Raw genomic sequence first — 113,764 nt, 5'->3', positions numbered from 1 at the left:
CAGCAGAAAAAGCGCCGCGTTGGCCGTGCGGAACACGTGGTTGCGAAAGAGCCCGAAGTCCAGAATCGGATTCTCGTGGCGCAGGCTGCGCACCACAAACAACACCAGCGACGCAACGGCCACAGCCAGTAGCCCCAGCGTCACGGGCGAAGTCCAGCCGTACTCTTCCTTGTTGAGCTGTAGCCCGATAACCAGCGGCACCAGCCCCGTCACCAGCAGTAGCCCCGATAGATAGTCGATAGTGCGGGGCTTGCCACTAGGGCGCAAGGCGGGCATCTGCGTGACGATAAACCAGAGCGCCAGCAGGCCCAGCGGCAGGTTCACGTAGAATACCAGCCGCCAGCCCGCCACGCCCGGTATCCAACCGGAGCCGTTGTCGGTCAGGAAACCACCCAGAAAGGGCCCCAGCACCGACGATGTGCCAAATACGGCCCCCGTAAACCCTTGGTAGCGGCCCCGTTCGGACGGCGGAAACAGGTCGGCAATGACGATGAAGGCCATGGCAAACAGCCCTGCGCCGCCCAGCCCTTGGATAGCCCGGAATACCACCAGCTGGTTCATGCCGTCGCCGAGCAGGGGTAAGGGGCCAAACTCGCCGGCCAGCCCGCACAGTATCGACCCAATCAGAAAGATGCTGACGGCCCCAATTTCAATCTTGCGGCGCGAGTAGGTGTCGGCCAGCTTGCCGTAGATGGGCACCAGGGCTGTGCTGGCCACCAGATAGGCCGTAGCCACCCACGTAAAACGGTCCAGCCCGTTCAGGTCGGCCACGATGCGCGGCAGGGCCGTGCTGACGATGGTCTGGTCGAGGGAGCCCAGGAACATGGCCAGCAGCACACCGGCAAAAGTGAGCATCTTCTGCCGCTGCGTTAGGTTTTCGGTCATAGAACCGGCTTTACGGCCGGAACGGGCAGCGGTTGTTGGAAGCAGGCAGTAGAGCACCGCCTCTGCCGATAGGCATCTATTGTTCCTGGCGGCCGCGCCTTTACCTTCGCGGCCTCATGATTTCTGCTTTCGCCCTCGCCCTCCTGTGTCTGTTTGCCTTTCTGGCCGGTTTCATTGATGCCATTGTGGGCGGTGGCGGTTTGGTGCAGTTGCCGGCCATGCTGATTTTGCTAAAAGGCACGCCGGTGCCCACCATTTTCGGCACCGGCAAAGTATCGTCGCTAATGGGGACGGCGGCCGCGCTGCGCAGCTACGCGGGCAAGGTGCCCATCCGGTGGCGGGCTGTAGGGGTGGCGGCCGGTGTGGCGGGCGTGTTTTCGTTTCTGGGGGCGCGGGTGGTTAGCCAGCTGCCGCAGGAACTGTTGCCGCCGCTGGTGCTGGGCCTGCTGGTCGTTATTGCCCTCTATACGTTCTGGCGCAAAGATTTTGGCTCTATTCATGCGCCACGCCTGGCCGCCAGCCGGGAGCCCCTGTACGGAGCCCTAATCGGCCTGATCATCGGCTTCTATGACGGATTTTTCGGTCCTGGTACCGGCTCCTTTCTACTGTTTGCCTTCGTGGGCCTGTTTGGCTACGACTTCATTACCTCTTCCGCCTCCGCTAAGCTGGTGAATGTGGCTACCAATCTGGCGGCGCTGGCCTATTTTGCTTATACCGGCCAGATATTGTGGGAAGTGGCTCTACCCATGGCAGCCAGCAATATCATCGGCTCCACGCTGGGGGCCCAGTTGGCGCTACGCCACGGCACTGGCTTCGTGCGGGGGCTGTTCCTAGTCGTCGTCAGTGCCTTCATCGTGAAACTGAGTATGCAGGTGTTTGGGCTGAGCCTGTAACGCCGCAAGCCGGCCATCCTACGTGTGATGCATCTGATAGTGCATCACACGTAGGATGGCCGGCTCTTGTGGTTGGGTGCTGTTGCTATTATTCTTCGTAGCGGCTCCCGAGGCCTGGGGCTGGCGTGCCTTGTGCCGCCTGGCCGCTCGGAACTCCCATTTTCTCTTCCCGCTTGCGCTGGTACTTGTCAAACTGTGCGGGGGTCAGCACGTCTTTCAGGGCACCCAAGCGCGACTGGCCAATGTCGTCGACTATGGAGGCCATTTTGCGCACGTCCTGACGGTAGGTGAGGCGGGCTGTTTCCACGCCGCGCACACTAATCAGGTTAATCTGGCGCACCTTTTCCACTTGCTGCGGATTCAGAGCCAGGGCTTTCTGCATGTTGGCCGTGAGGGCGTTGGCGCGGGACTCGGCCTGTGCCTCGGCGGCGGGTGGCAGCGTGGCTTTGGCAGGTGCGGCAGCCGGACGGGCAGCCGGCGCAGCGGTTTTGGTTTTCGTAACCGGGCCGCTGGCCGGCTTGGTTTTGGTCTTGACGGTGGCTGTCGTCTGGGCCAGGAGCAGAGTAGGGGCGCTCAGCAGCAGTAGGGTAGCGAGAAGGGGCGTTTTCATGGGCGTAAAAGAAAAACCAGGGCGAAGGCCGCAGGAGCAGGCGAGGGGTGGGCCGCTACGGGCATGTAAATATGATGCCAATTCGCGGATTCAGATTGCCTAACGCCAATTGATGCGGTTTGGTGCATCCGGCATTCCCGGCAAATAGGATTATGGCGCAACCGCCTGGCTACGATGCCTTGTAACCTTTCCGCTGCCTTTCCATACAAGTATACTATGAAGCAACATACCCGAAACAGCTGGCTGGCCGCCGCCGGAGCCGGTGCGCTCCTAGCTGCCGCTACTCTCTGGAGCAACCGGCGCGGCTCCTACAATCTCAGTGGCCGAGTCGTCCTGATTACCGGTGGCTCACGGGGGTTGGGCCTGATTCTGGCCCGGCAGGCCGCGACGGAAGGGGCCAAAGTGGCTATCTGTGCCCGCGATGCCGACGAGCTGGAGCGTGCCCGCCAGGACCTGACTCAAGAAGGTGCCGAGGTGATGACGCTGGTCCGCGACCTGACCAATGCCACCGAAGTCCGGACGCTGGTGGCGGAAGTGCAGCAACAGCTAGGGCCGGTTGATGTATTGATCAACAACGCCGGTATCATCAGCGTGGGCGCTCTCGACCATATGGAGGTGCGGGACTATGAAGATTCGTTGAAAGTGCACTTCTGGGCGCCGCTGCACGCCATGCAGGCCGTGCTGCCCGACATGCGCCGGCGGGGCGAGGGCCGTATCGTGAATATTGCGTCGGTAGGCGGGAAGGTGGCCGTACCGCATCTGGTGCCATACAGCGCCGGCAAATTTGCGCTGGTGGGCCTTTCGGAAGGCTTCCGGGCCGAACTGCTGCAATATGGGATTCAGGTAACTACCGTGTGCCCGGGCCTGATGCGAACCGGTAGCCCTCGTAACGCCATCCTCAAAGGCCAGCACAAAAAGGAATACGCCTGGTTCAGCATTGCCGACTCGCTGCCTGCCATTTCGATGGATGCCGAGCGGGCTGGCCGCGAAATCTGGAACGCCTGCCGCCGCGGCGACGCCGAAGTGATTCTGGGGCTGCCCGCTAAGCTACTCGCCGCTTTCCACGGCCTGCTGCCCGGCACCACCGCTGACCTGCTCAGCTGGGCTAACCGCTCTCTGCCTGGCCCCGCCGATGTAGTAGGCAACGAAAAACGGTTTGGCTATGAGGCAGAATCAGAGGCTACCCGGTCTTGGCTCACTACGCTCACCCGCAAAGCCGAAGTAGAAAACAACGAGTTGTGAGGCATGAGGGAGAAATGAACCGCCTGTCATCCTGAGCGCAGCGAAGGACCTTATCACATGAGAACGAATCGTTGCTACGGTTACCGTTTCTCTCGGATAAGGTCCTTCGCTGCGCTCAGGATGACAGGTTTTTTCTATCATTGCTCTTGCTACAAGACAACTGATACTCCTGCTTGACCTACCCCGTTCATCTTGCCCTCGGCCCGCTGGTATTGCCGGTGCATCTGCTGCTGGAAGTGCTGGCCTATACTATCGGTTACCGTTTCTATCAGCACCTGCGCGCCCGTACCACCGACCGAATTTCCGATGAGCACCGCCTGTGGATTTTTGTGGGCTGCGCGGCCGGGGCATTGCTAGGCTCCCGCGTGCTGGGGCTGCTGGAGCACCCTGAATTACTGCTGCATCCACCCGGCGGCTGGCTCTACTACTTCACCAACAAGACCATTGTGGGCGGCCTGCTGGGCGGCTTGGTAGGCGTGGAGCTGACCAAAAAGTACCTCGGCGTCAGAACCTCAAGCGGCGACCTGATGGTATTTCCTGTGATTCTGGGTATGTGCATCGGGCGGCTCGGCTGCCACTTCTCTGGCCTCGAAGACGGTACTTTCGGCACTGCCACCAGCCTGCCCTGGGCCATCGACTTCGGCGACGGAGTGCCGCGCCATCCCACCAACCTCTACGAAATCGGGTGGCTGCTTTTGCTGGGCGCAGCGCTGTGGCTCATGGAGCACCGCCGGCCGCTGCCGGATGGCTGGCGGTTCCGGATTTTCATGATTGGCTACCTTGTATTCCGCCTGCTGGTGGAGTTTCTCAAGCCGACACCCGCCCCCGGCGGTTGGGGGCTCACGGCCATTCAGTGGGCTTGTGTGGCGGGACTGGGATATTATGGGTGGCTGTTCGGGCGGAAGGAATATCGGCCCACTAAAGCCACTGAGTAATATCACTTACTTTGTGAACGAGCAGTTCACCACGTCTCAGATTCAGTACCTTAACTGCGTATAATCTTATGCCCGAACGTCCCTATACCTACTACGACTTCACCCTGAGCCTGTGCCCGCACTGCCTGCGGCGGGTGGAAGCCAAAATCGTGTTTGAGGACGGCGGCGTGTACATGCTCAAGCGCTGCCCCACGCACGGCCGGCAGCGCGTGCTCATTGCCACCGATGTGGAGTATTACAAGAGCATCCGCAACTACGTGAAGCCCAGCGAAACGCCCCGCCGCTTCAACACGGCCACCCACTACGGCTGCCCCTACGACTGCGGCCTCTGCGCCGACCACGAGCAGCACAGCTGCCTCACCGTCATCGAAATAACCGACCGCTGCAACCTGACGTGCCCCACCTGCTACGCCGAAAGCAGCCCTCTGCACGGCCGGCACCGCACCCTGGAAGAGGTGGAAGCCATGGTGGACGTGCTGGTCGAAAACGAAGGGGAACCCGACGTAGTGCAGATATCCGGCGGAGAGCCCACGCTGCACCCGCAGTTCTGGGAAATTCTGGACATGTGCAAGCGTAAGCCCATCAAACACCTGATGGTGAACACCAACGGCGTGCGGCTGGCCAAAGACGAAGCCTTTGTGGCTCGGCTGGCAACTTACGAGGGCGCCTTCGAGGTGTATCTGCAGTTCGACTCGTTCAGGAAAGAAGCTCTGGAGAGCCTGCGCGGCCGCGACCTGCGCGACGTGCGCAAGCAGGCCCTCGAGCACCTCAACAAGTACAACCTCAGCACCACACTGGTGGTCACGCTGCAAAAGGGCCTCAACGATGACGAAATGGGTGAAGTCATCGACTACGCCCTGCAGCAGCGCTGCGTGCGTGGCGTCACGTTTCAGCCTACCCAGGCCGCCGGCCGCCTCGAAAATTTCGACCCCGCCACCGACCGCCTCACCCTCACTGAAACTCGCCAGCGCATCATCGACCAAAGCCTGTTTACAGCCGAAGACCTGCTGCCCGTGCCCTGCAACCCCGATGCGCTGGTGATGGGCTACGCCCTGAAACTGGGCGGCGAGGTGTTTCCGCTTACGCGCTACGTGCAGCCGGCCGAACTGCTGCAAAGCGGCGGCAACACTATTGTGTATGAGCACGACCCGCGCCTGCGCCAGCACCTGCTCAAGCTGTTCAGCACCGCTAACACCGTCGACACCATCACGCCGGAACTGAACCAGCTGCTGTGCTGCCTGCCTACCATCCAGGCTCCTAACCTCAAGTACGAAAACCTGTTCCGCGTCATCATCCTGCAATTCATGGATGCCTGGAACTTCGACGTGCGCGCCATCAAGAAGTCCTGCGTCCATATCGTGAGCAAAGACCTGAAGATCATTCCCTTCGAAACCATGAATCTGCTCTACCGCGACGAAGAAAAGCTAGCCCGCCTGCAGGAACTGCGCGATATTCCGGTGCTGTAGCTAGAGTGCAGTAAGTCCATCCCTAAAACTACCCTGTCACGTAGTACTGATTCAGCTGGGTCTGGTGGATGCCAAAGGTAGCTTCAATGATTGTCCTGTCTGTTTTCACCTTCCCGTCCATTAACCACTCTCTACCGTGGAACCCGACAAGCCTGCTTCGAAGCCGAACCATGTGTTGCGCAACAACCTGCTGCTTGTGGTAGGAATGGCCGCAGTTCTGGGGGTTCTGACTCCAGCCACGGATGGTGGCAGCGCTTTTCTGTTTGCTGCGCTCTATGGCGGGCAGGTGTTCCTGAACCTGATATTGGGGGTGATACGCTTGGTTAAATCCACTCCGGGCCAGAGTGCCGCGCCCTACTTCCTGAGTGCCTTGCTGGTTCTGCTAATCGGCTTTGGGGCCTGCAGTGTGATGGTGTTGGGTAGTTTGGGCAACATGCACTAGCATGCCCTAACAGATATAAACACAAAAACGCCCGGCCAAGCGGCCGGGCGTTTTGCTATTTGAACGGTGGTAAAAATCGGGGGTACGGCTGGCGGAACTACTTAGTGCGAGTACACCGACGTAATGGTGGTGCTTTTGCCTTCAGTATCGGTGCTGGTGCGCGTGAGCGTGAGCGACGAAGCGCTTACCTCCGCAACCTGGTATTGCGTGGTGACGCCGGCGTTGGTTACGTCCAGCTGGCTGCCATCGGTGCTGAATGCCCAGGTGCCTTCCGACTGCTGGGGCGTTTCTTCCGTGCGCTTGGCAGCGCCTTCATCCTGCAGAAACTGGCCGGCAGCACGGAATTTCGACAGATTGTCGCTTTCGTCGGCTTTCAGCATTACCAGCAGGTTGGTTTCGGTTTGGCCCGAAGTAGCTGACATTTTAGTCAGCTTCCAGTCGCCGGTGGTCAGCAGGCTGGTTTTCTCTTCAACGGTCAAGGTCTTAACAGCGGAAGCTGCGGCCGCCTGATCCGGCGTATTCACATTTTCCAATTCTTTTTCACAGGAAGCCAGGCTTAGAACGGTGGCAGCTAGGCTCAGGAGCAGGGTTACTTTCTTCATGAAATGGGTTTTGGGTGATTTTATGAGTGACTTCAACAACACGCCTTCTGCGGCAGGCTTTTTAGAGCCTTTTCTTTTTCACAATGCGTCCAACTTCTCTTCTCAACGCCTCACCCAGTGGGGCTGCGTTAGTGCAAATCTAACTAACTGTTTATCAAGTTGGTTCATGCAGTATAGGAAAAGGTAAATTTTTACCACTAAATATCAGCAGAATGCAGTAACTACATGATTTTCTTGATAGTGTGATTATTTTTTCTGATAAAATGAAAAAAGCCCGTTTAGTGCTACTAAACGGGCTTTGAATAGTAGGAAATAGAACTATTTATTCTCGGACGGGGCTGGTTGGCATTTAGGACACACATATGTAGCTCTGCCGCCTACATAGCTTTTTGCTATTTTTGTTTTTGGATGAATAGGGCAGTAAATATGATTATCCGTGTTTGGAGTTGCTGAAGTATCCCACTCACGTGCGTGAATGAGGAAAGAGGCCGGGAAGTGCCGATAGGTGGCCTCATGCCGGATTGCGGTAGTCAGCACCAGTTGAATAGCAGCATGCAGAGCCTTGAACTCCGCTTCAGTCAGCGTGCAGGCTCGCCGCTCCGGATGAATCTTCGCCTGGAACAGCACTTCATCCACAATCCAATTTCCCAGTCCCGCCGTGATGCTCTGGTCGAGGAGCAGCGGCTTGATTAGCGGCTTTCTGGCACCCAATGCGGCCTGCAATTGCTGCGCTGTAATGTCCAGCGCATCAGGTCCTATTTTTTTAGCCTTTTGGTACTGCGCCACACTTTCGGTGAGGCGGATGCGGCCAAACTTACGTGGATCAATAAAGGCTACGCGCAAGCCATCCGCAAGGTGCAGGGCCACGCGGGTAAAACGAGGCGCATCTGTCTCGTCGCGGTAGGCACCTACGTCGCCGGTCATGCCGAAGTGCAGGGCCAGCACCTGGCCGCTGTCCAGTTCCAGAAAACAGTTTTTGCCGAGCCGGCGTGTTGCCGTCACGCGGTGGCCGCTCAGGGCTTTGCGCAGCGTCACTTCATCCGTGGCCAGCACATGAGCATCCTTTACTTCTAGCGCCACAATAGTTTGGCCAACGAGAATTTCATCCAGAAAACGGCGGTAGGTTTCTACTTCGGGTAATTCGGGCATCGGACTGATGATAGAGGAAGAATACAGGAGCGGCGGTTGCCACAGTTGCCGGAATGCGGCCGCCACAGCTAACCTGCCAAACCCATATGCAACACCATGCGCACGGTTCAGGTTGCCATCAGATGGATAATTCCCCGCGTACTGTAGCGCAGATGGTCCTGAGCAAAAAGCTCAGGACACAAAAAAGCCGGCTCATTTACTGAGCCGGCTTCCGTGCGCTATAGGAGGCGAAAGGCTTAAGAAGGGTCAGAAAGCAGAGCTACCTGCTGGCCATTTTTATCGAATACCCCGCCGGCGGCACTCACGAACAGGCGGCGCTGCTGCGCATCAACCAGCACGTACGGGAAAGCGGCGGAATCGGAGCGGGTAAGGCGGCCTACTACCTGTGCCGTCCGCTCCTGCTGATCGAGGCGCACGATGTTGAGGTGGCTGGTCAGGTAGTACAGCTCATCGGGGTTGCTGCGGAAGGTGATACGGCCAATCATGTTGCTGGCCTGGCTTACGCGGCTGGTGGTGGCCACTACTGGGGCAGGAGCAGGCCGGTTGTAGACCACGGCCGGGGCTGCCGATGGCGCCGTATTGCGGCTGCTGGCCACAATCTGCTGGCTGGCACGCTGCCAGCCCTCATTAATGGCTTTCAGGCGAGTGGTGCGGCCAGGATGCGTAGGGGAAGCTTCCTCGTCCGACACCACAGCCATGCCGGCCTGGGCCTGCGACAGGCTGGCTCCCATTTTGCGCAGCACGAAACCGGAAAATTCATCGGCTTCCAACTCATCGGCGGGGTTGGAGCCGCCGGGGCGCAGCGTGTGGCCATTGAGGTGGTGGCCCATCTCATGCGCCAGAATGCTGATACCGGCCCAGTCGGTGCGGCCGGCCCGGTTCACTGCCGACACGAATTTGGGATTGTAGAGCAGGTAGCGCTTGCCGCTATACACCACGGCAGCCGCATTCTGCACCTGCGAAGTAGCCAGCAGCTCGAAACGAGGTTTGAGGCCTACCACATCGGTGATTTCGCGCAGCACGTCGCGCTGGGTAGAAACAGACTGGGCGCTGGCCGAGCCAGCAAGAAACAGCCACCCGGCCAGCAGCGAGCCGGCAAAGCGACGAAGAAGGCGGGGGTGAAGCGTCATTGAAAAGTCCTTAAGAGGCGAAACTAACAGGAAGGAGAATGTCAGGAATCGTGCCGAACTGGCTGCTAACTAAACGATGCTCGCATGATTTTCGTGCCTTTCAATCCAATTTATAGAAGGATACTGTTAGGCGCTCTACAGTTGCAGGGCCCACCAGATGCTGCTGCCTGACACACTGCAAAAGCCCCTGCTACTCGCACGTAGCCAGAGAATGACTTCGTACAAGTAGCAGGGGCTCGTGCCTTTCCCGCCTGGCAGGAAAGCAGCCAGTTGGATACCGACCTTATGCCGGTATAGCCTGCGCAACAATCTGGGCCTGCGGCCGCTCGCCGATCTGCTGGCGCCACATGGCGTAGTAGAGGCCGCGCTGGGTTAGCAGTTCTTCGTGGCGGCCGGCCTCGGCTACGTGGCCACGCTCCAGCACAAAGATGCGGTCGGCGTGGAGGATGGTGCTGAGGCGGTGGGCAATAAGAATGGTAATGTGCTGGCGCGAGCCGGACAGCTCCCGCACCGTCTGGCTGATTTCCTCTTCCGTAAGGGAGTCCAGCGCCGAAGTAGCTTCATCGAAAACGAGCAGGGTAGGGTGGCGCAGCAGCGCCCGCGCAATACTGAGGCGCTGCTTTTCACCGCCCGACACCTTTACGCCGCCTTCCCCAATGACCGTGTCGAGGCCGAGCGGGGCACGGGCCAGCAGTGTGTCGGCGGCGGCCTGGTGCAGGGCGCGCAGGCACTGGGCATCGGTGGCTTGGGGGGCCACAAAAAGCAGGTTCTCGCGGATGGTGCCGGCGAAAAGCTGGGTGTCCTGCGTCACGAAGCCGATTTGTTCGCGCAGCGTATCCAGGTCCAGCTCGGTGCCGGAAATGCCGTTGTACAGGATGCGGCCGGCGGCGGGCGGGTAGAGGCCCACCAGTAGCTTGACGAGGGTGGTTTTGCCCGAGCCCGAGGGACCGACGAAGGCAATGGTTTCGCCGAGCTTGGTTTGGAACGATATGCCGGCCAGGGCCGGGGCGCTGGCCGTGAGGTGCTGGAAATGCACGTTGTCGAAGGCCAGCGTTTCAATCTTCTCAATCACCTGCGGATGCGCGGGCTTCACCTCCTTGGGCGTGTCCAGAATCTGCTGGAAGTTGGCCAGCGAGGCTTCAGTTTCGCGGTAGATATTGATGATGCTGCCCATTTCCTGCAGCGGCCCGAAAATGGCGAACGAGTAGATAAAGAACGAGAAGAACTCGCCTACCGTGATAATCTGCTGCACCACCAGAAACAGCAGCATCAGCAGAATTACGTTGCGCATCAGGTTCACGAAGGTGCCCTGCACAAACGACAAGGAGCGCAGGTAGCGCACTTTCTTCAGCTCCAGCTTCAGGATTTTGCCGGTGGTGGCGTTCAGGCGCTGGGTTTCCTGCTGGGCCAGCCCGAGGCTTTTGATCAGCTCGATGTTGCGCAGACTCTCAGTGGTGGAGCCCGCCAGGGCCGTGGTTTCGGCCACGATGGTTTTCTGAATCACCTTGATGCGGCGGCTCAGAAACAGGCTCAGGGAACCCAGAATCGGGATGGTGAGGAAATAGACGGCCGCAATGGGCCAGTACACGCTGATGGCGTACCACACCACGAAAATGATGCCCACCAGCGAGATGAACAGCACGTTGACGAAGCTCTGAATAAGCTTTTCCACGTCGGTGCGCACTTTCTGGAGCTTGCCCAGCGTCTCGCCGGAGCGCTGGTCCTCAAACACCTGGTAGGGTAGCTCCAGCGAGTGGCGCAGACCATCGGAGTACAGCTCCGCCCCCAGCCGCTGCGTGATGACGTTGACGTAGTAGTCTTGGAAGTTTTTGGCGATGCGCGACACCATGGCCACGCCCATGGCCTGCAGAATCAGCAGCCCCGCGCCACCGGTCAGGAAAGTCCAGAACCCGTCGTGAAACACGGTTTCGCCCGCCTTCACCACGTGCCGGTCGATAATCTGTCGGAAAATGTAGGGGTCGAGCAGCGAGAAAACCTGGTTGATGGACGCCAGCAGCAGCGCCAGCGCCAGCAGGCCCCAGTAGTGGCGCAGGTAGCTGTAGAGTAGTTTCATGGAAAGTTGAGAGAGGGGAGAAACGACACAAGCACAGAACCCCTCGGAAAGTTTTAGGCCTGCCGGCACAGTGCGCGCGTAGCGGGGCCTGGACTCGTTAGGTTTTTGCAGCATATATTTCAGAATCCAGAAAATATGCTGCAAAAACCTGGTGCTACGTGGCTTCGCCGGCGGTGCTGGCTACGAGGCGCGTGCTGCCGGGCACCATCACGGGCGGCACGGCGGTATGGCGGTAATTCTGGGCCAGCAGGTGAGAAACCGCAGGCGGCTCTGGGCCCTGGTGCAGCTTTCGGAGCTGTTGTTTTAGCTCTTCCTCCTCCCGGCTTACGCCCCGCTCGTGCTGCTGAGCGTGTTCCTCCCACGATTCGGTCATGAAATACTCCAGCATTTTGGTCGGGTCGGCCAAGTCGGCGTAAAGGCCCCAGCCGATGGCTCCCTCGCGCCGCCGGATGTGGGCCAGCTTCTCCATCAGGTAGGTGAAGGCGGGCCGGTTTTCGGGGGCAATGCGGTACGTAGTCGTGATGATAACCGGGCCTTCGTCGGGGGCAGGTTCCTCGGCCAGCACGGGCTCCAGGCGGGGCCGGGCCGGCGTGAAGTCCAGTGCTTCGGGTGAGGTGTAGAGCGAGAAGCGCAGTGCCAGCAGGGTGCTCAGGCCCAGCCAACCGGCAGCGCCGGAAAGCGCCAGCGGCAGCCCCCAGCGGCTGGCCACCGAGCCCCACACCACGCTGCCCAGCGCCATACCGCCCTGAATGGTGAGCAGATACAGGCTGATGGTGCGCGCCTGCACCCAGCGCGGCACCACCGTCTGCACGCCCACACTAAACGAGTTGAGTACCAGCATCCAGGCCAGCCCCACCAGCACCAGCAACCCCATCAGCAGCGGCCGACTCGATGAATACGCTAGGCCCAGCAGCCCGATGGCAAAAGCGCTGGTTGCCAGCGTCACCCGCCAATCAATGGAGAGGCGGCGGTTGAGGCGCGGCAGCACCACCGCCCCCAGCACCGCCCCGGCCCCCATGCACGAGAGCAGAATCGAGTAGAAGGAAGTGGGCAGCAACAGATGGCGTACCACCACGGCTGGCATTAGGGCAAACAGGGCACTGGCCCCGAACGTGAAGCACACGCCCCGTACCAGAATATGCTGCACCGGCGGCGCAAACCGGGCGTAGCGGATACCGCCCCGAATAGCCGCCAGCACCCGCTCGCCGGCCAGCGTGGCCGTGGCCTGCGGCTCACGTTGCCAGCTGTACACCATGTAGATGGTGGCCAGAAAGGATATGCCATTGAGTAAAAAGGCCGCTCCGGCCGAGAAATACCCGATGACGAGGCCGCCCAGCGCCGGCCCGAAGGCCCGAGCCAAGTTGAAGCTGACACTGTTCAGGGCAATAGCCTGGGGCAGCTGCGGGCGGGGCACTACCTCGGGCGTCACGGTTTGCCACACCGGGTTGTTCATGGCGCCGCCCAGGCCCAGCAGAAACGTGAGCGTGAGCAGCAGCCAGGGCGTATTGAACCCCAGCAGCGTGATGGATGCCAGCACCAGCGCCGTTACGGCCATCCAGGTTTGTGTGAAGAGCAGCATGCGGCGGCGGTCCACTAGGTCGGCGAGGGCGCCGGCCGGCAGGCTCAGCAGAAATACGGGCAGCGCCGAAGCCGTCTGGAGCAGCGCCACCAGCACCGGCGACGAGGTAAGCTCGGTCATCAGGCCCACCGCCCCTACGTTCTGCATCCAGGTGCCGATATTCGACACGAAGGAAGCAATCCAGAGCATCCGGAAAATAGGAATGCGTAGCGGCGCAAACGGGGAAGTAGGAGACGGAGGGAGCGGTGTGGCAGGAGCAGGCATGAGCAGACGGGCGGTAACAGGCATACGTACGTAGGCGCTTGCCGCCGGGTCGGCAAAAAGAGGGAACCTTGCCTGATACGTACGAAAGGCCATCAAAAAAGCCCCGAAGAAGTTCTTCGGGGCTTTCGGAGGCGCGGCAGTGTCCGAGGGGCCGCGCAGGTTGTGTCGAGGAGCCTCAGGGCTACGCTGAAGGAGCCGGCCGGCGGCTCTGGCCGCCTTTGCGGCCTGCCTGGCGGGCTTCGTCGGAGGTCCAGCGGTGGCCCCGGCCGCTTTCGTGCGAGGCCTTGCCGCCTTCGCTGGCAATGCGGCGCTGCATTTCGGGGTCCATAGAAGCAAAGCCGCGGCGGCTGGCCGGCCGGGCCGGAGCGGAATTGTTGGAGGCAGTCGTGCTGCGCGGTGATTGGGAAGTGGCCATTGGAGAAAGGAAAAGTGGAAAGAAATCAGAAAGGAAAAAGCGGCAGAACGCTACGCCACGCTAGTCCTGCCCGACGAGGCAGTAGAGGCCGGCCACAACTGAAACAGCTGATCGAGGCGGAGCAGACGCAAGACCCGCTCCAGTACCGGCTCCACGTTATACAGCAGCACATCGGCCCCGGCGGCGCGGGTCAGGAGCAGCTGCGACACCAGAAAGCTGACGCCCCGCGTGCGCAGACAGCGCAGCTGCTGGCAGTCGATGAGCAGGCAGGGCCGCTCCGCATCGTCGGTGGCCACGCTGTTCAGGCGGCGGGCCAGCTGCACCGGGTCAGCCGTGTTCATATCGACGGTGTAAAGGCGGCTGGCAGTGCCGGAGAGGGAAGTAGAATGAAACATCTCGCGAAAAATTGAGGTGTAAGCCAGTGCGCCAGTACCTGCTGATGCGTCTGGAGTAGCGCAACTGTCTCAAAGCTAATCTATAAGAGTAGGGTTTGAGTGCGTGTTAGTACCCGTTTTCGGCCTACGTATAAATCCCGGGAAATTACAGGCGGGGCTGCCCGTCCCAGTGCTATAGTCTACCCGCACAAATAGGGACCACGCAGTGTTATCCGCACGTGGTTGAGGCTGTCGGATACGGGCAGTGAGGTGGTAGGCAGGGTGCCCGTGCCGGAGTCCAGCAGCGTTTCGGGCAGGGTCATGGTAGCCTCCGGCATCAGCAGCGAGGCGCGGGAGCTGATTGTGCGGCGCGACTCATACGGTAGTACCCAGTGGGCGAGCGGCGGGCTGCCCAGCGGGGCGTCGGCCGCAAACAGAGCCAGGTGCTGGTAGGCGCCGGTACCGGCCGATTGGCGAAGCTCAAAACGGGGTGAAAATGGGAAACCAGGAGTTCCGATAGAGCTGCGGCGGAGCGGCCTGAGGTTGTGTTGCTCCGCCCCAGCGTCGGATATTACCTGCCTGGTTGGCAGGTGCCATAAAATAAATCGGACCGATGGGGCAGCTGGTGTCCTGACGAGGCAGGCGCTTTAGCTGCAGCCGGCTACCCGTATGCTACGGGCGGTTTTCCCACCGGCCGGCCCCGCAACCAGGCAGCCGGCTCCCTCCTTTAACGGATGCCCCTGCCCCCACAGACGAGGTATAACTGCTGAAAAGCGTAGGGGAAATCACTGATTTGCTCGTCCGTGTTTCTGCCGCGAAACAACCAGTAACCAGTGTGAAAGTGCGGGCAGCTTGTCTGACTGCGTATTTTTCCGGCGTCTTGCAACGGCAAAGGCGAGATACGGTAGGGGTACGGCCGCCCCGGCCTGAGCAGCCGGAACCTGTATGAGCTGGCCCATGAGAAGCTCCACTTCGGGATAAGAGGGGCCGTGCACCGAGCCAACCAGGCCCGCACCAATGTGACCGTACACAACGTGCGGGAGACCTAGAGCCGGCAACGGACCGCCGCCCGCTGCGGCTCTCTGCCTCCCGCAGTCAGGGCCCTGGCTACCAGGCCAGCGGGCTGCTGCCGGGTGTGCAGGGCCCGAACGAAGCATGGGCAGCTCGACAGGAACCAAGGCTGAACCGTTGCGTAGGCAAGTAGAGGCGCTGGCACCGGTCAGGCTTTCTTACAGTTAAAAGTTGCTTATTTGAAGATCATGGACGATAAAGCAGCCGATTTTCGCTCTTCTCTGAACCCCTCTGTACTGCAGGAACTGAGGAACAGAGCCGAGGAGTGTCGGCGGCTAGCGGTCCAGTGCGTCGGCCACAAAACGCCGGACGGAGAGCTTCGGCTGGCGCAGGAGCTGCACCAGATAGAGCGGAAAATGCAGGCGGAGGAGTTGAAGCTGGCCCAACGGGAGGCCGAATATCTGCGCGCCCAGTACGACGACCTCTATGACTTTGCGCCGGTCGGCTACTGCACCCTGCGCCCCGATGGCACCATCACGCAACTCAACCGGCGCTGCAGCCAGTTGCTGAGTGCCCTGCACCAGCACCTGCTGGGGCGCCGCTTTGGCGCCTTCATGCCAATGGCCGAGCGTCCCCGTTTTGCCGATTTTCTGATTCGGGTTTTCAACTCTGGCCAGCAGGAAACGTGTGAGCTGGAAATACGCTGCGCCAACAATACCCGCTTTTTCGCGCAGTGCATTGGCCAGGCAATGGAGCTGCCAGAAGGCCAGCCGCCTACGCACTGCCGGGTGGCCCTGCTCGACATTACCGAACGCCGCCAAGTTGCGGAGCTGGCAACCAGTGAAAGCCGCTTCCGCACGCTTTTTGAGCAAAGCGCCGACGCCGTGCTGCTGGTTCGCAACCGCCACATCGTCGACTGTAACCGGGCTGCCATGCAACTGGCCGGTGCCCGGCACAAGAAAGACCTTGTTGGGCAGGGGCTGCAGTTCAATGTGCCCGAGCGCCAGCCCGATGGACGCCGGAGCCAGCTGTTGATTGAGGAGTACGAAGCCCTGGTGAAAGCCAACGGCGCGCACCGCTTCGAGTGGTACCGCTACAATATGCAGGGCCAGCCGATGTGGCTCGAAATTACGCTGACCAATGTTGCCTTGGGAGGTGAGCACCTGATTCATGCCGTGTGGCGCGACATTACGGAGATGCGTGCTGCCCGTGAGCAGCTGCGGGCCGAAAAGGAATTTTCCGAAAGCCTGCTCGACAACAGTATCGATGGTATTGTGGCCCTTGACCGGGAGGGGCGTATCACGGCCTGGAACCGGGAAGCCGAGCACTACTCTGGTATACCCGAGGCGGCGGTGCTGAGCAGAAGCATCTACTCCATTTTCCCTCGCTTCGACACGCCGGATGCCCGTAGCGTCTTCCGGCAGGTGTTGCAGGGAGAGCGAATCATGCAAAGCGGCCTGCCCTTCGTGAACCGTCCCGGCCAGTTCGACGCGTATCTGGTGCCCCTGCGCAGCAACTGTGAGGAAAGCATTTCCGGCGTGCTGGCCGTCATCCGCGACGTGACGGAGCGCAACCGGCTGCTGGAAGACGCTACCCGGCTCAAGCTCAACCAGCAGCAGGAAGTGTTGTCGGCCATCCTCAAGACCCAGGAAGCGGAGCGCAAACGCATTGCCGAGGCCCTGCACAATGGCGTAGGCCAGCTGCTGTACGCCACCAAGCTGCACCTGGAGCGCGCCAACGCCAGCAACCAGCGCGACAAGAGCCTGTCTCTGCTCGATGAGGCCATCAAGATGACCCGCAGCATCTCCTTCGAGCTGACGCCCGGCATCCTGGAGGATTTCGGATTGAAATACGCCCTGGAGGAACTGATTCGCCGCATTCCGAGCTCCTGTATGAGAGCCCACATGAACCTGGAAGGCCTGGATGAGCCGCTGCCGGAGCTGCTGGAGCTGGCCGTCTACCGCATGTTGCAGGAGCTGTTCAACAACATCATCAAGCACGCGCAGGCCCAGGAAGTATTTGTGCATGTGGTGCGCGAAGGCAACCAGCTGTCCATTTCAGTGGAGGACAATGGCCAGGGCTTCGATGTGGCGCAAAGCAGTACACACCTCCACGGCATTGGGCTGCCCGGCATCCGCAACCGGGTGGGCCTGCTCGGGGGCACCCTCTCCATCGACTCGCGCCCCGGCCAAGGCACTATCGTCAGCATCGAGCTTCCGGTGAAATGAGGCGCTGGGTATGGAGTATAGGGTGAAAGGAGATGACAGTCATTCCGAGCGAAGCCGAGGCATCTCGCGTGCTGAGGTTGCCATGACAGTTACCACACCAGCGAGATGCCTCGGCTTCGCTCGGAATGACGGTTCTTACGGCTGCGCACACTGGCTCGATGCGCCACAGGCTCGCAATGACGGTCTTCTTACCTCATCACCATTTACCCCATCAAAGCCGGATGCCGATGCCGGGCCCGAACAGGAAGAACAAGGAGCGTTTGTTCATCAGGTAGCCGCCGCCGAGGTAGAGCGGAAATGTGAGCTTGGCATCGGAGCGGGTAGGGTAGACCGAGCCCAGCACCACGATGCCCAGGTCGCGCTTGATGTCGGGGTTTTCGCTCAGGTTGAAGGCGTTGAGCGCCACGAAGCCCCCGCCTATCTTATAGGGCCGCAGCTTGTTGATTTTGGTGGGATGATAGAAGCTGAACTGCGCCAGCGTGGCCAGCGAGATACCCCCGAACGAGGTAAAGCTCGATTCGCCTTTGTATTTGGTGAGTAGGCCCCCCGGAAAGCTGATGTCGATGTCGAACTTCACGCGGCGTTGCAGCACCAGCTCCAGCTTCTGCGTGAAGCCGGCCTCCTGGTACTGCGCCGAATTGTGCCGCACCGTGATAATAATCGTGCTCCAGTCGTCCAGCAGGTAGGTTTTGCGGGATGAAAGCAGGTTGTTGAGGCTGATGTTGCCCACCTGGCACTGCTTGTCCTGGTAGAAGGCGGCCCGCACCGAGTTTTCGCCGGGGCATATCACCACGTTATCGAGGGTGCGCATCTCAATCAACTCGCCTTTGGCGTTCTGCGTCCGGATATCGAAGGTCAGGTACTGCTTGCCGTAGAGCTGCTTGTCGGAGTCGATGCCGGCCGTATTGAAGCTGAACACCACGTCGCTCACTGTCTGGTCGTAGAGCACGGGCCCGTTGAAGCGCGTCATCGGCCGGACTGCCTCGCCAAACGTCACGCCCACGAAATCGAGCGGATGCGGCCGCTGAAACTCCCGCACCGCCAGGCTCTGGCCGGTAGGCGTGCCGGCATTGAAGATGGTGATGCGCTTTTTATCGATGGTAACCGGCACCTGAATGCGGTAAATCACCGCCGCATCTGTTCGCACGCTGGAGTCCGACGGGATGACCTGCACATCTTCGAAGTGAAACCGTGCCCGCGCCAGCGACTCGCCTTCCAGCCGCACGTCCACGGTTTCGCCGGGGTTTACGTTGGGGCTGCTGGTCCAGTCGCCGCCGCGGTGGCGCACACTCACGGCCGTAATGGTGGTTTTGGGCGAGATATTGAAATTGGTGATGTACTTGGCCTGGTCGTTTTCCTTGATGTAGAGGTAGCTGTCGGTCTGGCGGTGGGTATTGTAGACGCGCAGCCAGCACAGCACCCGGTCGTTGGTCAGATACTGGCGCGTAAATACTTCGGCAATCAGCGCTCCGCCGGCTTCTTCCTGGTCTTCAATACGATAGGTTCGCTTCAGGTCGAAGGTGCGGCCGTTGTCGAGAATCAGCTCCACGCCTTTGCGTCGCGACACCTCATCGAGTGTAATTTCCTTTTTATCGACGCTCAGAAAGCGCAGCCGGGAGGCTTTCACCGTAAACTCCTGCCGGATAGGCGGCAGCGCGTAGCTGATACGGCGGTTGTTGTCGGTGAGGAACGGCCGCTCAGTCTGGGCCTGCACCGTGAGCAGGCGGCTGCCCAGCGCATTGGGCAGCACGTGCAGCCGCAGCCCGCCCTTTTCCTGCGTAATGCGGTAGTCGATGTCGCGCCCTTTGGTCCAGTCGGCGGTGGTGCGGATGTTTTTGGGGTTGTTGCTGCTCAGCTCAAACACCTTTTCCTCGCCCACAAACAGTTCCGTATCGGTAAGGCGCAGCTCCAGTGAGGTGCGCGTCACGGGCAGCAGGTTCACCGTCTGGGTGCGGGGCGCGGCACCCACCGAGTCGGGGGCCTGCGTGAAGGTGAGGCGCAGAAACCGGGAAGCCGTCAGTTCCTTGAAGCGGATTTTGGCGCGGTAAAACTGGCCGCCCGACACGGCCGTCAGCGAATCGAGCAGCAGGAAGTCGGCGGAGCGCACGAGGCGCAGGGGCTTGCCGGCCCGGAGGATTTCAGGATATACCTCCAACTCAGCCGTTTCGTCTTCCTGGCTGTAGTAGAAGTACAGGCTGGGCTCATTCTGCACCAGCACGGTGTTGCGGCTCAGCAGGTAGCGCGTGGTATCGGTGCGCAGAGCCAGCTCGCGTAGTAGTCCGCCAGCAGCAGGTTGCTGCGCCGAGGCGGCCAGTGAGGTCAGCAAAAAGCCCAGCAGCACGAACAGGCTAGGCACAGGCAGGCGGAATCCCGGGTGAAAGCGCACGGGGCAGGGCAGTATCAGAAGTGAAGAAGGCAGAAGCCGGCCGCAGCCTTGGCTCCCCTAAGGGCGCAAAGGTAGGGCCCCGGGTCTGGAACCGGCTAAGAAAAATTGCTTTTCTGTGGCGCCCTGCCGGTGGCTACGAAGGCTGCCCCAGGGCCAGGGCTGCCCCATACGCCACGCTGTAGGGGCCGGGTGGAACAATAAAAAAGCCTCCCGCGCAGTGCAGAAGGCTTTAAGTAGTCCGTAGGGGAATCGAACCCCTGTTGGTAGAATGAAAATCTACTGTCCTAACCCCTAGACGAACGGACCAGGTCAAACGGCGTTTTCCGTTTTGGTGGTGCAAAGATAAGCCGCGAAAAAGTTATCCTGCAAGTCCTGGGCAATGATTTACGCAAATTTTTGCCGGCGCTGGTCCCACCAGATGTAGCCTCCGAACAGCAGCAGGCTCACACCCGACACCCATAGCAGGCCGGTTTTCAGGCGGTTGCTTTCCTCGCCGAGGTAAGCCAGTAGCGCAATCAGGGGCACGACGCCGGCCACCGTGGCGCCCATAAATTTCCAGTAGCCCATGCGTGCCGTGCCCGCCACAAAGCTGATGGCGTCGTCGGAGAGGGCCGGGGAGAGGCGCGCAATAACCACGGCCCACACGCCGTAGCGCTCCACGATACCGATGACTTTCTTTTCGGTGCTGCGGCCCAGCAGCCGCGCCACGAACGATTCGCCCATCAGTCGGCCCAGGCCGTAGCCCACCGTGGAGGCCATCACCACGCCTGCCAGGGCCAGCAATGAGCCCCACCACGGCCCGTAGGCCAGCACGGCCACCAGAATCAGGGCCACCACGTTTACCACGAACAGGAACATCTGCACCACCATCAGCCCCACCAGCACCACCGGGCCCCAGTTGCCGAACTGCTCCATCCAGGCGGAAATACGGGCTTGCTCGCCACTTTTCAGGGCCGAAAAAGCTTCCTGCACCGCTGCCTGAAATGCGGGCCAGAAGAAATAGGTGGCTACCAGCGCCACCACAAACGAGAGCGACAGATACAGGGGCAGGCGGGAGGAACGGCGACGGGGAGCGGTGGCAGTGGCGGGCATAGCGAGAACAACGGAAAACAACAGGCCTCGCAATGGCGCGGCACTCTCTCTACGCAACCTGCCCCGCCAAAGCTACGGCAACCTCAACGGCGCCGCCGGGGTACTAGGTAGAGGACTGAGGGCAGCAGGGCAACCGGCCGGCAGCGCTTCGCACGCCACCTGCTTGCTCTGGCCTTCTCCGTCTCCTTATCCTCCGTCACTCCACCACTTCACCTCCTGATGAGCAAACACACCTACGACATGGGCCTGATCGGCAATTGTGCCTTCCTCGCCCTCATTCGCAAGGATACTTCCGTGGCCTGGCTCTGCTGGCCCCGTTTCGATAGCAGCTTTGTGTTCGGCGACCTGCTCGATGAGCAGAAGGGCGGCGAGTTCAGCATCCGGCCTTCGGCGCCCGGCAGCTTCCAGACGCATCAGTATTACAGGCAGAATACCAACGTGTTGTGCACCGAAATTGAAAATGAGGACGGCCGCTACCGCGTCACGGACTTTGCGCCCCGCTTCCCGCAGTACGAGCGGTACTACAAGCCCCTGATGCTGATCCGGAAGCTGGAGCCGCTGGCTGGCACCCCGCGTATCAAAGTAACCTGCAACCCGGTCGGGGACTATGGCGAAACCCGCCTGAGCCGGCGCCGCAGCTCCAACCACATTGCCTATCTGGGCCTTGATGAAGAAATCCGCCTCACCACGGACATTCCGCTGACGTACGTGCTGGAAGGGGAGGACTTCGTGCTGAACGAAACCAAGTACCTCGTGCTAACCTACGGCGCGCCGCTGGAAGCCGCTTTGGCCAGCACCGCCGAGCGGTTTTTGCACAGTACCGTGGACTACTGGCGCAAGTGGGTGAAGAGCACCAGCATCAGCAACTTCCATCAGGAGGCCGTTATTCGGTCGGCGCTGGCCCTGAAGGTGCACCAGTATGAAGACACGGGCGCCATTATTGCGGCCAGCACCATGAGCCTGCCCGAAGCGCCCGGCAGCACCCGCAACTGGGACTACCGCTACTGCTGGATGCGCGACACGTTCTATACCCTCACAGCCTTCAACAACATTGGGCACTTCGAGGAAATGGAGCGGTACTTCCACTACATCGCCAACATTTCCACCAAGGTCAAAGACAAGTACCAGCCGCTTTATGGTATCAGCGGGGCCTCGGAGCTGACGGAGCGGGAACTGCCGCTGGCCGGCTACCTTGGCAACCAACCCGTACGCGTCGGCAACGACGCTTACACGCACATTCAGAACGATGTGTACGGCCAGATTCTGGTGGCCCTGCTGCCGCTTTACGTGGATTGCCGCTTCATCGACCCGGAGCGCACCAGCCCCGCAAAGCTGGTGTATGAGGCCCTGAACATGATTGACAAGACCATGGACCAGCCCGATGCCGGCCTATGGGAGTTCCGCCACATTGCGCAGTACCACTGCTACACCTACCTGTTTCACTGGGCCGGCAGCCACGCCGCCCGCAAAGTGGCGAAGTCCCTCGGCGACACCGATATGGAGGCCATGGCCACGCGCCTCATGCTGGAGGCCGAGCGGCGGATTGAGCAGTGTTTCAGCGAAGAGCACCAGGCCTACGCCAACGCCATCGGCTCGCCGCACCTTGATGCCAGCACCCTGCAGCTCATCATGATGGGCTACCTCGACCCCACCACTGAGCGGGCCCACCGCCATCTGCAGGCCCTGGAAAAGGAGCTGATGACGCCCGAAGGCCTGTTTTACCGCTACCGCCACCCCGACGACTTCGGCACGCCCGAAACCACGTTTCTTATCTGCTCCTTCTGGTACGTGGAGACGCTGGCCTGCGTCGGCCGCCTCGACGATGCCGTGCGCGAGTTCGAAAAGCTCATCACCTACACCAACCACCTGGGCTTGCTCTCAGAAGACGTGGACGCCAAGACCGGCTCACAGTGGGGCAACTTCCCGCAGGCCTACAGCCACGTGGGCCTCGTGAATGCGGCTTACCGTATTGCCAAGAAGCTGGACCGCCCCACGTTTGTGTAAGCTGTTGGCTGAGAATAAAAAGTCCGCCAGACTATACGATGTCTGGCGGACTTTTTTGTGTTTAATCCGCGTCGGCGGCGCGCAGGTGCACGCGGTTTAGCTCGGCTTTGTGCTTGCGCCAGTCGGGCATGTACTGGTCCATGAGGCCCCAGAAGCGGGCGTTGTGATACCGCTCGTGCAGATGGGTTAACTCGTGCACCACCACGTATTCGAGGCAGGGCAGAGGCCGTTTGATGAGCTCCAGATTCAGCCAGATGCGGCGCGCCTGGATGTTGCAGGTGCCCCAGCGGGTTTTCATCTGCCGGATGGCCCAGGTGCGGGCCTGCGCGCCCACCACCGGTTCCCAGCGAGCGGCCAGCAGGGGCAGCTGCTCGCGCAGGCGCTGGCGGTACCAGGCCGCCAGCGCCTGCTCCCGCTGCGCCGGGGTGCTGTCTTCGCAGATATACAGGTTGAGGTGCGGCTCCTGGAGCGCCACCCGCGCCGGGCCGGCCGTGGCGTGCACCCGCAGCTCATACAGCTGGCCCTGGTAGGGGTGCAACTCCCCCGAAACGTACTGGAGCCGGGCCGGCTGCTCGCGGGCCGCAAACGTGGCCTGATGCTTCCGGATCCAGGCGCGGCGCGCCGTTACCAGCTCCCGCACGGTTTCGTCGGGGGTGCGCAGCGGCACCGATACGCGCACCCGGCCATCGGGCATGTGCACGCTCAGGCGCAGCGTCCGGATATTCTTGCGCACGACTTCCACCAGCAGGTCGTCGATGAGAAGTTGGGGCATGAGCTGGGTGAAATAGTGCGTTGCGGTGGTGAAATCGGGTGTGTAAAGGTAATGCCGTCCGCAGCAAAGCGAAGGACCTTCTCCGATCAGCACGAGCCGTTTTACGACTTGTCCAAATGGGAGAAGGTCCTTCGCAAGCTCAGGATGACGAGATACTCCACCACCTCACCACCCCAAAAGTCCAGCTACAGGAGCTGCCGCAGAAGCTGGCGCACCTCCGCAGTGGACGCCACATGGAAGCGGGCCAGGGAGCGGGAATCGGTGCCAACCTTAATGGTGTATGCCTCCGGCGGCATGGCCCGGAAGGTGTCCTCGTCGGTCCGGTCGTCGCCGATAGCCAGCGTGAACTGAGGCTGGTAGGTAGCCAGCCAGCGGGCGGCAGCTGTGCCCTTGTTGATGCCCGCCGTTTTGATTTCGATGACCTTGTTGCCCTCCATCACCTGCAGCTCGGAATTGGACGTCATGAAGGTGAGGTGGTTGAGCAGGTCGCGGGCCCTGACGGCTCCCAATTCGGCGTCGGCGCGGCGGTAGTGCCACACCAGCGAATACTCCTTATCCTCGATGAAGGAGCCGGCGGTACGGGCCACGTACAGCTCCAGTACCGGCCGGATTTCGCGCATCCACTCGTTGTTGAGAGTCTGGAACAGCTGCCAGTCCTCGCCGGCGGCCCGCAGCCACACGCCGTGCTCGGCAATAAAATCGACGGGCAGATGGCCCAGCCACGCCTGCAGCGTCGTCCGGTCGCGGCCACTGATGATGACCACGCGGTTTTTCGGATTCTCAGTGAGGGCGCGCAGCAGCAGCAGCAGCTCCTGGTCGGGCTGGGCGCGCTGCGGGTTGGCATGAAACGGCGCCAGCGTGCCATCATAGTCGAGCAGGAGCAGGCGCTGGTCGGTGGCGTGGTACTCGGCCAGCAGGCCCGCTGTGGTGTCGGGCGTGAGCTTTTCGGTGGCCATCGTGTGCTGCTTCATCTTGCTGTATTCCAGGCGCGCCATAAACAGCTTGGTCCAGGCAAATACGTTGTATTGCCGCACCAGCGCCTGCATGGCACTCATGCGCTGCACCTGCTCGTCTTCGGGCATCACCAGGGCGTCGTGCATGGCCTCGGCCAGCTGCCCGGTATCGGTGGGGTTGATGATGAGCGCATCGGACAGCTCCCGGGCCGCACCAGCCCGTTCACTCAGAATCAGTACGCCCTTTTTGTCGGCCTTGCTGGCAATGAACTCCTTGGCCACGAGGTTCATGCCGTCGCGCATGGGCGTCACGAGTGCCACCTCGGCCAAACGGTAGAGCGAGGCCAGCTCTTCCAGCGGGAAGGAGCGGTAGAAGTAGTGAATAGGGTTCCAGGTGATGGTGCGGTACTGCGCGTTGATGCGGCCCACCAGCTCATCAATCTCCTCTTTCAAAGAAGCATATTGTGCCACCTGGTCGCGGGAAGGCACTACCACCATAATCAGGCTGACCTGCTCGCGCCACTCGGGGTAGCGCTGCAGCAACAGCTCGAAGGCCCGCAGCCGCTGGGCAATGCCCTTGGAGTAGTCGAGCCGGTCGATAGACAGAATGACGCGCACATCGCGCAGGGCTTCGCGGTAGTTGGCTTCGTGCATTTTGGCTTCTTCGGAGGCAGCGGCCCGCACGTAGCGCTTGTAGTCAATGCCCATTGGGAAGGCATCGACCAGCACCATCCGGTCGGGCACCTCAATCTGCCCGTTCTGCGACGACAGGCCCAACAGCTGCTGCACGGCACTCAGAAAGTGCCGCATGTAGCCGAAGGTGTGGAAGCCAATCAGGTCAGCCCCGAGCATACCGCGCAGCAACTCGGCCCGCCACGGCAACACTCGAATCAGTTCGTAGGAAGGGAACGGAATGTGCAGAAAGAAGCCGATGGTAGCCTCCGGCCGCTCACGGCGCAGCATTTCGGGTAGCAGCAGCAGCTGGTAGTCGTGCACCCAGATGGTGTCTTCGGGACCAGCCTGGGCCAGCACGGCACGGCAGAATTTCTCGTTCACGGCCACGTAGGCGTCCCAGTGCTCCTGCTCGTAGGTGGCGTACTGCGTAAAATAGTGGAAAGTAGGCCAGAGCGTGGAGTTGCTGAATCCTTCGTAGAAGTCCCGGATTTCGGCTTCGGTCAGGAACACCGGTACCATACTGTCGTGGCTCAGCTGCTCACAGACGTATTCTTCCTCCGCCGCATCTTCCACAAACAGTCCCGGCCAGCCCACCCACACGTTGCCATCCTGGCGGTAGATGGAGCCTAACCCGGTGGCCAGCCCGCCTTCGCTGGGCTGAAACGTGAGGCTTTCTTCGGTGCGCTGGATCTTGGTAGGGAGGCGGTTGGAGACTATAATGGTTCGCGACATGCTAAGGTTGGGATGGTGAACCTTAGGCTTTACGGGAGAAAATGACAGGTAGCCATTATTTTTTCATCTCACTTTTTTTACCGCGCGGCCGAAACTGCGTGCGTGCCGGCTGGTGCCAAACTGGTAATTTCGGTGCTCAGGCTGCCTTACCGATGGCGCCGAGGTGCGTGCTCTGGAAGTTAGTGCCATATTTCAGGCCGTAGCCCAGCAGCCGGTCGAAGGCGGAATGAAACAGCAGCACGGTGCCGGCCAGCAACAGCAGCGGCTGGCCCAGCCACCAGCCCAGCACACCCACGGCCAGGGCCAGCGCTTTGTGGTGGAGCAGGTTGTAGCTGGCGGCCCCTGCGCGCGGGCCGGCCAGGTAGCCCATCATGCTCAGGTCGGGCAGCAGGAACAGGGCCGGCAGCCACCACCAGGCAAAGGGCAAATGCGCGAAAACTACCGTAGCAACCAACAATTCAGCCAGTTCTTCGAGTTTGAGCAGCGTTTTCATCGGAGTAGGAGTGAAGTGAAACATCCTCCCAAAGGTCCGGGTCCGGCCAGCTGAAACTCGTTAACAAAAGCTAAGAAATCAGGCCGTCTTCGGCCAGTACCCGCGCCCGGATGCGGCTCAGCGAAACCGGCGTTACGCCCAGATATGAGGCGATGTACTGCTGCGGAATCCGGGCCGGAATCTTGGTTTTGTGACTGCGCAGCAGCGCCCGGTACCGTTCTTCGGGACTGAGCAGCAGCAGTTCCGCCAGCCTTGCATCCGTGCCCAGCAGATGATATTCGGCCAGCAGCCGGCCGAACCGCTCGTACACCGGATACACTTCAAACAAGCCGCGCAGCACTGCGTACGGAAACGTAACCAGCTCGGTCGGCACCAGCGCCTGAATCCCGAACTGGCTGGGCTGGCCCGTCAGGCAGCTTTGGTAGCTGCCCATCAGGTGGTTTTCGAAAAAGAAATACGTGGTACGCTCCTCGCCGTCGGGACGGGTATAGAACAGGCGGCAGGCGCCGCTCAGCAGCAGTGCAAGTTCGGGGGCCGCCGCGCCCTGCGTCACGAAATCCTGTTTGCGGCGAAGCAGGCGCGTCGTAAGGGCAGCGGCCAGCGGTTCCCACTCGGCATCAGAGAGGGGCACAAAGCGGTGAATGTAGGCGCGGAGCGGATGCATGGCCCAAGGTACGCAGCCGCCCGGAGCCAGGATCAGGCGGAAACAAAAACACCCGCCTCGAACTGAATCGAAGCGGGTGTTGAAGTAGTCCGTAGGGGAATAACGATCAAAATAAAGTGCCTCTATTGCTTCAAAAACGCATGTTTTTTTCACTGAAATCAACCTGTTTGATAGAAAATTAACCCTGTTTGATACTTTCTGAATTGTATAAAACCATCATATACACTCACTGAAAGCACTGTTTGATAACGTTTGATAGATGATTGCGTATCTTTGGGGGTGCCCACTGCACAAAAACCATCAAACAAATTGTATTAAATAAAGCTTTATAGGATGAAAACAAGTATTGATCTTTCGCACGTCCTGACCCTCTCTGTAAACGGGGCAAGCATTACCCCTGAGTTGGCACGTCCTTTCACAAAAAAGCGGGATGGACACCACGTTATGTTGCGAGTCACTGCCAATCGGAAAGCTATAGCCTACCTATCAACTGATCTGTATGTGATGCCCCCGGCATTTAATACCAGAACCAAACAGCTATCTGATCCAGATGATAATGAGACACTACATAGCCTACTGAGCAGAGCCGGGAAGGTAGTAGCCAATACACTGATACCCGATCAACTGAAAGCATCATGGGAGCGGGAACGCAAAGCCATGCATGGTGAGAGTATGGTTGATGCAATGGAACAGTTTGCCGAGTGGAATGACTACGGGCAACTGATCAACCGTGCTGCTACGCTGGAAAAGGAATTGGCAACGGTACAAGCGGCTATCAAGAAGATGGAACTTGACAATCCCGGTCTTACCGCAGTACCTACGGCTACACTACATGAACGCAAGCAATATGAAGCGGCTATGACTGCCTTTCTGAGAGAGCATCAAACCACGTTATCCAAACGGGATTATCAGATGTGGACAACGTGGCAAACCCGATTGAATGAAACCGCTACACATAATAAACTTACTCTTTCCCTCTTCTCGTTTGATCTTGAGTTCTACGCTTGCTATAAGAAGTATCTGATGGGAGTGAGAGGTAATAAACTTTCAACATTCGGTGCTCACGTAAAGCGGCTGAAAGGCTTTTTAAAGTGGTGTGAGGGTAACGGCTACAGTGTAGGCAATGGTTGGAAGCATAAGAAGTTCGCTATCACTGAGGAAGAGAAAGAAGTAGTATACTTGGATGATCACGAACTGAATCTACTATGGGACTTCCAACACATTAAACCTGAGTACACCAAACAGATACACATGTGTTTGTTCCAATCCTTAACCGGGTTGCGGATCAGTGATGTTACCAAAACACACCATATCAAAACGTTGAAGGTAAAGAGTGGTATTGCAGATTATCTTACTGCCAAATGCCAGAAAACAGAGGGCACCTATAAAGTGCCGTTGTCACTGGATACCCGAATCAAAGAGATATTAACGTTGAATAACTTTAATATGAAATTGATGAGTGAGAAGCATTACAACAAAACCATCAAATTGATAGTGAAAGAGTTATATGAATATCATAACATGGAAATGCCAGTAGAACAGATTGAAACAGAACGGGTTGATGGTAAAAAGTATGTTGAAGAGGTGCAAAAGAACTTACTACTTGCTACGCATAGTAACCGCCGATCCTTCATATCACGTCACATCAACTCTACTGAGTTCAGCCATATTGATGTAATGGAAATGTTGGGATCAACCGATCTGAAAGAGCTACAGAAGTACATCAAGATTGACAACGGCGCACTCAATGATAAAGCGGCTGCCAATGCTACAACCCGTATGCAACACTACATGCGAGTAGCTTAATAACATCAACACTCATATCAACATGGAATATCCAGACCAAGATCAACAGCCAGAGAAGTACAGACCTTATGTCATACCAGCCGGAGATACTGTGATATGGAGGTATATGGATTTTGTGAAATACGTATCCATGTTGAACAATGGATCATTGTTCTTTACGCATCCTGACAAGTTCTCTGATCCCTTTGAAGGAGCCGTAGGATATGCCAGTACTGAAGAAGAGTATTACAATACATCCGGTTCAGATGGATCGCACAGCGCAAAGCATAATCCTGATCTTGATAGGGTTGTAAAAAGAATGCGTAAACAGGCGTTGGAGGTAAAGCGGTCAAGTACTTATATAAATTGTTGGTATGAAAACCCGAATGAGTCAGAAGCAATGTGGCGTTTGTACTCAACAGATAATTATAATGCTATAGCTATCAAAACAACATGTAGGAAATTATATGATTCATTAAAGAAGTGCTCAGATGATCAGCGTTATTTATCTGATTTTAAAATAGGTCAAGTTATTTACACCGATTACAAGGGATGGGTATACCATGAGAATGCATTCTGGTATAAGAGAGATTCATTTTCCCATGAAAGGGAAGTTCGGGCAATATATTATCCATCATACTTTTTTCCTGAAATGGCTGATGATGATGGTCTTGCATCTTTTAATGCAATGTTGGAAGATCGTAAAAAGCCCGGTCTTCATGTGCCTGTTGATCTATCAATATTGATAGAAAAAGTTGTTGTCTCGCCACTTGCAGCACCTTGGCTTATTGCTCTTGTAAAGGATGTGAGTAACAAATACGGGTTGGAAGTTGAGGTTATAGAATCATATATAGCTCAAAAGCCATTCCGATAGAGTTATTGAGTGTTTCAATAATAAGAGGCAACCTGTAGTGGGTTGCCTCTTTCTATTTCCAGTATTCATTGTTCTCTGCCTACTCTATCGTTTGGCTGTTACTGCCTTCATCTGTTTCCAGATCGGCAAGTATATCGTCAATGATATGCTTTCGGTTTGGTAGATACTCTCTGAGTAAGTCGATAGGGTGAAGTTTCTCATCCCAAGCACATGTGTGATGGAACCCTGTTATACTATTTCGGTAGAAACAGGCATCATCTTGAAGTTTGATAATATCCGAAAATTTACTTTGCCGTATTGTTGGCGCATATTCTTTGGTGAACAATAGTAAACCTTTGTAATAGCCGAAGTGTGTGTATTGTGATAGTAGGTCTTCTACAGTCAGTCGGAGGTGCTGCACATCAATATCAAATTGCAAAGACACTTGCATTGCCTTGTACATCGCTTCATTATTTCTTTTCATGTTTGAATATTATTTTATCTGAGGGTTAAGATTCAGTTGGTTAAATGTCTCCATCATAACCGCCGTTACTGCCGTTGTATCTGTCTCTTTCACAATTACACAGTCATGTACGGTTACCACGTCGGTAATACCATAGCTCAATAGGTCAGGTATTACCCTTTCAAACATTATACCACTTTCTATTCTTTGCGCAAGCAGGCAGTTGTTGGCGTATTGCTTGTAAATACCTTTGTTGTTTACAGTAAACGACCAATATAAAGACTTTAATTATTTAAATATTTCATATACAGATTTAAATTCAAGTGTAAAAAGAATAAAGAATTTCTTTTTAAGCTCTGTAAGTTTCGCTCGGGAAGTTGCTTTGAGTCCTTCCATTATTAAAGAGTAATCACCGAAAAATATAGTGTATATTAATCCTTTCGTGATCTGCCTTGTCTCTTTATCAGTGCTACCGTAACGTTCGCCGTATACTTTGTAATAGCGTTCTATGAAACTTTCGTATATCCAACCAGAACTACACAACTCAGTAAATTCAACATAGTCCGGTTTTGCTCTGTATTTGGCATATACGGCTACTGCACTGCTGCATTCGGGGGCGAACAGGTTAATCAAGTTTGCGTTGATTACAGACAGGAAAAACGGCTGAGCATTGACAATATCCTTTTCAACGGTGGGCACTTCGGGTGCCGACTTGAACCGCAAACAACGGCGTAACACCTTGGGCATATTCGTAATGTTTGAGTGCATACGCCGACCGAACAAGTCCATGTGCGGTTGTCGCATGGGATTGGTATTCCAGTGATGGAAGTAGGCAGCCGGGGAATTGGTATTGCCTGACTCATCATACAACGCTTGCACGTACGCCGTAGCCTCTGCATCCGGTACCAATATCAATTGATTGGTCATGGCAATGATGTGTTGTCTGCCTTCATCCAACGGCGTTGGATTGTCTTTGTCCGCTGGTTTTGTAAGGTTCAGCGTTCCAATTCGTTCCAACTTGTTATGCAATACGGTATCGTAGTTGAAATCAATCCGTAGCACTGGCTTGCTTACATCCATCAACCGAGGATGGATAGCGAACGACTTACAAATGCCAAGGTATTCGCTTGAATATTCATTACACAAGATATATTCACCTTTAACCAATGCTTTGATAATCTTGCAGTAATCCCTGCCAAGTACGTCTTGAACGATACTTGAATGAATCTGTATGTACTTGTTGGTCGGGTTGTCCAGAGCCAAGTACGGTTCCAATAGAATATGAAAGAACAGGTAAAAGTCACGGTCTTTTACGTTCTGTTTATGATAGTTCAATACTTCCAATTTCAATTCTCGCACTGATAAATCGTTGGGGTATAGAAGGGTTACAGGGTTGTTGATTTTCTTTCTTGGCACGTCATAGCTCTATTATTTTTGGTTGTTGAGTTGGTCGAACTTCTCTTTGATAAGCACGTCGATAACCGTTGCCATTGGTAGTTCTCCAAAACCATTGGTTAATTGCTTGCATAGCACATCCAATAGCTCTTTGGTAGCAGGACGGATGTTGACTTGTTTCCATCCATAGTTGTATTTCTTCTTGTGCATAGTAGTGTTGTTGATTTATTATTATATATAAACTATGAAAATTGGTTTTAATAATTTTCGGTTACTTTCTGAATTTATTTTGTAAATAACTGTATTACCTGTGATTTATTTTAACATCTATTGTTGGTTATTCGGTGAGTATCGTAGTTTCCTTCATTGGGTTGGCTTGGATAGGTACAAAAAGAGGAACATATGATACCCGGTGGTGGTGGTGGTGGTGGTGGTTCTTATATTATGTTCCTCTTTTTGTACCTGTATTCATAAAGTTAAATGATATTAAATCAGAATATATAATCATCAATAGCAAGGGGGTGCCCCAAGCACACCCAACCCAAGCAAACCAAACAATCAAATACGGAGAATTTGACAATCATAAATCACATACTGAGTAGCAAGCGGGCGTTATGTGAGGGGTGTAAGCCCCGAATAGCCCAACTGCATATATGATTGAATGAAAAGCAAAAAAGCACCCGGTAAAACCAGATGCTTTTTCATGTACAAAATCTCAATCTATGCCTTTATTATAGCAAAAACTTGTAAATAGTTGATTGATAGCAGGATGTAAACAGGGAAAATATAAAAAACCCTCTACTCGTTACCGTTGGTAGCATCCTGCCATTAATCAATTACTTGTTGAACGTATCAAATTTACCATACTTCTGCATACTGGTAACCAGTTCCAAGATAGCATGTTCGTCTATCTCAGTAATACCATCTCCTGTAGCATAGCCAAATTTTGCCAGAATATTTAATGCGCCTGCTGTACTACAGATACCACCCTGAAAAGCACTGAAAACAGTACGAATCTTATCAACCTCAGTAAACAGATTTTCAAAATACTCTTTCACACGCTCTTTACCTTTCCAGTCAATTAACCAACTTTCAACTACTGGATTCAAGTTAAGGTCGTGTGAATCAACCAATACTTGCAAAGAAATATATCTTTCCAACGTGTTACCCCAACGGTTACCGATAGTCAAACGGCTATAAAGGTTTTGTAGCTCGTTAATCTTATCAGTTAATTCATCAATGATATCATAACCATCCAAATCAATTTCATCTGATATCATTTTGATTTTGCTTGCATCTGTACGCAATAGGTCAAATTTCATTTTCAAACCTTTATCAACACTCAATAGCTTTTCAAATAGAGCCGTTTTATAGATTAAGGTCAAGCGACTGATATCAATGGTGAGCGGAAACCCGTTGTCACTCAGCAACTTCTTATAGGCAATACACAGATTATTAAATTTAATATAGTTCGGTATTGCAATAGTTTTATTGTACTCATTTACAGTTAATTTCATGGTATAAATTGTTTGGTTATTTATTTAAATATTGGTTTAAAGCGTCTCGCAACACTTCGCTATAGCTTTTATAGTTATTCTTACAGTATAGGTCAAGGTCAAAGAACTCAGAATAGGATAGTCTTACATATAAATTGTGTCCCTTGTTTTATTTCTTTCCGATTGTACTGAGTAGATCAGTTAATGCTTTATCCATAGTATCGTATTGTTTTGTATAGGTATATAAGAGGTTTCTGTAAAGGTGTACAGCACCTGTACAAATAGATTGACTATCATTGGTGGTAACAGTTAATACCAAATAACAGGTAAGTGAACTGTTAATATTGCTACAACAAAATAGGTAAACCGTATTTCCAGCGTTTAAACGCACTTTTGGTACTGAAATAACTATTAAAAACCTATTGGTTTGCCTCCCTTACTGTTCCATATTATAAATATTTAAATTATACTATAATTATATTGCAAATATCAAAAAGAAAACCCCGCTACCAGATCGGTAACAGGGTTGACTATAGGTGTGCGTTGTGTTGGTAACTATTAAGTTGTGTTGGTAACTATTAATAGGTACCGCGTAGCTTGGCTCTGGTTACGGGTTTTGTCGGTTCGGTATCATCACTTGCATGAGATACGTCAGCCGTTACTTGGAACACAGCTTTCTTGCTCTGATCGTTGTAGTCAACCAAATCAGCTACAAGCTTCTTGGCTACCTCCACTGATGGGCACTCAAAATGAATGTCAGCTTCTTTACGTGTAGTCATGATCTTCACCAGCGTTGTTGATTGGCTTGGAATGAGATCAATCTTTACGATTTGATCAATGTTGATGTGTACAAGCGTACCATCATCTTGAGAGGACGAAAGGAATGCCATGATTATGATAGGGGTTAACTGGTGAGGAATAGGAGCAAGATACAACGCTTTCTCTGATCAACGATCAACAACCCGGTAAGGTCTTTCCCTTATTTTGTTCTGTGCGTGGCGTGACGGTGCCTTAAAATGCATAATCCGGCTACCCTTGTTACTGAGAGCATCTATCAAACGCTATCAGACACTATCCAACAGCATCAAACACACATCTGATCATGGTGCTACCCTTACGTAGTAAGGGAAGAGGCAACCAGTAGAGCCGAAAGGGAGAGGGGAGTAGGTAATGGTATTATTCAGGGTGCTACCCCAACAGGTTATCAAACCTATCACACAAAACCATCAAACACTGAAAACAGAAAACCGCTCCCCTGATAGCAAGAGAGCGGTTTTTGATACCCAAACAGGGTAAAGCGAAGTAGTCCGTAGGGGAATCGAACCCCTGTTGGTAGAATGAAAATCTACTGTCCTAACCCCTAGACGAACGGACCAGATCAAACGGCGTTTTCCGTTTTGGTGGTGCAAAGATAGAAGCCGATACGCGCCAGACAAGTACCATGGTATAATATTTTTGTTTCAGCTGTGAAAACAGGCTGATTGTCAGAGGTAAATTTTTTCAAATAGTCCACTATTTCCGGCAGGTGCCCCCCGATTTGGCGAAGTACCCGGAGCCCGTTACCTTCGCTCCGCGTTTTCACCCGGCCCTTCGGGACCGATACACTCCCCATTCCCCATACAACTATGGCTAAAATCAAAGTTGCCATTAACGGTTTCGGCCGGATTGGCCGCCTGACGTTCAAAGCGCTGCTCGAGCGCGACAACGTGGAAGTCGTGGCCATCAACGACCTGACGGACAACAAAACGCTGGCCCACCTGCTCAAGTTTGACTCGGTTCATGGCCGCTTCAACGGCACCGTAGCCTACGACGAAGAAAGCCTGACTGTAAACGGCCAGCGCATTCACGCTCTGGCGGAGCGCGACCCCAAGCTGCTCCCGTGGGGCGACATGGGCGTAGACGTGGTACTGGAAAGCACGGGCCGCTTCGTAGACGAAGCCGGCGCGGGCCAGCACCTCACCGCAGGCGCCAAGAAAGTGGTTATTTCGGCTCCCGCTACCGGCAATATCCCGACGGTAGTACTGGGCGTGAACGAAGACATTCTGACCGGCTCGGAAACCATCCTCTCTAACGCTTCGTGCACCACCAACTGCCTGGCTCCCATGGCCAAGGTGTTGGACGATGCGTTCGGCATTGAGAAGGGCTACATCACCACGGTGCACGCCTACACCTCCGACCAGAACCTGCAGGACGCGCCGCACAAAGACCTGCGCCGCGCCCGTGCCGCTGCTTACAGCATTATCCCAACCAGCACGGGTGCTGCCAAAGCCGTGGGCTTGGTGCTGCCGCAGTTGAAGGGTAAACTGGACGGTATTGCCATGCGCGTGCCTATTCCGGATGGCTCGACCACGGACCTGACCGTGATTCTGAAGAAGGAAGTAACCAAGGAGCAGATCAACGCGGCCGTGAAGGCTGCCGCTGAAGGCCCCCTGAAAGGCATCCTGGAATACAGCACCGATCCGCTGGTGAGCATCGACATCGTGGGCAATCCGCACTCGTGCATCTTCGACTCGGAGCTGACTTCGGCCAACGGTACGCTGGTGAAAGTGGTAGGCTGGTACGACAACGAAACCGGCTACTCCACCCGCACCGCCGACCTCATCCAGAAGCTGGGCGAGAAAATGAACGGCTAAGCCTTCGGGTTTTGCTACAGTGTAAAAAGCCGCCTGTCCGGGAAACCGGGCAGGCGGCTTTTGTTTTTATGGCAGGTGTAGGAGACTGTTCTATCTTTAACCTCCCGATTTACCACTCCCATATTCCACCGTTCGTGCGTATCTGCTTTATCCTGAATCCTACCTCCGGGACCAACCGCAGCCAGGACGTGCCGGCGCTGCTCACGCGCTACGCTACCACGGCCGGTGCCGACTTCGTCATCTGGCATACCCGATATGCTGGCCACGCCGAAGAGCTGGCGCGGCAGGCCGCGGCGGAAGGATACCGGGTGGTAGCGGCGGTGGGCGGTGATGGCACCGTGAACGAAGTAGGGCGGGGGCTGCTGGGCACGCAGGCGGCGCTGGGCATCGTGCCGCGCGGCTCCGGCAACGGGCTGGCCCGCCACCTGCACATACCGCTGGACTTGCCGGGCGCGGTTCGCCGTGTTTGTCAGCCCACCTTCCAGCGCATTGATACCGGCGAAATCAATGGGCGGCCTTTCTTCTGCACGGCCGGGTTGGGGTTTGACGCGCATGTAAGCAAGATGTTTGCACAGGCCGGCACGCGCGGGCTCAGCACCTACGTGAAAGTGGCTCTGCGCGAATACCGCCGCTTCCGGCCCACGCCCGTGCAGGTGACGCTGGAAGGCCAAGAGCTGTTTGATACGCACTGCTACGTGCTGGCTTTCGCCAATGCCGCGCAATACGGCAACAACGCCTACATCGCGCCGCGCGCCAACATCCAAGATGGGTTGCTGGACGTGTGCCTGATTGATGGACTGTCGTTGCCGCGGGCGGTGCGCGTGGGGCTGGGGCTGGCGCTGGGCACCTTGGCCGTTTCCGGCGGGGCCGTGTACCATACCTCGCGGCACGTGCTGGTGCGCGCCGCTACGCCGTTGGGCTTCCACGTCGATGGCGACTACGTGGACGATGCCACCGATTTTGAAGTGCTGCTGCACCCATTAGCGCTGGAAGTAGCGGTGTAGAAGGCGGCAACCGTATTTTTGCATCCTACCTTCCAGCAAGCTGCACCTCCAATCCATGAAAGCCGACAAAAATCGCCGCCAAGGCGTGGTGTATTCCACCAACCCCGATTTTGAGTACCAGGAAACCGGCGACGAAACCACCGCCACGCTGCCACCCCAGCAGCAAAACCTGCGCGTGCAACTCGATAAAAAGTCGCGCGGGGGCAAGCAGGTGACACTCGTGACCGGTTTCGTGGGCCAGGATTCCGATTTGCAGGACCTGGGCAAGCTGCTCAAAACCAAGTGCGGCGTGGGCGGCAACGCCAAAGACGGCGAAATCATCATCCAGGGCGACTTCCGTGACAAAGTGCTGGCCGTGCTCCTGGAAAAAGGCTATAAAGCCAAGAAAGCGGGTGGGTAGGCTGCAAAGCGGTTTTCAGTTGCTTGTGCTTGCCTCATTCCTTGCGGCATGCCAATCCAACATGCGCCCGCTCAACGAAGCCGAAAGGGAAGTAGAGCAGAAGCTGGAATCCTATCTACAGCACAAAGCCGGCTGTCAGAAAACGTGGTACCAGAGGTGGTTTCCGCTGCTGTTTCCGATGAGGTGTGCGGCTCGGCTGAGCTGCTATTCCGGATTTTATCGGAATGGCGTGAAGACAATGGACGACTCTGTGGCGACTAGCTTCGGGGTAAGTGTGTTTGAGCAGGATACTACCACAAGTATCTGCAATAGGGATAGTACTGAGCTCAAGAAAGACGCTCGATATTTCGCCCGGCAATTGCGCCCGGTACTCTTGCCCGCAGGTGAGTATGAGGGAGTTATGGTTGACTTTAGCAGCTGTGTGAGCGAACATCCGGGTGGATGCTCTCCCGCGTGTGAGCGAAGCATTTGGCTTTCTGTGCGGGATACTTCCGGTTGGGCGACGGCTCCGCTGCGTACTACGAATAGCCGATACCGGAGCCGTCCTATTACCAATTGGGAGGACCAGGAATGATGAGCCAAAATCAGAAACAGTCCCGTTTTAGATTTTGTAGAACCATGTAATTGGTCAATAGCGGCCGGAAACCGGGTAACGCAATAGTAGCAGGCCCGGCCCGGATGCCGGAACTTGCGCCGCAGACGGCGCGGCACTTAGCTTCCGGGCAGAGCGTCATCGTGTTAGTCCTTTTCCTTCATTCCCACCTTCTCCGCATGACTTTATCCCGACTTTCCCTGCTGTTGCTGTGTTGCTTTGCGTGGAGCGCCGCCCGCGCCGAGGACATTCAGTCGCCGAACAAGCAGCTGACGCTGAGCGTGAACGTGCAGGCCGACGGCGTGCCCACCTACAGCCTCAGCTACAAAGGCCGCCCGGTTCTGAAAACCAGCAAGCTGGGCCTCGACCTGAAAGGCACCACCAGCCTCACCAGCGGCTTCAGCCAAACGGCCGCCGAGCGCCGTACCGCCGACGAAAGCTGGCAGCCGGTGTGGGGCGAGGTGAAAACCATCCGCAACCACTACAACGAGCTGGCCGTGACGCTCACGCAAACGGCCACTAAGCGCGTGATGCGGGTGCGGTTCCGGCTGTTTGATGACGGCCTGGGCTTCCGCTACGAGTTTCCGCGCCAGCCGGAGCTGGCTTATTTTGTGGTGAAGGAGGAGCGGACGCAATTTGCCCTCAACGGCGACCAGAAGGCCTTCTGGCTGCCCGGCGACTACGACACGCAGGAGTACAGCACCGTCACCTCAAACCTGTCGGAAGTACGGGGCAAAATGAAGGCGGCTACCACGCCGAATGCCTCGCAGACGCCTTTCTCGGCTACGGGCCTGCAAACGCCGCTCATGCTCAAGAGCAAGGACGGCCTCTACATCAACATCCACGAAGCCGCCCTTATCGACTATTCGGCCATGCACCTGGAACTCGACGATAAAAACTTCGTGCTGGAGTCGCACCTGACGCCCGATGCCCTCGGCGACAAAGGCTACTTGCAGACGCCCTGCCAGTCGCCGTGGCGCACGGTGATTGTGAGCGACAAAGCCGCCGATATTCTGGAATCCAAGCTCGTGCTCAACCTCAACGAGCCCACCAAGTTCAAGGACACGTCTTGGATCAAGCCCGTGAAATACGTGGGCGTGTGGTGGGAGATGATTACGGGCAAGAGCACGTGGTCGTACACGAACCAGGAGAACATCAAGCTCGATTCCATCGACTACAAAACGGTAAAGCCCAACGGCACGCACGCCGCCAACACGGCCCACGTGAAGGAGTACATCGATTTTGCGTCTAAGCACGGATTTGATGCGGTGCTGGTGGAGGGCTGGAATACGGGCTGGGAAGACTGGTTCGGCAAGCACAAGGACTACGTATTCGACTTCGTGACGCCGTACCCTGATTATGATGTGCAGGAGCTGCAGCGCTACGCGGCCAGCAAAAACGTGCGCATGATGATGCACCACGAAACCAGCGGCTCGGCGCGCAACTACGAGCGGCATCTGGACACGGCCTTCCAGTTCATGAATAAGTACGGCTATACGTCCGTGAAAACCGGCTATGTGGGCGACGTGCTGCCGCGCGGGGAGCACCATTACAGTCAGTGGCTCATCAACCACTACAATTACGTGCTGACGAAAGCAGCCGAGCACAAAATCATGGTGAACGGGCACGAGGCCGTGCGCCCCACCGGCCTGAGTCGGACGTATCCGAACCTGATTGGCAACGAGGCCGCTCGTGGCACCGAGTACGAAGCCTTCGGCGGCAACAACGCCGACCACACCACCATTCTGCCCTTTACGCGCCTGATTGGCGGCCCAATGGACTACACGCCGGGTATCTTCGAGACGAAAGTCAGCAAGCTTAACCCCAGCAATACGTCGTTTGTGCACAGCACCTTGGCCCGCCAGTTGGCCCTCTACGTAACGCTCTACAGCCCGCTGCAGATGGCCGCCGACCTGCCCGAGCACTACAACCAGCACCTCGACGCCTTCCAGTTCATCAAGGACGTGGCCGTGGACTGGGATGATACGCACGTACTGGAAGCCGAGCCCGGTGACTACGTGACCATTGCGCGCAAAGCCAAAGGCAAAAGCAGCTGGTTCATTGGCAGCTCCTGCGACGAGCAGGGCCGCACCAGCACTATCAAGCTCGATTTCCTGGAGCCCGGCAAGAAGTACGTCGCCACCATCTACGCCGACGGCAAGGACGCGCACTACGAGAAAAACCCGCAGGCCTACGCCATCCGCAAGCTCAACGTGACCCGCAAATCCAAGCTGGCGCAATACTGCGCGCCGGGCGGCGGCTACGCCATCAGCGTAATGGAAGCCAAGTAACGGAAGTTATAAAGTAATTTGTCATCCTGAGCAAAGCGAAGGACCTCATCATGTGAAAACGAGTTGCTGAAACGACTCGTGCTAACGTGATAAGGTCCTTCGCTTTGCTCAGGATGACACGTTTTTACACCTACAGCCCGCGCAGGTGCTGCAACGCCCGCTCCACGTCTTCAGGCGTGTCGATGCCGATGGTTTCCAGCTCAGTTTCGGCGGTCTGGATGCGGTAGCCAGCTTCCAGCCACCGCAGCTGCTCCAGGCTTTCGGCCAGCTCCAGTGGCGAGGGTGGGAGCTGGGTAATGGCTGTTAGCACGTCGGGGCGGTAGGCGTAGAGGCCAATGTGACGCAGGTAGCGGTGGTGCTGCAGCCACTCAGCCTGCGGATGCTGACGCTGGTAGGGCAGAGGATGGCGGCTGAAATACAGCGCGTTGCTCTGTGCATCGAGCACTACTTTGGGCAGGTGCGGGCTGAACAGCTCCTCGCTGCTGACGACCGGCTTCACCAGCGTAGCCAGCGGGGGCGGCTGCGGCACCGCAAACAGCTGCACCAGCGCATTAATCTGGGCGGGATGAATGAACGGCTCATCGCCCTGAATATTGATGATGCAGTCGGCGGCCACGCCCAACTGCTCGTAGGCGTCGCGCACCCGGTCGGTGCCGCTGGGGTGGTCGGGGTTGGTCAGCACGGCTTCTCCGCCAAAACCCAGCACGTGCTCCAGGATGCGCGCATCATCGGTGGCCACCACCACCCGGCTCAGGCTGGATTGGCGAGCCTGCGCCACCACACGCTGAATCATGGACTGGCCACCGAGGTCGACGAGGGGCTTGCCGGGCAGGCGGGTGGAGGCGAAGCGGGCGGGAATGATGCCGATGGCGAGCATAAATGGCAGCTGGAAAAGGTGAAAGCACAAACAACGGGAAAAACCGTCGGGCCAGCTAACTCACTTCTTTTGGTACGCAAGTGCCGCTCAACGCCCGGCTGCTCACCCAGCTATAAAACCCAGTATTTTCTGGAAAACGAGCAATAAAAAACCGATGTCGTGCTATCAGGCTGGGCTACTGCGCGCGAATCCCTAACTTTCGGCAGAATTTATGCACGGCAGCGGTTTTTTGCCGTTTAGTGTCCGTTGCTGCCTTTGCCTGTTGATTGTATGTTCCGATTTTCGTTGCTGTCCGCCACGCTTGTTCTTTCTGGTTTTTCGGCTCTGGCGGCCCCCGGCCTGGTAGCTCCTCCCGATTCTATCGGGGTGGAGTACCGCAATGGCAAGATGCTGATTAAGCACCGCGTGGCGCCCGGCGAAACCCTCTACGGCCTCTCGCGCCGCTACAAAGTGCCCGTGGATCAGATAGTGGAAGCCAACGCGGGCCAGAATGGCGCCCTCGTTACGGGCCAGATTGTGTTGGTGCCTCGCCAGCGGGCGGTTATGAACACGCCCACCGCGCCCAAGGCCGCTACTGCTACGGTTCCTGCGGCTTCCGCAGCGTCCCGCGCCTTGCCTACCGACGCCCGTGGTAACCGCGTGTATAAAGTAGAAGCCGGGCAGACGCTCTACGCCATTGCCCGCCGCTTCCAGACAACACCCGCCGAGCTGGCCCGCCTCAACGGCTTCACCACTTCCTACAACGTGCGTGTAGGCGAAACCCTGATTGTGGCTGCCGGTAGCGCTCCGGCCCGCCGCGAAACGCCTACTGCTCCGGTCACGCGTGAGCCCGCCGTAGCCGCTGCGCCCGCCCCGGTCCGCCCAACACCCGCGCCAACCCGCGCCGAGCGGCCGGAAGAAAGCAGCAAACAGCCCGATAAGGACACGGCCGTAGCCGCCCCTAGTACCCCTAAAGAGAAAGAGGAAGACCGCACCACCCGCGCCAGTGAAATTGTGCACCGCGTGACGGAAAGTGGCCTGGCCACCAGCATTCCTAACAGTACCACCGACAAGTACCTGGCCCTGCACAAAACGGCCGCCGTGGGCACCATCATGCAGGTGCGCAACATCATGAATGGGCAGTCGGTGTACGTGCGTGTTATTGGCCCTTTGCCGGAGACCGGCGAAAACAGCAACATTCTGGTGCGCCTCTCGCCCCGCGCTGTGCAGCGCTTGGCCACCCCCGACGCCCGCTTCCGCGTGGAAACCAGCTACGTGCCGTAGGGGAGGAAATAATCCAATTTAGAACGGTCATGCTGAGCGCAGCCGAAGCATCTTGGTAGTGTGGTAAATGATTCTACCACACTACCAAGATGCTTCGGCTGCGCTCAGCATGACGGCTTTTAGTCTTGCAAGCATGAACCACGCCCAGGTCCGTACCATTCTTGAGGAAAACTATGCCCGCTACAATCAGCCGGCCTTCATCCTCAACGACCCTATCCAGATTCCGCACCGCTTTACGCAGCGGCAGGACGTAGAAATCAGCGGACTGTTTGCGGCGCTGCTGGCCTGGGGGCGGCGGCCTACCATTATTAGCAAGGTGACCGAGCTGCTGCGCCGCATGGACGACGCGCCCTACCAGTTCATTACCCAGCATTCCGACGACGACCTGAAACGCCTGTTGGGCTTCTGCCACCGCACCTTCTGCGACACCGACCTGCTCTACTTTGTGCACTGGCTGCGCTGGTACTACGGCGGCCACGCCACGTTGGAAGACGCCTTTCTGATCGGTAGCACCCAAAAGGAGCGGCTCGAAAATTTCCACAACCTGTTCTTCAGCCTCGACGACGCGCCCCAGCGCACGCGCAAACACGTAGCTACGCCGGCCCGCGGCTCGGCCTGCAAGCGCGTGAACATGTACCTGCGCTGGATGGTCCGCCAGGACAGCCACGGCGTGGATTTTGGCCTCTGGACGCACCTGCCCATGAGTGAGCTGGTCTGCCCCTGCGACGTGCACGTGGAGCGGGTAGCGCGCCGCCTGGGCCTGCTGGACCGCAAACAGATGGACTGGCTGGCCGCCGAAGACCTCACCGCCCACCTGCACACCTTCGACCCACAGGACCCCGTGAAGTACGATTTTGCCCTGTTCGGGCTGGGCGTGGAAGGGGAGATGTAATGCATATAAGCTGGGTGAAATGACAACTACTTACACTATTCAAAACCTGGAGAATGGGCCTTCAACTGGTATCTCCTTGGGTGTATTCTTGGTATATGCAGTTACAGGAATAGCAGTACCTATAAGGCTGGATTTTACCACGGCTTATTATTGGGTCTGGATAATTGCATGGACTGTCGTGTGTTGTGCTATAGGGTATTACGCAATCAAAAAGATGGCTCTGCGTGAGATTGTCGTGGCATTAACAGCCGAAAACCTGGCTTTCCAATCTGCCGGCTTACCGGAGCAAATCGTCCCTTTACAGCAGATTGTTTCCTACTCGTACTACAAGAACGGAGAAGACGGCCGGTTTCGACTGCGCCTTCATTCTGGTGGTAAGATAGAGCTCTGTCATAGCGCAACGTTCTGCCCGGCCGACGACTTCCATACGTTTGCCGCTGATTTTGAACGCCACCAAACTATGGCAGTGGTACCTGAGGAAAAGCCAACTAGTTCTGGTGAAGTGAGGAGCACTATTCAGCGTGAAAAAACATTTTTTGAAAAACCAGTAGCCACTATAGTAGGCTGGTTTATCGTGGTTGGATTGTGCTACTTCACCTACCACTTACTCCAACACGGCCTTAAGGATGGAAAATGGGGTGCTGTGTGTATGGCATATGCCAACGGACTAGCTTATCTGGGTACCTGGTGGAATGCCCGCCGCGCCAGAGGGTAAAGTATAGGCGTGAACTTCGGGCAACACTTTATTAACTCCACTGAATCTTTCCCGTCTCTGCTACTGTTTATCTTCGCATTCCATTCCGATTTTCAAGACTACCTGATTTGATTCTTCCTCAGAATTTCGAGCAGAAAATAGGCTTCGCGCAGCTGCGCGAGATGCTGGAAGGCTTGTGCCTGAGCCCACTTGGCCGCCAGTTTCTGGCCAAGATGAGCTTCCAGACCAAGCACGACCAGCTCCAGAAGCTCCTGCTCCAGACCGACGAGTTCCGCTTCCTGCTGCACAGCGGAGCCGACTTCCCCTCCCAGCACTACCACGACGTAAACCCGCAAATGGTGCGGGCCAGCCTGCCCGGTGCCTACCTCGACGTAGCGGCCTTCTTCGCCGTAAAAATGAGCCTGCGCACCATTCGGCAGGCTCTCACCTTCTTCACGCAGGCCCCCGAAGACCTGTACCCGACCCTGCGCCTGCTCGGCATTGGGGTGCAGGTAGACCGCAACCTGCTGGCCGCCCTCGACAAAGTGGTGGACGACGAAGGCCAGGTGCGCGACGACGCCTCGCCGCTGCTGCGCCAGCTTCGGCAAGAGTTGATTACGCGCCAGGGCCTGCTGCGCAAGCAGATTGCTGGCATCCTGCGCCACGCCAAAAACGAAGGCTGGGTGCCCGACGGCGCCGAGCCCACCATCCGGGGTGGCCGCTTGGTGCTGCCCGTTATTGCCGAGCACAAGCGCCGCGTGAAAGGGTTGATTCACGATGAGTCGGCTTCGGGGCAGACGGTGTTTATTGAGCCGGAAGCCGTTTTTGAGCTCAATAACGACATTAAGGACCTCGAAAACGCCTACCAGCGGGAGCTGATCCGCATCCTGACGGCTCTTACCGACCAGCTGCGCCCCCACATTCCGGACCTGCGCAAAGCCTACCAGTACCTCGGCCTGCTCGACTTTATCCGGGCCAAGGCGCTTCTGGCGCTGCGCCTGGAAGCCACGCTGCCCGCGCTGCACCCGCGCCCCCAGATGCTGTGGAAGCGGGTGCGCCACCCGCTGCTCTACCTCGCGTTTCAGAACCACGCCAAGGACGACCCGCGTGAAGTGGTGCCGCTCGATATTGAGCTCACGCCGGAACAGCGCATCCTGCTGATTTCGGGGCCGAATGCCGGCGGTAAATCCGTGAGCATGAAAACGGTGGGGCTGGTGCAGTACATGCTGCAGTGCGGCCTGCTGATTCCGGCCGGTGAAGGCTCGGAGGCGGGCATGTTCGATGATATTTTTCTCGATATCGGCGACGAGCAGAGCCTTGAAAACGATTTGAGCACGTACTCGTCGCACTTGCTGAGCATGAAGCAGTTTGTGACGCTGGCCGGCAAGCTCAGCCTGATTCTGATTGACGAATTCGGGACGGGCACGGAGCCGGTGCTGGGCGGCGCCATTGCCGAGTCGGTGCTGGAGCAGCTGAACCGGGCGCGCAGCTTCGGGGTCATCACCACGCACTATACCAACCTCAAGAACTACGCCGAGCGCACGCCCGGCATCGTGAACGGGGCCATGCGCTACGACCCCGAGCAGCTGCAGCCGCTCTACCGCCTCGAAATCGGGAAGCCGGGCTCGTCGTTTGCCATCGAAATTGCCCGCAAAATCGGCTTGCCGAAGCAGCTCGTGGAGCGCGCCACGCAGCTGGTAGGCAAGGACAAAATCCGTTACGACCGGCTGCTCGAAGGCCTCGAAAAGGAAAAGGCCGACCTCGAAGCCCGCACCGCCGAAGCCGCCAAGCAGGAGCGCCGCCTCAAGAAAGCCGCCCAGGAATACCAGGACCTGAAGAAGTACCTCGACGACACCACGCTGGAAGTACTGCGCGAAGCCAAGCAGAAAGCCAAGCTGCTCCTGCGCGACACCAACCAGCAGATTGAGGCCACTATCCAGGAAATCCGCCTCGGCCAAGCCGACAAGGAGAAGACAAAGGAGGCCCGCGGCAAGCTCGATACGTTTGTGCGCGAGAAGCTGCAGATTGAGCCGCCCAAGCCCAAAGCCACCCGCGAGCTGGCCGAAGCCGGCACGCTCAAAGTCGGCGACAAAGTGGCGCTGATTGGGCAGGAAGGCTACGGCGAGCTGATGAGCGTGAAGGGCAAAACCGCCGAGGTGAGCTTCGGGGGCATGAAAACCATCGTGAAAATCGGCCAGCTCGAAAAGCTGACGCGCTCTGAAATTCGGGAGCGGGAGAAGGAGGCGGCCCGCAAGGCTCCGTCGCAGTACGCGGGCTTTGATACTACGGGCAAAATGTCCAGCTTCAGCCCCACACTGGATTTGCGCGGCGAACGGGCCGAAGATGCCCTCACCAAAATCACGGCTTATGTGGATGATGCCGTGATGCTGGGCGTGCCGGAAATCAAGATTCTGCACGGCCGCGGCAACGGCGTGCTGCGCCAAGTAGTGCGCGACTATCTGCACCGCACCCGCCAGGTGGCCAGCGTCGCCGACGAGCACGCTGACCGGGGCGGCGACGGCGCCACGGTAGCCGTGCTCAAGTAGGACCACGGATTAGCACCGATTCTGTGGACATCTGAAACACAAAGGGTCTGGCGGAACGCGTGAGCGGCTTCGCCAGACCCTTTTTCAGTGCGGGCGCCACAGCCCAAGCCGATACCGGCTCTGAAACGATTGTGCTATATTCGGCAGGATCGATTTTTCGGCCACCGTAGTACCTGCTTTCTGTGCTGAGCACTATGCAAGATTCCCGTCGAATTTTCTGGCCGGCTATAGCTGGGGCGCTGCTGGCGCTAACGGGGCTGCTGGTGCAGTTCTACGTCACGTTCAGTAGCCGCCAACTGCCGCCGCTGGAAACCGTTGTGCGTTTCTTCAGTTTCTTTACCATTCTGACTAACACGCTCGTAGCCGGCTATTTCCTGGTGCGCAGCCTTAGGCCAGGGTCCGCGGCCGGGCGCTGGGCGGCCCGGCCGGAGGTAGGTACGGCCCTTACGGTGTACATTGTAGTGGTAGGGTTGGTGTATCAGACTGCGCTACGTGGGCTGGTGCCGTTAGCAGGTGCCGGAATCGTGGCGGATAACATCATTCATGGCCTCGTACCTTTGTACATGTTCGGCTTCTGGCTTCTGGTTGTCTCGCAGCAACCAGTGCAGTTGCGCACTGTACCCTATTGGCTGCTCTATCCGGCAGCTTATCTGGCTTACACATTGCTGCGTGGGCCTTTTGCTTCGTTCTATCCCTATCCATTCGTGGATGTTGGGGTGCTGGGCTACCGGCAGGTACTTGTCAATAGCTTACTGGTATTGCTGGCGTTGCTGGTAATTTCCGGGCTGCTGGGTGCCTTTGCTAACTGGCGCTATCGTCGGAATCTGCCAACTGTCCCACGGTAGTTTCTCTCTATTTCTCTTTTCTTCCTTCGTTTTGCATCCTCGCAACCGCCACTCCGCCCGCTACGACTTCGCGCATCTTATTGCCGCCAGTCCGGCCCTCGCGCCCTTCGTGGCCCCCAATAAATACGGCGACGAAAGCATTGATTTCTCTGATTACGCCGCCGTAAAGGCCCTGAACCAGGCTCTGCTCAAGCAGTTCTACGGCGTGGCCAGTTGGGACATTCCGGCCGGCTACCTGTGCCCGCCCATTCCGGGCCGCGCCGACTACCTGCACCACGCCGCCGACCTGCTGGCCACCGCCAACGGGGGCGAAGTGCCGCAGGGCAAGGCCGTACACGTGCTGGACGTGGGCGTGGGCGCCAACTGCGTGTACCCCATCATCGGGACGCGCGAATACAACTGGCACTTCGTGGGCTCCGATATTGATGGCGTGGCCCTGAAGGCGGCCAAGCACATGGTGGCCGCCAACCCCGTGCTGGCCGGCCGCATCGAGCTGCGCCAGCAGTACCACGCCACCGACATTTTCGACGGCATCGTGAAGCCCCGCGAAGAGTTCGACCTGACGGTGTGCAACCCGCCCTTCCATGCTTCGGCGGAAGAAGCGGCGGCCGGCAGCCAGCGCAAAGGCCGCAACCTGGGCTACGCCAAAACCCTGGAGCCCGTGCTCAACTTCGGGGGGCGCAACACGGAGCTGTGGTATGAGGGCGGCGAGGAGCAATTTGTGCGCCGCATGGTGGAGCAGAGCGTGCCGCTGGCCTCGCGGGTGCTCTGGTTTACGTCGCTCATCTCCAAAAAGGAAACCCTGCGCAGCATCTACTACTTCCTCTCCAAAACCGCCGCCCTCGACGTAAAAACCATTGAGTTGGTGCACGGCCAGAAAGTCAGCCGCCTCGTCGCCTGGACGTTTCAGGATGCCGAGCAGCAGCACGCTTGGGCCGCCCGCCGCTGGAAGTAAGGCGGTTAAGGCTGATGTAGAGACGCGTATTCGCGTCTCGGCGTTGCTGATGTTGTTTATCCTATCTGCCCGGATGGCGCAGAGCTGGCCGTTCAATGACAAGACGCGACTACGCGTCTTGTCGTCGGCCTGAAACAGAAAAGGCCGCTCCCGATTAGGAGCGGCCTTTTTGTTGGGGTATTTCTATCTGGTTACTCTACTACCACGCGGCTAACCTGCGTGGCTTCCGGCGTCACAATCTGTACTAGGTAGAGGCCGGCTTTCAGCTGCGAGCCGTCGATGGCGACGTCCTGGCCGTTGAGGGCGCGGGTCTGCTGGAGCACCACGCGGCCGGTTACGTCGCGCAGCGTGATGGTGGCGGTGCGGGCCTTGCTGGCTTCCAGACGCAGCGAGAACTGGCCGTGCGTGGGGTTCGGATATATCTGCACGCTGCTTTGCTGCACGGTGGCGGCTTTGTTCGACAGGGTGAGGTTGCAGACGGCTACGCCGCGGTTCTGCTCGGCAATGCGCGCCGCAAATTCCTGGTAGTACTGGTTGGTGATGCGGGCATCGTGCACGATGAGCGTGTTTTCGTCATTCTCGGTGTTGGCCGAGAGGCTCCAGTTGTGCGAGCCCACAAACACCTGCGGGTCGGACTGCGACGCGCCGGCGTCGATGATGGCGTATTTGTGATGCATGATACCGGGCGTATTTTTCACCATGGCGCGGGTGCCCATGGCCTGCCGCACGAGGCGGAATACGCTACCGGCATTGGTAGAGCTGGTGTCGTTGTTGAGCATTTCGGAGCAGGCCGCAATGTTGCGCAGTAGCACCTGGTCGCGGATAGCGCGCCCGATGTCGGTCTGCGTGTTGAGCATGGTGGCAATGTGCAGGTCGTTGTCGGCGGTGCGGATGGCATCGATGAGGCGGCCGTTCACGTTATCCGTCGGCGAGAACCACGACTCCACCAGCTTGCCCCCAATGTTGAGGTAGTGCGGCGTGTTGTCGGTTTTGCGCGAGCCGAACTTCACGGCCCCGGTGGTAGTGCCGCTGCCGCCCCACATTTCCTCAAACTCCATCTTATAGACGCGGGCCAGCGCCTGGTCCTGAATTACGATGACGTTGTTGCGGTCTGTGGAAAGCTGCGCGCCGGTCCAGTTCGTGGAGCCGGTCCATACCCACGGCACATTGGGGTTAGTGTCTTCAGCATCAATGATGACGAATTTGTTGTGCATGATGCCCTGGATGGTGCCGCTGCCGGTCTGGGTGCGGCCCGTTTTGGCAATGGCGGCGTTCAGGCCTGGTACGCTGAGGTTGGCGTTGTCATCCTCGTAAATCACGCGCACCCGCACGCCGCGGGCCTGGGCGGCATTCACCGCGGCCAGAATCGTGGGGCTGTTCCAGTTGTAGATGGCAATGTCGAGGGTGGTGGTGGCGCGGCCGATGTAGCGGGCCAGTGTGTCGGCTACGGCGCCGCTGGGCAGGAACAGGGCGTTGTTGCCGGGCAGGGCATAGGTGTTGTTCACCGGGTTGGTGAAGTAAGTCCGCATCTTGCCAGATGAAAGCGAGGCCGTAATCATGGGCACCACCCGCGACTCGGAGAGGCCTGTAGCGTTGGTGCTGCTGGCTTTCACGTAGTATACCGTAGCCGGCATCAGGCCCGAAATGGCCAGGCTGTGCGTGGTGGTGCTGGCGGCGCTGGTAACAGGCGTGAATGGACCGGTAGCCGAAGTGGCGTACTCCAGCTTGGTGTTGCCGGCGTTCTGCGTCGTGAAGTTTACCGTGAAGCCCGATGTGGTGATGTTGGTCGGGAAGGGCGTATTGACTACGTTGGGCGTGTTGCCCTGCTGAAAATCTTCGTAGAGGCGCGGCAGCAATTGATAGCCGGGGCCGGTAGGGCCGGGGGCAGTAGTCGTGAACTGGCTCATGATGCCCACGGCATCAAAAGTGCCGGTAGGGGAAGGCTTACCCACCAGGCCGTAGGGGCCAGTAGAGGCTGCATTTACATAAAGCACCGTTGCTGCATTGTTGTTGATGCGGAACGTGGTGCTGCTGAACGAGGTGACAGGCGCGCCGGTGCTGGTGGTGATGGACGTAGCGCCGTTCAGGCGTACCAGCTGGCCTTCATACTGCTCCGCGTAGGCGGCCGTGAACCCCCCGGCCGGGAAAGCCACGGGCGTAGGTAGCGGCCGGTTGCCGGCCAGTACCGTCAGCGACGTGACGGGGTCCAGCTCCAGCAAACCGCGGAAGTCCTTGAGCGTGCCGGTCACGATGATGGAGTCGCCGGGGACGATGCTGGTAGTGAAAGTGGTGGAGTAGACCCCGATGCCCGCCGTGCCATCCTGCATGTAGCGGATGGCGCCCAGTTCGGGGCCGTTCGTAACGATGCCGCGCACCGTGACAGTGGCGCCGGACGTGTTGAAGGCCGGCGCCTGCGCACGGGCCGCGGCAATCGTAACGGCCGTTTGGGCCTGCGCGGGCCGGAATGCGGCCATGCTACAGAGCAAAGCCAGAAGAGTAAAGTTCTTCATAGAAGAAGTGAGAGTGGGAAATGACTGTAGTTCAGGCTGAAACAGACCACAAATATCCTGGATTTTGGGCAGAATGCAGCCAGCGGCAAGATGAACTGTGTATTATAAAATTTGGATGAAGATGCGCCCTGCGGTCTACATAATATTCACCTCGGGATGCAGCTCGATGCCGAACTTCTCGCGCACTGACGCAATGATTTCGTAGGCCAGGTCGCGGATGTCCTGGCCCTGGGCGCCGCCGTGGTTGACGAGCACCAGCGCCTGCCGGTCGTGCACGCCGTGGGGGCCGCGGCGCAGGCCTTTCCAGCCGCACTGCTCAATCAGCCACGCGGCGGGCACCTTCACGCCGCCGGGCACCGGGTAGCCGGGTAGGGCCGGGTTCTGGCTTTTCAACTCGTCGAAGCGGGCCTGCGAGATTTCCGGGTTCTTGAAAAACGAGCCGGCGTTTCCAATCTGGGCCGGGTCGGGGAGCTTGCTGCGCCGGATGCTGCTCACGGCCTCGCTCACGTCGCGCGGGGTGGGCTCGCCGGCCACGCCCATGTCCTGCAGCGTGGTCTGGATGTCGCCGTAGCGCACGTTGGTGCGCGCCTCGCGGTGCAGGCGCAGCAGCACCCCGGTCACGATGAACTGGTTTTTGAGCGGCCCCTTGAACACACTCTCGCGGTAGCCGAAGCCGCACTCCGCCGCCGAAAAGGTGCGTAGCTCGCCGGTGGCCGTTTCCAGTGCTTCGAGCTGCTCAAACGTGTCCTTCAATTCCGAACCATACGCCCCGATGTTCTGCAGCGGGGCCGCGCCCACCGTACCCGGAATCAGCGAAAGGTTCTCGATGCCGCTCAGCTCTTGGTCGAGGGAATATTGCACCAGTCCGTGCCAGCTCTCGCCGGCGCCGGCCCGCACCAGCGCCGAAGCATCGTCCTGGCTGATGATTTCGAGGCCCCGGATTTCATTCTTGAGCACTACGCCGCCAAAATCCTGGGTGAAGAGCAGGTTGGAGCCGCCGCCCAGCACGAGTTTCTCGCTTTGTTGCACTTCTGGCAATGCCAGCAGCGCCCGCAGCTCATCCACAGAACTGAAACGGGCAAACAGACGGGCCTTCACCTCCAGGCCGAAAGTGTTGTAGGGGCGAAGTGAAACGTCGTGTTCGAGAACGGGAGCCGAAGCCATAGCAGGAGCGGTAAGAAAGTTGCCCGGCAAAGGTAAGCTGCCCGCGGCTCTGTAAAACACACCACCCCGGCGCTGCCAGCAAGGGCAGGCCGGGGCGGCGTGGGAAGTCGGAGAGAAATGAAGGCTTACCGCACGCGGTAGCCGCTCACGGCGTAGTAGAGCAGGTAGGCGTAGCAGAGCACCGGCAGCACAAACGCCACGCGCAGCCCCCCGCCATTGGTAGCAATCCAGCCCATGAGTAGCGGTATCACGGCGCCGCCCACAATGGCCATAATCAGGTAGGAAGAGCCCTGCTTGGTGAAGGGGCCGAGGCCTTTGATGGCCAGCGGAAAAATAACGGGCCACATAATGGAGTTGCAGAGGCCGCAGAACACCACCAGCCACAGCGCCGTTTCGCCGCGCAGCACCAGCGAGGCTAGCACAGCCAGCCCGCCCGCCGCGCACACCGCTACCAGCATGGGCCGGTCGGGGTAGCGGCGCAGCAGCGGAATGCCGATAATGCGCCCAATCATGGAGCCAAACCAGTAGGAAGCCACCAGCACCGCGCCCACCGATTTGGTGAAGCCCGACGTGGTATCAACGGGCAGCGGCGACTGGCCAATAAGCACCAGCCCGAAGTTGGTTGCCGCGTTTAGTCCCCGTACCAAGGCCTGCGTAAAGCCGCTGAGCTGGCTGATGTTCTGGGCCTCGCCGTAGCGAATCAGAAAGTCACCCAGGCCGACTTCCACGCCCACGTACACGAAAATGGCTACTACGCCCAGTACCAAGTGGCGAAAGTGCAGCGCCGAGGTGCGGCCTTGCAGCAACGAGGTATCGGTGGCCGATACTTCTTCATCGGCCGGAATGCTTTCCAGATCGGGCAGACGGAGCAGGTAGAACACGCCGGCCAGCACCGCCAGAAAGGCGGCCAGCCACAGGTAAGGGGTTTTCACGAGGGCTGCTTCTTCCAGCAGCCGCTGCGAAACGGGCATAGTGGCGAGCCGCTCTTTCAGCATGGCCGTGCTGCCAAACAAAATCAGGCCGCCCACCAGCGGCGAGAGGGTGCCGCCCAGGTTGTTGGCCACGCCCACCACGCTCACGCGGCTAGCCGCGCTTTTGGCGGGTCCCAGCACTGATACGTAGGGGTTGGCGGCCACCTGCAGCAGCGTGATGCCCGCGCCCAGCAAGCCCAGGCCCGCCAGAAACAAGCTGAATTCACGGGTGTTAGCGGCCGGCACAAACAGCAGCGCGCCGGCTGCCATCACCAGCAGCCCGACCACAATGCCGCGCTGGTAGCCCAGGCGTTTCAGCACGTAGCCAGCCGGCAGCGACATCAGGAAATAGGCAATGAAGAAGGCAAACGGCACCAGCGACGACTGCAGATCCGTGAGCTGGCACACGTCCTTCAGGTAGGGCATTAGCACCCCATTGAAGTTGGTGACGGCCCCAAACAGAAAGAACAGCGAGGTCATGGCCGCCATGGGCAGCGCATAATTGTGGGCCGTGTCGAGCTTGGAAACAGTGGGAGAGGAGGTAGTCGGAACAGCCATGCAAGGCGGAATGAGGGGGAACGGAAAGCCTTAAAGATAACGGGTAATGCGCAGTTGGACGCAGCGCGGCGTGCGGGACTAGGCGGGCTCCTCGCACTCGGCGGGCACGGTGGCCGTCACCACTGCCTGGGGCTTGGTCAGAAACTTCCAGGTGAAAACGGCGGCCACTGCCCCAATAGTGGGCGCCACCAAGTATAGCCACAGGTGCTCCAGATGCCCCGACACCACGGCCGGCGAAAACGAGCGGGCCGGGTTCATGGAAGCCCCGCAGATGGGGCCGGCAAACATGGCTTCCAGCAGCACCACCGCCCCGATGGCCAGCCCCGCAAACATGCCCTGCTCCTTGGAGCCGCAAGCCACGTTCAGAATCACGAGCATCAGGAAGTAAGTCAGGATAAACTCCAGGATAAACGATTGGGCCCCAGTACCGGCCGGCAAAGTGGCCCCCAGCAGCTCGTTGGCCGGAAACAGATAGCGCAGCGCGGCACTGGCCAGCACGGCGCCAAGTAGCTGGCTGACAATGTAAGGCAGAATCTGCCTGGCCGGGAACTTGCCCGCCACGGTAAAAGCAATGGTCACAGCCGGGTTGAAATGCGCCCCCGATACACTGCCCAGCGCGTAAATCATGGCACTCACGATGAGTCCGAACGTCATGGCCACGCCCACATGCGTAATGGCTCCCTGAGTCTCCTGATTGATGATAATAGCGCCGGTGCCACAGAATACAATGGCAAAAGTGCCCAGCACCTCAGAAACGTAACGCTGCATACATCGAGGAAATAAGGATAGCCAGGCATACGGCCGGCCGGGGCGCGCCGGATTGAAACTGCAGCCGCAAACAAACGGAATTTCCGGCTTACAGCGGAAACTGCCGGCGTAGCTGCTGGTAGCCGGGGTGGTCATCGAGGCTGGTGAGGCTCTCAAACATGCTGATGAAGGTGCGCACCAGCTCGGGGTCGGTGGTTTGCAGGGCCCGGGCCTCGGCCACCCGATCCAGGTTGTACTGGCCCAGAAACACCACCAGCGCCCGGAACGGCTCCTTAGCCTCGGCATCGAAGCGGATCAGCAGCTGCAGGGGAAGCACGGGCACCAGTTGATGGATGCCCAGGCCAGCTGCGCGCTGCTCAGGATGCTCCGAGAGCGTCTGGAAGGCGTCTTCGAGCTGGCGCAGCGTGGCCTGGTGCTGGTCGCGGTGCTCCTGCCAGTATTCCGGGGCAATATCGTCAGCCTCGGGATGAAACTGCTGCCACACGCCCTGCACGAAGTGGTGCAGGCGGCCGTGCTGATCGGCGGTGGGCGGCAGAGAGTCGGGCGTTTCGTCGGCGGCGAGGGTGGCCAGGTAGAACTCGCGGGCGTCGCGGGCGCGGTCCAGCAGTTGGTCGTGGATGCGGTCGGTGAGGGCGCGCATTTCGCGCTGGTTGAGCTCGGGGCGGTGGTGGCGGGCGTAGAAGGTGCCGATGGCGGCCGAGTCGGTCATGATGGCCAGGTACTCGCTGCCGGCCGACTCTTCCAGAAACTCCGCCATGCGCACCATAATCGGCTGAAACCCTTTGTACAGCTCCCGCGTGGCGTCACTGATAGTCACGACGGCACTCTTGATCTGCTGCTCCACGGCGTTGGAGCTTTCCACCAGCTGGCGGGTTTCGGCGGCCAGTTCCCGGGTTTCGGCGGCCAGCGTGTGCATCTGCTGCATGGCCTGGTCGGAGTTGCGCGAGGCCTCATCAGCCGCCTTCCAGCTCTGAAACGCCACAAACAGCCCCAGAAACGAGGCCACGCTGCCAATGATGGAATAGTCGCCGTTGAGGGCCTTGTAAGATGTGTGTCCAAGCAGGGCCAGCGCTACGAACAGCGCCAGGTAAAACAGCGAGTTTTTGTTGGGGTCGAAGAGAAAGGAGTGGCGGGCCATGTGAGCGGGGTGGGGATAAGTTTGGCGAACGACTCAGCGTACCTCGGTGGGGGGCTTTTGTATGAAATAAAACAAGTCTCGCTCCAGCTCAAACGCGGCTCGCTGCATGCGTCGGCGGGCCATGATGTAAGGCCAGCCAACGAAGAAAGAGCCTGATAACAGAACCGCAGCCAGCAAAATCAGCCCACCGACCAGGGGCAAGCGCTGGTCTTGAGTGATGAACGTTACGAGAAAAAACAGCAGGGCCACAACATAGAAGAAGGCGAAAAACAGGAATCTACCAGAGGCTCCGTTCAACTCGCCTTCTAGCCGGGTTCCTGCCTGGGTTGGCAGAGCTAATCCTTCGAAATGGGGTAGATAGAACTGGTTGCCATCGGGGCGGGGCTTCAGCCGGATGAGGTCGGGCCGCACGACACCGCTGTAGGGAGCAACGAAAGGAGAGAAGATGCTGCCTAGCCGGCCAAACGGATTCAGGTGCGGCGGCGCCACGTGCGGTTGCAGCCGCTGCACAAACTCGTCTGTAGCAACCGGGAATTCCAGCGCAAAGGGCGCAATCAGCCGGATTCGGCGTAACAGTTGTTTCATAAAATAATTAGAGTCTGCCAGTCTGCCCAGCCGTGGGGCTAGCTACGGGTAAAGATAGAGCCGGTGCGGCCGAAGCCCATTACTTTCCCGACCTTTGCACCTTCAACCTTCACGCACCACCCCGCTTATGGCCCAGGCCCGCCGCTCCGCTCCGTTCTACATGACTGCCACCACCCAGTTCGGGCTCGAAGAAATTCTGGCCGAAGAGCTGTACCAGTTGGGGGCCGAAATCGAGAAGATAGGCCAGCGGGCCGTGGAGTTTGTCGGCGACATGCAGCTGTGCTACGAGGCCAACCTGTGGTGCCGCACCGCCGTGCGCATTCTGCGGCCCTTCGCCGGCTTCTACGCTCCCAACGAAAAGGCGCTCTACCGCGAAGTAGGCCGCATCAACTGGCAGGACTACATCCAGCCCGATCAGACGTTTGCCATTACTTCGGTCGTTAATAATTCCACCTTCGAGCACTCGCTGTTCGTAGCGCAGCTCGCCAAAGACGCCATCGTGGACCAGTTTCGGGAGCGGACCGGTCAGCGCCCCAGCGTCGACGTGAAAAACCCCGATATCCGGCTGCACCTGCACATGCTCGAAAACGAAGTGGTGCTCAGCCTCGATTCCTCGGGCGAGTCGTTGCACAAGCGCGGCTACCGCCAGCAAACCAACGTGGCCCCGCTCAATGAGGCGCTGGCCGCCGGCATCCTGCTGCTCGCCGACTGGGACGGCAAAAAAACGGTGGTAGACCCCATGTGCGGGTCCGGCACGCTGCTCACCGAAGCGGCCCTCATTGCCCAGCGCATTGCGCCGGGCCTGTACCACCAGGGCAAGTTCGGGTTCGAGAACTGGCCCGATTTCGATAAGGCGCTCTGGGAAACGGTGCGTCTTGATGCCGAGCAGGCCCGCCTCGACGAGCCCCAGGCCCTGCTCTACGGCTCCGACCTGTCGCCGGAGTTCATTGAGTTGGCTCGCGAAAACGTGGAGGCCGCTGGCCTCGAAGACTTTATCCGCTTTGCCGTGCGCGATGTGAAAGACGCCACCGCCCCCAAAGGCGAGCCGGGCATCGTCATCATGAACCCGCCTTACGGCGAGCGTATCGGTGAAGAAGCCGAAATGGACGCCCTCTACAAAACCATCGGCGACACGCTCAAAACCAACTTTCAGGGCTACGACGCCTTCATCTTCACCGGCAATCTGGAAGCGGCCAAGCGCGTGGGCCTGAAAACCTCCCGCCGCATTCCGTTATATAACGGCCCGATTGATTGCCGCCTGCTGAAATACGAGCTGTACCGTGGCAGCCGCCGCACTCCGGCCCCGGAAACCCAGGAGTAAGCTATATAAATACCTGTCATCCTGAGCAGCGCGAAGGACCTTCTCACGCTAGAACTATTCTGTTCAACGTGAGAAGGTCCTTCGCGCTGCTCAGGATGACAGGTATTTGTAAGACTTGTTCAAGTAGTGTGGCGCTCTTTTAGTGCATTGTCTAAAGCGTGAGGCACAACCGCGTACCTTTGCAGACTAATTCCAAGTTTATGTCTTCCTTCGCCGACCTCGGCCTCGCGCCTTATCTTCTGCAAGCCCTCGAGGAGCTGCAATTCGTTCAGCCTACGCCCGTGCAGGAGCAGGTGCTCCCCCTCACGCTCGATGGGCAGGACGTAGCGGGCCAGGCGCCCACCGGCTCCGGCAAAACCGCCGCCTACGGCTTGGGCCTGCTGCAGCAGGTAGACGTGAAGAACGATGCCGTGCAGATGCTGGTGCTGGTGCCCGCCCGCGAACTGGCCCTGCAGGTGCGCGACGCCCTCAAGAAGATGGGCAAGTTCCTGCCCAACCTGCGGGTGGCTGCCTTCTATGGTGGCCACGCTTTCGGCGAAGAAAAAGCTTCGCTCACGCAGGCGCCGCACATTGTGGTAGCCACGCCCGGCCGCTTCCTCGACCATTTAGAGCGCCGCACCATCATCCCGAATCAGCTCAAGAGCCTGGTGCTCGATGAAGCTGACAAGCTTCTGGAGCTGGGTTTTCAAGATGAGCTGGTGGAGATAGTGAAGCGCCTGCCGCGCCGCCGCCAGACCTTGCTGTTCTCGGCTACGATGTCGGACAAGGTGCTGGAACTGATCCGCAAGAACCTCACGCGGCCCCGCGTCATCAACCTGGGCGAGGACGACGACCGGCTGCCCGAAAACCTCACGCTGCTTGGCCACGTCGGCCCGATTGAGTTGAAGCCGGCGGCGCTGCTGCACATCCTGCGCCAGCCCGAAACCGGCCGCGCCCTCATCTTCTGCAATACGCGGGAGCGGTGCATGGAACTGGCCCGCTTCCTACAGGGCCGCGAAGTAGCCGCCGAAGTACTGCACGGCAAAATGCCCCAGCCGGAGCGCGACAAGGCTTTGCTGAAGCTGCGTAACGGGTCCAGCCAGGTGCTGGTAGCCACTGATGTAGCCGCCCGCGGCCTCGACGTGACCCTGCTCGACACTGTGGTGCAATATGACGCGCCTGACAAAGCCGACGGTTTCCAGCACCGGGCCGGCCGTACGGCCCGCGCTGGCGCGGTCGGCACAGCCCACATCCTGGCCACGCCCAAAGAGCAGGACCACGTAAAAAAGTGGCCCGTTGCCGAGAGCATCAAGTGGAGCCAGATGATAGCGCCCAAGTTGCCGCCGGCTGCTCCCAAAGCGCCCAAGCCCGAAAACGTGACGGTACACGTAACGGCCGGAAAGAAGGACAAAGTCAGTGCCCATGACTTGGTAGGCGCCTTCGTGAACGTGGGCGGCGTGGCCCGGGAGCAGGTCGGCCACATCGAGGTATTCGATTACTACAGCTATGTAGCCGTGCCGCGCGGCCAGGTGCAGGACGTGGTACAGCGCCTGCTGGGTGCCAAGGTGAAAGGCAAAAAAGTACGCGTGTCCATAGTTCAATAGAACAGCAAACTCGGTCATTGGCCCAGCAGCTTCTCTTCATCTGTAGCCAGAACCGCTGGCGTAGCCTCACGGCCGAGCGGCTGTTTGAGGGTCATGCTACCTATCAGGCGCGCTCGGCCGGCACGGAGCCGGGGGCCAGAGTGCGGGTCACGGCGGGGCACCTGGGCTGGGCCGATGTGGTGTTTGTGATGGAGCGCAAACATGCGGATATTCTGCGGCAGAAGTTTCCGGAGGCAGTAGCTGGCAAGCCAGTCGTCACGCTACGCATTCCGGATAAGTTTCAGTTCATGGACCACATTCTGCAGGACCTGCTGCGCGAGCGGCTACGGGAGCATCTGCCGCAGCTGTAGTGCCTGAACTGGGGCAAAATAGTGCCTTATTCTACAACCAAACCGTATTGCGGCCGTTTACCGGCGCATGCCTTATCTTATTTTTGCCGCTATAGTCGCGGTATTACTCTTCATTTTCTACCGCTACATCACGGCCGATTCGCGCCGCCGAACGGCGGCGCTGGCCGAGGAGTTTCCGGTCGAATGGCGGCAAATCCTGGCAGAGCGGGTAGCCTTTTACCTGTCCCTTACACCGACCGACAAAGCCCGCTTTGAAAAGCGTCTGCAGGTATTCCTGGCCCAAACCCGCATCACTGGCATCCAAACCGACATCGATGATACTACGCGGGTGCTGGTGGCGGCTTCGGCCGTTATTCCGGTATTCGGCTTCCCTGATTGGGAGTATGGCAACCTAAGCGAGGTGCTGGTGGTGCCCGATGCCTGGAGAGAGCAGCAGGACCCCAATAAGGAAGTGGCACCGCTGGCCGGCACGCTGCTGGGCTCGGTGCGCAATTTTCAGACTTCGCACTACATGCACCTGTCGAAAGCCTCACTGGAGCGCGGCTTTCAGGATTCATTGGACAAGCAGAATGTGGGTATTCATGAGTTTGCCCACTTGCTGGATGAGGCCGACGGCGTGATTGACGGAGTACCCGCCACGGTGTTTCCAGCGGCCCTGCGCCCGGAGTGGGAGGCGGTGATGGCGCGTGAAATTGCGGCCATCCGGGCCGGAAACTCGGAAATCAACGACTACGCCGGTACCAACGAAGCCGAGTTCTTTGCCGTCGTGACGGAGTACTTTTTCGAGAAGCCGGAGAAGCTGCAGCAGCACCATCCGGAGCTATATGGCTTGCTGCTGCTGGCTTTCCGGCAGAACCCTAAAAGCCGCTTTCTGCGCTGGGCTACCGATCCGCGCGAGTGGCTCAAGACGCTGCGGAGCCGGCGCAAGTTCGGCCGCAACGACCCATGCCCCTGCGGTAGCGGCAAGAAGTATAAGGACTGCCACTTACAGGAGCGGGCGGCCGCGTAACACCACTATTCGGTGTAGAACTAGCAATTCGGTGAGGTATGTACCTTAGCGAAAACCAATCGGCTCTTGCTCCCATGAAAAAGACCTTCCTGCCCGTACTTACGGCTGCTGTGCTGGCCGCCTGCGCTCCTACAGCCAATACGCCCTCGGCTACCACTGCGCCAGCATCCACCACGCCCGAGGCGGCCACGCAGCCGGCCGTACCGTCGTGGCCGGAGCGGGCGGAGGCATTTCTGAAGACGTATACCGCCGAAGCGCAACGACTCTACACGCAGTCGGCGGAAGCGGAATGGCGCTCCAACACGCGCATTGTGCCCGGCGACACCAGCAACGCCGGTGCCACGGCCCGCGCCAACGAGCGGATGGCAGCCTTCACGGGCAGCGCCGAAAATATCAAGGAGTTGCGTGAACTGCTCGACCACAAAGACCAACTCACGGAGTTGCAGGTGAAGCAGCTACAAACAGCCCTCTACAACGCTGCCAATTCGCCCCAGACTATTGCTGATGTGGTGCGGCGGCGCATCAAGGCCGAAGCCGCGCAAACCGAAAAGCTCTACGGCTTCGACTACAAGTACGCCGGCAAATCCGTCACGACCAACGACCTGGACGAGCTACTGCGCAAGGAAAAGAACCCCGCCAAGCGCCAGCAGGTCTGGGAAGCCAGCAAGGCCATCGGTCCCACCCTGAAGGACGGTCTGCTGAACCTGCGCGACCTGCGCAACCAGACCGTGCAGGCCCTCGGCTACCCCGACTACTTCTCGTATCAGGCCTCCGACTATGGCATGAGCCGCGAGGAAATGCTGACGCTGGTACGCAAAATCAATGACGAGCTGCGCCCTTTGTACCGCGAGCTGCACACCTATGCCCGCTATGAGCTGGCCAAAAAGTACGGTCAGAAACAGGTGCCCGACTACCTGCCCGCTTCGTGGCTGCCCAACCGCTGGGGGCAAGACTGGAGTGCTATGGTGGATGTGAAAGGCCTCAACCTCGACCCGATACTGGCCAAGAAAGGCGCGGAGTGGCAGGTGAAGCAGGCCGAGCGTTTCTACCAGAGCCTGGGCTTCCCGGCGCTGCCGCCGGTGTTCTACGAGAAGTCGAGCCTTTACCCGCTGCCCAAAGACGCGGCTTACAAGAAGAATAACCACGCCTCGGCCTGGCACATGGACCTGAACCAGGACGTGCGCAGCCTGATGAGCGTGGAAGGCAACACGGAGTGGTACGAAACTACCCACCACGAGCTGGGCCACATCTACTACTACCTCACCTACGCTAACCCCGATGTGCCGCCGCTGCTGCGCCAGGGTGCCAACCGCGCCTACCACGAAGCTATGGGCAGCCTCATGGGCCTGGCCGCCACCCAGAAGCCGTTTCTGGCGGGCCTGGGGCTGGTAGATGCCAAAGCCAAAACCGACCAGACCCAGACGCTGCTTAAGGAAGCCTTGAACTACGCCGTGTTCATTCCGTTTGCCTCGGGCGTGATGAGCGAGTGGGAGAGCAGCTTCTACGCCGATAAGCTGCCCGCCGACCAGCTCAACGCCCGCTGGTGGGCGTTGGCCAAGCAGTATCAAGGCATTGTGCCGCCCACCACGCGCGGCGAAAACTACCTCGACCCGGCCACCAAAACCCACATCAACGACGACCCTGCTCAGTATTACGACTACGCCCTGAGCTACGTCATCCTGTTCCAGCTCCACGACCATATTGCCAAAAACATCCTTAAGCAGGACCCGCACGCCACCAACTACTACGGCAGCAAAGAAGTAGGCACGTTCCTGGCCGATATTATGCGGCCCGGAGCCAGCAAAGACTGGCGCGTGGTGCTGAAGGAAAAAACCGGCGAAGACCTCTCGGCCCGCGCCATGGTCGAGTACTTCCAGCCCCTGATGGCGTACCTTAAGCAGCAGAACAAAGGCCGTAATTACACGATGTAGCTATGGGTAAAGAGCTTCGGCTTAGCGGTCAGAATTTTGACCCTGAAGCGGCGCTGCAGTTCGTGCAGCGCCGCTTTCGTGTGATGCAACATGATGCCTCGCAATTAAGTCTTGCCTTGTTCGCTACGGAAGAAACTTCTGTTTCACCTCCGGTAGCTTGGCCTCCGGTATTTATAGGAATAGAAGCCAATGGATTCTACTTCTGCGACAATCTTTTCTCCGCTACGGAAGCGGCTCTCATTTTCAAGCAGCTATGCGAATTCATGCTTACCTCCAGTAATGAAATTCGAATAGCAGAACTATAACAGCTACAAGTATGAGTACCAAACATGTTTTCTGCAGTTTCTTACTGCTTCTCCTAGTAGCTTTTGCCACCCCGGCCACGGCCCAGACCCAAACCGCGGCCCCGCTCAGTATCGGCCAGACGTTCACCTTGGAGTCCAAGGTGTTGGGCGAAACCCGGCGGATTAATGTGTACCGGTCGCAGGCCTACGGCCAGTCAGCAGATATGCCCCTGCCGGTGTTGTATATGCCCGATGGCGGGATGCAGGAGGATTTTCTGCACGTGGCCGGACTGTTGCAGGTAGGAGTTGGTAACGAAACCGTGCGTCCGTTTCTGCTGGTCGGCATCGAAAACACGGAGCGCCGCCGCGACATGACCGGCCCTACTACCAACCCCGAAGACAAAAAGATAGCGCCCCGTGTGGGTGGTTCGGCCGCATTTCGGCAGTTTATCCGTACCGAGCTGATGCCCGAAATAAAGCGGCGCTACCGTACTACTTCGGAAACAGCCGTGGTAGGCGAGTCATTGGCGGGCCTGTTTGTAGTAGAAACCTTGCTGCTGGAGCCTACCCTGTTTGACACTTATCTAGCCTTCGACCCGAGCCTGTGGTGGAACAATGAGCAACTGCTGAAACAGTCCCCCACGGTGTTGGCGGCATATGCTGGCAAGCCCAAAACGCTGTACCTCGCCTCCAGCAACGAACCTCAGCTTGCAACGTCCACGGCGCTGTTGGCAAAAAGGCTAGAAACAGCTGCAAACCGATCCATAATGTGGTATTACAAGCCGTTGCCTGAAGAAACGCACGGAACCATCTACCATCCGGCGGCGCTACTGGCTTTCAGAACCGTACTCAAACCGGTTAAGGCTAACCCAGCCAAGTAGAGCTGGAATGAGTTCTGATCAGAAATTGAAAACGAAAAAGGCCGGTGCAAGCCGGCCTTTTCGTTTAATAGTTGGCTTCGCTGCCCGGCAAATCAATCAGGATGAACTGAGCATCCTTGCTGGCGCGAATCTCCAGTACGTGTTCATTGGTGGAACGAACCTGGTCGTTGGGCCCAACATCTACACCGTTGACGTAGAGCGTTCCTTCCTTCACATAGATGAAGGTATTTCGGATTGGAAAGGTCTTGAATGTCACCGTCTTTTCCTCGCGCAGATTGCACCAGTACACCGTGGTGTTGGAATTCATGAACACTACATCCTCCAGCACTTTCTGTCCCGAAACCAGTGGCACCAACTCGTTTTTGCTATCCAGAAAGTCTACGTCCTTCTGTTCGTAGCTGGGGGCTAGGCCGCGCTGATTGGGCATAAACCACAGCTGGTAGATGTGGGCCGGCTTTTCTTCGGCATTGTGCTCGGAGTGGGCTAGCCCGGTGCCGGCAGTCATGCGTTGCACCTCACCTTTCTTAATAGTGGCCTTGTTGCCCATGGTGTCAGCGTGGCATAGCTCACCTTCCAGCACCAGCGTCACAATCTCCATTTCGGAGTGTGGATGTTGTGGAAAGCCTGATTCGCCCTGAATGGTATCATCGTTGAAGACGCGCAGGGGGCCGAACTGCACATTCTGCGGATCGTAATAGTCGGCGAAACTGAACAGGAAGTAGCTGCTGAGCCATTGCACCGGAGCAGCGTGGTGGCGGTCGGTGGCAGGGATAACCTTGAGCATAGTGTGGCGAGGTTGAGTGATTGTACTGCCCTTACGCGCTAACGCAGCCGGAAGTTAGCTGCAGCATACTGTTCACTCTGTTGCTCACCCTGACTGCTGTTGAACGGGCGCGCGGTTTCACCATCTAGTGCTTGTAAAAAGCAAAAGCCCATCCGCACGGTGCTGGATGGGCTTTTGCAATGAAACAGCTGTGGTAGCTGGCGTGTGCTATACCTTTTTCATGGTGCTTACCTGCTGCTGCAGGTCCAGCACGATGCTGGCCAAGCGGTTCAGTGACAGGTCGGCAATAGGGAAAGTGCTGCTAATGTAAGCTTTCGCCTCCCAGATTTCTACCACGTCCTCCACGTCGATTTCGTAAGGCGAGTACACTGGGTTGTCGGAGTGCAGAGCCAGCATGGCGCCTTCTTTCAGACGGTTGAAAACCCGCTTGAATACGATGCCCTCCTTGCTGCTGACCACGATGCAGGGCGTACCATCCTTAATGCTCAGCCAGTCATCGACATAGCGACCCACAATGACGGTTCCGCTGGCAATGGGCAGCATAGAGTCACCGGCAATTTCGAAGGCGCGGTAGGTGCCAGTGCTACCCAGCATGGGCAGACGGAACTTAGGCAGCTCTTCCAAGTACTCCGGATCAGCATAGCCATTGAGGTAGCCGGCGGCTGCTTTCTGTGGTACCAACTCAATATTCTCATTCTGCTCTTTGTCTACTGTAAGAGCCAGAATGCGCAGGTTGCCGCCAGGGCGGGTAGGGTTGGGGTCACTGGTTGTGCCAGCTGCTTCCAGCTGGCGCACAGCGGCCTTGGCGTTTTTCTTCTTGCTAAAGTCGGTAGTGACCAGCTGGTCAAGCGAAATGCCGAACAGTCGGGCCATATTCACGAGGGTCGCCAGCTTGGGCTCGGCGCGGCCTTCTTCGTAAGCGCCCACTAAGGAGCGTTTGATGCCTAGTTTTTCGGCCATCTGGGCCTGCGTCAGGGCCAGTTCGCGCCGCCAGAATTTGAGGTTCGTGTTAATCATGTCGCAGGGGGAGCCAGATAAGGGGCTTCAGGGGTAAAGAATTACCGGCTCACGAAGATACGAACCCATCTACGCGAATACTAATTCAATTAGCCGAAACTTTTAGCAAATTTTTTTATTTGCCGTGCTGCCTAAAGCAAAAACGTCATTCCGAGCGGAGCCGGGAATGACGCTTGCAGAATATCATATACGAGCGAGTAGCTCTATTCCCCGCGTAGCTTCTTGAAATACATAAGTGCCAGGCGCAGGCGGAAATAGTCGTATTTCTCGCGCAGATGGTCGAACAGGTCGCGGAGCATAGGTGAGCTACCAAGTTGGGCCTGTGCGGTCTGAATTTCAGCTAGGGCTTCCGGCGTCAGAAAATCGGCGATGCGCACATCGTAGCCACCGGCGTAACACGTGGTCAGGTGGGTTTGCACTGTAGAAGCTGTCAGGCCGCGACGCTCCGCTATGGCTTCCACGGTCAGGCCCATGCGGTGCAGCTGGAACGTGGTTTCGGCGGTGCTGCCGGCCTCCGTATTGGCTTCGCGCTTGCGTGGCGTGCGTGGGGCCCCAGCATCGTCAGGATCGAGGCTGCCGGAAATAGCGTCTTCGGCCTCTGCCTCAGCGGCCGGGTTGCCGCCATTGGCCAAAATTTCTCGGATGAACTGTTCGCCGTAGGTGTCGAACTTCTTCATGCCCACGCCCGAAATGCCCAGCATAGCCACCCGGTTTACGGGGCGCTCCACGGCCATTTCCTGCAGGGTAGCATCCGTGAAGATGACGTACGGCGGCACGTTCTGCTCATCGGCAATGCGCTTGCGCAGGTTGCGCAGGGCTTCGAAGAGCTGCGCTTCCTTGGTGGCAGGAGTGGCAGCTTTCTGAGCGCCTTTGCGGCCCCGGGCAGGCTTCTCGGCTTTCTCGGTGGGCTGGAATTTCTTCAGAGCCAGGGGGCGCTGGCCTTGTAGCACCTCGCGGCCCAGTTCCGTGATTTTCAACGCGTAGCCTTCCTCGTAGGCAATGTAGAGCAGCCCGTCGTTCAGCATCTGGTGGATGTAGCTGTACCAGTCGAGGTAGGGCAGGTCGGCGCCGGCACCGTAGGTTTTGATCTGGTCGTAACCACCGCTGATTACGGCTTGGTTGCGCATGCCGCGCAGCACGTCAATCAGCAGACCGATAGGGGCCCGCTCGCGCATGCGCACCACCGCCGACAGCGCCTTCTGGGCAATCAGGGAGCCGTCGAAAGTGGTGGGCGGGTTGCGGCAGATGTCGCAGTTGCCGCAGTCGGTGGCCAGCGTCTCGCCGAAGTAGTTGAGCAGGATTTTGCGGCGGCAGCTGGCAGCTTCGGCAAACTGCTGCATGCGCTCCAGCTTGGTGAGGTTGAGCTGCGTGAGGTGCGGATTTTCCTTGGTCAGCATCTCGCGCAACTGCATCACGTCGGCGAAGGAGTAGAACAGCACGGCCGTGGCCGGGGAGCCGTCGCGCCCGCCGCGCCCGATTTCCTGGTAGTAGCCCTCGATGTTTTTGGGCAGGTTGTAGTGAATCACCCACCGCACGTTGCTCTTGTCGATGCCCATGCCGAAGGCAATGGTGGCCACAATCACCTGCAAATCGTCCTTGAGGAAGCCTTCCTGCACGGCGCTGCGCTGGTTGGGCGTCATGCCGGCGTGGTAGAAGCCCGCCTTCACGCCCTTGGCCTGAATCTTTCCGGCCAGCGTTTCACACTGTTTGCGCGAGAGGCAATAGATGATGCCCGACTCACCGGGATGGCGCTCCAGAAAATCCAGGATGCCGCCTACCCGGTCCTGGCCGGGGCGCACAATGAGGTTGAGGTTGGGCCTATCGAAGCTGGACAGAAACACCTGCGGTTCCTGCATGCGCAACTGCTGCTGGATGTCGCGCTGGGTGAGGCGGTCGGCGGTGGCGGTGAGGGCAATGATGGGCACCTGCGGAAACTGTTCGCGCAGCACCCGCAGCTGGGTATATTCGGGCCGGAAATCGTGGCCCCATGAGCTGATGCAGTGGGCCTCATCAATGGCGAACATGCTGATGCGCATGCGCTTAAGAAACTGCAGAAAGCCGTCAGAGAGAAGCTTCTCGGGGCTCACGTAGAGCAGCTTCATATAGCCATTGAGGCAGTCGCCGCAGATGGCATTCTGCTCGCTCTGGCCCACGCTGCTGTTGATGTAGGCCGCTGAAATACCGTTGGCTTTCAATGCTTCCACCTGGTCCTTCATCAGCGCAATCAGCGGCGATACTACTACGCAAACGCCCTCACTGACGACGGCCGGAATCTGGAAGCATACTGACTTGCCACCCCCCGTAGGCATAAGTACTACCGTATCGCGCCCGTCGAGGATGCTCTGGATAATATCCTCTTGCATAGGCCGAAAGGTGTCGTAGCCGTAGTATTGCTTGAGGACCTTGCGAGCAGAGTCGAGGGTAGGAGCGAGGGGTTCGGTAGCGAATAACATCAGGCAAAAATACGACGCGGCGGAGGGACTTGAAGCTTGAAGGTAACCACAACAGGGGGGAAATGGTGCAGCATTCCAGCCGAATCCTACACGGCGGTTCGGGCAGGAACTGCGTAAAAACAAGCCTGTCAACCATTCATCTTCCCCACACAAACTACCATGAACCAGCCCACTTCCTCCGCCCTCGACAACCAGATCCTGCTGGATGCCCTCAACCGCTGCGTAGCGGCCTGCGAGCATTGTGCCACCGCCTGCCTTAACGAAGAGCACGTCAAGCACATGGTGGGCTGCATCCGCCTAGACCGGGACTGTGCCGATATTTGTGCCCTGACGGCCCGCCTCGTCGCCCGTGGCTCGGTGCACGCTAAGCACATCATGAAAGAATGCGTGGAAGTATGCCGCCTTTGTGAGGCCGAGTGCGCCAAGCACAACCATACGCACTGCCAGCAATGCGCGGCGGCCTGCAAAGCCTGCGCCGACGCCTGTGCGGCTTACATGGGCTAATCTCACTTGGCTACGTCTGCTACAACGGGCGTAGCCAGTGGTTACCCTTCCTGGTCTTCTACTATATCTACCAAACGGTAGCGCACGGCCGATTTTTTGGGTTTGATATCAATACCGGCGTAGTGCGCATAGGCCTTGGTGAAGCAGGCGCCGAAGTAGAATATCATGGCCGAATAAAAAACAAACAGCAGCACCAATACTATGCTGGAAGCGGGACCATAGATGGGCCCCAGGTTGCGTGGCACCAGCAAATGCCCCAGCGCAAACTCGCCCAGGTCGATGAGGATGGCGGTGAGGACGGCCCCACGCACAACCGCCCGCCAGGGTACCTTAGCGCTGCTCAGGTTGCGAAACGTGACGCCAAACCACGCGGCCAGAATCAGCAGGGAGGTAATCTGGCTGAACACCTGAAACAGGTAGTAGCCAAAGTTGGCGTCGAAGTCGCGCACATAGTCGGCCAGGAAAGCCAGCGTGGCATCGGTAGCGAAAGCCAGTAGCGTAAGCAGCCCGGTAGCCAGTAGCACGCCCAGCGAGCGGGCCCGTTCCTGCAACACTTTGCCCAGCCGCCCGCCGCTGCGCTTGGGCCGTATCTGCCAGAGCTGGTTGAGCGAGTTCTGGATGACTACGAACAGCGTGGTAGCAATGAAAAGCAGAAACCCGAAGCCTAGCCATGTAACCAGCCGGGTACGCTGCACATTGCTCACGTTCTGCAGAATCTGCTCTACCAAACCGGCGGCGGTAGCCCCCAGAAACCCGGAAAGCTTGGTAAGCAGCAGGGTGCGCGCAATGGAGGCCGAGTACAGGGAACTCAGTAGCTGGATGAGAATAATGAGGATGGGAGGCAGCGCAAACGTGGTGAAGAACGCCGTGGCCGCGCCCAGCCGGAGCGGGTCGTTGGCAGCCAGCTCCCGGGCGGCACGGCGCAGCAAGATTACGCCATTGGTGAGGCGGCGGCGGGTTGGGCCCTTAGCGTGTACTTTTGTCATCAGGGCTGCGTACTGGTTCCGGCCCATAGCCGTTCAACGTACGAAGGTACGGCCCCGCCCCGATTCCTACACCCTGATTTTCTGTTCATAGTGTCCCTATCTGTTCCTCCTGTTTCGTCGGCTCCGCCGGTACCTGTCAGTTGGTGGCGGCGGCGCCTCGTCAGTCCGCTCCTGAATATGCTCAAGCAGGGCCTTAGCCCCGCACAATTGTCGTTGACAGTGGCTTTGGGAGTGATTTTCGGGACCGTGCCCATACTGGGCATCACCACCCTGATGGCTACTGCCACGGCCGTTCGGCTGCGCCTGAATGTAGCCGCGCTGCTACTGGTCAGCCACTTGATGAGTCCGGTGCAACTGGTGCTGCTTATTCCGCTGCTTCGCCTGGGAACCGGCCTGATCGGAAACGGAAAGGGTCCGGAACTGACGCTGACCCAACTTCAGTATCTGTTTGCCCATGACTGGCAGCAGGCGTTACAATTGCTCTGGCAGGCCGGATTGGGTGCTCTGCTTATCTGGGCGGCCGTATCGGTTCCGGTAGGACTGGCCCTGAACTTCGGGTTGCGGCCGGTGTTTCGGCGGCTTCTGGCCCGGCAGGCACAGAAAGCAACCACAGAACCGGAAGAGCAGAAGGTATAAAGCAACAGCGCATCTGAAGCAACGAGGCCGGACAGGGTAGTATTTCTACCACTGTCCGGCCTCGTTGCTTCAGATGAACTATTGGTCAGCTGCTTAGCCGCGCTGGTAGAAGGGCTGCTGCTGATTGAAGTACTGGTTCAGCGGCTCATCGGAGGTGGGGTTCAGTAGCATCATGTCTACGAACTGGTAGCCTTCGAGGCGGCCCTCAATAACCGGACCCAGCTCCTGCAGAAACTCGGGGTTCTGCTCCGGGCTGGCTGCCTGAAAGGCGAGCAGCAGGCGCGGAGGCTCCGGGCTGTTTTCCAGACGCATTTCGGCTACAAATGCCTTGTCAATGAAGTCTTTGTCAGCGCAGAACTCGCGCAGCGCCTCCAGCAGTACGGTAGGCTCTTCGGTAGGCGGGCCCAGCTGAACGGGCATCTGCTCGCCTTCCGGAGCAACCGGCTGGTTTACCAGATCAGAAGCCAGCAGATCCTGGATTTCCTGGCTCGTGAGCAGCTTGCCGGCCGGGGAGAAGGGGTTCAGCACGCAGTCGGTGGCCTGTACCATCTGGAGCAGGTCGAAGCCGCGCACGTGGATGTAGGAAACGCTGCTGGCCTCAACCCCGCCTTCGTAGATCCGGTCTGCGGACGAGAACAGCGGAATTTTGCCGTCGTGCAGCACCTGAAGCTGGATTTCCATGCCCGGCTCAATTTGTACCTCTCCGCCGGTTTCGCCCTCTTTGGGCAGCGTCACAGCGTATAGCTCCTCATGAATCAGGGCCTGATAGAACGCAGCCCGCAGGTTGGGTTCGTGCACGGCGCGCATCAGCAGCTCTTCCAGAATATTGTTGGGCTGGTAGGGCAGCTGAGTGGGCTGGCCAGGCTCAGGCGCCTGTTCCTGCATCATTTGCATGGGGGGCATAGGCGGTACCATCGGGGCCTCATCCGCTACGGGAAGCGTGTAGTTGGAGCCCTTATAGCGCGGGCCGGCCGGAGCGGAGGTGGAAGCAGCACCGGGAGTGGTAGGAGAAGCCGGGGCAGACGGAGTGGTTTCCGGCGTTTCCGGCTTCTTTTTCAGAAAGTCAAACAGACCCATAGGAATACGAAAAATGAAAGTGCAATCTACTGAGGTTTGCTGAAGTGGTGAAATCGGGAGGCGGGTAAATTGCCGGACAATCCGCACAAAGTGCGCCCGAAACGGCTGGCACCGACCTTTACTAGCACGCCGCTTTGCTCGCTACTGCCCGTCGGAGCCGTGGCAGGGCTCCAGCAGCTCTGATACTTCCCGCACCGTGTACGGCTCGTTCTGGTTGCCCCAGTTGCGCTGCACAAAGTTCAACAGGTTGGTAATCTGAGAGTCGGTCAGGTCTTCGTGGCCCGGCATCACCTGGTTATAATGAATGCCATTCACCACCACGTCGCCCTTCATGCCGCGGCGCACGATGCACGGCAGCCCGGCGCGGTTGCGGGCCACGTAGTCGGAGGCGGCTACGGGCGGAATAAGGCGGCGCAGGCCTTCACCCTGGGTGCCGTGGCAGCTGGAGCAGTGCGTCTGGTAGAGCGCAGCGCCTTCATTCTGGCGGTTGGAGAAGCAGCCGGTACTGGCCGTGGCGAGCAGCAGCCCGGCCGCGCTGCCTGCACTCAGACGTAGAAACGGCAGCAAAAACTGGCTCATTTGGCCGCCGCCTGGCGGGTTTCGGCTTCTTCTTTCAGCAGGATCGGCAGGTCGTGGATAAGCTGATCTACCTGGCTTTTCTCCATCCCATCGTACACGCCGCGAATACGACGCTGGGAATCTACCAGCGCGAAGGTGCCGCTGTGGGCATAGCCCCCAACTACCGTGGAATCCTTTTCGGCGCCGGTCATGTAAGCGCGGGCCAGGGCAAACACTGTATCATGCGGAGCGGTGGCGAAGTGCCAGCGCGAAGCATCCTGAATGCCAAGCCGCTGCGCATAGTCGCGCAGCACCGGAATCGAGTCGTGAGCCGGGTCGATGGTGTGGCTCAGAAACAACACGTTCGGGTCGTCTTTGAACTGCTCGTACACGCGCAGTAGCTCGCTCTGCATCTTAGGGCAGATGCTGGGGCAGGTGGCAAAGAAAAAATCCGTGACATATACCTTGCCGGCAAACGTCTGGTTGGTAATGACCTGGCCGTCCTGGTTGGTGAGCCGGAACGCGGGCACCGGATCCGGCAGCGTATCAGCAGCAGAAGTCGGCTCGGTGCGCTTGATGCCCTGAATAGGCAGGCGCTCCGGCTGCGTGGAGGTCGTATCGGAGGAGCAGGCGGCCAGCAGGTTGCCGGCCGCCAACAGGCTGGCTACGGCGGCGCGGCGAAGGGAAAAGCGCGAAGCGGAAGGTGACATTAGGGGCGGGTAGAGGGTGTGGCCGGCGCGGCTGCCTTCAGCAGAAGCTGCGCCGAGTCGAGGCTAGTGCGAAACAGAACAGCTACGGAGTCTATTTTGTGCTGCTGGCCCGCAAAGTAGCTGAGGCGGCGCGCTACGGCGGCCGTATCGGCGGGCTTGCGGTAGCGGTGCATCCAGTCCATCATGGCGGCATCGGCGGCGAGCAGGGCGCGGCGCTGGCGGCCGGCGGCCACGGTATCGGGGCCGGGCGTTTTCTGAAGCTGCTGGCGCAGGATGGTGAGCTGGTCCATCTGGGCCATCAGCTCGTCGTGTTTGGCCAGCACGGCTTTTTCGGCGGCTTCGGCCTTCTGCTCGTCGCTGTTGAGTGAAAGGCAGCCCGGCAGCAAGGCCAGAACGGGTAGCAGGTAAACTAGGCGGAGGGTTTTCACAGCCGCAAAGGTAGGGCTTGCGGATTTGTGGATGGAATGAAACCCCCAGAACTTCCCGCCTGGCTGGGCCTCTTTCGGGCCTGCTTGCGGCGCCAGACTACCGGTTATCGGTGGGGCGTTCTATGCCGGTATCCGGCCGAAGTCCGGCTCTGCGCAGCCACAGGCCGGCGGTCAGCACTAGCCCCAGCCCCGCAAGCATGGTCGCCTGCATCAGCCGGAACGAAACCGGGTAGAGCAGGCTGCCGCCCACGACCAGGCCTATGCCCAGCCACCACAGGCCTTCGGCGGGGGGCGGACCGGTTTGCAGCGGCTGAGCCCGCAGTACCGCTGCCTCGGCAGGCGGGTAGAGCAGCCACTTCAGCCGGGCATAATCGTGCAGCAGCAGGCCAACATTCAACACCAGAAACCCCGTAACCAGAAAGGGCGTGCCGGTCCAGTGCTGCGACCAGGTGAGGAAGATGATGTTGAGCCACATAGGCACCAGCAGCACCGCGCCCAGTAGCGCAAACCGGCCCGTGAGCAGCAGCAAACCCGTCAGCAACTGCGCTACACCAATAAACTGCGCGAAGATTTCCAGGCTGTGCTCGGCCAGAAACGCGTGGTTCATGGGCGGGCCCATCAGGCCCGGGATATGGTTGTCGGAGAGCTTGTAGAGGCCGCCACCCAGCATCAGGGCCCCCAGCAGCAGGCGGGCCCCCAGCACGTACAGGCGCCGCCACCAGCCGCCGGCCCATAGCGCCACTACCGTAGCCAGAAGGGGGAGCAGAATAACCGGAGAATATAAAAGCAACGGGGACATAGCAGCTGGGCGGGTTGAATGGCGGCTTCTCGGGCAGTAATATAGCATAGACACGGAAGCCGCTTTGTACTCGTATGCCCCGAAACCGGCAACAGATGCCCTGAGCGTAGCGTGCTGGTGCCGGGCTGATACGGCTCCCTTGCCATGGCTGCGCCGCAAGCAGCCGCCGGGATGCGGAAACCACAGGTCTGCCTGGTAGCGGGCTCCATGCACGGCCAGCGTCGGGGCATTGTCAATTTCCTGCAGCTCGGCTTTGGTGTGCTGAGCGCCAGCTTCTACCGCGCCGGCCTGCCCCGCCGATGCCCCTGACGGAAATACTCAGAGGTATCGGCGACTTTCAACTCAAGATTAAGGCAAGATTCGCTAAAACGCTGCAAGCGAGCTGCTTTGGTATAAGGTAGCTTATTGAAAATACTCCCACAACGATTTGAACAGCCAGTAGCCGCCCCACAGTGCCAGGCCCCCAATTACGATGAGTGCCAGCAGCGTCATGGCCAGCAGTCCTTTGCCCGAGCCCGTGTATCGGCCCTCGGCATAGTGGCGGCGGAGCAGGCGCACGTTCTTGTCGTTGGCCTTATACGTGAAGTCGAAGATGGTGCCCACCACCGGAATGGCGCCGATGATAGTATCGAGCAGCACGTTCAGGACCATACGCACCACCAGGTTGCCGCTGGCGCCGTGGCGCATCATGGTGAGAATGAGCACGCCCGAAATGGCCAGCGACGGAATGCCGCCGACCACCGGAATCAGGCTCATGAGCGGGTCGATGCCGAAGCGCCAGTTGGTGCCAGGTACCGTAAACTGGCTATCGAGCAGGTGCGAGATACGCTCCACCCAGCGCAGCCGCTCATCCTGGTCGAAGGTGGCGGGAAGGGGAGTGGCGGTGAGAGGAGAGGTCATGGCGGAGAGGGAGAGAAGGGAGTTGCTGCATTTAACGCAGAGTGTCCGATATAAGGTTGGGTTTCGTATGGTCAGGACCAACGGCGACAACCATTCATGGTGCTGCAGGTTATATTCCTCCACACTTTCAACTCTCTACGCATATGCAGCAACGCACACTGGGCCGGTCCGGCCTCACAGTTTCCGCCCTGGGCCTCGGCTGCATGGGCATGTCAGATTTCTACGCGGGCCGCGACGATGCCGAAAGTATCCGGACGCTGCACCGCGCCGTAGAGCTGGGCGTCACATTCTTTGATACGGCTGACATGTACGGTCCTTACACCAACGAAGAGCTGGTAAGCAAAGCCCTGAAGGACCGCCGCAGCCAGGTAGTCATTGCCACCAAATTCGGTATTCTGCGCGACCCGAACGACCCGACCAAGCGTGGTATCAGCGGCCGGCCGGAGTATGTGCGCCAGGCCTGCGACGCTTCCCTGAAACGCCTCGGCACCGACTACATCGACCTCTACTATCAACACCGCGTCGATCCGAATACGCCCATTGAAGAAACGGTGGGCGCCATGGCCGAACTGGTGAAAGCCGGCAAAGTGCGCCACCTGGGCTTGAGCGAAGCCGCCGCCGATACGTTGCGCCGCGCCCAGACGGTGCACCCTATTACGGCGCTGCAAAGCGAGTACTCGCTCTGGAGCCGCGACCCGGAAGACGGTGTGCTACAGGCCTGCCGTGAGTTGGGAATCGGCTTTGTGCCGTACTCGCCGCTGGGCCGGGGCTTTCTCACGGGCCAGATTCAGAAGTTTGAGGATTTGGCCGAAGACGATTACCGCCGCCACACGCCCCGCTTTCAGGGTGAGAACTTCCAGAAAAACCTGGATCTGGTGGCCCGCATCAATGAGCTGGCTACCCAGAAAAGCTGCACTCCCGGGCAGTTGGCTCTCGCCTGGGTGCTGGCCCAGGGCAACGATGTCGTACCGATTCCGGGCACCAAGCGGGTACACTACCTGGAAGAAAACCTGGGGGCACTCGAAATCAGTCTCAGTCTGGAAGAACTGGCCCAGCTCAACTCTATTGCGCCCAAAGGCGCCGCAGCCGGCCAGCGCTACCCCGAGCAGATGATGAATAGCGTAAACGGCTAAATAGCAGCGAGTTTTTGCTAAGTAGGCAGGGCCCCGACGGGGTCCTGCCTACTTAGTGCTTCAGCGCCGTAATGGGGGCAGCAGATCAATCAGGCCATCTTCACTGACCACGATGGCCAGGCAGGCGTAGCGGCTGCTTTCCACGTAGCGCAGGGCCGAATTGTAGCGGGAGCCGCGCGAAGAGTCGCCCTTTTCCGTAGCCAGCCCGTCGAGGATGGCCCCGATGGCGTGGCAGGTACCGTCGGGCTCGATGAATACCGCTCCGTCGATGTTGGTAACGAGGCGGAGCACCGACGGCGTCATAAGGCGAGGAGCCACGCGGAAGCACTGGCGCGTCAGGCGTGCGGCCTCCTGTTTCGCACCTTCTGAAATTACCAGAATGGTGCCGTTGGTTTGCTCGGTGGCGCGCTGTGTCAGTTCCCAGAGGTATTCCACGGTGCCGGTATCGAGGTGCGGGAAGATGCGCTGCACGGCCCGGGCAAAATTCTCGGCATCGACCCGGCCCTGCGGCAGCCGCGGAGTGTTCGATACCACCTTCATCATCACCTCCTCATTGTGCGTCAGTTCCCAGCTATAGTGCCGGGTAAAATGCACAGTAAACAGGGGCTCAAACGTCGGATCGTCAGGGGAAACCAGGTAGCCCAGCCCGAACACGTCGGTCGCATCGGAAACCAGGGCCGTATAGTCCTCACTGAGTTCGAGCAGCTTCCGGATCCGCCGATGGTCGCGGAGCGGAATCGGGCTTTCCAGCGTGAGCACCGGCACAATAGCCGGATGGTGGCGGCGTGCAACCAGCATCGTGCCCACACCTTCGTCGCCCTCGTGGCGGAGTGCCGCAATGCCGTTGCAGGCATCGTAGAGGCCATGCGTTCCGGCGGCTGCGCGCAGCATAAAGCTGCGGCCCGCCGCCCGCAGCACCTCGTTGTAGTCGCGGTCCAGTACGGGCCGGTCATCATCTGTGTCCGATTCGCGCAGGGCCCGGCTGCAGTCCTGCAGAAACTCCTGCACCGCCGCATGCACCAATGACACGGGCCGGTTGCCGGGGCCCGGTACCGGCAGCGCGTAGTACGCTTGATAGGCTTCGGCGGAGAGCTGCAGAATCACTACTACCTGATAGCCATACAAACTGACGGGTGTGGAGCAGAAGCTCAGCCGCTCCTCCTCTCGGATGCTGCTCAGTTCCGCAAGCGTCTGTTCCGTGGCCCGCCGTAGCAGCTCGTACCAGCGTAGCTTTTCGTACCGGTCGTGGTCGGTGGGGTGCAGGTGGTAGACTACGTCGCGGGGGCCATCGGGCTCCAGCGCGGCGGCACGGGCCTTCACGTCAGCGAAGTCAGTAGGCGTGTAGCGCAGCGTGGAAGGCTCCACCACCACCGCCTGCGGTTCGTCTGTTTCCCGGGCCGAAGCCAGACCGAGCAAAAAAACTTCCGGCTTAAGTGTACGGTCAAGAATGTTGAAAATGCCTTCAGCAAACAACTGGGCTGAGACACGGAAAAGGCTTTGGTGGTCCCACATAGATGGGAGCTGGAAGCTGGGCAAGGGCAACGAGGAAAGTGAAGAAGAGGCGAGAGGTACCAGATACGGAAAAAGTGCCGCCGAGGATAGCCCCCAATTTGACCCTCTGTTTTGCGAGGCAGCAACATCGGACTGGTTGAGAAGTTATAGTAGTGTCTTCCGCTTTGGCCGCTTGCGAAAGGCTTCCGGAAAGTGTATCTTAGATAGCTGCCGCACCCGCCGTAGCTGCCCGCCATGTTCGTCTATTTTCTGCTATCCGGATTCGGGTTTCTGTGTGCATTTGCTGCGCTGCCGCTGCTCACGGGGTATTGCGCCGTCAACTATGGCCGCTCTTTCTGGCTCTGGTTTACGCTGGGCTGGGTGCTGCCTATCGTATCGTTCTTTGTGCTGGTGGCCCTCATTGTGCGCGGGCAGCTGGACCAGGGTGAGCGGCTTTTGGCCGAAGCCAAAGCTATTCTGGCCAAAGCGGAAGCAGTAGCGCTGAAAGACGAGGAATAAATACTTCCCACGGCCTAACGTGCTGCCCCCTTATAAGCGCAGAATGGCTTTTGCGGCCCACGCCCCAGTGCTGAAGCAGCCCTGCAGCAGATAGCCGCCGGTGGGCGCTTCCCAGTCCAGTATTTCGCCGGCCACGTAGGTGACGGGGCGGCGGCGCAGCATCAGGTGGTCGTCCAACTCCTCCCACGCTACCCCACCTGCTGTACTAATGGCTTCATCAAGAGGCCGAAGCGCATATACAGGCAGAGGCACGGCGCGCAGCAGCCGGGCCAGGGCTTCGGGCGTGGCGGTGGCTTCGGGAGGCGCTACTTCGCGCAGCAGGGTAGGCACGGGCGGCCCAAGGCGGAGTTGCTGCCGCAGGAAGTCGGGAAGGGAGCGGCCATTGCGGGGTTTCTGCAGCTTTGCAAGTAGTTGCTCGTCGGACAAATCGGGCTTGAGGTCGAGTAGGAGTGTGGCTGATGGGTTCTGCTGCAGCGCGTGCCGCAGGGCAGGCGTGAGGGCATAGACCGGAGTGCCTTCCACTCCGTACTCGGTGAGCAGCAATTCGCCCCGCTCCATCTGGCTGCCACAGTGCAGGGCTATGTTTTTGAGCGGCATGCGGCCCACTTTCTGCCGGAAAAATGCCGACCACGCCACTTCCGCCCCGCAGTTGGCGGGTTCAAACGGTACGCAGCGCACGCCAATTTCCTCGAAAGCCGTAGTCCAGCGGCCATCTGACCCCGTTTTCTGCCAGCTCGCGCCACCCAGGGCCAGCAAGGTGGCATCCGGCTGCACCACAACTTCCTCGGCAGTTACCTCATGGCGTATGCGCAGCCCGCTGGGGCCCTCAAACCCTAGCCAACGGTGGCGAGTGTGGAGTTGCACACCCAGTGCCTGCAGCCGCTGCAGCCAGGCGCGCAACAGGTCGGCGGGCTTGTGCTGCTCCAGCGGAAACACGCGCCCACTCGTGCCCACAAACGTAGTAATGCCCAGGTCGGCGGCCCAAGCGCGTAAGTCGGCGGGGGAGAAGTGCCGCAGAAAATGCTCAAAATCGGGCTGCCGGGCACCGTAGCGGGCCACAAAAGCCGCCGGAGTTTCGGAGTTGGTGAGGTTGAAGCCTCCGTGGCCGGCCACCAGAAACTTGCGCCCCACAGTTGCCTGCGCCTCATAAAGAGTCACGCGGCAGCCCGCTTCCGCCAGCCGCTGTGCCGCCAGCAAACCGGCTGGCCCTCCACCTACTATGGCAACGTGCTTCACTGAAAAAGTGCTGGAATGGCGTAGGGGTAGCGGGAAATAATGCCAAGCAAAGGTAAGGTAGGTTCGGCGGGAAATCTGGGTTTGTCGTATAGCAGGGGCATTCTGTTGCTGGACTCCGGTTCCGCTTCTCCTAAACTGCATTCATGGGGCCTTACACTATACTTATCGGGCTGAGCGTCGCCGTCATCCTTTCCTACCTGTTCGACTTGGTGGCGCGGGCTACCAAAGTGCCCTCAGTGCTGATGCTGCTGCTCACTGGTATTGCCCTGCGCCAGGCCGCCGACTACTTCGATTTTGCCCTTGGTATTCCGAAGGTGGTGCTGGAGTTGTTCGGGATTATCGGCCTGATTATGATTGTGCTGGAAGGTGCCCTCGACCTTAAGCTCACCCGCGACAAAGCCCCGCTTATCCGGCGCTCTTTCCTGGCGGCGGTACTTATGCTGGTGGTACAGGCCGTGGCTATTGCGCTGCTGCTGCAGGCGTACGTGGGCGCTTCGTTTCAGACCTGCCTCGTGAATGCCGTACCGCTGGCCGTTATCAGCTCCGCTATTGCCATTCCCAGTGTAGCTAACCTGATGGGGGAAAAGCAGGAATTTATCGTCTACGAAAGCACGTTTTCCGACATTCTGGGCATCATGCTCTTCAACTTTGCGCTGCAGGACAACTTCGCGCAGGGCATTTCGGTCATCACCTTCACCCGCGACGTTGTGGCCGTGCTGATTGTGGCGGTGCTGAGCACGGCGGCGCTGGCCTTCCTGCTGGGCCGTATCCGGCTGCACGTCAAGTTTTTCCTGATTCTGGCCTTCCTGATTCTGCTCTATAGCCTGGCCAAGAAGCTGCACCTGTCGTCGTTGGTGCTGGTGCTGGTGTTTGGGTTAGCCGTCAACAATGCCGAGCTGCTGCTACGTGGCCCGAAGCTGCAGCGCTGGCTGCACCCCGAGCAGCTGGCCGCCGAGCTGCACCCGCTCAAAAGCATCACGGCCGAGTCGGCGTTTCTGATTCGCACCTTCTTCTTTCTGCTGTTTGGCTTCAGCATCACGCTCAGCAGCCTCGTGAGTGGCACACTGCTGCTGCAGGGCCTGCTGATTGTGGGGGTGCTGACGGCCATCCGCTACGTGTACCTGCGCTACGTAGCCCGCACCGACCTGATTCCGGAGCTGTTCATCGCGCCCAAAGGCCTAATTACCGTGCTTCTGTTCTACAGTATTCCTAATAAGCACCTCATCGGGGAACTGGGCGAAAACATCCTGTTCGTAGTTATTCTGCTGACCGGCGTGCTCATGATGATAGGCCTGCAGCTGACCAAAAAGGAGCCGGAAATAGGCGAGTATTAGGCCGGGCTACGGAGCTATGTGCTGTAAGGGCTGTCACTAGGACCAGGCTGCCGGTTCTACCAGTCCGTCGCCTACTCCGTCTCCTTCAGAAGCTGCTTGCGGTAGCCGACCAGAATGGTGGATTTGAGCAGGAAACCCACGTAAACCCCCTGATTCACAACCGGCAGGGCCGGCACGTTCAGTTGCTCCATGCAGCGCAGGGTATCGAGCAGGGAGTCATCGAGGTTGACGGTGGCCGGCGGGTCGGTCATTAGGTCCTGAACGCGGGTGGTGGTGTAGTGCTCGTCATCGAACAGCGCGTTGCGCACAGTGTCGAGCGTGACGATACCGAGTAGAAGGCCCTTATCATCAACCACCGGAAACAGGTTGCGGGTAGCGTGGCGAAACGTATCAACCAGCGTGCCCAGCGTATCCTGCGGGTGCACGGCCACAAAGTCGGTCTGCACAAGGTGGTGCAGGTCGAGTTGGGAGAGCAGGCTCCGGTCCCGGTCGTGGTGCACATAGACGCCGCGCTGCACCAGCTTGCGGGTGTACACGGAGTAGGGTTCGAAGTAGCGCGTAATCAGGTAGGAAGAGCTGGTAACCACCATCAGAGGCACAAAGAGGGCGTAGCCGCCGGTAATTTCGGCAATCAGGAAGATAGCCGTGAGCGGTGCGTGCACCACGCCGGCCAGCACGCCCGCCATGCCCAGCACAATAAAATGCACTTCCGTCACGCTGGTCAGGCCACTCAGATTGATGAGCCGCGCAAACACGAAGCCCAGCAGTGCCCCCGCAAACAACGACGAGCCGAACATACCGCCGTTGCCGCCCGCGCCCACCGTAATGGTGGTGGCAAATACTTTCAGCAGCATACTGGCCGTGGCTACCCCCAGCAAAATCCACACGTTTTCGTCGCGGTACACCGCGAAAATGGAGCCGTTGACCAGTTCCTGCCCTTTGCCAGCCAACAGCTGCTGCACAATGTTATAGCCTTCACCATAGAGCGGCGGAAACAGAAATACCAGCACGCCAAGCGCCAGGCCCCCCAGCGCCACTTTCCGGAACGTGCCCGGCCACCGCTCAAAGAACTTGTCGGCCGCGAAGTATACCCGAATCATGTAGACGGACAGCAAGGCCGTGCACAGCCCCAGCATCACGTAAAACGGCACCGCATCCACGGGCCAGCTGGTGGTGATGAGCACGAACGGCTGGCCCTCAAACAGCGCTTTAGATACCACCGTGGCCGTGGCCGTGGAAATCAGCAGCGGAATGAAATAGGGCGCGGCCAGCTCGCTGAGCACCACTTCCACGGCAAACAGTACGCCGGCAATGGGCGAGTTGAAGATAGCCGCTACCCCCGCCGCCGCCCCGCAGCCCACCAGCAGGCGTCGCTCGCGCCGGCCCACGCGCAGCAGCCGGGCCAGATTGGAGCCCTGCGCCGCGCCGGTCACAGAAATGGGGGCCTCCAGACCCGCCGAGCCGCCAAACGACACGGTAAGCCAGGAAGTAATGAACTGCGAATACAGCTTGCTGCGCGGCACAATACTGCCCTGCCGGGCAATGTTATAAATCACCGGTCCCAGTCCGCGGCTCAGGTTGCCATCCAGAAAATAGCGCGTGAAAATGACCGACAGGGCAATGCCGATAATCGGATACAGAAACAGCGCGAACACGCGCTTCTCTTCCGGCACCCACGAATACAAAAACTCCTGCGAGCTGTGCACCGAATTCTTGAGCAGCACTGCCGTCAGGCCGGCCATCAGGCCCACCAGCACGCTCACCAGAATCAGGTACACCCGGTCGTTGATGTGGCGTAAGCGCCAGAATAACAAAGGGCTTAGGATCCGGTGAACAAGCTTTTTGGCCATAGCCGCAGGGCAAAGTGAAACGCTAGCCCGCCGCGCAGGCAAACGGTACAGTTTATCTCAACGCAGGATAGTGAAAAACTGACGTTGAAGGCCCATAAAATTCTAAAATATTGCGGCTACTGCGCCAGGTTAGGAGCAGGGTAGCCCTTCTCCTGCAGCATCACCTTCACTTTCTGCATCAGGTCACTTTTAATCTGTAGCGTGCCGCGGCGGTATTCGTCGGAGGAAGTCCAGAAGTACACGCGCAGGTCGGCGGTGGTGCCGTTGGTTTTCTCCAGAATAATGTACGGCGGATGGGCGGTTTCGTGCTGCACGTCGGGGTGGGTGCGCAGAAACTCAAGCAACAGCTGCTGCACCTGGCCCGGGTTGCCGTTGTCGCCGTAGTCTACGCTGGCCAGAAAATCCTGGCGCAGGTTACCGTCGCGGGTGAAGTTGATGAGGGGCTCCTTGAGCACCAGTGAGTTCGGCAGGAAGACGTGCTTGCCATCGAAGGTGCGCATGAGCGTGGTGCGCAGATTCAAGGCCTCCACATGGCCGATCTGGTCTTTGATCTGCACGGTGTCGTTGATGTGAAAGGGCCGGTTGAAGGCCAGAATAACGCCGGCCAGGAAATTTTCAGCAATGTCCTTGAAGGCAAAGCCCACAATAAACGCCGAAAGCCCGGCCCCCGCCAGCAGCCCGCTCACCACCCCCGAAAGCCCTACTATCTGCATAGCCAGCAACAGCCCGATCAGCACAAACACCCACTTGCTGATGCGGGTCAGAAAGTCGGCCAGCAGCGGGTCGTGGGAGCGGCGGCGTAGCCGGCCTCCGATTAAGGTACTGAGGCGGTTGGAAACAAAAATGGCAACAATCAGCAGCAAAAGTGCCAGCGCCAGCTTAGGCAATACATACAAAAACTGCTGCCAGTAAGTCGACAGCACGCGGTTTAAATCCTGCAGCATAGAACGAAAATCAACTAAAACCAACCGCCCCGCGGCATGGGGCCGGCGGGGCGTTATGAGGTTCTACGCAAAAAAACGGGCAGCAGGTTCGCTCAATGCGCTGCCGGCCGGTTCAGCCAGTACCAGAAAATGAGCCCGCCTACGGCATACGCTACCACATCGAGCGGATCGGCAGTGGCACGGGAATCGAAGCGGGGCAATATGCCCTCAAACCATACGGCCATCACCAGCCACGTGCTGAAAATCCAGGAAGTGGGCAGTACGAAAGCCGGGTTGCGGAAGTAGAACCGGCGCATCAGCCACAGCAGCAGTGTCAGTTCCAGCGGTAAAGTCAGCGTATCGGCCAAGTAGGCGGTGAAGGCGGGCGGCCACAGAGGCCATGGGCCCAGCCAGTGGCGCTTGTGCGCGGCCGATACCAGGTACAGCACTGTTCCCACCAGAAACAGCGGGTGGCGTAGCTCGGCGGGCCAGCGTCTCATCCGGCCAGCAGCGTCAGGAACCAGACCATAAACGACACCAGTGCCGCAAAAGCCAACTGCCCTCCCCGGACGATGTACTTAAAGAAACGCAGCACAGAGCCGTCGTCAGGGTTGATTTTGATCTGCAGAAACTCGGGCAATGGCTCCTTGGCCTGCGCGTCGCGGGCCTGTTCGCTGCGCAACCGCGGCGCATCCAGCAGCAGGCCGCACCGCTCACATCTATCCTCGGCGCGCTGCTGCCAATTGCTCCAGAAGCCGCAGTGCGGGCACTTTTTGGAGGAAAGGAGCGGCTGGTTATCCATATGGGCAAAGGTACGGGAGTTGGTTGTTACTGGCTGATTGTTGGTTGTTGATTGTTGGTGTCGTTCTGAAGCAACAACCAACAATCAGCCAGTACCCTTACAGCTCCATGATGTCCTCGTTCCAGAGCATAGGCTCGGCCTCGATGAACTCCTGCATCATGTCCACGCACTCCTGCGAGTCCAGAATCACGACTTCTACGCCGTGGCTTTCCAGAAACTCCTTCGACTCGCCGAAGGTGCGGGCTTCTCCTACCACTACTTTCGGGATTTTGAACTGCACGATGGTGCCGGCGCACATGTAGCAGGGCATGAGCGTGGTATAGAGCACCGTGTCGCGGTAGGTGCGCTGGCGGCCGGCGTTGCGCAGGGCGTCCATTTCGCCGTGGGCAATGGGGTCCAGCTCCTGCACGCGCTTGTTGTGCCCGCGGCTTACAATTTCGTTGCCGCGGCGCAGCACCGAGCCAATCGGAATGCCGCCTTCCTTGCGGCCCTGGCGGGCTTCGGCAATGGCCGCCTGCATGAATTCATCCATGTGGTTGATTTGTTAATGGTTGGAGGTTGATTGTTGAATTGTCAATTATTGAACTGCTGATTGTTGGGAGTTGACTGTCTGATACGTCTTCAGCAATCAATTCCCAACAATCAACAATTACCGGGCGCAAATGCCGCGGTACGGGCAGTATTGACACTTGTCGAGGTCGTCGGTTTTGCGGATGGGCTCCTGCGGGTCGAGGATGCGGTTGATGATGCGGCTGAGCAGTTCTTCGCTGCGCTGCACGAAATCCTGCCCGTCGTCGGTGAGGAAGCCCATATCGGCCGACATGGGGCCAGCGCCCAGGTTACGCAGCGAAATGATGGCCGTGTCGGCGGCGGGGCGGCCGCCCTGGGCCAGCATGAAGCGGTAGAGCCAGAGCTGGCGCACTTTGTCAGCAGCCGAGGTGGCATCGTGTACTAGGCGCTCAGCGGCATCAGCCGACGTCTCACCACGCTTCTGCAGCTTCAGGTCGTAGGGCTGCACAAGGCCGGTTTTGTAGTCCACGACTCGCAGGCGTCCATCGGGCAACTGGTCTACCCGGTCGGCAAAGCCAATGAGGCTGACGCGCAGCTTCTCACCATCAGGCAGCGGCACGTACACGGTGGCCTGCAGGCCTTCTTCAATGCTCTGCACCTGCAGCGGCAGGCCGTCCTTCTCAGTGAGCAAACCCTCCAGGTAGCGGCGGACCAGCTGCGAGGCTACCTGGCCCAGCACGTGGTTGAGGCCTTCGTCGGCGCGGGCGTGGCGGTCTTTTTCCTCCTTGCGTAGGGCCTTGGCCACCATCATGGGGGCCAGCCCAATCAGACCCGGAATGTCGGCGGCCGTGAGGGGCTTGCCGCTCTGCTGAAACGGCCCCAGCAGCTCTTCCAGCGCTTCGTGCACCACCGTTCCGAAACCGTCGGCCCCAAGAGCTTCTTCCACCTCGTCGGTTTCGCGGAACTTAGCTAAGCGGTTGAAGTAGAACTTCAGCGAACAGGCCAGATACTCATTCAGCGCCGTAGGAGAGAGGCCACGGCCAAGCACCTCGCGCAGCGCCTGCAGCATCCCAGCGTCTTTTTCCAGCACCAGGTCGCCGGCTTCACTGCTGCGGATGGTTCCCTCGGCCGGCGTTGAGGTTTGGGCGGAGTTGGCAGTAGGAATCTGCGGTGTGGATGGCTGCGTTTCTGCTACTGCCACCACGTCTTCCAGCACCATCTGCGGGCTTTGGGGCAACAGGTCGTTCTGGAGTTGCAGCAGGAAGCGGCTTCGCTCGCCGGTGCGGGTGCCCTCGGCGCCGGGCAGCACGTGCACCAGGTCTACGCGGCGGGCGCGCTGCAGCAGCCGCCAGAAGTGGTAGGCGGTGGCGGCTTCGTGGTCGGCGTAGGTGGGCAGGCGGAACTCGGTCAGCACGTCGTACGGAAACAGGGACGTGTGGCGCTTGGGGGCCGGCAGCACGTTTTCGTTGCAGCTGAGCAGAATGATGTGGTCGAAGTCGAGGGCGCGGGTTTCCAGCAGGCCCATCACCTGCACATCGGCAATGGGCTCGCCCGAGAAGGGCAGGCGGGTGCGCGTCATCTGTTCGTAGAGGAACCGGCGGAAGGAGCGCACCGACAGCCGCTGCTCCCGGCAGTCGAACACCGAATCGAGGCGCTTGACGAGCGTGTAGAACAGGTACAGGTACTCCGCCTCGATGGCCGAATGCTGCTCTTGGTACACCTGTTTCAGCAAGTCAATCAGGGTGTAGCAGGCCGCAATGATGTCGTCGCAGGTGTCCCAGGTCTTGAACAGGGCCTCAATCAACTCGTGGTCCTGGCCCAGCTCCAGCAGCTCGGAAGCCGGCAGCAGCACGGCGTTGCGGCGCACAATCTCGCGACACACCTTGTCGAGCAGGCCGTGGTATCTGGTTTCGGGCTGCTTATCGAGCCACTGCTGGTAGCGGCGCAGAAACGGGTGGCCCAGCAGCTTCGTGACGGCCAGATGGTGGTAGCGCGGCACGCCGTAGCCGGTTTCGCTGGAGCCTTCCCGGATGCCTGTCAGGTGCACTTCGAACAGCAGATCCACGAGGTTGAACAGGGGCGTGCTCTGAAAGCTCAGGCCCATGGTCACGTTGTAGTCGGGCACGGTGTCGGGCGGGAGGCCGTGCAGCACGGGCAGCAGCAGGGTTTCGTCGGGCAGCACCACGGCCACGGTGCCGCTGGGGTTGCTGGTGCGGGCTTCGGCCAGGAGCTGGCCCGCCACTTTGCCCTGCATGCTGGCATTGGCCACGCCCACGAAGCGCACGTGCCGGGGCAGCCCGCGCAGCAGTTCCTCAGGCCCGCCAAAAGCTTCTAGCGGCAGTTCCCAGTTCTTGAGGTAGCGGCGCAGGTGCTGGCCGGCGCGGTTGGGCGTGTCGCCTTCCATATAAAAGGCGTCGGCATCGAAGCGCACTTCCGCCAGCCCTTCTTTCAGCAGCAGCCGAATCAGGCGCTCCTCGGCCCGCGATAGAAAGCCCAGACCCAGAAACACGTGCCTGGCCAGCGGCCGGCCCTGCTCAATGAACTCGGCCACCCGCTCGGAGGCGCGGCGGTAGGCCAGGCCGGGATAGGCCACGCGCTGGTCGAGCATGCGGCGGCGCAGGCGGTAGTACACCTTGCTCAAATCATCCCAGAACTTGAAATAGCCGGCCGTCATCGACTCAGGCTTGGGCGCTTCGCCCTGTAGGTCCCAGCGCTCCAGTGCCTTGGCCTGCGACAGGTATTCGAACACCTTGTCGGCGGGAGCCAGGTTCTGGTCGAGGCTGGAGAAGTCTTCGAGCAGCAGGCCGGCCCAGCCTACAAACCGGTCGAAATCCAGCTGCGGGTCAATGTCCTTGAGGATGTCGTAGAGCAGCAGCTGCAAGGCAATGGGCTCTTCTACCTGCACGCCGGCCAGCTCCACCATATAGTCTTCCATGGCTGCCACACGCGGGCTCCACAGGGCCTCGCCGGCGTCGGTGGCCATGGCTAGTTCGTTTTTCAGATACACCACTGCCCTCCGTGTGGGCACCACCACCACCAAATCCGACAGCTCCTCGGGCGCGTAGCGCGTGGTCAGGTCGCGGGCCATTTGGGCCAGAAACGACTCGGTGGAAATAGCAGTGCGAGCAGTGAGCGGGAGCGTAGGCAGATTCATCGAAAGTAAAGATACCTTGCAGCCAGCCAGAAAAGGCGCATCAGCGCCGGGAAATGACGGCTGCTTTTTATGAACAACTACCCGGCACGCGCAAGTGCCATCATCCTCAGTTGGCTAGGCGTCGGCCTAGCTGGCTGCAACCAAACTACACCCAATACCGAGCGGGCCACTGCCCCGCCGGTAGCGGCCGACACCACTGCCCAGCCGCTGGCTCCGGCTCCGGCCCTAATTCCCGACACCATCAACTGGATGGCACCCCGGCGCGACCCGGCCGGCCCCGCTGATACCACGTTGCTTATTGATGGGCAACGCTACCGGCTGCTGCTAACTGCCGTGCCCGACTCCAGCCGCAAGCTCACGTACACGCCTCAGTACAACGCAGAATCGGGAGGGCCGGCGGACAGCACGCGGCTGGAAGCGCCAGACGTGGTGACGGGAGTGGACATGGTGCTGCGGTTTACGCTGCTGGATGCGCAGAACAAGACCGTATTTCGGCGCGAGCTGCGCAAAAAAGATTTCAACGGCGTAGTCGCCGAGGATATTCTGGTGCCCAGCGAGCCGCAGCTGCCTGCGCTGCTGGGCTACGTAGAGGCGCTAAAAGGCTTTGCTTTCCAGCAGACGTTTTTTATTCCGGATACCGACGTGGGCAGCTACGCCGTGCTGCTGCTGGGGCTGGATGGGCGGCTGCGGGAGCTGGCCTACAGCAACTCGCTGGCCGTCGACCGCACCGACTGTGAGCCCCGCTTGGCTCCCAACGGCCGGGCCCTGCTGACCTGCACGCAGCTGCTGGTGCCTGGGCGCAAGCCCATTTCCCTGCAGAAGCCCGCCGCCCAAACCGTGCTGGCCCGCTTTCTTTCCGACACAACGCTACTGGTGGTGTATGCCTACGGCACGTACCGCTACACCCAGGACGAAGCCGGTGGCCGGTCGATGGAATTTGTGGAGCCGCCCCGGATGCGCACCGTGCCGAATGCCTTCGTGCTGAATCTGCAAGGCCAGCCCCTCGCCAGCTTCCGCTACAATGGCTACACCAATGAGCTGGGCTACTCCGTACCCCGCCACTATCTGCCCCAGACCAGCACCTATTACCTGCTCGACGAGGCGCGCGGCCTGCGCCTGTTGAACAAGCGCCAGCCCACCAGCCCGCAGGAAATCCGGTTCCGGCAGATGGCCCGCTTCACCGCCCCTCAGCGGCCCCGTGAGGTGCAGTTTCGGCTGCAGGGCACTTCGGTGAGCTTCGACTTTTACGTGGACCCGGACCGGCCGGAGCAGATTCGCTACCGGAAGGTGAGCGGGGAGTAATATATGGCTGTCAGTTAATGACCACGTAAGCTATGCGTCCTAAAATAACGTCTCGTATCATTCCCGTTGCGCCTTCCGCCTCAAAAAGCCCGCAAGAGTACGTGTGGCCTGTGGTGGGAATCGTCTTTGTGATTCCTGTAATGGCCATAAGTATGCTGCTTTTCGCTCCCTTTCTACTGCTGATTAGGAGTTGGGAATGGCTGATAGCACGACTACGAGCCACTATCGGCTGGCCAACGGGAAGCCCGCCGCCACCTCCCAGCCTCATCAGCCTGCTACGCAGCCCGAAGGTTAAGCTGAGCTATTTGCCGGGCTGGGCGTTCAACATCACGCCCCCAGAGTTTGCGGACTGGATAGTGAAAAATGTAGATGATGAATATACCATGACCGACAGCGTGGTACAGCTTCATACTGCTCCAGCAATTGTAGGGCTGCATCAGCAGTTGATTGGCGCCCTACGCCACCCGTGGCGCGAAGGAATCTTGCTGCAACTGCTGGAGGCTACGAACAGACCGGATGGCCCGGCCGGTACCTCCTGGCTGGTGTATCTCGACCTGGAAACGCTGCACTGGCAGCGCCTGCAGGAACTGAAGCAGTGCCAGCTGGAAAGCACCCCCGATGCCCCCGACGTGTTGCGCGGCTGGCTGGAAGATGGGAGTGAGGTGTGCCTGCACGTAGCTGCTGTATAATCCGCCGCCGAAAATCTCACAAGGAAAAATCAGTAGCCTACAACCTCTTCGTTAACCTCGCCCAAAGCGTCATCGTACTCAGTTACAGACATCCACACTGTAACTATCCGATTCGATGAACCCTACGCAACTCAGCCACGAGCTTCGCCACGGCCAGAGCCCCGACCCACCCGTCGGCCCTTTCGATTCCGACAAAGTAGACGCCTCCGACTACGGCTACAAGCGCCTCGACACGCCCGACGCGCTGCCTATGATGGTCACGTATGGCCTCACCGCCTGCCTGGCCGGGGCCGGCGGCATCGAACGGGCCACCACGCAGCCCGCGCTTCCCGTGGCTATGGCCGCCAAAACCCTGTTCGATACTGCCAATACGTTGTTTCTGAGCCGCGAAGAGTGGCAGGAAAACAAGGCGCTGTGCTTCTACTGCCAAATGGCGACGGTAGCCTCCATTGCCTCGCTGGTACTGGCCCTCCCCGAAGCGTCAAAAGGCCTAAAGAAACTACTTGGCCGCCGTTAGTACCGTTCCAAAGAAACGTCCTTACCTCACCCGCTGCATGCGGCGGACCCCTGGAGGCAGGCGGAGCACCGTCTCAATTCACCCCAGCAGCTTCTCGGGGCGGATGGGCAGGTGCCGCACCCGCTTGCCGCAGGCATGGAACACAGCGTTGGCTAAGGCAGCGGCCGTGGGTCCCTGGGCGGCTTCGCCGGCACCGAGGGGCGGCTCGGTGGGGCGGTCCAGGACGGCTACTTCCACTAGCGGCGCCTCATCGAAGCGGAAAATCGGGTATTGCTCCCACTGCCGGGTGGTGATGCCCTGCGCGTTGAACAGCACTTCTTCGTTGAGGGTCCAGCTGGCAGCTTGGGTGAGGCCGCCCTCGGTCTGGTTTTTCAGGCCGTCAGGGTTGATGACTTCGCCGGCATCAATGGCGGCCCAGATGCGCGGCACCCGCACAAAGCCGGTACCCGGGTCCACGCTGACTTTGGCCACCACGGCGCAGTAGGCGGCCGTGTTTTTGTAGCGCGCGAAGGCCAGGCCCAGCCCTTCGTTGGCCGCCGGTTTCTCCCCTTTCACCATCTCGCGCACCCTGCGGATAACAGCTTTGGCGCGCTCATCGGTGAGGTGGCGCAGGCGGAATTCGTAGGGGTCCTGCCGGGCCTGCACGGCCAGCTCTTCCATGAAGGATTCGAGGGCGAAGATGTTGCCGAACGCCCCCAGCCCCCGCAGTGCCGATACCCGCAACGGCCCTTGCACGGCGTGGGCCCGCACCTGCAGCGCCGGAAACTGGTAATACGGCTCGGCGTTGCGGTGAATGCCACCGCTGAAGTCGTCCTCTGTTTTGGGCAGCTGCGGCTGGGCCATATACTGCGCCGCCAGCAGCTTTTCGGGCGAGCCGGCGGGCCGGGTGCTGTGCGTATCCGACCACAGCTCGTGCTGCCAGTGTGTGATGCGGCCGGTTTTGGCCTCGACGCGGGCCTGCAAGTCGAAGAGCATGGCGCTGCCGTAGGGTTCCCAGGCGTGCTCGTCGTCGCGGCTCCACTGCAGGCGCACGTGGCGGCCGGGCACGGCGCGGGCCAGCAGGGCGGCATCGGCGGCCACGTCGTCGGCGCCGTTGTGGCCGTAGCAGCCGGAGCCGGGCACGCCTTTCACGTGCACGTTGTCGGAGTGAAGGTTCAGCAGCTTGGCCAGCGACTCGCGGAGCGGATACACGCCCTGGCTGTGCGTCCAGACGTGCAGTGCCTGGGTGCCGGGCTCGAACAGCGCCACCGCGCAGCTCGGCCCGATGGAGCCGTGCATGAGGTAGGGCTTGAAGTAGCTGGCCTGGTGGGTGAGGACGCCCGCCGCCGGCGCCTTCAAAAAGTCGCCCTTGCGGGCTACGTCCTTCACGGTGCCTGGCAGGCTTCGCAGCAGCTCGGGCAGCGGCTTATCTACGGGCAGCGCCCGCCCCGCCGACCACTGGGCGTGCAGCCGGCCGTAGTCCTGGGCCCGCAGCGCCTGGTATTCCTGCTCGGCCAGAATGCCTACGAAGCTGCCGTCTATTACCGTTTTCAGCACGCCGGGAATGGCCTGCTGTAGTGCTTTCGTATCGAATTGCAGCAGGGTGGCTTCGTAGGAGTGGGGGCGCAGCACGCGGGCGTGCACCATGCCCGGAAAGCGCAAATCCTGCACGTAGTAGGGCTCGGCCCGTACCATGTGCTCAATGTCCTGGCGGGGCACCGAGCGGCCCACGTGCTGGTACTGGCTTTTGGGCTTGAGCGGTGCGGGCTGGCGTACTTCATCAGTCAGCTGCCGCCCGCCCAGCAGCTGGTCCACCGATACCCGCCGGCCGTTCGGGGCCACCACCGCCCCGGGCTCCAGGCGCAGCTGGCTGACTTTCTGCCCCAGTACCGGCGCGGCCAGCGCCAGCAGCTTCTGCCGGGCCGCCGCCGCCGCGTGGCGGATGGCCATGGCGCTCTGCTCGATGGAGGCGCTGCCGGCCGTGTACCGCTCGTCGGGGGTGCGGCCGGTTTCGGCTATGGTCACTTCCACGGCTTCCACGGGCAGGTTCAGCTCCTCGGCCGCCACCTGCGCCACCGCCGTCCGGATGCCCTGCCCGATTTCGATTTTGCCCGTCAGCACCCGCGCCCGGCCGTTGGGCAGGATTTCCAGCCAGGCGTTGATGCGCGGGTTGTCCTGCAGGCTGCCGGGCAGTTCGCCCTTCTGCGGCGCGTCAGCCAGCAGCTCGCCCGCGCCCAGCAGCACAAATCCAATGGTCAGGCAGCCAGTCGTTTTCAGGAAGTCGCGGCGGGAGGTATCGGGCAGCATAGTCAGGAGAAACAGGCGAAAGGAAGAGTATCGGGCCGCTTAGCCGGCCGCCGCGCGCTGCACCGCCCGAATGGCACGGGTGTGCACGCTACACCGGCACAGCACCCGAAACAGCCCATTGCGGATCGCCTCTTCGCTCGGCTGCGGATATTGCTTCAGCAGCGACACGGCCGACATCACCATGCCGTTCAGGCAGAAGCCGCACTGCGCCGCCTGCTCCTGCACAAACGCCGCCTGTACCGGATGGAGCGTGCCATCGGGGCGGGTGAGGCCTTCGAGAGTGGTGATGGCCACGCCGCCCGTGGTCTGGCGCACGGGCAGCTGGCAGCTGGGCCAGGCAATGTCGTTGAGCAGCACCATGCAGGCCCCGCACTGCTGCAGGCCGCAGCCGAACTTCGGGCCATTCAGCCCCAGATTATTGCGCAGCACGTAGAGCAGCGGCGTTTCGGGGTCAAGGCGCAGCGTGTGCTGCTGCCCGTTCACGAGCAGAGTGAGGTCGGCTTCCATCTCCGGCAATACTGCTGAAAGCCGGAAAAAGATGCTGCGCCAGCAAGAAGGTGCGCCCGGCGCGGGCAGCTAGTGCCCGACGGGAGCCGCCGACCCGGGCGGTGCGGCCGGCACTTCCAGCTCCTGGTGGCCCAAGGAACGCAGGGCCAGCAGCAGGCTGCCCACCGTGAGGACAGCTGCCGTCAGGAAGGCCGCGCCGGGAAAGTGGACCGGCGCGGTGGGGCCGGTGAAGTAGGAAAACAGGTTGGTCATCAGGGGCGGCCCGACGATGGAGGTCAGGCTCACGAGGCTGGTAAGCGCGCCCTGCAGCTCGCCCTGCTCGGTGGGCGGCACCTGCCCCGACATGATGCCCTGCAACGCCGGCCCCGCTATGCCGCCCAGGCAGTAGGGCACCAGAAAGGCAAACATCATCCAGCCCTTCGAAGCAAACGCAAACAGCAGAAAGCCCAGCGCATACAACCCAATACCCACGAATACCGACCGTTTCGGGCCCAGCCGGGGAGCGGTATAGCGGATCAGCAGGCCCTGCACAAGGGCCGTCAGGGCGCCCACCACGCCCAGCGAATAGCCCACCCAGGCCTCATTCCAGTGAAACCTATACATCGTGAAATACGACCAGGTACTCTGCGTGGCATGGGCCGCAATGTAGATGAGCACCAACGAGCCCACCAGGCCCAGAATAACCGGGTACTTGCGCAGCTGCCGCAGCGAGCCGACGGGGTTGGCCCGGCGCCAGTCGAAGGGCCGGCGGTGCTCCTTGTCCAACGACTCGGGCAGTACAAAGAAGCCGTAGAGCCAATTCAGCAGCGTGAGGCCTGCAGCCACCAGAAACGGCACCCGCGGCCCGAAATGCCCCAGCAGCCCGCCAATCACCGGCCCAATGATGAAGCCCAGCCCGAACGCGGCCCCAATCATGCCGAAGTTCTGGGCGCGGTTTTCGGGCGTGCTGATGTCGGCAATGTAGGCCGAGGCCGTAGTGAAGCTGGCCCCGGTGATGCCCGCAATGATGCGCCCCACAAACAGCCATGCCACAGTCGGGGCGAAGGCCAGAAACAGGTAGTCGAGGCCGAACCCGAATAGGGCCACCAGCAGCACCGGCCGCCGCCCGTATTGGTCGGAGAGGTTGCCGAGGATGGGTGAAAACAGGAACTGCATACCCGCAAACGCAAATCCCATCCAGCCGCCATACCGGGCGGCAGCGCTCAGCGGCTCACCGGTCAGCTCCGTAATGAGCTTGGGTAGCACCGGAATGATGATGCCAAAGCCAATGACATCGAGCAGCAGCGTGATGAAAATAAACGCCAGAACGGGTTTTCGGGCAGCAGACATAGGCAGGCAGTCAGAAGTGAGCAGCCCAAAAATACGGAGGTTTGCGGTAGCCGGAAATAGACGATGCTAAAAAAATTAGCGAAACACGAATTGGCTAAGTTAATTGTCCGAAGGCAGGGCTAAAAAACCAGTACTTCTTCTGTGCCAAAGTAATACAGCACGCACTCCACCTGGCTATAGCCCAGCTGCCGGAATAGCTGGGCGTACTGCTGCAGCGGCAGGCGGTGGGCCGGGCTGGGCGGCGGCACCTTGAAATCGAGGAGCGTGACGCGCACGGCGGCCCGGCCGGTTGCACTGGTCACGGCCTCGAACACCACCCGGTCGGGCTTGTAGTCGCGCCGCTTCACGCCGCCCACCAGAATTTCGCGCTCCGTTTCCACTGATACCTGCTCGCTGAAGTAGCGCGCCAGCTGCGGATGGTCTACTACCAACTGCAGGCGTTGCTCCAGGGCTGGCCGTTCCCGGTTGCTGATGAAGCCTTCGGCCGCCAGCTGCCGGGCTATCCGCTCCACATCCTGGGCCAGTACCAGCCGGCGCAGGCCGTAGTGCAGCTTCCGGTTCCACTCGCCCAGCCGCTCCTGCACGTCAAAGTCGAACACCGTGTTGGCGTGGCGGCGTAGTCGCAGCCGCTCCTCCCAGGGTGCGGTTTCGAGGTTGGTGAGCGGAAAGCTATTCGTAGTTGATGGCTCATTTTTCAGGCTGTTTTCGGCAGCCATGCCTTGTGAAATGACGAATGATACCCGCTCATCGTCCCACAGTTCCTGATGCTGCAAATACTGATGCAGCAGAGCCGCCACGTTTTTGGCCGGTCCTTCCGGGGCGCCGTCATCGGCGGCTTTTTTGCTGGTTTCGGGCCGCTTGCTCAGGATGTAGAGCCGGTGCCGGGGGCGCGTAAACGCCACATACAGCATGTTCAGGCCTTCCAGAAACGTCTTTTCGCGCTCCTCCAGGTACTGGCCGGCCAGCGCCGTGCGGCCCAGGCTTTTGGTGAGGGGCACCACGGCCACGGCCGGCATTTCGGCCACGGGCTTGTCCTCGTCGGAGAGCCGGCCCCAGAGCAGCGTGCCGCGGTAGGGCTCCAGGCTCCAGTCGGCGAAGGGCACAATCACCACCCCGTAAGCCAGGCCCTTGGCCTTGTGCACGGTGGTAATGGTAATGGCGTCGCGGCCGGCGGGGGCGTTGATGCTCAGGCCGGCTTTGCGCTGCTCCCAGTAAGCCAGGAAGTTATTGAGGTTGTTGCCGTAGCGCAGGCTGTAGTCGAGTGTCAGGTCCAGAAACCGGAACAGGTACTCACTCTCGCCGTTGCGGCCCAGCAGCCCAAACAAGCCAATCAGCCGCTCGGTCAGTTCATATAAGCCCAGATTGCCGGTTTCGTGCTCCTGCAAATCAAAGCCCAGCGCCCGAAACTCGTCGAAGAAGTCGGCGGCGTGCTCGGCATTGGCCAGCGTGGCCAGGTGGCGTACGCGGGCAGGAGTAGGGGCCACGCGGCGCACCACTTTGTCGAGCAGCAGCAGCGCCTCGGCCCGGGCCAGCGTGTCGGCAGGCTGGTTGAGCACCCGAAAGATGGACACCAGCAGGTTCACCACCTCCGCAAACTCCAGCGACAGGGAGTCGGCCGAAATGATGTCGTAGCCGCGCTCCTTCAGAAACTTGGCTACCAGCCGGCTCCCGCGCCGGGTGCGGCTTAGCACGGCCACGTCCTGCGGCCGGAATCCGTCGCGCAAGGCCTGCTGCACCAGCGCCAGCGTGAGGTACAGCGTGCTTTCGTCATAGTCGAGGGTGGCCTCCGGTAGATAGCCCGGCAGCGGCTCTTCGGTGTAGCTGCCGGCGGCGGCATCGTAGCGTCGGGCCGGGGTCTCGGCCTGCGTAAATAGAATTTCGACGTGGCCTGGCAGCAACTCCTTGTCCGGCACCGACTGCCGAAAGCCCGGCTCAAACAAGTCCTGTACCAACGCAAAGTCAGGATGCTGGGCGCGCAGCTGGCTGAAAAACAAGTTGTTGAACGCCACAATTTCCGCTGCCGAACGGTAGTTAACGTTCAGCGAAGCCGCTTCCAGCCGCCCGTCCAGGCCTTGGTACCGCTCCTGCAGCAGCTGCCGGGTTTCGGGGTCGGTGGCGCGGGCGGCTAGGGCGGCGGTGTTGCCCTGGTGCAGGCGCAGAATCTGCTCCATCTCGCCGCCGCGCCAGCGGTAGATGGCCTGCTTGGCGTCGCCCACGGCCAGGTTGAGGAAGTCGTTGCCGAGGTTGTTTTCCACCAGCGGCAGCAGGTTGTTCCATTGCAGCACCGACGTGTCCTGGAACTCGTCGATGAGCAGGTGGTTGTACCGCTCGCCCAGTCGCTCGTACAGAAACGGTACCGGCTCCTTCAGCACGATGCCCGCAATGCGGCGGTTGAATTCGCTGATCAGCACGATGTTTCGCTCCCGGCTCACCTGCTCCACTATCTTGTTCAACTCGCTCAGCAGCGAGGCATGAAACAGGTAGGGCTGCATTGCCGACACCAATAGGTAGCCGCTGAGGTGCCGCTCGCGCAGAGCCAGCAGCTCGGCAAAGGCATCGTCGAGGGCGGGGCGCACGGCGGCAACGCGGCTGGCGTAGGGCTCTTTTTTGCCGGTGGCACTGGCCCAGTTGCCGGTTTCAAACACCTTCAGGGCCGTGGCCGTGGGCGTGTCGCCTTCTTCCAGCCAGCGGTGCCAGTTGGCGAAGTGCGTATACACACCCCGCTCGCCGCCGGCCAGGTGGCTGGGCTCCAGGCCGGCGGCGCGCAGGGCAGCCAGGGCTTTTTCGGTTACTTCCAGCACCTCGGCTTCCATCACGTCGCGGCGCTGGCGCAGGGTTTCGTGCAGGCGGCGGAAGTCCTGCAGCGTCAGCGTCTGGAGCTGCGCCACGGCCTCGTGCACGGTTTCGTTGAACAGAAACTTGCCGAAATCCGCCAGCTCGTCGGGCAGGTTGTTCCAGCTTTTGCCTTCGTCGGCGCGGCTGAGGGCGTACTCGGTGAGGGTGCGGGCCAGTAACTTAGAGTTCGGGTCGCGGTTCACCTTGTCGAGGAGAGCGGCCACGGCGGTTTGCAGCACGGCATCGGTGTCCAGCTCCACCTCAAACGTGGCCGGCAGCCCCAACTCCCGCGTGAAAGCCGTGACAATGCGCTGCACAAACGAGTCGATGGTGCTCACCGCAAAGTCGGCGTAGTGGTAGAGCACCAGCCGGAAGGTTTCCCGGGCCCGGCGGCGCACTTCCTGCTGGCGCTCCTCAGCGGTTTCGGCGCGGCGCGGCAACTGGCCGTCGGCATCCATCTCCTCCGTCACTTCGGCCAGCAGCGTATCCGTCTCGCCTTCCGTAGGATACGCAAACCGCCGCAGCGCTCCAATGATGCGCTGTTTCATTTCGCCCGCCGCATCGTTGGTGAACGTAATGGCCAGCACCCGCTTGAAATACGACGGGTCCTCGCTGCCCAGGGCCAGCTTCAGATATTCCTTAGTAAGCTGGTATGTTTTGCCGGAGCCGGCAGAAGAAGAGTAGATGCGGAAGGTGGCGGGCATTGGGAAGAATAGTAAAGATCTTAGCTTTGAATCTTAAATTTTTTTGCAAAAGCTGATTGCTTATAGTTAAATCGACTATGAAAAAGGTTGTTTCTGTACTTGTATTTTTATCGGTGATATTTGTTTTCGGAGCTTTAATAAATAAGAAGCTAATCTTGCTAAGAGAATTTGGTGAAATGCAAATGCGAAATTTAGGTTTTGCCTCTTTGGATGAAGTAGATTTCAGTTCCGTTTGTGGGCTTGATTACGTAGAAGCGTCGGAACTCAATAGAGTGCGTTATGGTCAATTCAACTCAGGGGCTGTATGTATTGGCTATAACTACATGAAATCTGAATACAAGAGATTGATAGGCCTTGAAAATATTAATGTTCCAGACAATTGCGAGCTAATAAAAATCGCCTCAGACTATTATCAATCTGACTCCACCTATCTAGATGTTTTGTCTCTTTCTGATGAAGACAATTCTATTCATGCAATTGTGTACAGAAAAACAGATGCCATAAAGTGTGCTATGAGGAGTTGTCCAGAATTCATGATGTGGAGAAATGACCGTGTACAGGTGGTCAACCATAAATTAGAAGTGAACAACTATGAGATGATAAACGAACACTGCTTTTAAATGCAGTTGCTCTCACACCGCTCCCCACAGCCGCTCCACCATTTCCGGCGTCACGCGCACCGGGCGCTTGGTGTGCGGGTCCAGCAGCACCCAGTGCGTCTCGGCTTCGCAAAGCAGCTTGCCATCCTCGGCCCGCTCAATGCGCACGAAGCGCTGGCTCTGGGCGCCGCGCACCTCGCCAATCCAGGTGGTGCAGCGCAACTCTTCGCCCAGCAACGCCGGGTGGTGGTAGCGGATGCGGTGCTCCCGCACCACCCATATATAGGAGTGCCCGTCGGCGGGTGGGTAGGCGGCGTGCCAGTGCGCGGCGGCCGTGTCCTGCACCCAGCGCACGTACTGCACATTGTTGGCGTGGTCCAGGTCGTCGATGTCTTCGGGCTGGACGGTGAGCAGGTGCGAAAAGCGGAAAGCAGGCGTAATCATGCCGGGCAGGAGGGTGAGGGCCGTAAAGGAACGCCGAAACGACGGGTTCTGAAAGGGCCTTCGGTCATCAATCCTGAATAACTTCTTGGCCGAGGGGAAGCGAAACTCAAAACTTCCGCTATCTTTGACACAGTTTAAGAATAGTGGCTTACAAGGCCTGTTGAGTACTTTCGATGAGAAGGGGAAAGCAGAGTTGCGTGCTGCTCCTCTTAAAGAAACATCCATCATCACAAGTACCATGCAGACAGGAACTGTAAAATTCTTCAACGAAACCAAAGGCTTCGGTTTCATCAAAGTTGACGGCACCGGCGAAGACATCTTCGTTCACGTAACCGAGTGTGTTGACGAAATCCGCGACAACGACAAAGTGCAATTTGAAATTGCTCAGGGCCGTAAAGGCCTGAACGCTGTAAAAGTGAAGCTGGCTTAGTCCGTTTCCTTTTCGGATACTTAGAAAAGCAGGTTCCCTTGGGGATCCTGCTTTTTTTATGCCCGATTAGTATATCCGTCAACCTGAGCTTGCGAAGGATCTTATCACACCTAACAACAGCAGGCTCTTGCCTGGTAAGGTCTTTCACAAGCTCCGGATGACGGACAAAATTCAAACTGTCATCTGCTTTCCCAATAAATAATCCGTATCTTTGCACCCGCATTTGAGAACGGCCACGTTCCGCGCAGCTTGAGAGCTGCCTTTAAAGAAACTTGTTGGGCCGGCTTTGTCTTCCGTCCGTTGCTTCCGTCACTTGTCGTTGTGTAGAGTGGGAGAAGAGCGTCGCTGAATCCGCTGTTTTCAGAGCTATTCACTCCACTCCATCAACACAGACATGGAAAACGAAACCGTTAAGACCAAGTTCAGCGAGCTGACCCTCTCTGAAGAAATGCAGCGTGCCATCACCGAAGTTGGCTACGAAGAAGCATCCCCCATCCAGGCTGCCGGTATCCCGGTATTGCTCCAGGGCCGCGACGTAATCGGCCAGGCCCAGACCGGCACCGGTAAAACCGCCGCCTTCTCCATCCCCGCCATCGAGCGGGTCGATACCGACTCGCGTGAGGTGCAGTGCCTCGTGCTCTGCCCCACCCGCGAGCTGGCGGTTCAGGTTTCCGGCGAAATCCAGAAACTGGGCAAGTACAAGCGTGGTCTGGCCGTCGTGCCGATCTACGGTGGCTCTTCTTACGACCGTCAATTCCGCGCCCTGGAGCGTGGCGTACAGATCGTAATCGGTACCCCCGGCCGTGTAATGGACCACATTGAGCGTGGTACGCTCAAGCTGGAGCATTGCAAAATGATCATCCTCGATGAGGCCGACGAAATGCTCGACATGGGCTTCCGCGACGACATCGAGACGGTGCTCAAGAAAATGCCCGAAGACCGCCAGACGGTATTCTTCTCGGCTACCATGAGCAAGCCGATCATGGAGATGACCAAGCGCTACCAGAAGGATCCGCAGATCGTGAAGGTGAACCATCAGGAAATGACGGTTACCAATATCGAGCAGAGCTACTTCGAGGTGCGCGGTCCGCAGAAAAAAGACGTGCTGACCCGTCTCATCGACATGTACAACATCAAGTCGGGCATCGTCTTCGCCAACACGAAGCGCATGGTGGACGAGATTGTGGGCGATTTGCAAGCCAAAGGCTACTTCGCCGAAGGTCTGCACGGCGACATGGGCCAGCAGCAGCGCCAGAACACGCTGGATAAATTCCGCAAAGGCACCCTCGAAATCCTGGTAGCTACCGACGTAGCCGCCCGCGGTATCGACGTGGACAACGTGGAAGTGGTAGTAAACTACGACCTGCCCGCCGACGAGGAGTACTACGTGCACCGCATCGGCCGCACCGGCCGCGCCGGCAAGCAGGGCAAGGCCTTTACCTTCGTGAGCGGCCGCGACATCTACAAGCTGCGCGACATCATGCGCTTCACCAAAGCCAACATCAAGCAGGAGCGCGTGCCGTCCTTCGAAGATGTGTCGGAGGTGAAAACCACCCTCATGCTCAACTCCATCAAGGAGGTGATTGTGAAGGGCAACCTGGATAAGTACATTGCCCGCGTGCAACGCCTCATCGACCAGGAGCAGGAAGAAGCCGTTACGTCTTTGGACGTGGCCGCCGCTCTGCTGAAGATGACGATGAAGGAAGACAAGCGCGCTCAGGAAAGCTTGGACGCCAGCCGTACCCAAGGCGCGGCCCGCGCCGGCTTCACCCGTCTGTTCGTGACGATGGGCAAGAAGGACCGTCTGCACCCCCGCGACATCGTGGACCTGATTGCCGAAAACACCAGCCTCACGGCCAGCAAAGTCGGTGACATTGCCCTCTACGACAAGTTCAGCTTCGTGGAAGTACCGAACGAGTTCGTAGAAGAGGTAGTGAGCCAGCTCGGCCGCAGCTCCATCCAGGGGCGTCCGGTGGCCTTCAACATTGCGACGCCCCGCCAGGAAGGCGACGCGCAGCAGGAAGGCGGCAACCGCGGCGGCTTCGGCGGCGGCGAGCGTCCGCGCCGCACCGGCGGTTTCGGCGGCGGTGAGCGTCGGGAAGGCGGCAGCAGCTACGGTGGCAACCGCGGCGGTAGCTACGGCGACCGTCGGGAAGGCGGCAGCAGCTACGGTGGCAACCGTGGTGGCAGCAGCTACGGCGGCAACCGCGGTGGCGGTAGCTACGGCGGCGGCTCCTATGGTGGCGGCAACCGCCGCGAAGGTGGCAGCAGCTACGGCGGCGGCTACAAAGGCAAGCGCGACGACAGCTAAATCATATCACAGATTTTGCAGATTGAATTGATTTCAATCTAAGCCAATTAACGCAAAAGAGCCACTTCGTCAGAAGTGGCTCTTTTGCGTTAATTCAGTATTTGACGGGTAGAATTCGCCAGTGGTTTCGCAAATGCCCATAAAGAAAGCCGCTCCAGTAGAAGCGGCTTTCTTTATGGCTGGAAAGTTGAAGGCTGTTAAATCAACTCTATCGGCACCATCAGTGCTTATTTTTTGGCGGCGTCGCGCAGGTCGCGGATTTCGTCGTGGCCCTGCTTGATGCCGGCGGCCTGCTTGGCAATAAGGGTGCTCAGGTTGCCGGGCAAGCCTTCGATTTTTCGGGCTTTTTCGTAAGCTCCTTTGGCGTAGTCTTCGCCCCGTTCGCACTCAGCTAGGATGCTGTGGCGGTCTTTGCTGGTAATCAACCCTTTCAGGTTGATGAAGGCGCGGTGGATAGTGCCCGTGATGGAAGACTCCGACTCCTGGTTCGGATGCAGATTTAGCTTGTGCATCTCATCCTGCAACTCGGTCAGGTACTCGGAGCGCTGGGCCGCGTATTTCTTGAAAATCTGTTTCAGGTCAGCGTCTTCCACGTCAGTTAGCGCTTCGGCATAGCCTTTCTGGCCATCTTTCAGCGTGTCGAGAAGTTCGTTGAGGCCGGCTTGGACTACTTTAGTATCCATGAGGAATTGTAGATTAAGTGGTAAGAAAGGTGGGTTATGCCCTTCTTTACTCCCAAACTCCTGCCAGGGTTACGGGCACTGAAACGAGAAGAAGCTGATCTTTGTCAGGTCCAGGATGGTAGGCTATTCGGCGGCGGCAGCCATAGCCCGACCGGCCAGATACCCCGTGGTCCAGGCTGCCTGAAAGTTGAATCCGCCCGTAATTCCGTCGATATCAAGTACTTCGCCGGCAAAGTGTAGGCCGGGTACGCGGCGACTTTCCATGGTTTTCATGTCTATTTCTCCCAGCATCACGCCGCCACAGGTCACAAACTCATCCTTATAAGTGGTTTTGCCGCGTACGGGCAGGGCCGTGTTCAACAGCGCTTCAATCAGGCGGTTTTGCGGCTTGGCTGGCAACTCATTCCAGCGTACTTCGGGCCCGATGCCAGCCTGCTCCGTGAGCGTGCGCCACAGCCGCTGTGGCAACCCAAATATTGGATTGGAAACCACGAGTTTGCGGCCGCTCTGCTCGCGGTACTCATGCAGCCAGGTGCGCAGGGTGGCCTCGGTGTGTTCCGGAATCCAGTTGATGAGGGCCGTGCTCTGGTAGCTCAGCTCGTGCAGGCGGCGCGCGCCCCAGGCCGAAAGCTTCAGCACGGCCGGGCCGCTCACGCCCCAATGCGTCACCAGCACGGGGCCTTCGTATTCGAGCTTTTCGCCGGCCACCCGTACTCGGGCCCGCGGCACGCTCACGCCGGGCAGCTCCCGCAGCGGCGAGTCGGGCACGTTGAAAGTGAACAGGCTGGGCACCGGCGCGGCAATGGTGTGGCCCAGTTGCCGCAGCCACTCATACTGGTCGGCTTTGGGGGCGCCGCCCGTGGCAATGAGCAGCCGGTCCACCGTCAGGTCGGTGGCGTGGGACCCGGTGAGGCGCAGGCGGAAACCACCGTCGGGCAGAGGATCAATCTGCTCGGGCTGGGTATGGGTAAGGATGTGCACGCCCGCCTGCCGGGCCGCGTCCAGCAGGCACTGCGCAATGGTTTCCGACGAGTCGGTGACGGGGAACATGCGGCCGTCGGGCTCGGTTTTGAGCGCCACGCCCCGCTGCGCAAACCAACGGATGGTGGCCTGGGCATCAAATTGCCGGAAGGGCTCCTTGAGCTGCTTAGCCCCGCGCGGGTAGTGCGCCACGAGTTGGGCAGGGGTATCGGCGGCGTGGGTTACGTTGCAGCGGCCGCCGCCCGAAATTCGGACCTTGCTCAGCAGCTTGCCGGTTTTTTCTATCAGATACACCGTAAGGCGCGGGTTGGCTTCGGCGCAGGCAATGGCCCCGAAAAAGCCCGCTGCCCCGCCACCCAGCACCGCCACCGTCGAATTAGAATGCTTCACGCCGGCAAAGGTACGACCGGAACCGCGTGGCGACGGCGGCCGCCGCCAGTGGAAAGCGGCAGGCACGGTATGTGGCCCATCAGAAAGGATATAGGCAGGAGATTGAGCAGTGAAATCCGTATACTTAGTGTTCCATTGATCAATTACTTACAGGCACAACGATGGGTGCAATTTCCAACACCGCTATATGGTAGAGCAGCCCGATACGGTGGAGCCAGGAGCCTACGTGCGGACATTGGCCGCCACCAACCGACGAGCCTTTCCGGCCGTAGGACTTAACTTCCTAGAACAGTACCGGCGCACGGGTCGCCCGCTGCTGGCCGTACAAAAAGTAGCTATTCACTAGACACTCTACTTAAGCCCCGACTACTCATGGTAGTTGGGCTTTTCTTGTATATGAAACTGCGAATTTACTTGAGCTTGTGGCTCATAATTGGGCTGTTGAAGATTGCACAAGGCCAACAAACAAATTGGGAGCAGACTAGCATTTTTAGAAACCCCAATCCCCGAACAGTGTTTTCGACAGTCGTTCGAATGCAAATTACTGCGAATAGCATTTATGCAAACGAAACAAATTATTATACTCAATATAGAACCCAAGGTCATTTCGCCCGCTACGACTTAAATGGGAATCTGGTATGGCAGCGAGCTTCCCCAGATTGGCGGTCAGGTGAGAGTGATTTGCGGCCCTGGGGCACGGGAGTGGTATTTGCCGGCGGGCTGCCACCCGCTACCATCCTCCCCGGCAACGGTATCAACGGCTCTACCTACCTGCAATGGCTAAATAGCCGGGGCGATACGGTGCGCACGGTGCGCATTCCGCGCGACACACTGGAAAGCGTACCCGTGCGCCTGCTGGCCCGGCGCGGCTACTACTACGTGGCCGGCATCAGCGACGGGGCCGGCACCGGGTAATCCACACAAATGCCCCACTACTCGTTGTTGTGTACTGACACCACAGGTACTCTCCAGTGGGCACGCAGCTATGCCAGCCCAGCATTCGGCAGCGCCTACACCGCGCATCTCACAACGGCACCCCGCAACGGCCTTTTAGTAACCGGCGGGGTACAATCCCCAGTGTATGGCTTTGATTTCTGGGCGCTCGAAACCGACTCGCTGGGGCAAGTGCGCCGCAGCCGTATTATCCGGCCGCAGGTAGTGGGAGTAGACGTGACCCAAGGCCGACTCTGGAACAACACCATTACTCTGCGCGACGGCAGCGGCTACGTCATGACGGCAGGGCTGAGCTACAGCAACGAGCCCACCCGCAGCTACGGGCTGGTGATGAAGTTCGACACGGCGCTGCAAGTAGTGTGGCAATACCGCCTCGACCCGCCCGCCAACGAGCCGCAGCTCTACTCCTGCAAGGTATACGAGCAGCCCGATGGCACGCTGCTCACGCTCTACACCACCGGCGGGGGCCGTACCCCCAGCAACCGGCTGCAGCTGCTGCGCCTGAGTGCCCAGGGCCAGCGCCGGGGCCTGCGCACCTACTGCACCCAAACCATCACCGACCCACGCCCCTACGACTGGCAGCCGCTGCCCGATTCCTCGTTTGTGGTGGCCGGGCGCTCCGTGCAGGCGTCGCCCCAGGGAAACACGTTTCCGGCTTTTGTGGCGCGCTTCTACACGCCCTGCCCTACGGTGCAGGCGACGGCCGCGCCCGCCGGGCGGGGCGGGCTGGCGCCCTACCCGCAGCCGGCTACGGCCGGGCAGGCGGTGCAGGTGCCCTGGCAGCGCCCCGCCGGGGCAGTTGCCCCGCTGGCGCTGCGCCTACTCGATGCGCTGGGCCGCGAGGTGTTGCGCCAGCCGTTGGCCGGGGCTGGTGGCACGGCCCGGCCAACGGCTGGCGCTGCCCGCCCGGCTGCCCGTGGGCCTGTACGTGGTGCAGCTGCTGGCCGGCGAGGTGCCTGCCGCCAGCAGCCGGCTGCTGGTGCAGGCACCGTAAGCGTCGCCCTGTTGCTTAGCAGCTTTGTAGCGCGGCCAGCACATTGTCGTGCCGGAACTGGTAGCCCGTCACCTGGTGCAGCAGGCTGCTGTCGATGATTTTGCCACTGGTTTCGGTGGTTTCGGGCTGGAACGTGGGCGCCTCCAGGCCCAATACAGCGGCGGCGGCGGGGTAGAAGGTGCGGCGCGGCGGGTGCTGGCCGGCGCAGGCATTGAAGGTATAGCCCCAGGCTTTCTCGCGGATGATGTGTAGCAGCAGCCCCACGCAGTCTTCGAGGTGAATGAGGTTGACGGGTGCGTTGCCCTGCGGCAGGTTGTGGCGGCCCGCCAGAAACCGGCCGGGCGGCCGCTCGGGCCCGAACAGGCCGCCCAGGCGCACAACCGTCGTCAGCCACTGGCCCCAGCGCGGCGTAAACTGCCCTTCGGCCCGCAGCAAATCGGAGGGCGCATCCGGCGACGAAACGGCGTCTCCTTCTCGCATGAGCCGGTTCTCGTTGGGATAAACGCTCGTGGAGCTGACGAACAGCACGTGCCGCACGCCGGCTGCCGCCACCGCCGAGCCTACCGGCCGGAGCAGGGCCGGGTAGGCCCCGGCGGCCGCGGCGCGGGGTGGCACATTCAGCACCAGCACATCTGCCCCGGCCAGCAGCGCGTGCAGCGAGTCGGCATCAATCTGCGAAAACTCCGGGCCCAGCCGCAGCAGGTAGGGCCGGATGCCCGCGTCGCGCAGGGTGAGCAGCTGGGTAGGAGTGGTGGTGGAGCCATTGACGGCGTATCCCTCTGCTACCAGCGCCTTGGCCAGTGGTAGGCCCAGCCAGCCGCAGCCAAGTACGGCAACGGTTGTGGGAGCGGTTCGGGAAGAGTGGGGAGAATCAGCCATGCGGGGTAAAGGTGCGGAAATTTACTGCGTGGCCGAAGGGCTACGACGAAGGGCGCAACCTAGGCATGCGCGCCAAGCGGGACTATGTTAGGAGTTTTTTTGAACTTGCCCACCGGTTGCCTCCCCAAGCAGCCCCACGCAGCCTTTGAAATATGTCATTTTATGAATATAAAATGACACCTCGTGGCTGCTGTGGCATTTTGGTCCTGTGCATTTATTTTTCATTCTCAACCTCCCACTTCATGTCTGCTCACCCGTACGCCCAACCCATGCTCCGCGACAACGCGCTCCAAGGCAAAACTATCGTCGTGACAGGTGGTGGCACCGGCCTCGGCCGCGCCATGACCACCTACTTTCTGCAGCTGGGGGCCAACGTCGTCATCAGCAGCCGCAAGCTGGACGTGCTGGAAAAAACGGCTGCTGAGCTGCGCGAGCAGACCCAGAACACCAACGTGCTGGCCGTGCAGTGCGACGTGCGCAAATACGAGGAGGTAGAAGCCATGCTGCAGAAAACCATCGACACGTTTGGCGGGGTGGATGTGCTGCTTAACAATGCGGCCGGCAACTTCATCAGCCCCACGGAACGCCTGAGTCACAAGGCGTTTGATGTAATTGTGGATATTGTGCTGCGTGGTTCCTACAACTGCACGCTGGCCTTCGGCAAGCGCTGGATTGCGGACAAAAAGCCCGGCACCATCCTCAACATCGTGACGACTTATGCCTCCGTTGGCTCGGCCTACGTAGTGCCTTCGGCGGCTGCCAAAGCTGGCGTGCTGGCCATGACCCGCTCACTGGCCGTGGAATGGGCCAAGTACGGCATCCGCTCCAACGCCATTGCCCCCGGCCCGTTCCCAACAGAAGGCGCCTGGAGCCGGCTTTTTCCTGAGCCATTAGCTAAAAAGCTCGATCCGGCTGCGTCCGTGCCGCTCAAGCGCGTCGGCGACCATCAAGAACTGGCCAACCTGGCCGCCTACATGGTGTCGGATTTCTCGGCCTATATGAATGGAGAAGTAGTAACTCTCGATGGAGGGGAGTGGCTGAACGGGGCCGGTGAGTTCAACAAGCTCGAAGCCATTCCGGCCCCGATGTGGGACGAAATCGAAAAAGCCATGCGCCGCTAAGCTTCGATAGCAGCATAGCTAGAAACGTCATTCCGCGCGACGTTGAAGAAGCTCGCTAGTGTGGTAGAATCATCTATTACACTAGCAAGCTTCTTCAACGCCGCGCGGAATGACGTTTTGTGTTAGAACTTATAGCCCGGAAAACCCTTAGTGAATTCGGCGGCGGGAATGGGCTGATTGGCTACTACGTCGCTGAATTCGAACTTCTCGAACAGGCCTTTGTCGTCGTTTACCTGCACCACTAGCGGGAGCATAATCTTCTGGTCGACGCAGACAATGGTGCGACGGCCGTAACTGTTGGGCACCTGCAGGGTACGGCCTACCTCAACTTTTTCGCCGGGGCTGAGGCCGTTGCGCTCCATAACGCGGTACTCGCCGCAGCCAAATTTGTCGGCAATCCGCTCGGGGGTGTCGCCGGCCACAGCTTTATAAGCCACGTAGCGAAACTGCGGAAAATCGGAGCGAAGCACGTAGCACGGGCGGCCCGCAATGGTTGTGTCGCCGGCGTAGCGAAAACTCTTCTCGAAGCTATGGTCGCGGCGCTGGCTGGAGCCTTTGATGAGGTCGGCGATGGTGCCAAAACCCGCATCCAGCACCGTATGGTGCTGGTTTTTGCGCATCACGGAGCCGTTCGGGTCCAGGTTGAGCGTCACGTACGGAAAGCTGTTGGGGTACACCCAGGCGTCGCCATCGTTCTGGCCTGTCACCCAAAGCACTTCAATACCTTTGGCGTTTTTGAGGTATACCCGCAACGGACCGAACGTCATTTTCATGGCCGTGCGCGCCTGCTGGTATTTGCCATCGGCCAAGCGCTCCTGGGCCCGCACATTGCAGCGCAGACTTTTCAGGTTCTCGATGGTGCTACTGAGGCGGCTCATCAACTGCTCCGTCGTGATACGGTCGGCGCCGGGGGCCGGTGAGGGGAGAAAAGCGGCGAAAGCCACTCCTAAGCCAAGAAACAAAACCGGAAACCGGGAAAAAGGCATCATAAAGAGAATAAACGGAAACGTAAGTTAAGGACGTGGGCCGCACAGTGCACAAACCGGGCCGGAAGAAACTAAAAATCAACAACACGCGCTTAACGCCATTTCACGGCTCAGAGTTAAGGCAGCACGGCAATCGGCAACTTTTTCAGGCCGAAGCCGGAATAATGGGGCAGACTGTTCCTGACTTTTCTCCGATGCACTTCACTGTAATTACGCCTACCCACAACCGCCGACAGTTTCTGCCCGAAGCCGTGGCCAGTGTCCGTGCCACCGTCTCAGCGCCCTTAGATTTCGGGTATGAGCATTTCATCTGCGAAAATGCTTCCACGGATGGCACCGCCGATTGGCTACGCGAAGCCGTGCACCAAGATGGGGCGCCCGTGCGCACCATCAGCCAGCCGGACAAGCTGCTGCCCGGCCCGGCCCGTAACCTGCTTATTCGCCAGACCACGGCCACCGGCTGGATTGTGCCCCTCGATGATGATGATGTGCTACTACAGCGCTGCCTCTTCCACTACGCTAGCCTAGTGCAAGGCCACCCTGGTCAGCAGTGGTTTGTGGCTGATTTTCTGCGGGTGGACGAGGAAAAGCGCTATCTACCCGGCGAGGACTACTATGCCTGGAAATTCGAAACGCCGGCCGATATGCTGCGCGCCATCTTTCGGGCCGAGCATTTCATTCAGGGCAATGTGTGCTACAGCCGCCAGCTGTTTGATGAAGTAGGCGGCTACGACGAAGAGCTGAAAATGGCCGAAGACTTGGACCTGTACGTGCGGTTCTTGTTGGCTGGATACCTGCCGGTTGTCTCACCCCACATCAGCCATCTGCACCGCTTCCACACGAGCAACGTCAGCATTGGGGTAGACGCCGAAAAGCACGGCACCGACCTGCGCGATATATATGACAAGTATGCCGGGCAGCTGCAGGCGCTGGAAATTGAGCGGCCCGGCTAAGGCTGCTTTTGCTGTTGTTCAAAGGCCTTGCGTGTGAGCAGGGCCAGAGACGCATCGGCCGGCGTAAATACCGAGACGAACTTTTCGCCTAACACCACATGCTGCTTGCCGGGCAATTGATGGCGGTACAGAAGCAGCGTGCAGATGTCGGTGGGGGTGATGAAGGCTGCCGCGCCGGGTTGATGCGTATGCAGCGTAGCCGCTACTTTTTGGCCTGCCGGGGCCGCACCGAGGGCAATAAAGCTGCTGTGCAGCTTTTCTTTGCGGAGTAGCCGGCCTGCCGAATCATAGCGCAGCAGGTAGTCGTTGCCGAGCGGCACGGTGCCGGCGGCGGTGGCACCGGTAAGCACATACACCCAGGTTTCAGCGCCTTTTTCCAGCAGCACCGGGTTCAGCGAGGCATTCTTCGGTATTTCGAAACCAGCAACGCGTGGCAAATCCTCCATTGATTTCGTGCGGATGGCCAGCAGCCGTTTCTCGCGTTCCGTTAGCGGGCGGCTGCCGGAACGGTGCGCGCTGGCCGCCCGGATGTTGCCGATTGGGAAGCAATAGGCCAAAAGCACCTGCGGAGCCGCTTGGGTTCCGCCTACGAACACCGTGCGTACGGAGTCGTCGGGGGTGGCGTAGCTGAAGTAGCTGCGAACCTGCCGGGTCTCGAAGTTGCTGGCCTGCAGCAGGTCGGTGGCTACCCAGGATGCCCGCTCGGAAGTGTAGAGGGCCAGTCCTTCGCGCAGCAGATTTTGGCGGGTAGCTTCCAGGCTAAGCTGCGCCAGCGCCGCACGCAGCGGCAGAGCCAGCAGCACGCCGGCCAGTAGGTAGATTTTCATAAATACACGAGCTATTCAACACTAAACAGCTACAAGAAAGCCTGCTCCTGTGAATAAAGCAAGGTCTCTGCGCTACTGCTGCTATATATAGTTTCTGCGCTGTTTTGCAAAGCTCCGGGGCCGTGCGCCAGACTACCGCCGCAACTCAGGCTACCGCCGACGGCGCAGTATGTGACAGGCAAACAAAACGCCCGCTACATACCAGTAGCGGGCGTTTCAAATGGGGGGCGCAGACGCTTAGCTGGCTTTCTGGCGGGCGGGCTTACGCTTTACTTTTATTTTTTCCAGCTTCCTGCCCTCAACCGGGGCGCTGGCTTCGTTGGGAGCTCCTACCAGCGTCATTTCCTTTACCAGGTGGCTGGCCCCGGCAAATTTGTCGACCACAAACAGCATATAGCGCACGTCCAGCGTGATGTTGCGCACCCGGTCCGGGTCGAACATGATATCGGACATGGTGCCTTCCCAGTTCCGGTCGAAGTTGGTGCCAATCAACTCCCCGCGGCCGTTGATGACGGGCGAGCCGGAGTTGCCTCCTGTCGTGTGGTTGGTGGCAATGAAGGCCACTGGCACCGAGCCTTTGTAGGCATAGGGGCCGTAGTCTTTGGCGTTGTAGAGCTCTGTGAGGCGGGCCGGCACTTCAAACTCGGGGTTCGTAGGGTCGGCTTTCTCCATGATGCCGTCGAGGGTAGTGTAGAAGTCGTACTTCGTGCCGTCGGCGGGGTTGTAGGGCTGCACCTGGCCGTAGGCCACTCGGAGCGTGGAGTTGGCGTCGGGGTAGAACTTGCGGCTGGTTTGCTGCTGGCGCAGGCCGGCCACGTAGGTGCGCTGGAGCAGCGCAATGTTGTCGGTGGCGGTGGTGTAAGTGGGCAGGATGGCCGTGCGGTAGTTGGTGATGATGGACGAAGCCAACTGAGCCGCCGGGTCGTCGAGCAGGGCGCGGGCGTTGCCTTTGGCCACTTCATTCAGCACGGCCTGGGCACCGGCCTCACTCGTCAGGCGCGACTTGCTGTAGAGCTGGGCTACGTAGGTGTTCCAGCCGCCTTTGGTGGCGTACTGCTTCTGCAGGCCCTGCACGTAGGCTGGCAGCAGCGTGGGTGGCGTGCCGTTGGCGTAGAGCGGCAGCAGCGCGGCGGCCACTTTCTGGTCGGTGGCAGGAGTAGTATTCTTAAAGAAGTTGACGGTGCCGCCACGGGCTTTTTCCATGGCGGCGGCCAGCTCAGCAGCCGGGGCTTTCTTCTCCACCATTTCGGCCAGCGGGAGCAGGCTGTTGGCATAGGCCAGCAACTCGATACCCAGCGCGGCTTCGGTCACGTAGTCGCGGGCCAGAGTGTAGTCGCGGCTGGTGGCGTAGTATTTCTGGAGCTGCGGGAGCAGGTTGGCGTAGGCAGCGCGGCGGGCATCGTCGCCGGAAGTGGCCCACTGCTGGAACACGGCTTCCTGCTCCTGCTTGCGCGTTACGGCGTCAAGCTTTTTCAGGCCGCGCACCTCGCCAATCCATTTTTTCCAGTAGTTGGCAATGCTGGCGTACTTGGCTGCGTACTGAATGCGCACCCGGTCCGAGGCTTTCATGTCAGCGTCCAGCACCTTCAGCTTAGCTTCGCGAATCCGGATTTTGGCCGGGTCCGACACCGAGTAAATTTCATCCACCCCCCACGAAGTGAGATACTCGTTGGTGCGGCCCGGGAAGCCGAATACCAGCGTGAAGTCGCCGGGCTGCACGCCGGCCAGCGAGATGGGCAGGTGGTGGCGCGGCTTGAACGGCACGTTCTGGGCCGAATAGGGCGCGGGTTTGTTGTCGGGGCCGGCGTAGATGCGGAAGATGCTGAAGTCGCCGGTGTGGCGGGGCCAGGCCCAGTTGTCGGTATCACCCCCAAATTTGCCGATGCTGCTCGGCGGCGCGCCCACCAGCCGGATGTCCTGGAACACCTCCGTCACGAACATATAGTATTCGTTGCCATTGAAAAACGGCCGGATAAACGATTGGTAGTGCGTGCCTTGCACAGCGGCCTGCGCAATACGCTGGATGTTGGCCTGCACCAGCTTTTCGCGGTCGGCCTCCTGAATATTCTGGGTTGGTACGCCGGTCAGCACCTGGCTGGTCACGTCCTCCATCCGCACGATGAAGGTGGCCGTGAGGCCCGGATTGGTCAGCTCCTGCTCCCGGTTCATGGCCCAGTAGCCCTTGGTGAGGTAGTCCTGCTCCACCGACGAATGCTGCTGAATCTGGCCGTAACCGCAGTGGTGGTTGGTGAGCAGCAGGCCCTGGTCGGAGATGATTTCGCCGGTGCAGCCGCCCCCGAACTGCACCACGGCATCTTTCAGGCTGCCCTGGTTGATGGAGTAGATCTGGTCGGCGGTGAGCTTTAGGCCTTTGCTCTGCATGTCGGCTTCGTTGAGCTGCTTAAGCAGCAGCGGCAGCCACATGCCCTCATCGGCGCGGGCCTGGGGCAGGAAGGAAAGAAACGTAAGGGCCAGCAGCGCCAGCCGCGAAGTAATGCGCATAAGAGGGGAATTGGTGGGCGAAACGCAAAGATAACCAGCCAGGGGAGCCGGCAGAAGTCAGACGCTTATTTGGGAGAAAGGATGCACAAAAAAGCCCAACCTACGCTGTAGATCGGGCTTTTATAAACACTCAGGCTGGCCTTACGAATGCCCCAGCTCAGCTACAGCCGGCGCGTTCTGGGTATTGGTGTTGGAGGCCGCCGGATTTCTGGAAGCCGCTGGAATGTCGTCGGTTTCTTCGGCAGCGTGGGTTTTTTCCCACTCCCGGAAGCGCAAAATTTCGCCCTGGAACTTCTCAATAAACCAGCTGATAAGGGCCAGATCATCGAGGAAACCTACCACGGGGATAAAATCAGGTACCAGATCTACGGGGGAAAGTGTGTAGAGCAGCACACCCAACGCCGATACCACGGTGCTGGTTTCTACCTGCCGATACTCGCCGCTCACGTAGTTGCGCACCAAGCGCACCAGCGTACGGCCCACGTCGAATACCTGCTTAAACTTGTTGTCGCCGCTTTCCTTGCTGGCGAGCTTGTTGGCCACTTCGTTCAGCACCAACACCACCTTGAACGGGCGACCGAGCAGCTTGCCGGCACGGTTGAGAAAGACGCTGAACAGCGCGTTTTTGGAAATGGAAAGGCCTTTTTCGACGAGTGAAGACATAGTAGATGGTAAAATGACAGGGAATGAATGGCTCTACGGCTTCTGGTAATGCGGAGTTATGGAGAGTTACTACGGGCCTTGTAAGAGGAAATTTGTGTTACGTTTGCCGCATGAGCCACATCACGCCACCCGCCGCCACCGAGTATGCCCCGTACTACGGTACCTATGTCCGCCTTGTCACCGGCGACCCGCTGGCAGCCCTACAGGCCCAGCCGGCCGAATTGCGCCGCCTGTTAACAGGCCTGACGGAGCAGCAGGGGCAGTTTCGGTATGCCTCCGGCAAATGGAGCATCAAGGAAATGCTGGTGCATATGATTGATACAGAGCGTATTTTCGCTTACCGCGCCCTGCGTATTGCCCGCGGCGACACTACGCCGCTACCTGGCTTCGAGCAGGATGACTATGTGCCTGCTTCCGAAGCTGACTCCCGGTCTCTGACCAGCATTCTGCACGAATACGACACTGTGCGGGCGGCTACGCTGAGCCTGCTTGAGTCATTGAGCGAGGCGCAGTTGGGCCGGCAGGGAACGGCCAGCGGCCAGCCCGTGAGCGTACGGGCCATGAATTTCATTATTGCCGGGCATGAAGCGCATCATCTGCATATATTGCAGGAGCGGTATCTGCCACTGCTGGCCGCTTAGCGCACTGTTGGGCAACACACTGGCCGCCGGCAGCGTTATGCTGTCAAGTTCTCACTCTCCAATTTCCTACTATCATGGCTAAAGCACAGGAACCCCGCAAAGAAAAGAAGAAAGAGCCGGCCAAAACCACTAAGGAGAAGAAGGCCGCCAAAGAAGAGAAAAAGGCCCTGAAGGCTCGTCAGCAGGACTAACAAAAAAGCCCCTTATCGGAAGATAAGGGGCTTTTTGCTTAAAGCGTGTAATAGACTTCCTTCTCCTTGTCGTGGTGCTTGAGGTAGCCGTGCAGTGTGAGCTTGATGAGCGTACGGTAGGCGCGCCGCTTCCCG

102 protein-coding genes, 2 tRNA genes and 1 pseudogene (2 of these 105 only partly in view) are annotated in these 113,764 nt (G+C 59.1%); 44 read left to right on the top strand and 61 right to left on the bottom strand.

Translation table 11 applies throughout. From position 1 onward, the window contains the following. Window positions 1-885, bottom strand: the 5' portion of a protein-coding gene (locus tag IC231_RS14280; RefSeq protein ID WP_211539068.1) for an MDR family MFS transporter. The gene continues 690 nt to the left of window position 1, outside the view; only the first 885 of its 1,575 coding nucleotides appear in the window; the start codon lies at window positions 883-885; its stop codon lies off the left edge, out of view. A 116-nt stretch (window positions 886-1,001) separates the two neighbouring features. Here IC231_RS14280 and IC231_RS14275 point away from each other — a divergent pair, with 116 nt between their 5' ends. Further along, window positions 1,002-1,778 carry a sulfite exporter TauE/SafE family protein gene (locus IC231_RS14275; protein ID WP_190785185.1) on the top strand — a complete coding sequence of 259 codons (777 nt, stop codon included), beginning with the start codon at window positions 1,002-1,004 and terminating at the stop codon, window positions 1,776-1,778. An 88-nt stretch (window positions 1,779-1,866) separates the two neighbouring features. Here the strand turns inward: IC231_RS14275 and IC231_RS14270 are convergent, their stop codons facing one another. Next, complete coding sequence (locus IC231_RS14270; protein WP_190785184.1) at window positions 1,867-2,388, bottom strand: hypothetical protein; 522 nt, start codon at window positions 2,386-2,388, stop codon at window positions 1,867-1,869. A gap of 216 nt (window positions 2,389-2,604) precedes the next feature. Between IC231_RS14270 and IC231_RS14265 the strand changes: the two genes are divergently transcribed. From IC231_RS14265 to IC231_RS14250, 4 genes are all read left to right on the top strand, one after another. Then, the gene (locus IC231_RS14265; protein WP_190785183.1) at window positions 2,605-3,630 is read left to right on the top strand and encodes an SDR family NAD(P)-dependent oxidoreductase; all 1,026 of its coding nucleotides are present in this window, start codon (window positions 2,605-2,607) and stop codon (window positions 3,628-3,630) included. 173 nt (window positions 3,631-3,803) lie between these two features. Continuing rightward, window positions 3,804-4,565: a prolipoprotein diacylglyceryl transferase gene (locus tag IC231_RS14260; protein ID WP_190785182.1), complete on the top strand. Its 762-nt coding sequence runs from the start codon at window positions 3,804-3,806 to the stop codon at window positions 4,563-4,565. A gap of 68 nt (window positions 4,566-4,633) precedes the next feature. Then, complete coding sequence (locus IC231_RS14255) at window positions 4,634-6,031, top strand: radical SAM protein (protein WP_190785181.1); 1,398 nt, start codon at window positions 4,634-4,636, stop codon at window positions 6,029-6,031. A 136-nt stretch (window positions 6,032-6,167) separates the two neighbouring features. After that, window positions 6,168-6,473 carry a hypothetical protein gene (locus IC231_RS14250; RefSeq protein WP_190785180.1) on the top strand — a complete coding sequence of 102 codons (306 nt, stop codon included), beginning with the start codon at window positions 6,168-6,170 and terminating at the stop codon, window positions 6,471-6,473. Window positions 6,474-6,574: 101 nt separating this feature from the next. Here IC231_RS14250 and IC231_RS14245 read toward each other — a convergent pair whose 3' ends face one another. From IC231_RS14245 to IC231_RS20215, 8 genes are all read right to left on the bottom strand, one after another. Then, the gene (locus IC231_RS14245; protein WP_190785179.1) at window positions 6,575-7,075 is read right to left on the bottom strand and encodes a hypothetical protein; all 501 of its coding nucleotides are present in this window, start codon (window positions 7,073-7,075) and stop codon (window positions 6,575-6,577) included. Window positions 7,076-7,393: 318 nt separating this feature from the next. After that, a complete protein-coding gene (gene mutM / locus IC231_RS14240) occupies window positions 7,394-8,290 on the bottom strand; it encodes a DNA-formamidopyrimidine glycosylase (RefSeq protein ID WP_211539066.1) in 897 nt (298 codons plus the stop codon). Window positions 8,291-8,460: 170 nt separating this feature from the next. Further along, window positions 8,461-9,354 carry a M48 family metalloprotease gene (locus IC231_RS14235; protein WP_190785178.1) on the bottom strand — a complete coding sequence of 298 codons (894 nt, stop codon included), beginning with the start codon at window positions 9,352-9,354 and terminating at the stop codon, window positions 8,461-8,463. Between the two features lie 283 nt (window positions 9,355-9,637). Continuing rightward, entirely contained in the window at window positions 9,638-11,428 is a 1,791-nt protein-coding gene (locus IC231_RS14230; RefSeq protein WP_190785177.1) for an ABC transporter ATP-binding protein, read from the bottom strand. 154 nt (window positions 11,429-11,582) lie between these two features. Continuing rightward, on the bottom strand, window positions 11,583-13,295 hold the full coding sequence (locus tag IC231_RS14225; protein ID WP_211539064.1) for an MFS transporter: 1,713 nt from the start codon (window positions 13,293-13,295) through the stop codon (window positions 11,583-11,585). Between the two features lie 157 nt (window positions 13,296-13,452). Then, complete coding sequence (locus IC231_RS14220; protein ID WP_190785175.1) at window positions 13,453-13,686, bottom strand: KGG domain-containing protein; 234 nt, start codon at window positions 13,684-13,686, stop codon at window positions 13,453-13,455. Window positions 13,687-13,736: 50 nt separating this feature from the next. After that, on the bottom strand, window positions 13,737-14,081 hold the full coding sequence (locus tag IC231_RS14215) for an STAS domain-containing protein (protein WP_190785174.1): 345 nt from the start codon (window positions 14,079-14,081) through the stop codon (window positions 13,737-13,739). A gap of 179 nt (window positions 14,082-14,260) precedes the next feature. Further along, window positions 14,261-14,383, bottom strand: coding sequence for a hypothetical protein (locus tag IC231_RS20215; protein WP_262892773.1), 123 nt, complete (start codon window positions 14,381-14,383; stop codon window positions 14,261-14,263). Between the two features lie 936 nt (window positions 14,384-15,319). Here IC231_RS20215 and IC231_RS14210 point away from each other — a divergent pair. After that, window positions 15,320-17,299 carry a PAS domain S-box protein gene (locus IC231_RS14210; protein WP_190785173.1) on the top strand — a complete coding sequence of 660 codons (1,980 nt, stop codon included), beginning with the start codon at window positions 15,320-15,322 and terminating at the stop codon, window positions 17,297-17,299. Between the two features lie 211 nt (window positions 17,300-17,510). On the opposite strand, the gene IC231_RS14205 is transcribed toward IC231_RS14210, so the two are convergent. From IC231_RS14205 to IC231_RS14195, 3 genes are all read right to left on the bottom strand, one after another. Next, entirely contained in the window at window positions 17,511-19,685 is a 2,175-nt protein-coding gene (locus IC231_RS14205) for a hypothetical protein (protein WP_190785172.1), read from the bottom strand. A 234-nt stretch (window positions 19,686-19,919) separates the two neighbouring features. Continuing rightward, window positions 19,920-19,991 (bottom strand) — tRNA-Glu (locus IC231_RS14200). Window positions 19,992-20,069: 78 nt separating this feature from the next. Next, a complete protein-coding gene (locus IC231_RS14195; RefSeq protein ID WP_190785171.1) occupies window positions 20,070-20,777 on the bottom strand; it encodes a TVP38/TMEM64 family protein in 708 nt (235 codons plus the stop codon). Window positions 20,778-20,996: 219 nt separating this feature from the next. Between IC231_RS14195 and IC231_RS14190 the strand changes: the two genes are divergently transcribed. After that, window positions 20,997-22,781 carry a glycoside hydrolase family 15 protein gene (locus tag IC231_RS14190; protein ID WP_190785170.1) on the top strand — a complete coding sequence of 595 codons (1,785 nt, stop codon included), beginning with the start codon at window positions 20,997-20,999 and terminating at the stop codon, window positions 22,779-22,781. A gap of 61 nt (window positions 22,782-22,842) precedes the next feature. Here IC231_RS14190 and IC231_RS14185 read toward each other — a convergent pair whose 3' ends face one another. The 4 genes from IC231_RS14185 to IC231_RS14170 all read right to left on the bottom strand — a co-directional run bounded on the left by IC231_RS14185 (window position 22,843) and on the right by IC231_RS14170 (window position 27,070). Next, window positions 22,843-23,553, bottom strand: coding sequence for a M48 family metallopeptidase (locus IC231_RS14185; RefSeq protein ID WP_190785169.1), 711 nt, complete (start codon window positions 23,551-23,553; stop codon window positions 22,843-22,845). Between the two features lie 185 nt (window positions 23,554-23,738). Then, entirely contained in the window at window positions 23,739-25,913 is a 2,175-nt protein-coding gene (locus IC231_RS14180; RefSeq protein WP_190785168.1) for a bifunctional alpha,alpha-trehalose-phosphate synthase (UDP-forming)/trehalose-phosphatase, read from the bottom strand. Between the two features lie 136 nt (window positions 25,914-26,049). After that, window positions 26,050-26,406, bottom strand: a complete 357-nt coding sequence (locus IC231_RS14175; protein WP_190785167.1) for a DUF4260 domain-containing protein — start codon at window positions 26,404-26,406, stop codon at window positions 26,050-26,052. 70 nt (window positions 26,407-26,476) lie between these two features. Next, window positions 26,477-27,070 (bottom strand): Crp/Fnr family transcriptional regulator, encoded by a 594-nt coding sequence (locus IC231_RS14170; RefSeq protein WP_190785166.1) that lies wholly within the window; start codon window positions 27,068-27,070, stop codon window positions 26,477-26,479. 333 nt (window positions 27,071-27,403) lie between these two features. Here IC231_RS14170 and IC231_RS14165 point away from each other — a divergent pair, with 333 nt between their 5' ends. Next, the gene (locus IC231_RS14165; RefSeq protein ID WP_190785165.1) at window positions 27,404-28,876 is read left to right on the top strand and encodes a site-specific integrase; all 1,473 of its coding nucleotides are present in this window, start codon (window positions 27,404-27,406) and stop codon (window positions 28,874-28,876) included. Between the two features lie 22 nt (window positions 28,877-28,898). Continuing rightward, entirely contained in the window at window positions 28,899-29,729 is an 831-nt protein-coding gene (locus IC231_RS14160; RefSeq protein ID WP_190785164.1) for a DUF2971 domain-containing protein, read from the top strand. A 79-nt stretch (window positions 29,730-29,808) separates the two neighbouring features. On the opposite strand, the gene IC231_RS14155 is transcribed toward IC231_RS14160, so the two are convergent. From IC231_RS14155 to IC231_RS14130, 6 genes are all read right to left on the bottom strand, one after another. Next, window positions 29,809-30,192, bottom strand: coding sequence for a hypothetical protein (locus IC231_RS14155; RefSeq protein WP_190785163.1), 384 nt, complete (start codon window positions 30,190-30,192; stop codon window positions 29,809-29,811). Window positions 30,193-30,459: 267 nt separating this feature from the next. Further along, complete coding sequence (locus tag IC231_RS14150) at window positions 30,460-31,434, bottom strand: hypothetical protein (RefSeq protein WP_190785162.1); 975 nt, start codon at window positions 31,432-31,434, stop codon at window positions 30,460-30,462. A 165-nt stretch (window positions 31,435-31,599) separates the two neighbouring features. After that, entirely contained in the window at window positions 31,600-31,776 is a 177-nt protein-coding gene (locus tag IC231_RS14145; RefSeq protein ID WP_190785161.1) for a hypothetical protein, read from the bottom strand. A 626-nt stretch (window positions 31,777-32,402) separates the two neighbouring features. Then, window positions 32,403-33,083 (bottom strand): hypothetical protein, encoded by a 681-nt coding sequence (locus IC231_RS14140; RefSeq protein WP_190785160.1) that lies wholly within the window; start codon window positions 33,081-33,083, stop codon window positions 32,403-32,405. A 557-nt stretch (window positions 33,084-33,640) separates the two neighbouring features. After that, on the bottom strand, window positions 33,641-33,952 hold the full coding sequence (locus IC231_RS14135; RefSeq protein ID WP_190785159.1) for a hypothetical protein: 312 nt from the start codon (window positions 33,950-33,952) through the stop codon (window positions 33,641-33,643). A gap of 413 nt (window positions 33,953-34,365) precedes the next feature. Then, window positions 34,366-34,437, bottom strand: a tRNA-Glu gene (locus IC231_RS14130). 250 nt (window positions 34,438-34,687) lie between these two features. On the opposite strand from IC231_RS14130, the gene gap reads away from it, so the two are divergent. The 4 genes from gap (at window position 34,688) to IC231_RS14110 (ending at window position 39,982) form a co-directional block, all read left to right on the top strand. After that, entirely contained in the window at window positions 34,688-35,695 is a 1,008-nt protein-coding gene (gap, locus tag IC231_RS14125; RefSeq protein WP_190785158.1) for a type I glyceraldehyde-3-phosphate dehydrogenase, read from the top strand. Window positions 35,696-35,829: 134 nt separating this feature from the next. Next, the gene (locus tag IC231_RS14120) at window positions 35,830-36,699 is read left to right on the top strand and encodes a diacylglycerol/lipid kinase family protein (protein WP_190785157.1); all 870 of its coding nucleotides are present in this window, start codon (window positions 35,830-35,832) and stop codon (window positions 36,697-36,699) included. Between the two features lie 55 nt (window positions 36,700-36,754). Beyond that, on the top strand, window positions 36,755-37,099 hold the full coding sequence (locus IC231_RS14115; RefSeq protein ID WP_190785156.1) for a translation initiation factor: 345 nt from the start codon (window positions 36,755-36,757) through the stop codon (window positions 37,097-37,099). Window positions 37,100-37,870: 771 nt separating this feature from the next. Continuing rightward, complete coding sequence (locus IC231_RS14110; RefSeq protein WP_190785155.1) at window positions 37,871-39,982, top strand: glycoside hydrolase family 97 protein; 2,112 nt, start codon at window positions 37,871-37,873, stop codon at window positions 39,980-39,982. A gap of 130 nt (window positions 39,983-40,112) precedes the next feature. Here the strand turns inward: IC231_RS14110 and kdsB are convergent, their stop codons facing one another. Then, window positions 40,113-40,859 (bottom strand): 3-deoxy-manno-octulosonate cytidylyltransferase, encoded by a 747-nt coding sequence (gene kdsB / locus IC231_RS14105; protein WP_190785154.1) that lies wholly within the window; start codon window positions 40,857-40,859, stop codon window positions 40,113-40,115. A gap of 270 nt (window positions 40,860-41,129) precedes the next feature. Between kdsB and IC231_RS14100 the strand changes: the two genes are divergently transcribed. From IC231_RS14100 to rlmF, 6 genes are all read left to right on the top strand, one after another. Beyond that, window positions 41,130-42,122: a LysM peptidoglycan-binding domain-containing protein gene (locus IC231_RS14100; protein WP_190785153.1), complete on the top strand. Its 993-nt coding sequence runs from the start codon at window positions 41,130-41,132 to the stop codon at window positions 42,120-42,122. A 133-nt stretch (window positions 42,123-42,255) separates the two neighbouring features. Then, window positions 42,256-43,014 (top strand): TIGR02757 family protein, encoded by a 759-nt coding sequence (locus IC231_RS14095; protein ID WP_190785152.1) that lies wholly within the window; start codon window positions 42,256-42,258, stop codon window positions 43,012-43,014. Between the two features lie 19 nt (window positions 43,015-43,033). After that, window positions 43,034-43,729: a hypothetical protein gene (locus tag IC231_RS14090; protein ID WP_190785151.1), complete on the top strand. Its 696-nt coding sequence runs from the start codon at window positions 43,034-43,036 to the stop codon at window positions 43,727-43,729. Between the two features lie 107 nt (window positions 43,730-43,836). Next, entirely contained in the window at window positions 43,837-46,254 is a 2,418-nt protein-coding gene (locus IC231_RS14085) for an endonuclease MutS2 (protein WP_190785150.1), read from the top strand. A gap of 194 nt (window positions 46,255-46,448) precedes the next feature. Continuing rightward, on the top strand, window positions 46,449-47,099 hold the full coding sequence (locus IC231_RS14080) for a Pr6Pr family membrane protein (RefSeq protein ID WP_190785149.1): 651 nt from the start codon (window positions 46,449-46,451) through the stop codon (window positions 47,097-47,099). Between the two features lie 31 nt (window positions 47,100-47,130). Further along, on the top strand, window positions 47,131-48,054 hold the full coding sequence (gene rlmF, locus IC231_RS14075) for a 23S rRNA (adenine(1618)-N(6))-methyltransferase RlmF (RefSeq protein ID WP_190785148.1): 924 nt from the start codon (window positions 47,131-47,133) through the stop codon (window positions 48,052-48,054). Window positions 48,055-48,245: 191 nt separating this feature from the next. On the opposite strand, the gene IC231_RS14070 is transcribed toward rlmF, so the two are convergent. The 6 genes from IC231_RS14070 to IC231_RS14045 all read right to left on the bottom strand — a co-directional run bounded on the left by IC231_RS14070 (window position 48,246) and on the right by IC231_RS14045 (window position 55,748). Continuing rightward, window positions 48,246-50,564, bottom strand: a complete 2,319-nt coding sequence (locus IC231_RS14070) for a phospholipase D-like domain-containing protein (protein WP_190785147.1) — start codon at window positions 50,562-50,564, stop codon at window positions 48,246-48,248. A 135-nt stretch (window positions 50,565-50,699) separates the two neighbouring features. Further along, window positions 50,700-51,728 (bottom strand): UDP-N-acetylmuramate dehydrogenase, encoded by a 1,029-nt coding sequence (gene murB, locus IC231_RS14065; protein ID WP_190785146.1) that lies wholly within the window; start codon window positions 51,726-51,728, stop codon window positions 50,700-50,702. Between the two features lie 125 nt (window positions 51,729-51,853). After that, window positions 51,854-53,257 carry a sugar MFS transporter gene (locus tag IC231_RS14060; RefSeq protein WP_190785145.1) on the bottom strand — a complete coding sequence of 468 codons (1,404 nt, stop codon included), beginning with the start codon at window positions 53,255-53,257 and terminating at the stop codon, window positions 51,854-51,856. A 78-nt stretch (window positions 53,258-53,335) separates the two neighbouring features. After that, window positions 53,336-54,025 carry an aquaporin gene (locus tag IC231_RS14055; RefSeq protein ID WP_190785144.1) on the bottom strand — a complete coding sequence of 230 codons (690 nt, stop codon included), beginning with the start codon at window positions 54,023-54,025 and terminating at the stop codon, window positions 53,336-53,338. An 88-nt stretch (window positions 54,026-54,113) separates the two neighbouring features. Further along, window positions 54,114-55,163 carry a hypothetical protein gene (locus tag IC231_RS14050; RefSeq protein ID WP_190785143.1) on the bottom strand — a complete coding sequence of 350 codons (1,050 nt, stop codon included), beginning with the start codon at window positions 55,161-55,163 and terminating at the stop codon, window positions 54,114-54,116. Between the two features lie 33 nt (window positions 55,164-55,196). Then, the gene (locus IC231_RS14045) at window positions 55,197-55,748 is read right to left on the bottom strand and encodes a hypothetical protein (RefSeq protein ID WP_190785142.1); all 552 of its coding nucleotides are present in this window, start codon (window positions 55,746-55,748) and stop codon (window positions 55,197-55,199) included. A gap of 94 nt (window positions 55,749-55,842) precedes the next feature. Between IC231_RS14045 and IC231_RS14040 the strand changes: the two genes are divergently transcribed. The 7 genes from IC231_RS14040 to IC231_RS14010 all read left to right on the top strand — a co-directional run bounded on the left by IC231_RS14040 (window position 55,843) and on the right by IC231_RS14010 (window position 63,107). Next, window positions 55,843-57,069 (top strand): THUMP domain-containing class I SAM-dependent RNA methyltransferase, encoded by a 1,227-nt coding sequence (locus IC231_RS14040; RefSeq protein ID WP_211539062.1) that lies wholly within the window; start codon window positions 55,843-55,845, stop codon window positions 57,067-57,069. A 200-nt stretch (window positions 57,070-57,269) separates the two neighbouring features. Continuing rightward, complete coding sequence (locus tag IC231_RS14035) at window positions 57,270-58,652, top strand: DEAD/DEAH box helicase (RefSeq protein ID WP_190785141.1); 1,383 nt, start codon at window positions 57,270-57,272, stop codon at window positions 58,650-58,652. Between the two features lie 17 nt (window positions 58,653-58,669). Continuing rightward, window positions 58,670-59,002, top strand: coding sequence for a low molecular weight protein tyrosine phosphatase family protein (locus tag IC231_RS14030; protein WP_190785140.1), 333 nt, complete (start codon window positions 58,670-58,672; stop codon window positions 59,000-59,002). Between the two features lie 67 nt (window positions 59,003-59,069). Further along, a complete protein-coding gene (locus IC231_RS14025; RefSeq protein WP_190785139.1) occupies window positions 59,070-60,011 on the top strand; it encodes a M90 family metallopeptidase in 942 nt (313 codons plus the stop codon). A gap of 74 nt (window positions 60,012-60,085) precedes the next feature. Continuing rightward, window positions 60,086-61,942 carry a M2 family metallopeptidase gene (locus IC231_RS14020; protein ID WP_190785138.1) on the top strand — a complete coding sequence of 619 codons (1,857 nt, stop codon included), beginning with the start codon at window positions 60,086-60,088 and terminating at the stop codon, window positions 61,940-61,942. 2 nt (window positions 61,943-61,944) lie between these two features. After that, a complete protein-coding gene (locus IC231_RS14015) occupies window positions 61,945-62,247 on the top strand; it encodes a hypothetical protein (RefSeq protein ID WP_190785137.1) in 303 nt (100 codons plus the stop codon). Between the two features lie 11 nt (window positions 62,248-62,258). Then, window positions 62,259-63,107 (top strand): alpha/beta hydrolase, encoded by an 849-nt coding sequence (locus tag IC231_RS14010; protein ID WP_185889653.1) that lies wholly within the window; start codon window positions 62,259-62,261, stop codon window positions 63,105-63,107. A gap of 64 nt (window positions 63,108-63,171) precedes the next feature. Here the strand turns inward: IC231_RS14010 and IC231_RS14005 are convergent, their stop codons facing one another. The 3 genes from IC231_RS14005 to recQ all read right to left on the bottom strand — a co-directional run bounded on the left by IC231_RS14005 (window position 63,172) and on the right by recQ (window position 67,361). Continuing rightward, on the bottom strand, window positions 63,172-63,891 hold the full coding sequence (locus IC231_RS14005; protein WP_185889654.1) for a pirin family protein: 720 nt from the start codon (window positions 63,889-63,891) through the stop codon (window positions 63,172-63,174). A gap of 207 nt (window positions 63,892-64,098) precedes the next feature. Then, the gene (locus IC231_RS14000; protein ID WP_185889655.1) at window positions 64,099-64,908 is read right to left on the bottom strand and encodes an XRE family transcriptional regulator; all 810 of its coding nucleotides are present in this window, start codon (window positions 64,906-64,908) and stop codon (window positions 64,099-64,101) included. A gap of 203 nt (window positions 64,909-65,111) precedes the next feature. Beyond that, window positions 65,112-67,361 (bottom strand): DNA helicase RecQ, encoded by a 2,250-nt coding sequence (gene recQ, locus IC231_RS13995; protein WP_190785136.1) that lies wholly within the window; start codon window positions 67,359-67,361, stop codon window positions 65,112-65,114. Window positions 67,362-67,520: 159 nt separating this feature from the next. Between recQ and IC231_RS13990 the strand changes: the two genes are divergently transcribed. Next, window positions 67,521-67,865 carry a four-helix bundle copper-binding protein gene (locus tag IC231_RS13990; RefSeq protein ID WP_185889657.1) on the top strand — a complete coding sequence of 115 codons (345 nt, stop codon included), beginning with the start codon at window positions 67,521-67,523 and terminating at the stop codon, window positions 67,863-67,865. Between the two features lie 41 nt (window positions 67,866-67,906). On the opposite strand, the gene IC231_RS13985 is transcribed toward IC231_RS13990, so the two are convergent. Continuing rightward, window positions 67,907-68,851 (bottom strand): YihY/virulence factor BrkB family protein, encoded by a 945-nt coding sequence (locus IC231_RS13985; protein WP_190785135.1) that lies wholly within the window; start codon window positions 68,849-68,851, stop codon window positions 67,907-67,909. 90 nt (window positions 68,852-68,941) lie between these two features. Here IC231_RS13985 and IC231_RS13980 point away from each other — a divergent pair, with 90 nt between their 5' ends. After that, on the top strand, window positions 68,942-69,487 hold the full coding sequence (locus tag IC231_RS13980; RefSeq protein ID WP_190785134.1) for a DUF2062 domain-containing protein: 546 nt from the start codon (window positions 68,942-68,944) through the stop codon (window positions 69,485-69,487). A 93-nt stretch (window positions 69,488-69,580) separates the two neighbouring features. Here the strand turns inward: IC231_RS13980 and IC231_RS13975 are convergent, their stop codons facing one another. The 5 genes from IC231_RS13975 to IC231_RS13955 all read right to left on the bottom strand — a co-directional run bounded on the left by IC231_RS13975 (window position 69,581) and on the right by IC231_RS13955 (window position 73,059). Then, window positions 69,581-70,564 carry an enhanced serine sensitivity protein SseB C-terminal domain-containing protein gene (locus tag IC231_RS13975; protein ID WP_190785133.1) on the bottom strand — a complete coding sequence of 328 codons (984 nt, stop codon included), beginning with the start codon at window positions 70,562-70,564 and terminating at the stop codon, window positions 69,581-69,583. 141 nt (window positions 70,565-70,705) lie between these two features. Continuing rightward, window positions 70,706-71,143, bottom strand: coding sequence for a c-type cytochrome (locus IC231_RS13970; protein WP_190785132.1), 438 nt, complete (start codon window positions 71,141-71,143; stop codon window positions 70,706-70,708). Beyond that, the gene (locus IC231_RS13965) at window positions 71,140-71,832 is read right to left on the bottom strand and encodes an SCO family protein (RefSeq protein ID WP_190785131.1); all 693 of its coding nucleotides are present in this window, start codon (window positions 71,830-71,832) and stop codon (window positions 71,140-71,142) included. The genes IC231_RS13970 and IC231_RS13965 overlap by 4 nt, the downstream gene beginning before the upstream one ends. After that, window positions 71,832-72,260, bottom strand: a complete 429-nt coding sequence (locus IC231_RS13960; RefSeq protein ID WP_190785130.1) for a hypothetical protein — start codon at window positions 72,258-72,260, stop codon at window positions 71,832-71,834. Before IC231_RS13960 ends, IC231_RS13965 begins: the two co-directional genes overlap by 1 nt. A 97-nt stretch (window positions 72,261-72,357) precedes the next feature. Next, entirely contained in the window at window positions 72,358-73,059 is a 702-nt protein-coding gene (locus IC231_RS13955) for a DoxX family membrane protein (protein ID WP_190785129.1), read from the bottom strand. 171 nt (window positions 73,060-73,230) lie between these two features. Between IC231_RS13955 and IC231_RS13950 the strand changes: the two genes are divergently transcribed. Next, complete coding sequence (locus IC231_RS13950) at window positions 73,231-73,368, top strand: hypothetical protein (protein WP_190785128.1); 138 nt, start codon at window positions 73,231-73,233, stop codon at window positions 73,366-73,368. 93 nt (window positions 73,369-73,461) lie between these two features. Here IC231_RS13950 and IC231_RS13945 read toward each other — a convergent pair whose 3' ends face one another. After that, window positions 73,462-73,959: a DUF4112 domain-containing protein gene (locus tag IC231_RS13945; protein ID WP_190785127.1), complete on the bottom strand. Its 498-nt coding sequence runs from the start codon at window positions 73,957-73,959 to the stop codon at window positions 73,462-73,464. Window positions 73,960-74,102: 143 nt separating this feature from the next. Between IC231_RS13945 and IC231_RS13940 the strand changes: the two genes are divergently transcribed. Beyond that, window positions 74,103-75,092 carry an aldo/keto reductase gene (locus IC231_RS13940; RefSeq protein WP_190785126.1) on the top strand — a complete coding sequence of 330 codons (990 nt, stop codon included), beginning with the start codon at window positions 74,103-74,105 and terminating at the stop codon, window positions 75,090-75,092. Between the two features lie 60 nt (window positions 75,093-75,152). On the opposite strand, the gene IC231_RS13935 is transcribed toward IC231_RS13940, so the two are convergent. Then, complete coding sequence (locus IC231_RS13935; protein ID WP_394368206.1) at window positions 75,153-76,604, bottom strand: DNA integrity scanning protein DisA nucleotide-binding domain protein; 1,452 nt, start codon at window positions 76,602-76,604, stop codon at window positions 75,153-75,155. 234 nt (window positions 76,605-76,838) lie between these two features. Here IC231_RS13935 and IC231_RS13930 point away from each other — a divergent pair, with 234 nt between their 5' ends. Beyond that, a complete protein-coding gene (locus IC231_RS13930) occupies window positions 76,839-77,102 on the top strand; it encodes a hypothetical protein (RefSeq protein WP_190785124.1) in 264 nt (87 codons plus the stop codon). A gap of 30 nt (window positions 77,103-77,132) precedes the next feature. On the opposite strand, the gene IC231_RS13925 is transcribed toward IC231_RS13930, so the two are convergent. Continuing rightward, complete coding sequence (locus IC231_RS13925) at window positions 77,133-78,338, bottom strand: BaiN/RdsA family NAD(P)/FAD-dependent oxidoreductase (RefSeq protein ID WP_317173283.1); 1,206 nt, start codon at window positions 78,336-78,338, stop codon at window positions 77,133-77,135. A gap of 143 nt (window positions 78,339-78,481) precedes the next feature. On the opposite strand from IC231_RS13925, the gene IC231_RS13920 reads away from it, so the two are divergent. Further along, on the top strand, window positions 78,482-79,672 hold the full coding sequence (locus IC231_RS13920) for a cation:proton antiporter domain-containing protein (protein WP_190785122.1): 1,191 nt from the start codon (window positions 78,482-78,484) through the stop codon (window positions 79,670-79,672). A gap of 71 nt (window positions 79,673-79,743) precedes the next feature. On the opposite strand, the gene IC231_RS13915 is transcribed toward IC231_RS13920, so the two are convergent. From IC231_RS13915 to IC231_RS13890, 6 genes are all read right to left on the bottom strand, one after another. After that, entirely contained in the window at window positions 79,744-81,522 is a 1,779-nt protein-coding gene (locus IC231_RS13915; protein WP_190785121.1) for a chloride channel protein, read from the bottom strand. Between the two features lie 116 nt (window positions 81,523-81,638). Further along, on the bottom strand, window positions 81,639-82,466 hold the full coding sequence (locus tag IC231_RS13910; protein ID WP_190785120.1) for a mechanosensitive ion channel family protein: 828 nt from the start codon (window positions 82,464-82,466) through the stop codon (window positions 81,639-81,641). A gap of 92 nt (window positions 82,467-82,558) precedes the next feature. Continuing rightward, window positions 82,559-82,945 carry a hypothetical protein gene (locus IC231_RS13905; protein WP_190785119.1) on the bottom strand — a complete coding sequence of 129 codons (387 nt, stop codon included), beginning with the start codon at window positions 82,943-82,945 and terminating at the stop codon, window positions 82,559-82,561. Beyond that, a complete protein-coding gene (locus IC231_RS13900; protein ID WP_190785118.1) occupies window positions 82,942-83,247 on the bottom strand; it encodes a hypothetical protein in 306 nt (101 codons plus the stop codon). Before IC231_RS13900 ends, IC231_RS13905 begins: the two co-directional genes overlap by 4 nt. 97 nt (window positions 83,248-83,344) lie before the next feature. After that, window positions 83,345-83,779: a nucleoside deaminase gene (locus IC231_RS13895; protein WP_190785117.1), complete on the bottom strand. Its 435-nt coding sequence runs from the start codon at window positions 83,777-83,779 to the stop codon at window positions 83,345-83,347. 117 nt (window positions 83,780-83,896) lie between these two features. Beyond that, window positions 83,897-86,911 (bottom strand): PD-(D/E)XK nuclease family protein, encoded by a 3,015-nt coding sequence (locus IC231_RS13890; RefSeq protein WP_190785116.1) that lies wholly within the window; start codon window positions 86,909-86,911, stop codon window positions 83,897-83,899. 69 nt (window positions 86,912-86,980) lie between these two features. Here IC231_RS13890 and IC231_RS13885 point away from each other — a divergent pair, with 69 nt between their 5' ends. The 3 genes from IC231_RS13885 (at window position 86,981) to IC231_RS13875 (ending at window position 89,419) form a co-directional block, all read left to right on the top strand. Then, complete coding sequence (locus IC231_RS13885; protein WP_190785115.1) at window positions 86,981-88,213, top strand: hypothetical protein; 1,233 nt, start codon at window positions 86,981-86,983, stop codon at window positions 88,211-88,213. A gap of 152 nt (window positions 88,214-88,365) precedes the next feature. After that, window positions 88,366-88,902, top strand: coding sequence for a hypothetical protein (locus IC231_RS13880; protein WP_190785114.1), 537 nt, complete (start codon window positions 88,366-88,368; stop codon window positions 88,900-88,902). Window positions 88,903-89,017: 115 nt separating this feature from the next. Continuing rightward, window positions 89,018-89,419, top strand: coding sequence for a vitamin K epoxide reductase family protein (locus IC231_RS13875; RefSeq protein ID WP_190785113.1), 402 nt, complete (start codon window positions 89,018-89,020; stop codon window positions 89,417-89,419). Between the two features lie 78 nt (window positions 89,420-89,497). Here IC231_RS13875 and IC231_RS13870 read toward each other — a convergent pair whose 3' ends face one another. The 4 genes from IC231_RS13870 to IC231_RS13855 all read right to left on the bottom strand — a co-directional run bounded on the left by IC231_RS13870 (window position 89,498) and on the right by IC231_RS13855 (window position 97,080). Continuing rightward, the gene (locus tag IC231_RS13870; RefSeq protein ID WP_190785112.1) at window positions 89,498-91,705 is read right to left on the bottom strand and encodes a xanthine dehydrogenase family protein molybdopterin-binding subunit; all 2,208 of its coding nucleotides are present in this window, start codon (window positions 91,703-91,705) and stop codon (window positions 89,498-89,500) included. 39 nt (window positions 91,706-91,744) lie between these two features. Next, window positions 91,745-92,212, bottom strand: a complete 468-nt coding sequence (locus IC231_RS13865; RefSeq protein ID WP_190785111.1) for a (2Fe-2S)-binding protein — start codon at window positions 92,210-92,212, stop codon at window positions 91,745-91,747. 69 nt (window positions 92,213-92,281) lie between these two features. Continuing rightward, on the bottom strand, window positions 92,282-93,541 hold the full coding sequence (locus IC231_RS13860; RefSeq protein ID WP_190785110.1) for a TCR/Tet family MFS transporter: 1,260 nt from the start codon (window positions 93,539-93,541) through the stop codon (window positions 92,282-92,284). Between the two features lie 119 nt (window positions 93,542-93,660). Continuing rightward, on the bottom strand, window positions 93,661-97,080 hold the full coding sequence (locus IC231_RS13855) for a UvrD-helicase domain-containing protein (protein WP_190785109.1): 3,420 nt from the start codon (window positions 97,078-97,080) through the stop codon (window positions 93,661-93,663). A gap of 77 nt (window positions 97,081-97,157) precedes the next feature. On the opposite strand from IC231_RS13855, the gene IC231_RS13850 reads away from it, so the two are divergent. Then, window positions 97,158-97,700, top strand: a complete 543-nt coding sequence (locus IC231_RS13850) for a hypothetical protein (protein ID WP_190785108.1) — start codon at window positions 97,158-97,160, stop codon at window positions 97,698-97,700. Window positions 97,701-97,712: 12 nt separating this feature from the next. On the opposite strand, the gene IC231_RS13845 is transcribed toward IC231_RS13850, so the two are convergent. Further along, window positions 97,713-98,123 carry an acyl-CoA thioesterase gene (locus IC231_RS13845; protein ID WP_190785107.1) on the bottom strand — a complete coding sequence of 137 codons (411 nt, stop codon included), beginning with the start codon at window positions 98,121-98,123 and terminating at the stop codon, window positions 97,713-97,715. A 238-nt stretch (window positions 98,124-98,361) separates the two neighbouring features. Between IC231_RS13845 and IC231_RS13840 the strand changes: the two genes are divergently transcribed. After that, window positions 98,362-98,553 (top strand): cold-shock protein, encoded by a 192-nt coding sequence (locus IC231_RS13840; protein WP_073282449.1) that lies wholly within the window; start codon window positions 98,362-98,364, stop codon window positions 98,551-98,553. 394 nt (window positions 98,554-98,947) lie between these two features. Beyond that, window positions 98,948-100,864, top strand: coding sequence for a DEAD/DEAH box helicase (locus IC231_RS13835; RefSeq protein WP_190785106.1), 1,917 nt, complete (start codon window positions 98,948-98,950; stop codon window positions 100,862-100,864). Between the two features lie 227 nt (window positions 100,865-101,091). On the opposite strand, the gene IC231_RS13830 is transcribed toward IC231_RS13835, so the two are convergent. Further along, window positions 101,092-101,547, bottom strand: a complete 456-nt coding sequence (locus tag IC231_RS13830) for a PA2169 family four-helix-bundle protein (RefSeq protein ID WP_190785105.1) — start codon at window positions 101,545-101,547, stop codon at window positions 101,092-101,094. 123 nt (window positions 101,548-101,670) lie between these two features. After that, a complete protein-coding gene (locus IC231_RS13825) occupies window positions 101,671-102,918 on the bottom strand; it encodes a BaiN/RdsA family NAD(P)/FAD-dependent oxidoreductase (RefSeq protein ID WP_211539060.1) in 1,248 nt (415 codons plus the stop codon). A 187-nt stretch (window positions 102,919-103,105) separates the two neighbouring features. Between IC231_RS13825 and IC231_RS13820 the strand changes: the two genes are divergently transcribed. The 3 genes from IC231_RS13820 to IC231_RS13810 all read left to right on the top strand — a co-directional run bounded on the left by IC231_RS13820 (window position 103,106) and on the right by IC231_RS13810 (window position 104,964). Continuing rightward, the gene (locus IC231_RS13820) at window positions 103,106-103,264 is read left to right on the top strand and encodes a hypothetical protein (RefSeq protein ID WP_190785104.1); all 159 of its coding nucleotides are present in this window, start codon (window positions 103,106-103,108) and stop codon (window positions 103,262-103,264) included. A 335-nt stretch (window positions 103,265-103,599) separates the two neighbouring features. Then, window positions 103,600-103,833, top strand: coding sequence for a hypothetical protein (locus tag IC231_RS13815; RefSeq protein ID WP_190785103.1), 234 nt, complete (start codon window positions 103,600-103,602; stop codon window positions 103,831-103,833). A gap of 9 nt (window positions 103,834-103,842) precedes the next feature. Next, complete coding sequence (locus tag IC231_RS13810) at window positions 103,843-104,964, top strand: hypothetical protein (RefSeq protein ID WP_190785102.1); 1,122 nt, start codon at window positions 103,843-103,845, stop codon at window positions 104,962-104,964. Here IC231_RS13810 and IC231_RS13805 read toward each other — a convergent pair. Beyond that, window positions 104,882-105,745, bottom strand: coding sequence for a Rossmann-fold NAD(P)-binding domain-containing protein (locus IC231_RS13805; RefSeq protein ID WP_190785101.1), 864 nt, complete (start codon window positions 105,743-105,745; stop codon window positions 104,882-104,884). The genes IC231_RS13810 and IC231_RS13805 overlap by 83 nt on opposite strands. A gap of 242 nt (window positions 105,746-105,987) precedes the next feature. Here IC231_RS13805 and IC231_RS13800 point away from each other — a divergent pair, with 242 nt between their 5' ends. Beyond that, a complete protein-coding gene (locus IC231_RS13800; protein ID WP_185889693.1) occupies window positions 105,988-106,866 on the top strand; it encodes an SDR family oxidoreductase in 879 nt (292 codons plus the stop codon). Between the two features lie 122 nt (window positions 106,867-106,988). On the opposite strand, the gene IC231_RS13795 is transcribed toward IC231_RS13800, so the two are convergent. Beyond that, window positions 106,989-107,855, bottom strand: coding sequence for a LysM peptidoglycan-binding domain-containing protein (locus IC231_RS13795; protein ID WP_190785100.1), 867 nt, complete (start codon window positions 107,853-107,855; stop codon window positions 106,989-106,991). Window positions 107,856-108,046: 191 nt separating this feature from the next. Here IC231_RS13795 and IC231_RS13790 point away from each other — a divergent pair, with 191 nt between their 5' ends. Beyond that, window positions 108,047-108,805: a glycosyltransferase gene (locus IC231_RS13790; protein WP_190785099.1), complete on the top strand. Its 759-nt coding sequence runs from the start codon at window positions 108,047-108,049 to the stop codon at window positions 108,803-108,805. Here the strand turns inward: IC231_RS13790 and IC231_RS13785 are convergent. From IC231_RS13785 to IC231_RS20445, 3 genes and pseudogenes are all read right to left on the bottom strand, one after another. After that, window positions 108,802-109,632 (bottom strand): hypothetical protein, encoded by an 831-nt coding sequence (locus IC231_RS13785; RefSeq protein ID WP_190785098.1) that lies wholly within the window; start codon window positions 109,630-109,632, stop codon window positions 108,802-108,804. The genes IC231_RS13790 and IC231_RS13785 overlap by 4 nt on opposite strands. 237 nt (window positions 109,633-109,869) lie before the next feature. After that, complete coding sequence (locus IC231_RS13780) at window positions 109,870-112,134, bottom strand: S46 family peptidase (RefSeq protein WP_190785097.1); 2,265 nt, start codon at window positions 112,132-112,134, stop codon at window positions 109,870-109,872. Window positions 112,135-112,443: 309 nt separating this feature from the next. Continuing rightward, window positions 112,444-112,542, bottom strand: a pseudogene (locus IC231_RS20445) (YkvA family protein); the annotation flags it as partial. Window positions 112,543-112,907: 365 nt separating this feature from the next. On the opposite strand from IC231_RS20445, the gene IC231_RS13770 reads away from it, so the two are divergent. Then, entirely contained in the window at window positions 112,908-113,438 is a 531-nt protein-coding gene (locus tag IC231_RS13770; RefSeq protein ID WP_190785096.1) for a DinB family protein, read from the top strand. Window positions 113,439-113,667: 229 nt separating this feature from the next. On the opposite strand, the gene IC231_RS13765 is transcribed toward IC231_RS13770, so the two are convergent. Then, on the bottom strand, window positions 113,668-113,764 hold the 3' end of the coding sequence (locus tag IC231_RS13765) for an AlbA family DNA-binding domain-containing protein (protein WP_190785095.1). 536 nt of this gene lie beyond the right edge of the window; only the last 97 of its 633 coding nucleotides appear in the window; its start codon lies beyond the right edge, outside the window; it ends in the stop codon at window positions 113,668-113,670.

This window comes from Hymenobacter duratus, from assembly GCF_014698995.1.
Classification (GTDB): Bacteria; Bacteroidota; Bacteroidia; order Cytophagales; family Hymenobacteraceae; genus Hymenobacter; species Hymenobacter duratus.
Note: the sequence above shows the minus strand (reverse complement) of the source record. Positions and strands in the feature narration are given on the sequence as shown.

What these genes read in the sequence shown, in the direction of transcription:
- IC231_RS14275 (WP_190785185.1), top strand. Translation starts at nt 1,002, where the DNA reads ATGATTTCTGCTTTCGCCCTCGCCCTCCTGTGTCTGTTTGCCTTTCTG.
- IC231_RS14270 (WP_190785184.1), bottom strand. Translation starts at nt 2,388, where the DNA reads ATGAAAACGCCCCTTCTCGCTACCCTACTGCTGCTGAGCGCCCCTACT.
- IC231_RS14265 (WP_190785183.1), top strand. Translation starts at nt 2,605, where the DNA reads ATGAAGCAACATACCCGAAACAGCTGGCTGGCCGCCGCCGGAGCCGGT.
- IC231_RS14255 (WP_190785181.1), top strand. Translation starts at nt 4,634, where the DNA reads ATGCCCGAACGTCCCTATACCTACTACGACTTCACCCTGAGCCTGTGC.
- IC231_RS14245 (WP_190785179.1), bottom strand. Translation starts at nt 7,075, where the DNA reads ATGAAGAAAGTAACCCTGCTCCTGAGCCTAGCTGCCACCGTTCTAAGC.
- IC231_RS14235 (WP_190785178.1), bottom strand. Translation starts at nt 9,354, where the DNA reads ATGACGCTTCACCCCCGCCTTCTTCGTCGCTTTGCCGGCTCGCTGCTG.
- IC231_RS14230 (WP_190785177.1), bottom strand. Translation starts at nt 11,428, where the DNA reads ATGAAACTACTCTACAGCTACCTGCGCCACTACTGGGGCCTGCTGGCG.
- IC231_RS14225 (WP_211539064.1), bottom strand. Translation starts at nt 13,295, where the DNA reads ATGCCTGTTACCGCCCGTCTGCTCATGCCTGCTCCTGCCACACCGCTC.
- IC231_RS14220 (WP_190785175.1), bottom strand. Translation starts at nt 13,686, where the DNA reads ATGGCCACTTCCCAATCACCGCGCAGCACGACTGCCTCCAACAATTCC.
- IC231_RS14215 (WP_190785174.1), bottom strand. Translation starts at nt 14,081, where the DNA reads ATGTTTCATTCTACTTCCCTCTCCGGCACTGCCAGCCGCCTTTACACC.
- IC231_RS20215 (WP_262892773.1), bottom strand. Translation starts at nt 14,383, where the DNA reads ATGACCCTGCCCGAAACGCTGCTGGACTCCGGCACGGGCACCCTGCCT.
- IC231_RS14210 (WP_190785173.1), top strand. Translation starts at nt 15,320, where the DNA reads ATGGACGATAAAGCAGCCGATTTTCGCTCTTCTCTGAACCCCTCTGTA.
- IC231_RS14195 (WP_190785171.1), bottom strand. Translation starts at nt 20,777, where the DNA reads ATGCCCGCCACTGCCACCGCTCCCCGTCGCCGTTCCTCCCGCCTGCCC.
- IC231_RS14190 (WP_190785170.1), top strand. Translation starts at nt 20,997, where the DNA reads ATGAGCAAACACACCTACGACATGGGCCTGATCGGCAATTGTGCCTTC.
- IC231_RS14185 (WP_190785169.1), bottom strand. Translation starts at nt 23,553, where the DNA reads ATGCCCCAACTTCTCATCGACGACCTGCTGGTGGAAGTCGTGCGCAAG.
- IC231_RS14180 (WP_190785168.1), bottom strand. Translation starts at nt 25,913, where the DNA reads ATGTCGCGAACCATTATAGTCTCCAACCGCCTCCCTACCAAGATCCAG.
- IC231_RS14175 (WP_190785167.1), bottom strand. Translation starts at nt 26,406, where the DNA reads ATGAAAACGCTGCTCAAACTCGAAGAACTGGCTGAATTGTTGGTTGCT.
- IC231_RS14170 (WP_190785166.1), bottom strand. Translation starts at nt 27,070, where the DNA reads ATGCATCCGCTCCGCGCCTACATTCACCGCTTTGTGCCCCTCTCTGAT.
- IC231_RS14165 (WP_190785165.1), top strand. Translation starts at nt 27,404, where the DNA reads ATGAAAACAAGTATTGATCTTTCGCACGTCCTGACCCTCTCTGTAAAC.
- IC231_RS14160 (WP_190785164.1), top strand. Translation starts at nt 28,899, where the DNA reads ATGGAATATCCAGACCAAGATCAACAGCCAGAGAAGTACAGACCTTAT.
- IC231_RS14155 (WP_190785163.1), bottom strand. Translation starts at nt 30,192, where the DNA reads ATGAAAAGAAATAATGAAGCGATGTACAAGGCAATGCAAGTGTCTTTG.
- IC231_RS14145 (WP_190785161.1), bottom strand. Translation starts at nt 31,776, where the DNA reads ATGCACAAGAAGAAATACAACTATGGATGGAAACAAGTCAACATCCGT.
- IC231_RS14140 (WP_190785160.1), bottom strand. Translation starts at nt 33,083, where the DNA reads ATGAAATTAACTGTAAATGAGTACAATAAAACTATTGCAATACCGAAC.
- IC231_RS14135 (WP_190785159.1), bottom strand. Translation starts at nt 33,952, where the DNA reads ATGGCATTCCTTTCGTCCTCTCAAGATGATGGTACGCTTGTACACATC.
- gap (WP_190785158.1), top strand. Translation starts at nt 34,688, where the DNA reads ATGGCTAAAATCAAAGTTGCCATTAACGGTTTCGGCCGGATTGGCCGC.
- IC231_RS14115 (WP_190785156.1), top strand. Translation starts at nt 36,755, where the DNA reads ATGAAAGCCGACAAAAATCGCCGCCAAGGCGTGGTGTATTCCACCAAC.
- IC231_RS14110 (WP_190785155.1), top strand. Translation starts at nt 37,871, where the DNA reads ATGACTTTATCCCGACTTTCCCTGCTGTTGCTGTGTTGCTTTGCGTGG.
- kdsB (WP_190785154.1), bottom strand. Translation starts at nt 40,859, where the DNA reads ATGCTCGCCATCGGCATCATTCCCGCCCGCTTCGCCTCCACCCGCCTG.
- IC231_RS14100 (WP_190785153.1), top strand. Translation starts at nt 41,130, where the DNA reads ATGTTCCGATTTTCGTTGCTGTCCGCCACGCTTGTTCTTTCTGGTTTT.
- IC231_RS14095 (WP_190785152.1), top strand. Translation starts at nt 42,256, where the DNA reads ATGAACCACGCCCAGGTCCGTACCATTCTTGAGGAAAACTATGCCCGC.
- IC231_RS14090 (WP_190785151.1), top strand. Translation starts at nt 43,034, where the DNA reads ATGACAACTACTTACACTATTCAAAACCTGGAGAATGGGCCTTCAACT.
- IC231_RS14080 (WP_190785149.1), top strand. Translation starts at nt 46,449, where the DNA reads ATGCAAGATTCCCGTCGAATTTTCTGGCCGGCTATAGCTGGGGCGCTG.
- IC231_RS14070 (WP_190785147.1), bottom strand. Translation starts at nt 50,564, where the DNA reads ATGAAGAACTTTACTCTTCTGGCTTTGCTCTGTAGCATGGCCGCATTC.
- murB (WP_190785146.1), bottom strand. Translation starts at nt 51,728, where the DNA reads ATGGCTTCGGCTCCCGTTCTCGAACACGACGTTTCACTTCGCCCCTAC.
- IC231_RS14060 (WP_190785145.1), bottom strand. Translation starts at nt 53,257, where the DNA reads ATGGCTGTTCCGACTACCTCCTCTCCCACTGTTTCCAAGCTCGACACG.
- IC231_RS14055 (WP_190785144.1), bottom strand. Translation starts at nt 54,025, where the DNA reads ATGCAGCGTTACGTTTCTGAGGTGCTGGGCACTTTTGCCATTGTATTC.
- IC231_RS14050 (WP_190785143.1), bottom strand. Translation starts at nt 55,163, where the DNA reads ATGGCCCGCCACTCCTTTCTCTTCGACCCCAACAAAAACTCGCTGTTT.
- IC231_RS14045 (WP_190785142.1), bottom strand. Translation starts at nt 55,748, where the DNA reads ATGAAACAACTGTTACGCCGAATCCGGCTGATTGCGCCCTTTGCGCTG.
- IC231_RS14035 (WP_190785141.1), top strand. Translation starts at nt 57,270, where the DNA reads ATGTCTTCCTTCGCCGACCTCGGCCTCGCGCCTTATCTTCTGCAAGCC.
- IC231_RS14025 (WP_190785139.1), top strand. Translation starts at nt 59,070, where the DNA reads ATGCCTTATCTTATTTTTGCCGCTATAGTCGCGGTATTACTCTTCATT.
- IC231_RS14020 (WP_190785138.1), top strand. Translation starts at nt 60,086, where the DNA reads ATGAAAAAGACCTTCCTGCCCGTACTTACGGCTGCTGTGCTGGCCGCC.
- IC231_RS14015 (WP_190785137.1), top strand. Translation starts at nt 61,945, where the DNA reads ATGGGTAAAGAGCTTCGGCTTAGCGGTCAGAATTTTGACCCTGAAGCG.
- IC231_RS14010 (WP_185889653.1), top strand. Translation starts at nt 62,259, where the DNA reads ATGAGTACCAAACATGTTTTCTGCAGTTTCTTACTGCTTCTCCTAGTA.
- IC231_RS14005 (WP_185889654.1), bottom strand. Translation starts at nt 63,891, where the DNA reads ATGCTCAAGGTTATCCCTGCCACCGACCGCCACCACGCTGCTCCGGTG.
- IC231_RS14000 (WP_185889655.1), bottom strand. Translation starts at nt 64,908, where the DNA reads ATGATTAACACGAACCTCAAATTCTGGCGGCGCGAACTGGCCCTGACG.
- recQ (WP_190785136.1), bottom strand. Translation starts at nt 67,361, where the DNA reads ATGTTATTCGCTACCGAACCCCTCGCTCCTACCCTCGACTCTGCTCGC.
- IC231_RS13990 (WP_185889657.1), top strand. Translation starts at nt 67,521, where the DNA reads ATGAACCAGCCCACTTCCTCCGCCCTCGACAACCAGATCCTGCTGGAT.
- IC231_RS13985 (WP_190785135.1), bottom strand. Translation starts at nt 68,851, where the DNA reads ATGACAAAAGTACACGCTAAGGGCCCAACCCGCCGCCGCCTCACCAAT.
- IC231_RS13975 (WP_190785133.1), bottom strand. Translation starts at nt 70,564, where the DNA reads ATGGGTCTGTTTGACTTTCTGAAAAAGAAGCCGGAAACGCCGGAAACC.
- IC231_RS13970 (WP_190785132.1), bottom strand. Translation starts at nt 71,143, where the DNA reads ATGAGCCAGTTTTTGCTGCCGTTTCTACGTCTGAGTGCAGGCAGCGCG.
- IC231_RS13965 (WP_190785131.1), bottom strand. Translation starts at nt 71,832, where the DNA reads ATGTCACCTTCCGCTTCGCGCTTTTCCCTTCGCCGCGCCGCCGTAGCC.
- IC231_RS13955 (WP_190785129.1), bottom strand. Translation starts at nt 73,059, where the DNA reads ATGTCCCCGTTGCTTTTATATTCTCCGGTTATTCTGCTCCCCCTTCTG.
- IC231_RS13950 (WP_190785128.1), top strand. Translation starts at nt 73,231, where the DNA reads ATGCGGAAACCACAGGTCTGCCTGGTAGCGGGCTCCATGCACGGCCAG.
- IC231_RS13945 (WP_190785127.1), bottom strand. Translation starts at nt 73,959, where the DNA reads ATGACCTCTCCTCTCACCGCCACTCCCCTTCCCGCCACCTTCGACCAG.
- IC231_RS13940 (WP_190785126.1), top strand. Translation starts at nt 74,103, where the DNA reads ATGCAGCAACGCACACTGGGCCGGTCCGGCCTCACAGTTTCCGCCCTG.
- IC231_RS13935 (WP_394368206.1), bottom strand. Translation starts at nt 76,604, where the DNA reads ATGTGGGACCACCAAAGCCTTTTCCGTGTCTCAGCCCAGTTGTTTGCT.
- IC231_RS13930 (WP_190785124.1), top strand. Translation starts at nt 76,839, where the DNA reads ATGTTCGTCTATTTTCTGCTATCCGGATTCGGGTTTCTGTGTGCATTT.
- IC231_RS13920 (WP_190785122.1), top strand. Translation starts at nt 78,482, where the DNA reads ATGGGGCCTTACACTATACTTATCGGGCTGAGCGTCGCCGTCATCCTT.
- IC231_RS13915 (WP_190785121.1), bottom strand. Translation starts at nt 81,522, where the DNA reads ATGGCCAAAAAGCTTGTTCACCGGATCCTAAGCCCTTTGTTATTCTGG.
- IC231_RS13910 (WP_190785120.1), bottom strand. Translation starts at nt 82,466, where the DNA reads ATGCTGCAGGATTTAAACCGCGTGCTGTCGACTTACTGGCAGCAGTTT.
- IC231_RS13905 (WP_190785119.1), bottom strand. Translation starts at nt 82,945, where the DNA reads ATGAGACGCTGGCCCGCCGAGCTACGCCACCCGCTGTTTCTGGTGGGA.
- IC231_RS13900 (WP_190785118.1), bottom strand. Translation starts at nt 83,247, where the DNA reads ATGGATAACCAGCCGCTCCTTTCCTCCAAAAAGTGCCCGCACTGCGGC.
- IC231_RS13895 (WP_190785117.1), bottom strand. Translation starts at nt 83,779, where the DNA reads ATGGATGAATTCATGCAGGCGGCCATTGCCGAAGCCCGCCAGGGCCGC.
- IC231_RS13890 (WP_190785116.1), bottom strand. Translation starts at nt 86,911, where the DNA reads ATGAATCTGCCTACGCTCCCGCTCACTGCTCGCACTGCTATTTCCACC.
- IC231_RS13885 (WP_190785115.1), top strand. Translation starts at nt 86,981, where the DNA reads ATGAACAACTACCCGGCACGCGCAAGTGCCATCATCCTCAGTTGGCTA.
- IC231_RS13880 (WP_190785114.1), top strand. Translation starts at nt 88,366, where the DNA reads ATGCTGCTTTTCGCTCCCTTTCTACTGCTGATTAGGAGTTGGGAATGG.
- IC231_RS13875 (WP_190785113.1), top strand. Translation starts at nt 89,018, where the DNA reads ATGAACCCTACGCAACTCAGCCACGAGCTTCGCCACGGCCAGAGCCCC.
- IC231_RS13870 (WP_190785112.1), bottom strand. Translation starts at nt 91,705, where the DNA reads ATGCTGCCCGATACCTCCCGCCGCGACTTCCTGAAAACGACTGGCTGC.
- IC231_RS13865 (WP_190785111.1), bottom strand. Translation starts at nt 92,212, where the DNA reads ATGGAAGCCGACCTCACTCTGCTCGTGAACGGGCAGCAGCACACGCTG.
- IC231_RS13860 (WP_190785110.1), bottom strand. Translation starts at nt 93,541, where the DNA reads ATGTCTGCTGCCCGAAAACCCGTTCTGGCGTTTATTTTCATCACGCTG.
- IC231_RS13855 (WP_190785109.1), bottom strand. Translation starts at nt 97,080, where the DNA reads ATGCCCGCCACCTTCCGCATCTACTCTTCTTCTGCCGGCTCCGGCAAA.
- IC231_RS13850 (WP_190785108.1), top strand. Translation starts at nt 97,158, where the DNA reads ATGAAAAAGGTTGTTTCTGTACTTGTATTTTTATCGGTGATATTTGTT.
- IC231_RS13845 (WP_190785107.1), bottom strand. Translation starts at nt 98,123, where the DNA reads ATGATTACGCCTGCTTTCCGCTTTTCGCACCTGCTCACCGTCCAGCCC.
- IC231_RS13840 (WP_073282449.1), top strand. Translation starts at nt 98,362, where the DNA reads ATGCAGACAGGAACTGTAAAATTCTTCAACGAAACCAAAGGCTTCGGT.
- IC231_RS13835 (WP_190785106.1), top strand. Translation starts at nt 98,948, where the DNA reads ATGGAAAACGAAACCGTTAAGACCAAGTTCAGCGAGCTGACCCTCTCT.
- IC231_RS13830 (WP_190785105.1), bottom strand. Translation starts at nt 101,547, where the DNA reads ATGGATACTAAAGTAGTCCAAGCCGGCCTCAACGAACTTCTCGACACG.
- IC231_RS13820 (WP_190785104.1), top strand. Translation starts at nt 103,106, where the DNA reads ATGGTAGAGCAGCCCGATACGGTGGAGCCAGGAGCCTACGTGCGGACA.
- IC231_RS13810 (WP_190785102.1), top strand. Translation starts at nt 103,843, where the DNA reads ATGCCCCACTACTCGTTGTTGTGTACTGACACCACAGGTACTCTCCAG.
- IC231_RS13805 (WP_190785101.1), bottom strand. Translation starts at nt 105,745, where the DNA reads ATGGCTGATTCTCCCCACTCTTCCCGAACCGCTCCCACAACCGTTGCC.
- IC231_RS13800 (WP_185889693.1), top strand. Translation starts at nt 105,988, where the DNA reads ATGTCTGCTCACCCGTACGCCCAACCCATGCTCCGCGACAACGCGCTC.
- IC231_RS13795 (WP_190785100.1), bottom strand. Translation starts at nt 107,855, where the DNA reads ATGATGCCTTTTTCCCGGTTTCCGGTTTTGTTTCTTGGCTTAGGAGTG.
- IC231_RS13790 (WP_190785099.1), top strand. Translation starts at nt 108,047, where the DNA reads ATGCACTTCACTGTAATTACGCCTACCCACAACCGCCGACAGTTTCTG.
- IC231_RS13785 (WP_190785098.1), bottom strand. Translation starts at nt 109,632, where the DNA reads ATGAAAATCTACCTACTGGCCGGCGTGCTGCTGGCTCTGCCGCTGCGT.
- IC231_RS13780 (WP_190785097.1), bottom strand. Translation starts at nt 112,134, where the DNA reads ATGCGCATTACTTCGCGGCTGGCGCTGCTGGCCCTTACGTTTCTTTCC.
- IC231_RS13770 (WP_190785096.1), top strand. Translation starts at nt 112,908, where the DNA reads ATGAGCCACATCACGCCACCCGCCGCCACCGAGTATGCCCCGTACTAC.